This is a genomic window from Vibrio sp. zbq_1 (genome assembly GCF_043102935.1).
GTDB classification, from domain to species: Bacteria; Pseudomonadota; Gammaproteobacteria; order Enterobacterales; family Vibrionaceae; genus Vibrio; species Vibrio parahaemolyticus.
Genome location: NZ_JBICJH010000032.1, coordinates 173015 through 288357, shown reverse-complemented (window position 1 = coordinate 288357; position 115343 = coordinate 173015). Strand labels below are relative to the sequence as shown.

The 115343-nt window shown below is 44.9% G+C and carries 109 protein-coding genes, 1 tRNA gene, 1 riboswitch and 1 other annotated feature (2 of these 112 running past the window's edge); of the genes, 75 read left to right on the top strand and 35 right to left on the bottom strand.

Annotation, left to right across the window (positions count from 1 at the left end; translation table 11 throughout):
- The 5 genes from ACF8CV_RS15475 to ACF8CV_RS15455 form a co-directional block, all read right to left on the bottom strand.
- A protein-coding gene (locus tag ACF8CV_RS15475; RefSeq protein ID WP_047733010.1) for an inactive transglutaminase family protein crosses the window boundary here: on the bottom strand, positions 1-598 show its 5' portion. Its footprint begins 908 nt before the window's first position; 598 of the gene's 1506 nt are visible here — the first part of the coding sequence; its start codon is at positions 596-598; the stop codon falls past the left edge of the window.
- Between the two features lie 11 nt (positions 599-609).
- Positions 610-1356: an ATP-dependent zinc protease gene (locus ACF8CV_RS15470; protein ID WP_005457212.1), complete on the bottom strand. Its 747-nt coding sequence runs from the start codon at positions 1354-1356 to the stop codon at positions 610-612.
- A 221-nt stretch (positions 1357-1577) separates the two neighbouring features.
- Entirely contained in the window at positions 1578-2549 is a 972-nt protein-coding gene (cmoB, locus tag ACF8CV_RS15465) for a tRNA 5-methoxyuridine(34)/uridine 5-oxyacetic acid(34) synthase CmoB (RefSeq protein ID WP_138938445.1), read from the bottom strand.
- Positions 2550-2661: 112 nt separating this feature from the next.
- Positions 2662-3399 (bottom strand): carboxy-S-adenosyl-L-methionine synthase CmoA, encoded by a 738-nt coding sequence (gene cmoA, locus ACF8CV_RS15460; protein WP_005457217.1) that lies wholly within the window; start codon positions 3397-3399, stop codon positions 2662-2664.
- Positions 3400-3541: 142 nt separating this feature from the next.
- On the bottom strand, positions 3542-4408 hold the full coding sequence (locus ACF8CV_RS15455; protein ID WP_025522699.1) for a DUF72 domain-containing protein: 867 nt from the start codon (positions 4406-4408) through the stop codon (positions 3542-3544).
- Between the two features lie 273 nt (positions 4409-4681).
- On the opposite strand from ACF8CV_RS15455, the gene aspS reads away from it, so the two are divergent.
- The 21 genes from aspS to ACF8CV_RS15350 all read left to right on the top strand — a co-directional run bounded on the left by aspS (position 4682) and on the right by ACF8CV_RS15350 (position 24115).
- On the top strand, positions 4682-6460 hold the full coding sequence (aspS, locus tag ACF8CV_RS15450) for an aspartate--tRNA ligase (RefSeq protein ID WP_005483110.1): 1779 nt from the start codon (positions 4682-4684) through the stop codon (positions 6458-6460).
- Between the two features lie 128 nt (positions 6461-6588).
- The gene (gene ruvC / locus ACF8CV_RS15445) at positions 6589-7110 is read left to right on the top strand and encodes a crossover junction endodeoxyribonuclease RuvC (protein WP_005457261.1); all 522 of its coding nucleotides are present in this window, start codon (positions 6589-6591) and stop codon (positions 7108-7110) included.
- Between the two features lie 121 nt (positions 7111-7231).
- Positions 7232-8683, top strand: a complete 1452-nt coding sequence (locus tag ACF8CV_RS15440; RefSeq protein WP_392417118.1) for a methyl-accepting chemotaxis protein — start codon at positions 7232-7234, stop codon at positions 8681-8683.
- Between the two features lie 78 nt (positions 8684-8761).
- Positions 8762-9376, top strand: a complete 615-nt coding sequence (gene ruvA, locus ACF8CV_RS15435) for a Holliday junction branch migration protein RuvA (RefSeq protein WP_005486097.1) — start codon at positions 8762-8764, stop codon at positions 9374-9376.
- Positions 9377-9397: 21 nt separating this feature from the next.
- Positions 9398-10402, top strand: coding sequence for a Holliday junction branch migration DNA helicase RuvB (gene ruvB, locus ACF8CV_RS15430; protein ID WP_005457270.1), 1005 nt, complete (start codon positions 9398-9400; stop codon positions 10400-10402).
- 460 nt (positions 10403-10862) lie between these two features.
- Positions 10863-12449, top strand: a complete 1587-nt coding sequence (gene cydA / locus ACF8CV_RS15425) for a cytochrome ubiquinol oxidase subunit I (RefSeq protein WP_005457265.1) — start codon at positions 10863-10865, stop codon at positions 12447-12449.
- Between the two features lie 17 nt (positions 12450-12466).
- Positions 12467-13603 carry a cytochrome d ubiquinol oxidase subunit II gene (cydB, locus tag ACF8CV_RS15420; protein WP_005483614.1) on the top strand — a complete coding sequence of 379 codons (1137 nt, stop codon included), beginning with the start codon at positions 12467-12469 and terminating at the stop codon, positions 13601-13603.
- Between the two features lie 12 nt (positions 13604-13615).
- Positions 13616-13723, top strand: a complete 108-nt coding sequence (gene cydX / locus ACF8CV_RS15415) for a cytochrome bd-I oxidase subunit CydX (protein ID WP_000270284.1) — start codon at positions 13616-13618, stop codon at positions 13721-13723.
- The gene (gene ybgE / locus ACF8CV_RS15410; RefSeq protein WP_005495828.1) at positions 13716-14018 is read left to right on the top strand and encodes a cyd operon protein YbgE; all 303 of its coding nucleotides are present in this window, start codon (positions 13716-13718) and stop codon (positions 14016-14018) included. The genes cydX and ybgE overlap by 8 nt, the downstream gene beginning before the upstream one ends.
- A 172-nt stretch (positions 14019-14190) precedes the next feature.
- Positions 14191-14610: a tol-pal system-associated acyl-CoA thioesterase gene (ybgC, locus tag ACF8CV_RS15405; RefSeq protein WP_005483618.1), complete on the top strand. Its 420-nt coding sequence runs from the start codon at positions 14191-14193 to the stop codon at positions 14608-14610.
- A complete protein-coding gene (tolQ, locus tag ACF8CV_RS15400) occupies positions 14600-15298 on the top strand; it encodes a protein TolQ (protein ID WP_005485405.1) in 699 nt (232 codons plus the stop codon). Before ybgC ends, tolQ begins: the two co-directional genes overlap by 11 nt.
- A gap of 3 nt (positions 15299-15301) precedes the next feature.
- Positions 15302-15745 (top strand): ExbD/TolR family protein, encoded by a 444-nt coding sequence (locus tag ACF8CV_RS15395; protein ID WP_005459813.1) that lies wholly within the window; start codon positions 15302-15304, stop codon positions 15743-15745.
- A 12-nt stretch (positions 15746-15757) separates the two neighbouring features.
- The gene (gene tolA, locus ACF8CV_RS15390) at positions 15758-16828 is read left to right on the top strand and encodes a cell envelope integrity protein TolA (protein ID WP_005459865.1); all 1071 of its coding nucleotides are present in this window, start codon (positions 15758-15760) and stop codon (positions 16826-16828) included.
- Positions 16829-16838: 10 nt separating this feature from the next.
- On the top strand, positions 16839-18191 hold the full coding sequence (gene tolB / locus ACF8CV_RS15385) for a Tol-Pal system beta propeller repeat protein TolB (RefSeq protein ID WP_005459807.1): 1353 nt from the start codon (positions 16839-16841) through the stop codon (positions 18189-18191).
- Between the two features lie 30 nt (positions 18192-18221).
- Positions 18222-18746, top strand: coding sequence for a peptidoglycan-associated lipoprotein Pal (gene pal / locus ACF8CV_RS15380; RefSeq protein ID WP_005459802.1), 525 nt, complete (start codon positions 18222-18224; stop codon positions 18744-18746).
- A gap of 15 nt (positions 18747-18761) precedes the next feature.
- Positions 18762-19517, top strand: a complete 756-nt coding sequence (gene ybgF, locus ACF8CV_RS15375; protein WP_020904002.1) for a tol-pal system protein YbgF — start codon at positions 18762-18764, stop codon at positions 19515-19517.
- 211 nt (positions 19518-19728) lie between these two features.
- A complete protein-coding gene (gene nadA / locus ACF8CV_RS15370; protein WP_005459805.1) occupies positions 19729-20790 on the top strand; it encodes a quinolinate synthase NadA in 1062 nt (353 codons plus the stop codon).
- Between the two features lie 118 nt (positions 20791-20908).
- Positions 20909-21952: a potassium channel protein gene (locus tag ACF8CV_RS15365; protein WP_005459829.1), complete on the top strand. Its 1044-nt coding sequence runs from the start codon at positions 20909-20911 to the stop codon at positions 21950-21952.
- A complete protein-coding gene (locus ACF8CV_RS15360; protein WP_005459831.1) occupies positions 21952-22368 on the top strand; it encodes a DUF350 domain-containing protein in 417 nt (138 codons plus the stop codon). The genes ACF8CV_RS15365 and ACF8CV_RS15360 overlap by 1 nt, the downstream gene beginning before the upstream one ends.
- A gap of 8 nt (positions 22369-22376) precedes the next feature.
- Positions 22377-22946 (top strand): DUF1190 domain-containing protein, encoded by a 570-nt coding sequence (locus ACF8CV_RS15355; RefSeq protein ID WP_138938443.1) that lies wholly within the window; start codon positions 22377-22379, stop codon positions 22944-22946.
- Between the two features lie 2 nt (positions 22947-22948).
- The gene (locus tag ACF8CV_RS15350; protein WP_017448283.1) at positions 22949-24115 is read left to right on the top strand and encodes a glutathionylspermidine synthase family protein; all 1167 of its coding nucleotides are present in this window, start codon (positions 22949-22951) and stop codon (positions 24113-24115) included.
- A gap of 73 nt (positions 24116-24188) precedes the next feature.
- Here ACF8CV_RS15350 and ACF8CV_RS15345 read toward each other — a convergent pair whose 3' ends face one another.
- Positions 24189-24800, bottom strand: a complete 612-nt coding sequence (locus tag ACF8CV_RS15345; RefSeq protein ID WP_005459839.1) for a YecA family protein — start codon at positions 24798-24800, stop codon at positions 24189-24191.
- Between the two features lie 53 nt (positions 24801-24853).
- Here ACF8CV_RS15345 and ACF8CV_RS15340 point away from each other — a divergent pair, with 53 nt between their 5' ends.
- The 4 genes from ACF8CV_RS15340 (at position 24854) to ACF8CV_RS15325 (ending at position 30203) form a co-directional block, all read left to right on the top strand.
- Positions 24854-27274 (top strand): hybrid sensor histidine kinase/response regulator, encoded by a 2421-nt coding sequence (locus tag ACF8CV_RS15340; RefSeq protein ID WP_138938442.1) that lies wholly within the window; start codon positions 24854-24856, stop codon positions 27272-27274.
- 456 nt (positions 27275-27730) lie between these two features.
- Positions 27731-28180, top strand: coding sequence for an L-alanine exporter AlaE (locus tag ACF8CV_RS15335; protein ID WP_005459815.1), 450 nt, complete (start codon positions 27731-27733; stop codon positions 28178-28180).
- 144 nt (positions 28181-28324) lie between these two features.
- Positions 28325-28412, top strand: a tRNA-Ser gene (locus ACF8CV_RS15330).
- Positions 28413-28505: 93 nt separating this feature from the next.
- Positions 28506-30203: a site-specific integrase gene (locus ACF8CV_RS15325; RefSeq protein WP_025526317.1), complete on the top strand. Its 1698-nt coding sequence runs from the start codon at positions 28506-28508 to the stop codon at positions 30201-30203.
- Positions 30204-30459: 256 nt separating this feature from the next.
- Here ACF8CV_RS15325 and ACF8CV_RS15320 read toward each other — a convergent pair whose 3' ends face one another.
- Positions 30460-31374: a hypothetical protein gene (locus ACF8CV_RS15320; RefSeq protein ID WP_025526316.1), complete on the bottom strand. Its 915-nt coding sequence runs from the start codon at positions 31372-31374 to the stop codon at positions 30460-30462.
- 178 nt (positions 31375-31552) lie between these two features.
- Entirely contained in the window at positions 31553-32113 is a 561-nt protein-coding gene (locus tag ACF8CV_RS15315) for a recombinase family protein (RefSeq protein WP_138938441.1), read from the bottom strand.
- A gap of 277 nt (positions 32114-32390) precedes the next feature.
- Between ACF8CV_RS15315 and ACF8CV_RS15310 the strand changes: the two genes are divergently transcribed.
- The 5 genes from ACF8CV_RS15310 to ACF8CV_RS15290 all read left to right on the top strand — a co-directional run bounded on the left by ACF8CV_RS15310 (position 32391) and on the right by ACF8CV_RS15290 (position 41053).
- Complete coding sequence (locus ACF8CV_RS15310; protein WP_138938440.1) at positions 32391-33419, top strand: DUF2806 domain-containing protein; 1029 nt, start codon at positions 32391-32393, stop codon at positions 33417-33419.
- A gap of 614 nt (positions 33420-34033) precedes the next feature.
- Positions 34034-35671 carry a methyl-accepting chemotaxis protein gene (locus ACF8CV_RS15305; protein ID WP_023585416.1) on the top strand — a complete coding sequence of 546 codons (1638 nt, stop codon included), beginning with the start codon at positions 34034-34036 and terminating at the stop codon, positions 35669-35671.
- Positions 35672-36095: 424 nt separating this feature from the next.
- Positions 36096-37235 (top strand): multidrug efflux RND transporter periplasmic adaptor subunit VmeA, encoded by a 1140-nt coding sequence (vmeA, locus tag ACF8CV_RS15300; protein WP_017448300.1) that lies wholly within the window; start codon positions 36096-36098, stop codon positions 37233-37235.
- Positions 37236-37237: 2 nt separating this feature from the next.
- The gene (gene vmeB / locus ACF8CV_RS15295; protein ID WP_138938439.1) at positions 37238-40399 is read left to right on the top strand and encodes a multidrug efflux RND transporter permease subunit VmeB; all 3162 of its coding nucleotides are present in this window, start codon (positions 37238-37240) and stop codon (positions 40397-40399) included.
- A gap of 201 nt (positions 40400-40600) precedes the next feature.
- Positions 40601-41053 (top strand): MarR family winged helix-turn-helix transcriptional regulator, encoded by a 453-nt coding sequence (locus ACF8CV_RS15290; protein WP_020903997.1) that lies wholly within the window; start codon positions 40601-40603, stop codon positions 41051-41053.
- Positions 41054-41127: 74 nt separating this feature from the next.
- On the opposite strand, the gene ACF8CV_RS15285 is transcribed toward ACF8CV_RS15290, so the two are convergent.
- Positions 41128-42084 (bottom strand): AEC family transporter, encoded by a 957-nt coding sequence (locus ACF8CV_RS15285; protein WP_138938438.1) that lies wholly within the window; start codon positions 42082-42084, stop codon positions 41128-41130.
- A gap of 636 nt (positions 42085-42720) precedes the next feature.
- Between ACF8CV_RS15285 and trpS the strand changes: the two genes are divergently transcribed.
- The gene (trpS, locus tag ACF8CV_RS15280) at positions 42721-43743 is read left to right on the top strand and encodes a tryptophan--tRNA ligase (RefSeq protein WP_138938437.1); all 1023 of its coding nucleotides are present in this window, start codon (positions 42721-42723) and stop codon (positions 43741-43743) included.
- Between the two features lie 70 nt (positions 43744-43813).
- On the opposite strand, the gene ACF8CV_RS15275 is transcribed toward trpS, so the two are convergent.
- The 4 genes from ACF8CV_RS15275 to ACF8CV_RS15260 all read right to left on the bottom strand — a co-directional run bounded on the left by ACF8CV_RS15275 (position 43814) and on the right by ACF8CV_RS15260 (position 48007).
- Positions 43814-44773: a chromosome partitioning protein ParA gene (locus ACF8CV_RS15275; protein ID WP_171055979.1), complete on the bottom strand. Its 960-nt coding sequence runs from the start codon at positions 44771-44773 to the stop codon at positions 43814-43816.
- A complete protein-coding gene (locus ACF8CV_RS15270) occupies positions 44770-46098 on the bottom strand; it encodes a sphingomyelin phosphodiesterase (RefSeq protein ID WP_138938435.1) in 1329 nt (442 codons plus the stop codon). The genes ACF8CV_RS15275 and ACF8CV_RS15270 overlap by 4 nt, the downstream gene beginning before the upstream one ends.
- A 249-nt stretch (positions 46099-46347) precedes the next feature.
- On the bottom strand, positions 46348-47118 hold the full coding sequence (locus ACF8CV_RS15265; protein WP_005459884.1) for a tRNA isopentenyl-2-thiomethyl-A-37 hydroxylase MiaE: 771 nt from the start codon (positions 47116-47118) through the stop codon (positions 46348-46350).
- Between the two features lie 124 nt (positions 47119-47242).
- Complete coding sequence (locus tag ACF8CV_RS15260; protein ID WP_005459911.1) at positions 47243-48007, bottom strand: hypothetical protein; 765 nt, start codon at positions 48005-48007, stop codon at positions 47243-47245.
- A 314-nt stretch (positions 48008-48321) separates the two neighbouring features.
- Between ACF8CV_RS15260 and cysB the strand changes: the two genes are divergently transcribed.
- Both cysB and ACF8CV_RS15250 read left to right on the top strand, forming a co-directional pair.
- Entirely contained in the window at positions 48322-49296 is a 975-nt protein-coding gene (cysB, locus tag ACF8CV_RS15255) for an HTH-type transcriptional regulator CysB (RefSeq protein ID WP_005459882.1), read from the top strand.
- A gap of 56 nt (positions 49297-49352) precedes the next feature.
- A complete protein-coding gene (locus ACF8CV_RS15250) occupies positions 49353-50549 on the top strand; it encodes a methyltransferase (RefSeq protein ID WP_138937414.1) in 1197 nt (398 codons plus the stop codon).
- A gap of 92 nt (positions 50550-50641) precedes the next feature.
- Here ACF8CV_RS15250 and ald read toward each other — a convergent pair whose 3' ends face one another.
- Positions 50642-51766 (bottom strand): alanine dehydrogenase, encoded by a 1125-nt coding sequence (gene ald / locus ACF8CV_RS15245; RefSeq protein WP_005459904.1) that lies wholly within the window; start codon positions 51764-51766, stop codon positions 50642-50644.
- A gap of 156 nt (positions 51767-51922) precedes the next feature.
- On the opposite strand from ald, the gene lrp reads away from it, so the two are divergent.
- The 8 genes from lrp to ACF8CV_RS15205 all read left to right on the top strand — a co-directional run bounded on the left by lrp (position 51923) and on the right by ACF8CV_RS15205 (position 60883).
- A complete protein-coding gene (lrp, locus tag ACF8CV_RS15240) occupies positions 51923-52417 on the top strand; it encodes a leucine-responsive transcriptional regulator Lrp (protein ID WP_005378234.1) in 495 nt (164 codons plus the stop codon).
- A 152-nt stretch (positions 52418-52569) separates the two neighbouring features.
- Positions 52570-55656 carry a DNA translocase FtsK gene (locus tag ACF8CV_RS15235; protein WP_138937415.1) on the top strand — a complete coding sequence of 1029 codons (3087 nt, stop codon included), beginning with the start codon at positions 52570-52572 and terminating at the stop codon, positions 55654-55656.
- Between the two features lie 74 nt (positions 55657-55730).
- On the top strand, positions 55731-56357 hold the full coding sequence (gene lolA / locus ACF8CV_RS15230; protein ID WP_138937416.1) for an outer membrane lipoprotein chaperone LolA: 627 nt from the start codon (positions 55731-55733) through the stop codon (positions 56355-56357).
- 66 nt (positions 56358-56423) lie between these two features.
- Complete coding sequence (locus tag ACF8CV_RS15225) at positions 56424-57713, top strand: replication-associated recombination protein A (RefSeq protein WP_275402340.1); 1290 nt, start codon at positions 56424-56426, stop codon at positions 57711-57713.
- Positions 57714-57804: 91 nt separating this feature from the next.
- On the top strand, positions 57805-59112 hold the full coding sequence (gene serS, locus ACF8CV_RS15220; RefSeq protein WP_005495761.1) for a serine--tRNA ligase: 1308 nt from the start codon (positions 57805-57807) through the stop codon (positions 59110-59112).
- A 369-nt stretch (positions 59113-59481) separates the two neighbouring features.
- The gene (locus tag ACF8CV_RS15215) at positions 59482-60048 is read left to right on the top strand and encodes an ATPase (RefSeq protein WP_226056634.1); all 567 of its coding nucleotides are present in this window, start codon (positions 59482-59484) and stop codon (positions 60046-60048) included.
- Positions 60042-60482, top strand: a complete 441-nt coding sequence (locus ACF8CV_RS15210; RefSeq protein ID WP_025623088.1) for a hypothetical protein — start codon at positions 60042-60044, stop codon at positions 60480-60482. Before ACF8CV_RS15215 ends, ACF8CV_RS15210 begins: the two co-directional genes overlap by 7 nt.
- 134 nt (positions 60483-60616) lie before the next feature.
- Complete coding sequence (locus ACF8CV_RS15205; protein WP_015296513.1) at positions 60617-60883, top strand: DksA/TraR family C4-type zinc finger protein; 267 nt, start codon at positions 60617-60619, stop codon at positions 60881-60883.
- 69 nt (positions 60884-60952) lie between these two features.
- Here the strand turns inward: ACF8CV_RS15205 and bioA are convergent, their stop codons facing one another.
- Positions 60953-62233: an adenosylmethionine--8-amino-7-oxononanoate transaminase gene (gene bioA, locus ACF8CV_RS15200; protein WP_138937417.1), complete on the bottom strand. Its 1281-nt coding sequence runs from the start codon at positions 62231-62233 to the stop codon at positions 60953-60955.
- A gap of 129 nt (positions 62234-62362) precedes the next feature.
- Here bioA and bioB point away from each other — a divergent pair, with 129 nt between their 5' ends.
- Genes bioB through bioD form a run of 4 tightly spaced genes read left to right on the top strand, consistent with a single transcriptional unit; the run spans position 62363 to position 66042 of the window.
- Positions 62363-63415 (top strand): biotin synthase BioB, encoded by a 1053-nt coding sequence (bioB, locus tag ACF8CV_RS15195; RefSeq protein WP_020903987.1) that lies wholly within the window; start codon positions 62363-62365, stop codon positions 63413-63415.
- Positions 63402-64553, top strand: coding sequence for an 8-amino-7-oxononanoate synthase (gene bioF / locus ACF8CV_RS15190; RefSeq protein ID WP_025499178.1), 1152 nt, complete (start codon positions 63402-63404; stop codon positions 64551-64553). Before bioB ends, bioF begins: the two co-directional genes overlap by 14 nt.
- On the top strand, positions 64553-65359 hold the full coding sequence (gene bioC / locus ACF8CV_RS15185) for a malonyl-ACP O-methyltransferase BioC (protein ID WP_138937418.1): 807 nt from the start codon (positions 64553-64555) through the stop codon (positions 65357-65359). Before bioF ends, bioC begins: the two co-directional genes overlap by 1 nt.
- Positions 65356-66042 (top strand): dethiobiotin synthase, encoded by a 687-nt coding sequence (bioD, locus tag ACF8CV_RS15180; protein ID WP_005460040.1) that lies wholly within the window; start codon positions 65356-65358, stop codon positions 66040-66042. The genes bioC and bioD overlap by 4 nt, the downstream gene beginning before the upstream one ends.
- Before the next feature lie 82 nt (positions 66043-66124).
- On the opposite strand, the gene ACF8CV_RS15175 is transcribed toward bioD, so the two are convergent.
- Positions 66125-66292 (bottom strand): hypothetical protein, encoded by a 168-nt coding sequence (locus ACF8CV_RS15175; RefSeq protein WP_005459995.1) that lies wholly within the window; start codon positions 66290-66292, stop codon positions 66125-66127.
- 357 nt (positions 66293-66649) lie between these two features.
- Here ACF8CV_RS15175 and htpX point away from each other — a divergent pair, with 357 nt between their 5' ends.
- The 9 genes from htpX to ACF8CV_RS15130 all read left to right on the top strand — a co-directional run bounded on the left by htpX (position 66650) and on the right by ACF8CV_RS15130 (position 73850).
- Positions 66650-67513 (top strand): protease HtpX, encoded by an 864-nt coding sequence (htpX, locus tag ACF8CV_RS15170; protein WP_005459987.1) that lies wholly within the window; start codon positions 66650-66652, stop codon positions 67511-67513.
- Positions 67514-67727: 214 nt separating this feature from the next.
- Positions 67728-68147: a nuclear transport factor 2 family protein gene (locus ACF8CV_RS15165; RefSeq protein ID WP_023624006.1), complete on the top strand. Its 420-nt coding sequence runs from the start codon at positions 67728-67730 to the stop codon at positions 68145-68147.
- Positions 68144-68869, top strand: a complete 726-nt coding sequence (locus ACF8CV_RS15160) for an SDR family oxidoreductase (RefSeq protein WP_025573698.1) — start codon at positions 68144-68146, stop codon at positions 68867-68869. The genes ACF8CV_RS15165 and ACF8CV_RS15160 overlap by 4 nt, the downstream gene beginning before the upstream one ends.
- An 11-nt stretch (positions 68870-68880) precedes the next feature.
- Positions 68881-70173: an NAD(P)/FAD-dependent oxidoreductase gene (locus tag ACF8CV_RS15155; protein WP_138937419.1), complete on the top strand. Its 1293-nt coding sequence runs from the start codon at positions 68881-68883 to the stop codon at positions 70171-70173.
- A 1-nt stretch (position 70174) separates the two neighbouring features.
- Positions 70175-70993, top strand: a complete 819-nt coding sequence (locus tag ACF8CV_RS15150) for a DUF1365 domain-containing protein (RefSeq protein ID WP_171055871.1) — start codon at positions 70175-70177, stop codon at positions 70991-70993.
- Entirely contained in the window at positions 70987-72243 is a 1257-nt protein-coding gene (locus ACF8CV_RS15145) for a cyclopropane-fatty-acyl-phospholipid synthase family protein (RefSeq protein WP_138937421.1), read from the top strand. The genes ACF8CV_RS15150 and ACF8CV_RS15145 overlap by 7 nt, the downstream gene beginning before the upstream one ends.
- Positions 72244-72248: 5 nt before the next feature.
- Positions 72249-72761 carry a DUF2878 domain-containing protein gene (locus ACF8CV_RS15140; protein WP_025546128.1) on the top strand — a complete coding sequence of 171 codons (513 nt, stop codon included), beginning with the start codon at positions 72249-72251 and terminating at the stop codon, positions 72759-72761.
- Positions 72721-73314, top strand: a complete 594-nt coding sequence (locus ACF8CV_RS15135; RefSeq protein ID WP_031832540.1) for a chalcone isomerase family protein — start codon at positions 72721-72723, stop codon at positions 73312-73314. The genes ACF8CV_RS15140 and ACF8CV_RS15135 overlap by 41 nt, the downstream gene beginning before the upstream one ends.
- Positions 73311-73850 carry a DUF3833 domain-containing protein gene (locus ACF8CV_RS15130; RefSeq protein ID WP_025818147.1) on the top strand — a complete coding sequence of 180 codons (540 nt, stop codon included), beginning with the start codon at positions 73311-73313 and terminating at the stop codon, positions 73848-73850. Before ACF8CV_RS15135 ends, ACF8CV_RS15130 begins: the two co-directional genes overlap by 4 nt.
- A 126-nt stretch (positions 73851-73976) precedes the next feature.
- On the opposite strand, the gene purB is transcribed toward ACF8CV_RS15130, so the two are convergent.
- The 3 genes from purB to mnmA all read right to left on the bottom strand — a co-directional run bounded on the left by purB (position 73977) and on the right by mnmA (position 77241).
- Positions 73977-75347, bottom strand: a complete 1371-nt coding sequence (gene purB / locus ACF8CV_RS15125) for an adenylosuccinate lyase (RefSeq protein ID WP_005460028.1) — start codon at positions 75345-75347, stop codon at positions 73977-73979.
- 141 nt (positions 75348-75488) lie between these two features.
- Positions 75489-76106 (bottom strand): high frequency lysogenization protein HflD, encoded by a 618-nt coding sequence (hflD, locus tag ACF8CV_RS15120; protein ID WP_005459996.1) that lies wholly within the window; start codon positions 76104-76106, stop codon positions 75489-75491.
- A 10-nt stretch (positions 76107-76116) separates the two neighbouring features.
- Positions 76117-77241, bottom strand: coding sequence for a tRNA 2-thiouridine(34) synthase MnmA (gene mnmA, locus ACF8CV_RS15115; RefSeq protein WP_005459992.1), 1125 nt, complete (start codon positions 77239-77241; stop codon positions 76117-76119).
- 189 nt (positions 77242-77430) lie between these two features.
- Here mnmA and ACF8CV_RS15110 point away from each other — a divergent pair, with 189 nt between their 5' ends.
- Positions 77431-77700, top strand: coding sequence for a hypothetical protein (locus ACF8CV_RS15110; protein ID WP_005459999.1), 270 nt, complete (start codon positions 77431-77433; stop codon positions 77698-77700).
- Between the two features lie 117 nt (positions 77701-77817).
- A complete protein-coding gene (locus tag ACF8CV_RS15105) occupies positions 77818-79122 on the top strand; it encodes an inosine/guanosine kinase (RefSeq protein ID WP_138937422.1) in 1305 nt (434 codons plus the stop codon).
- 126 nt (positions 79123-79248) lie between these two features.
- Here the strand turns inward: ACF8CV_RS15105 and ACF8CV_RS15100 are convergent, their stop codons facing one another.
- Positions 79249-79656: a DNA-binding protein H-NS gene (locus ACF8CV_RS15100; RefSeq protein WP_005460020.1), complete on the bottom strand. Its 408-nt coding sequence runs from the start codon at positions 79654-79656 to the stop codon at positions 79249-79251.
- A 597-nt stretch (positions 79657-80253) separates the two neighbouring features.
- A riboswitch (Lysine riboswitch) is annotated at positions 80254-80434 on the top strand.
- Between the two features lie 113 nt (positions 80435-80547).
- Here ACF8CV_RS15100 and tet(35) point away from each other — a divergent pair.
- The gene (gene tet(35) / locus ACF8CV_RS15095) at positions 80548-82149 is read left to right on the top strand and encodes a tetracycline efflux Na+/H+ antiporter family transporter Tet(35) (RefSeq protein WP_005495724.1); all 1602 of its coding nucleotides are present in this window, start codon (positions 80548-80550) and stop codon (positions 82147-82149) included.
- Between the two features lie 105 nt (positions 82150-82254).
- On the opposite strand, the gene ACF8CV_RS15090 is transcribed toward tet(35), so the two are convergent.
- Positions 82255-84627: a hypothetical protein gene (locus ACF8CV_RS15090; protein ID WP_138937423.1), complete on the bottom strand. Its 2373-nt coding sequence runs from the start codon at positions 84625-84627 to the stop codon at positions 82255-82257.
- A 176-nt stretch (positions 84628-84803) separates the two neighbouring features.
- Positions 84804-85757 carry a sigma-54-dependent Fis family transcriptional regulator gene (locus ACF8CV_RS15085; protein ID WP_171055879.1) on the bottom strand — a complete coding sequence of 318 codons (954 nt, stop codon included), beginning with the start codon at positions 85755-85757 and terminating at the stop codon, positions 84804-84806.
- Between the two features lie 364 nt (positions 85758-86121).
- Positions 86122-86259, top strand: a sequence feature (His leader region).
- Positions 86260-86314: 55 nt separating this feature from the next.
- Between ACF8CV_RS15085 and hisG the strand changes: the two genes are divergently transcribed.
- The 8 genes from hisG (at position 86315) to hisIE (ending at position 93485) form a co-directional block, all read left to right on the top strand.
- Positions 86315-87211, top strand: a complete 897-nt coding sequence (gene hisG, locus ACF8CV_RS15080) for an ATP phosphoribosyltransferase (RefSeq protein ID WP_005480403.1) — start codon at positions 86315-86317, stop codon at positions 87209-87211.
- Positions 87212-87216: 5 nt separating this feature from the next.
- Complete coding sequence (hisD, locus tag ACF8CV_RS15075) at positions 87217-88515, top strand: histidinol dehydrogenase (protein WP_025789128.1); 1299 nt, start codon at positions 87217-87219, stop codon at positions 88513-88515.
- Positions 88516-88527: 12 nt separating this feature from the next.
- Complete coding sequence (hisC, locus tag ACF8CV_RS15070) at positions 88528-89568, top strand: histidinol-phosphate transaminase (protein WP_138937425.1); 1041 nt, start codon at positions 88528-88530, stop codon at positions 89566-89568.
- 65 nt (positions 89569-89633) lie between these two features.
- Positions 89634-90707, top strand: a complete 1074-nt coding sequence (gene hisB, locus ACF8CV_RS15065) for a bifunctional histidinol-phosphatase/imidazoleglycerol-phosphate dehydratase HisB (protein WP_138937426.1) — start codon at positions 89634-89636, stop codon at positions 90705-90707.
- 26 nt (positions 90708-90733) lie between these two features.
- The gene (gene hisH, locus ACF8CV_RS15060) at positions 90734-91348 is read left to right on the top strand and encodes an imidazole glycerol phosphate synthase subunit HisH (protein ID WP_138937427.1); all 615 of its coding nucleotides are present in this window, start codon (positions 90734-90736) and stop codon (positions 91346-91348) included.
- A 12-nt stretch (positions 91349-91360) separates the two neighbouring features.
- Complete coding sequence (hisA, locus tag ACF8CV_RS15055) at positions 91361-92098, top strand: 1-(5-phosphoribosyl)-5-[(5-phosphoribosylamino)methylideneamino]imidazole-4-carboxamide isomerase (protein WP_005495717.1); 738 nt, start codon at positions 91361-91363, stop codon at positions 92096-92098.
- Entirely contained in the window at positions 92080-92853 is a 774-nt protein-coding gene (hisF, locus tag ACF8CV_RS15050) for an imidazole glycerol phosphate synthase subunit HisF (protein WP_024702736.1), read from the top strand. The genes hisA and hisF overlap by 19 nt, the downstream gene beginning before the upstream one ends.
- Positions 92850-93485 (top strand): bifunctional phosphoribosyl-AMP cyclohydrolase/phosphoribosyl-ATP diphosphatase HisIE, encoded by a 636-nt coding sequence (hisIE, locus tag ACF8CV_RS15045; RefSeq protein ID WP_138937428.1) that lies wholly within the window; start codon positions 92850-92852, stop codon positions 93483-93485. Before hisF ends, hisIE begins: the two co-directional genes overlap by 4 nt.
- A 67-nt stretch (positions 93486-93552) precedes the next feature.
- On the opposite strand, the gene ACF8CV_RS15040 is transcribed toward hisIE, so the two are convergent.
- The 4 genes from ACF8CV_RS15040 to ACF8CV_RS15025 all read right to left on the bottom strand — a co-directional run bounded on the left by ACF8CV_RS15040 (position 93553) and on the right by ACF8CV_RS15025 (position 96736).
- A complete protein-coding gene (locus ACF8CV_RS15040) occupies positions 93553-94056 on the bottom strand; it encodes a YchJ family protein (protein WP_021449277.1) in 504 nt (167 codons plus the stop codon).
- A 73-nt stretch (positions 94057-94129) separates the two neighbouring features.
- Complete coding sequence (locus ACF8CV_RS15035; protein ID WP_017448335.1) at positions 94130-95344, bottom strand: EAL and HDOD domain-containing protein; 1215 nt, start codon at positions 95342-95344, stop codon at positions 94130-94132.
- Positions 95345-95452: 108 nt separating this feature from the next.
- Positions 95453-96181, bottom strand: a complete 729-nt coding sequence (gene lpxH, locus ACF8CV_RS15030; protein WP_029850976.1) for a UDP-2,3-diacylglucosamine diphosphatase — start codon at positions 96179-96181, stop codon at positions 95453-95455.
- Positions 96182-96241: 60 nt separating this feature from the next.
- Complete coding sequence (locus tag ACF8CV_RS15025) at positions 96242-96736, bottom strand: peptidylprolyl isomerase (protein ID WP_005487618.1); 495 nt, start codon at positions 96734-96736, stop codon at positions 96242-96244.
- 203 nt (positions 96737-96939) lie between these two features.
- On the opposite strand from ACF8CV_RS15025, the gene cysS reads away from it, so the two are divergent.
- Together cysS and ACF8CV_RS15015 are read left to right on the top strand one after the other, a co-directional pair.
- Complete coding sequence (gene cysS / locus ACF8CV_RS15020; RefSeq protein WP_005478905.1) at positions 96940-98322, top strand: cysteine--tRNA ligase; 1383 nt, start codon at positions 96940-96942, stop codon at positions 98320-98322.
- Positions 98323-98404: 82 nt separating this feature from the next.
- Positions 98405-98983 (top strand): thymidine kinase, encoded by a 579-nt coding sequence (locus tag ACF8CV_RS15015; RefSeq protein WP_005450744.1) that lies wholly within the window; start codon positions 98405-98407, stop codon positions 98981-98983.
- Positions 98984-99055: 72 nt separating this feature from the next.
- Here ACF8CV_RS15015 and ACF8CV_RS15010 read toward each other — a convergent pair whose 3' ends face one another.
- From ACF8CV_RS15010 to ACF8CV_RS15000, 3 genes are read right to left on the bottom strand one after another with little or no spacing between them, the layout of a single operon-like run.
- On the bottom strand, positions 99056-99694 hold the full coding sequence (locus ACF8CV_RS15010; RefSeq protein WP_029847296.1) for a YdcF family protein: 639 nt from the start codon (positions 99692-99694) through the stop codon (positions 99056-99058).
- Positions 99691-100518 (bottom strand): NAD-dependent epimerase/dehydratase family protein, encoded by an 828-nt coding sequence (locus ACF8CV_RS15005; protein WP_005478913.1) that lies wholly within the window; start codon positions 100516-100518, stop codon positions 99691-99693. Before ACF8CV_RS15005 ends, ACF8CV_RS15010 begins: the two co-directional genes overlap by 4 nt.
- 8 nt (positions 100519-100526) lie before the next feature.
- The gene (locus ACF8CV_RS15000) at positions 100527-101411 is read right to left on the bottom strand and encodes a LysR family transcriptional regulator (RefSeq protein ID WP_021449272.1); all 885 of its coding nucleotides are present in this window, start codon (positions 101409-101411) and stop codon (positions 100527-100529) included.
- An 88-nt stretch (positions 101412-101499) separates the two neighbouring features.
- Here ACF8CV_RS15000 and ACF8CV_RS14995 point away from each other — a divergent pair, with 88 nt between their 5' ends.
- The gene (locus ACF8CV_RS14995; RefSeq protein WP_005495699.1) at positions 101500-101922 is read left to right on the top strand and encodes a PACE efflux transporter; all 423 of its coding nucleotides are present in this window, start codon (positions 101500-101502) and stop codon (positions 101920-101922) included.
- A gap of 84 nt (positions 101923-102006) precedes the next feature.
- On the opposite strand, the gene ACF8CV_RS14990 is transcribed toward ACF8CV_RS14995, so the two are convergent.
- Positions 102007-102243: a TIGR02647 family protein gene (locus ACF8CV_RS14990; protein ID WP_005462432.1), complete on the bottom strand. Its 237-nt coding sequence runs from the start codon at positions 102241-102243 to the stop codon at positions 102007-102009.
- 299 nt (positions 102244-102542) lie between these two features.
- Here ACF8CV_RS14990 and focA point away from each other — a divergent pair, with 299 nt between their 5' ends.
- Positions 102543-103403, top strand: coding sequence for a formate transporter FocA (focA, locus tag ACF8CV_RS14985; RefSeq protein ID WP_005462425.1), 861 nt, complete (start codon positions 102543-102545; stop codon positions 103401-103403).
- Between the two features lie 71 nt (positions 103404-103474).
- Here the strand turns inward: focA and ACF8CV_RS14980 are convergent, their stop codons facing one another.
- Both ACF8CV_RS14980 and ACF8CV_RS14975 read right to left on the bottom strand, forming a co-directional pair.
- Entirely contained in the window at positions 103475-103612 is a 138-nt protein-coding gene (locus ACF8CV_RS14980; protein ID WP_005462421.1) for a hypothetical protein, read from the bottom strand.
- A 237-nt stretch (positions 103613-103849) separates the two neighbouring features.
- Positions 103850-104662, bottom strand: coding sequence for an ABC transporter permease (locus tag ACF8CV_RS14975; protein WP_017448340.1), 813 nt, complete (start codon positions 104660-104662; stop codon positions 103850-103852).
- 461 nt (positions 104663-105123) lie between these two features.
- On the opposite strand from ACF8CV_RS14975, the gene torE reads away from it, so the two are divergent.
- From torE to ACF8CV_RS14955, 4 genes are all read left to right on the top strand, one after another.
- Positions 105124-105303 carry a trimethylamine N-oxide reductase system protein TorE gene (gene torE, locus ACF8CV_RS14970; protein WP_005450728.1) on the top strand — a complete coding sequence of 60 codons (180 nt, stop codon included), beginning with the start codon at positions 105124-105126 and terminating at the stop codon, positions 105301-105303.
- 50 nt (positions 105304-105353) lie between these two features.
- On the top strand, positions 105354-106538 hold the full coding sequence (gene torC, locus ACF8CV_RS14965) for a pentaheme c-type cytochrome TorC (protein WP_005462368.1): 1185 nt from the start codon (positions 105354-105356) through the stop codon (positions 106536-106538).
- Between the two features lie 24 nt (positions 106539-106562).
- A complete protein-coding gene (gene torA / locus ACF8CV_RS14960; RefSeq protein ID WP_005462326.1) occupies positions 106563-109025 on the top strand; it encodes a trimethylamine-N-oxide reductase TorA in 2463 nt (820 codons plus the stop codon).
- Positions 109026-109269: 244 nt separating this feature from the next.
- On the top strand, positions 109270-111009 hold the full coding sequence (locus tag ACF8CV_RS14955; RefSeq protein WP_029847919.1) for a glycoside hydrolase family 36 protein: 1740 nt from the start codon (positions 109270-109272) through the stop codon (positions 111007-111009).
- An 86-nt stretch (positions 111010-111095) separates the two neighbouring features.
- Here ACF8CV_RS14955 and ACF8CV_RS14950 read toward each other — a convergent pair whose 3' ends face one another.
- Positions 111096-112310: a putative manganese transporter gene (locus tag ACF8CV_RS14950; protein ID WP_025554940.1), complete on the bottom strand. Its 1215-nt coding sequence runs from the start codon at positions 112308-112310 to the stop codon at positions 111096-111098.
- Between the two features lie 194 nt (positions 112311-112504).
- Between ACF8CV_RS14950 and ACF8CV_RS14945 the strand changes: the two genes are divergently transcribed.
- Both ACF8CV_RS14945 and ACF8CV_RS14940 read left to right on the top strand, forming a co-directional pair.
- Positions 112505-113410 (top strand): manganese-dependent inorganic pyrophosphatase, encoded by a 906-nt coding sequence (locus ACF8CV_RS14945; protein WP_005462364.1) that lies wholly within the window; start codon positions 112505-112507, stop codon positions 113408-113410.
- A 75-nt stretch (positions 113411-113485) separates the two neighbouring features.
- Positions 113486-113875, top strand: coding sequence for a DUF2750 domain-containing protein (locus ACF8CV_RS14940; RefSeq protein WP_005462304.1), 390 nt, complete (start codon positions 113486-113488; stop codon positions 113873-113875).
- 75 nt (positions 113876-113950) lie between these two features.
- On the opposite strand, the gene ACF8CV_RS14935 is transcribed toward ACF8CV_RS14940, so the two are convergent.
- On the bottom strand, positions 113951-114733 hold the full coding sequence (locus ACF8CV_RS14935; RefSeq protein WP_005462331.1) for an ATP-binding cassette domain-containing protein: 783 nt from the start codon (positions 114731-114733) through the stop codon (positions 113951-113953).
- A protein-coding gene (locus tag ACF8CV_RS14930) for an oligopeptide/dipeptide ABC transporter ATP-binding protein (RefSeq protein WP_005462378.1) crosses the window boundary here: on the bottom strand, positions 114730-115343 show its 3' portion. The gene runs 382 nt beyond the window's last position; only the last 614 of its 996 coding nucleotides appear in the window; its start codon lies off the right edge, out of view; it ends in the stop codon at positions 114730-114732. Before ACF8CV_RS14930 ends, ACF8CV_RS14935 begins: the two co-directional genes overlap by 4 nt.

Genomic DNA, 115343 nt, shown 5'->3' with positions numbered 1-115343 from the left:
GAACGCCTGCTGACAGAAGAATCTTGTGCAATGCATCGGTGCGGTCAAAATCGTTCAATAATAGAGCGGAGTTTTGGCTGTCTGGATCGTTAAGCGCTTTGATTAACTCGCGTGCAAACGTCACGTTGTCCGCAGAACGGCTCATGGCTTGATCGATGAGGGCGCTTGCTGCCGCTTGTTGCGGAGCGGATAACGTCGGTGGCGTGATATCGCCAGTAGGAGGCAGTGGTTCCACTTTAGCTTGTGGATCAACTAAGAACTGCGCTTTGTAGTAAATAGTTTGAGGGCCTTTCGCTTGGCGAATCGACCATTCGGCACGGCGACCTGAATCAGAGTTAATGTAAGAAACGCCATAACCAGAAGAAGAAGCAGACTCGCCAATCAGTGTATAACCACTTTGTGTATGAGGAGCGGCAAGAGAAGCTTTCACTTCATTCCCGTTTGCATTGAACTCGATACGAGCCTCTACATCCCACACTTGACGTGTTTCGCCTGGCGTCCAAGGCACGCCGTAATTTTGGTGTCTGAAAACACTCAAAGCAATGCCCGCAACCACCAACAAGATGATTGAAAGGTAAAACGGTATTTTTGACGTCATAATCTACCTTATTATTTTTTATCTTCGTCCGTTTGAATGTATGTACGGCTCACATCAACCAATGCGATGTCGCGCATAAATTCTCTACCTAGTAAAACAGGATGGTTCATGTGGGAGCGATCCGCCAACGTAAATTGCGCTTTTTCATGAATTTTTCCAACTCGCACCCAAAGTTCGACCACAGCGCGACGCTCCAGTTCTTCGCTTGTTACTTGACGAATTTTCACATAACGAAGAACAGGCGCTTCGATCCATGTATTTTTCTCTTCTTCTGATTTTGTTGCATCAGCAAGATGGAAACGAACCCAGTTTTTGCCGTTTCTTTCGAATTCTTCAATATCAACTGCATTCAAAGATGATGTAGCCGCACCTGTATCGACGCGAGCATCAAACGTTTGTTTGATGGAGTCGATGGTCACTTTTTCGATCGAACCTAAAACGATGTCATGAGTCGGCGTTGGTTCAATAGGGGCAGGAGCTTGGACAATAATAGGCTCTTTCGGTTTTTTAACCTCTGCCATTGCCTCTTCGCGGAAGGTGCTTAGATCACCTTGTAATTTATCGACTTGGTCTTCAAGGCTGTCGATGTAATCTGATTGGTTACTGATCTGCAGCTCTAAGTTAGTTATGCGATTATTGAAATTCGCTTCTGAAGCTTGAATAGCGGCTAACGTTTCTTGGTGGTACTGTTCGCCTTTGGTAAGTGTGCATCCAGATAATAAGGCGATGGCAACAACCGGAGTCAATCGTATTAACATTGAAAACCTTGGGATTGGATTAAGTTGTTTGTTTTTTAAGAGTTTAGCTTATATCGATAAAGGCTCACAAGTAAGAATCTTTCTCTATCTCTTATTGAGTGAGGAATAGTGATGAAAAGCTAATAATCAAGGGTGCAAAGCACACCCTTGATGAGAATAGAAGAGAGGGTAATGTCTTAATGGCAGGAAAGAGTTAAGACAATGTCAGAAATCTCAGTTAATTATGGCTTACGTGCTACCAGCACAGCGCGGCGTGGTGCCGGGTAGCCTTCCACTGTTTTGCTTGGATCGTTTGGATCTAAGTAATCTGGTAGAGAGTTGTGTGTCATCCAATCTGTTGTGCGTTGTTCATCAACAGAAGTCACGTTCTCATCCACAATATGAACATCTTCAAAACCAACCAGTTCTAGCCACACTTTTAGTGCTTTCGCAGACGGGAAGAAGTACACATTGCGCATTTGAGCGTAGCGTGAGGTCGGCACAAGTACTGCGTTTTCATCGCCTTCGATTACCAAAGTTTCCAATACTAACTCACCACCAGAAACCAACTGATCTTTTAGTTGAATCAAATGGTCAAGTGGAGAACGACGGTGGTATAGAACACCCATGCTGAACACGGTATCAAACGCTTCCAGTTTAGGCAGTTGTTCAATACCCAGCGGCAGTAGGTGCGCACGTTGGTCACCGCCCATGAGTTTGCGAATTGCTTCAAACTGGATCAGGAACAGGTGAGACGGGTCGATACCCACGCAAAGACGAGCACCTTCGCCTAACATGCGCCACATGTGGTAACCATTGCCACAACCCACATCGAGCACGCTGCGATTTTTCAGTGGAGAAATGTGTGGAAGTACGCGATCCCATTTCCAGTCGCTACGCCACTCGGTATCGATATGAATGCCGTGCACCGTGTATGGACCTTTGCGCCAAGGGTGGAAAGTACGCAGTAAGTTTTCTAGCTTTTTCAGTTCGCCTTCATGGAAAGGCGTATCGTTGCTGATGGTTACAGAGTTCTTGATATCAGCTTGATCTGGTGAGCCTTCTGGAATTTTGTTCAGTGCTTTCAACCAGCGACCAAAGTCACCGTGCTCTGCATTTTGCCAGTCCGTTAACTGTTGTGGTAACACATTCAGCCAAGGTTGAAGACGCGTGTCTTGGGCAATCAATTGGTAGAAATTTGCAAAGTTAAACATAGTTAGTTAATCGCTGAGTTGATGATGTAATTAAATGAGTGAAAGCGCCGCCAAAGGCAGCATCAGTACTTGCCTGCTTGAGTACAAACTGAACTGGGTTCGACCGCGAACCTTACTTAATCGCGAACATAGAACCGAAGTTAAAGCATTGGAACCAAACGTCGTAGCTAGAGAAGCCAATTTTTGCGAAACGTTCTTTGTGGTCTTTTTTAGAGTCCGGACGCATTACGTTTTCGATTGCGCTACGTTTCTGGCTGATTTCCAATTCGCTGTAACCGTTGGCACGTTTGAAATCGTGGTGAAGGTCAATGAGTAACTCATTCGACACTTCATCTTCGAAGACGAACTTCTCTGACAGAATCAAAATGCCACCAGGACGCAGGCCCGCGTAGATTTTTTCAAGCAGCGCGTAACGGTCTTCTGGGGATAAAAACTGGAGCGTGAAGTTCAATACAACGACAGACGCGTTTTCAATTTCGATATTACGAATATCGGCTTCGACCACAGTCACTGGCGTGTCGCTGCGGTAAGCGTTGACGTGTAACTTACAACGCTCAACCATCGCTGGAGAGTTGTCTACTGCAATAATTTTGCAGCCTTCTTGCTTGATATGACGACGCATAGACAGCGTAGCGGCACCCAAAGAACAACCTAAGTCGTAGATGTTTGAGTGAGGCTTCACAAAGCGTTCTGCCAACATACCGATTGCAGAAATAATGTTGCTGTAACCCGGCACCGATCGCTGAATCATGTCAGGAAAAACTTCCGCTACGCGTTCATCGAACGTGAAATCCCCAATTTTATCGATTGGAGCCGAAAAAATAGTATCTGGATTGCTCTTAGGGTTCATAACCAAATCTCTGCATACAAGCTGACGGGGCGATTCGTCTTCAAAAAACTAGTTAGTCTAGTCTTCAAAAACGTCAGGCATCAAAAAAGGCGCGTATTTTATGAGAAATTCGCGCCTCTGTCATGCGTTGAGCAAATTATTGTTAGAACATCTGTAACTGCGAGTTGCCATCATTGGCAGGGAAGGGGGCTAAATCTGGCAGGGCGACATGCTTTTGCAGATTCTTGTAAATGTTCGCTGCCAGCTCAGGCGCAATAATATTATCTGCTGTGTGAATCATCACATATGGTTGTTTACCTTCCGCAATCCATTGTGGCAATTTACTTAGCCAAGGCACAAAGAAGTCGTAATTTTGTTGTTCTTCCGGATGGCCAATAAAACGAATCATCGGGTGTGAAGCGGTTGCAATCGCATGAACGGGAACTTTGGGCTTCTTCATTTGAGCATCAATGATGGCTTCATTGTCAGGCTTTGCCGCAAACACAGGGCGGCTATCCATGATTATTCGGTCAATACCGTTTTCCACCAACCACTGATTAAGCGCTCGCTCTTCCTCGCCTTTAGAGAAAAAGGCCATATGACGTACTTCCACGCCCAGTGGAAAGTTAGGCGGGAAACTGGCGCAAAACTTTTTCAAACGTTCAAGATACTCTGGGCCAAAAGCTGCTGGGAGTTGGATCGTCCATTGACCGACGCGCTCATGCAAGGGCTCCATGATTTTCATAAAATCACGAAGTTGCTCGTTGCAACCTCTTAGCATTTGTTCATGAGTGATAGCCTTAGGGAGCTTAAACGTAAACTTAAAATCGTCGTGCGTTGCTGCTTTCCAATTTTGCACCGTGTTGTGTGTCGGCGTGGCGTAAAAGGTGGTATTTCCTTCCACAGTATGAAATACCTGAGCGTATTTTTCTAAACGCTCAGCAGGTTTAGTTCCACTACCGTAAAAGCTTTGTTGCCATTGGTTGTGAGACCACATGGTTAAACCAAGTCGAAGGGGTAAATTATCCATCATTCTTTATTGTTTGTATCTCCTGTACGCACTTTACGAGAGTTTTGCTGAAATAGGTAATTTCACGCTATAATCCCCACCAATTTTTTCGCTTTGGTGGGCTTTTGAACATTTGTTGTACTAAAAACCACCAGGGAATGATAAAACACACTTAATTGTATGTTGAGTAGTCGATTTTCATAGACTTTCAGCGTATAACGGAATCTTTACTCTGCTCGGCAATGAGGCTGACAGAGCGTAGTTAACAATATTTGAGAGATTGGGAATTTCATTATGCGTACCCATTACTGTGGTCACCTGAACAAGTCCCTTGCAGGACAAACTGTAGAACTTTGCGGCTGGGTTAACCGTCGTCGTGATTTAGGCGGTCTTATTTTCATTGATATGCGAGATCGTGAAGGCATCGTTCAGGTAGTTGTAGATCCAGATATGGCGGATGCGTATGAAGTGGCTAACACACTTCGTAATGAATTCTGTATCAAATTGACGGGTGAAGTTCGCGTTCGTCCTGAAAGCCAAGTAAACAAAGACATGGCAACAGGTGAAGTTGAGATCCTGGCGAAAGGTCTTGAAATCATCAACCGCAGTGACGTTCTGCCTCTAGACTTCAACCAAAAGAACTCAGAAGAACAACGTCTGAAGTACCGTTACCTAGATCTACGTCGTCCAGAAATGAGCGACCGTATCAAGCTACGTGCTAAAGCGTCTAGCTTTGTTCGTCGTTTCCTAGATGACAACGGTTTCCTAGACATCGAAACACCAGTACTAACCAAAGCGACACCAGAAGGTGCTCGTGACTACCTAGTACCAAGCCGTGTTCACAAAGGCAGCTTCTACGCACTTCCTCAGTCTCCACAGCTATTCAAACAGCTTCTAATGATGTCTGGTTTTGACCGTTACTACCAAATCGTTAAGTGTTTCCGTGACGAAGACTTGCGTGCAGACCGTCAACCAGAATTTACTCAGATCGATATCGAAACGTCATTCATGACGGCTGATCAAGTTCGTGAAGTAACTGAAAAAATGGTTCGTGAAATGTGGCAAGAGCTACTGAACGTTGACCTAGGTGAATTCCCAGTAATGCCATTTAGCGAAGCGATTCGTCGTTTCGGTTCTGATAAGCCAGACCTACGTAACCCACTAGAGCTAGTAGACGTTGCAGACCTAGTAAAAGACGTTGAGTTCAAAGTATTCTCTGGTCCAGCGAACGACGAAAAAGGCCGCGTTGCAGTTATCCGTGTACCAGGCGGTGCAGAGTTAACTCGTAAGCAAATCGACGGCTATGCAGAGTTCGTAGGTATCTACGGTGCAAAAGGTCTAGCATGGATGAAGGTGAACGACCGTGCAGCAGGTGTGGAAGGTATCCAATCTCCTGTAGCTAAATTCCTAAGCGAAGACGTGATCAACGGTATCCTAGATCGCACTCAAGCGGAATCTGGCGACATCATTCTATTTGGTGCAGATAAAGCTAACATCGTTGCAGAAGCACTAGGCGCACTTCGTCTTAAACTAGGTAAAGACCTAGGTCTTACTAAAGAAGGCACTTGGGCTCCTCTATGGGTTGTTGACTTCCCAATGTTCGAGGAAGACGACGAAGGCAACCTACACGCGATGCACCACCCATTCACATCACCTCTAGGTGTGACAGCGGAAGAGCTAAAAGCGAACCCAGCAGTAGCGAACTCAAACGCATACGATATGGTGCTAAACGGCTACGAAGTGGGCGGTGGTTCTGTACGTATCCACAACGCAGAAATGCAAGCTGCGGTATTCGATATCCTAGGTATCGATGCAGAAGAGCAACAATTGAAATTCGGCTTCCTATTGGACGCTCTAAAATTCGGTACGCCTCCACACGCTGGTCTTGCATTCGGTCTAGACCGTCTAGTAATGCTGCTATGTGGTACTGAGAACATCCGTGATGTTATCGCGTTCCCGAAAACAACAGCAGCGGCGTGTTTGCTAACAGATGCTCCAAGCATTGCAAACCCAGCGGCTCTAGAAGAACTAGCGATTGCGGTAACTGCAGCGAAAGCAAAAGACGCAGAATAAGCGCACAACAATTAAAGAAAAAACTCCCGCACCTGCGGGAGTTTTTGTTTTAATGGGATATATCCAAACGACTTAAGAATGCTTGGGTTTAGATTCCAACAAAAATAGCGAGTTATTTAGGACGCTTCATGTCAATTATTTTGGGTATTGACCCAGGTTCTCGTATTACCGGTTACGGCGTTATTCGCCAGCAAGGCCGTCATCTGCAATATCTTGGCAGTGGGTGTATTCGTACCTCAGAAAAAGAATTGCCAGGTCGGCTTAAGCAAATCTATGCCGGCGTTACGGAAATCATCACCCAGTTTCAACCAGACGTATTTGCAATTGAGCAAGTGTTCATGGCGAAAAATGCCGATTCTGCTCTAAAGCTAGGGCAGGCTCGCGGTAGTGCGATTGTTGCGGCGGTGAATGCGGATCTTCCTGTGTATGAGTATGCTGCCCGTCTTATTAAGCAAGCTGTAGTGGGGACTGGTGGTGCAGACAAAGTGCAAGTTCAGCACATGGTGCAGCACATGTTAAAATTACCTGCAAAGCCTCAAGCCGATGCCGCGGATGCACTTGGTGTGGCAATTTGTCATGCCAATACGAACAAGACCTTGGTTGCGCTCGCAGGCAAAGCAAGCAGTGCGAGAAAAGGGCGTTATCGCTAGACTCTTACCGTACTAAAAATGAGACACCTCAGACAGATTTAAGGAATAAATTTGTTGTGAAAATGTTACAAAACTATAGTGGTCGGATGTCTAATAAGAAATCAATCAAGGAAGATTGAACATGAATCCAGCCACGCTGTGGCGCAGTGTATTTATGCCGCGCCAACCTCAATGGACGAGGACGCAACAACGTCAAGCTGACATCCTCTCTTTATTTACCTTCATCGCTTTTCTGGTCGGAATTTATAGCTTAATTAAGTGGTTCAAGCATGGACACGAAAGCCTGATCTTAACTTCTGTCATTCTGATTACTCTTGAGCTTATTTCCGCTTCTAGTCTCAAATGGTTTAAGCAACCTGCGTTATCACTTAACCTTGGTTTTGTCGGGATGTCGGTGCATGCACTCAATATCATTTATCAAAGTAGTGGTGTGGTTGATTCAACTCAAACTTATTGGGTGCCTTTGTTGGTTGTCGCTTTCTTCTTATCTGGCACTCGTCTTATCGCTATTGCTTGGAGTGGCGTGGTGATTGCCATTTCCGCCTTAATGACACATCAGCATGTTTCAGGTTTTGAGTTTCCTCAACTGGTATTATCGGAAGCTTCTCAGCGATTAGAAATTTGGTCTGGTACCGTATTGCCGCTGGTGGTGATTTGTATCGCTCAGGCATTTACTGCTAAGCAACGTGATGATGCGATTGAAAATGCCGAAGCAGCAAAAGTCGAAAGTGAACAAGTCGCCAAAAAAGCAACAGAAGGTGAACTGCATCTGGCTGAAGTATTGGAACAAGCTAATTTAAATTCGATAGAGCTGAAATCTGTTTCGCAAGCGCTTGATGAGCAATCGTCGCAGTTGGATGAGCAAGTCAATGCACTCAACGTGAATAGTGAATCTCAAGCAAGTGCGGCAGAGCAAATGAGCCAACAAGTACATCACATGGCCACAGGGATTGAAGAGTCGAGCAAGTTTGTGGAAGAGCTGCGCGAGAAAAGCGAAGATGTTCATTTGCAAGCTGAAAGGAGCTCTGAACTGCTAGAAGATTCTACTCAAGCCATCGGCCAGATCATTACTAGCCATGAAGAAATCATGAAAGTGGCAGACTTGATTACCTCTGTCGCAGAGCAAACCAACTTGCTGGCTTTAAATGCGGCAATCGAAGCGGCGCGAGCAGGAGATCAGGGTAGAGGTTTTGCTGTGGTTGCCGAGCAAGTACGAGAGCTATCTGCGAAGAGTAGCCAGTCCGCTATTGAGATTCGTCACTTACTTGATCGTAGTGAGCAAGAAGTGAAGCATGGTCAAGACGTGGTGACGTCAAGCACCGAGAGGATGAACACTATTATTCAGCAAGTGACGACGATATCTCATGACGTACAAAGTTTATCAAGCATTATGGCAACGCAAATGACAGCGCTAAAAGAACTTGATGAAGCGAGTAGCGAAGTGGCGAATGGTGTAGTGAATACAAAATCCATTGCCGAGATTGTGGCTCAATATGGCAAAGAGCTCAGCGGTCAAGTTGTTGCTGTCCGGACGCTCACACAACAACTTGATCAAGTTGTCTCAAAAATCTAACCCCACAGCATAAAGGACTGGATGTCTATCCAGTTCTTTATTATCCTGTCGCAAATTCATTTCCAAAGAGTATTTATAGTGATTGGACGTCTTCGCGGCATTTTGCTTGAAAAGCAACCACCTGAAGTTTTAATTGAAGTTAACGGCATTGGCTATGAAGTTCAGATGCCAATGAGCTGTTTCTACGAACTGCCAAATATCGGCGAAGAAGCGATTATTTATACTCATTTTGTTGTGCGTGAAGACGCGCAATTGCTTTACGGTTTTAATACAGTAAAAGAGCGTGCGCTATTCCGTGAAGTGATCAAAGCAAACGGCGTTGGCCCTAAACTTGGCTTAGGTATTCTTTCAGGCATGACAGCGAGCCAGTTCGTGTCTTGTGTAGAGCGTGAAGATGTTTCTACGCTTGTGAAGTTACCTGGTGTTGGTAAGAAAACCGCCGAGCGTTTGGTCGTTGAAATGAAAGACCGCTTAAAAGGTTGGGGGGCTGGTGACTTATTCACGCCGTTTACTGATGCCGCTCCTACTGACTCGGCTGCCGCTTCGTCAAATAGTGCAGAAGAAGAGGCGGTCAGCGCACTTCTTGCTCTAGGCTACAAACCAACTCAAGCGTCGAAAGTAGTTTCTCAAATTGCTAAACCGGACATGAGCAGCGAGCAGCTGATCCGTGAAGCACTAAAATCAATGGTGTAACGGAAAGTTCAAGGTAACAGTATGATTGAAGCCGATCGTTTAATCGCTCCTGAAAATCCAGCGTTTCGTGATGAAGATGTTATTGACCGTGCTATTCGCCCTAAAAAGTTGGCGGATTACCAAGGTCAGGATCATGTCCGTGATCAGATGGAGATTTTCATCAAAGCGGCACAATTGCGTAGTGAGGCGTTGGACCACCTACTTATTTTTGGCCCTCCAGGTTTGGGTAAAACGACGTTGGCAAACATTGTTGCTAACGAGATGGAAGTGAACATCCGTACTACTTCTGGACCTGTTCTCGAAAAAGCAGGCGATTTGGCCGCGTTGTTGACCAACCTTGAGGAAAACGACGTGCTTTTCATTGATGAGATCCATCGTCTTAGCCCTATGGTCGAAGAGGTGCTGTATCCGGCAATGGAAGATTACCAATTGGACATCATGATTGGTGAAGGCCCGGCCGCACGTTCTATCAAAATTGATTTGCCACCATTCACATTGATTGGTGCAACGACGCGTGCGGGGTCTTTGACTTCTCCGCTGCGTGACCGTTTTGGTATTACTCAGCGTCTTGAGTACTACAAAGTGCAAGATCTACAGAACATTGTTCAACGCAGTGCAGATTGCCTAGGGTTGTCGATGGAGCCAGAAGGCGCGTTAGAAGTTGCTCGACGAGCTCGTGGTACGCCTCGTATTGCGAACCGTCTATTGCGCCGTGTCCGTGACTATGCAGAAGTGAAGGGCAACGGACATATTTGTGCCGATGTTGCTGACAAAGCGCTTAATATGTTGGATGTCGATGCTCAGGGCTTCGATTACATGGACCGCAAGCTTCTTCTCGCTATCATGGAGAAATTTGGTGGTGGTCCAGTTGGACTCGACAATATGGCTGCCGCTATTGGTGAAGAGAAAGACACCATTGAAGATGTGCTAGAACCATATTTGATTCAGCAAGGCTATTTACAACGCACTCCCCGAGGAAGAATCGCCACAGATCGTGCATATCTTCATTTCGGAATTGAAAAATAAGATTCTAAGGCTGAGCAAAAATGCTCAGCCTTTCACCATAAGTGACCAACCTCTCATTTATTGAATTTCTTCTAATACTAATTAGGTAAGAAAAAAGCACTGATTGTTAACTCGATGTTTGCATGCAACTGGTTAATTTCTCTCCTGATTACTCTCTCTTAACATACGCTTCTAATACGGGTTGATCTGGATCAATGTGATGGATTTTTGTGCAAATTCAGCGCATAAACATTGATGTATATCAAAGCGCATTCCGGCTATAAACCTTTTGAAACAATCTGTTTTTACAAGTAATATTAGCCCCAGCTATATTAGCTGATGCTTAACAATTAACTAACCAATGAAGCACATTTTTGCAACAAAGAGTTGTGATAATTCAACAATTTTCAAGTGTGAATAACACCTGGATATGGATTGCAATATGTAGAGAGTGTCATTCAGCCGACACATAGGAGTTACCATGATTGACGTAGTTGATCTATCGCGGTTGCAGTTTGCACTAACAGCGATGTATCACTTCCTATTCGTACCATTGACTCTTGGTATGGCCTTCCTTTTGGCCATTATGGAATCGATGTACGTAATGACGAACAAGCAAATCTACAAGGACATGACCAAGTTCTGGGGTAAGCTGTTCGGTATTAACTTTGCACTTGGTGTGGCTACCGGCCTTACCATGGAATTCCAGTTTGGTACTAACTGGTCGTACTACTCCCACTATGTAGGTGACATCTTTGGTGCGCCGCTGGCGATCGAAGCACTTGTCGCTTTCTTCCTGGAGTCAACTTTTGTTGGTCTATTCTTCTTCGGGTGGGATCGTCTATCTAAACGCCAACACTTAGCTGTTACTTGGCTTGTGGCGCTGGGCTCTAACTTCTCTGCTCTTTGGATTCTTATCGCAAACGGCTGGATGCAAAACCCAGTAGGCGCGGACTTCAACTTCGAAACCATGCGTATGGAAATGGTAAGCTTCTCTGAAGTTGTACTAAACCCAGTAGCTCAGGTTAAGTTCGTGCATACGGTTGCTTCTGGTTACACTTGTGGCGCAATGTTTATTCTAGGCATCAGTTCATACTACCTATTAAAAGGTCGTGATATTGCGTTTGCTCGTCGTTCATTTGCTATCGCTGCATCTTTCGGTATTGCTGCGATCCTATCAACCATCGTTCTTGGTGACGAATCTGGTTACGAGCTTGGTGAAGTTCAAAAAGTGAAGCTTGCTGCAATTGAAGCAGAATGGCACACAGAACCAGCTCCAGCAGCGTTTACGTTGTTTGGTGTTCCTAACCAAGAAACCATGCACACCGATTACGCAATCAAGATCCCTTACGTAATGGGTATCATCGCGACACGTTCTTTTGATGAGCAAGTGACAGGTCTTCGCGACCTTCGTGATGAGCACGTTGAGCGTATTCGTGGCGGTATGTACGCTTACGAACTTCTTGAGAAGCTTCGTGCTGGTGACAAGTCAGAAGAAAACATGACTGCGTTTGATGAAGTGAAAGGTGACCTAGGTTACGGTCTACTTCTAAAACGCTACACAGACAATGTTGTGGATGCGACAGAAGAACAAATCCAAGCTGCTGCGGATGATTCAATCCCAACAGTATGGCCACTATTCTGGTCATTCCGTATCATGGTTGCTTGTGGCTTCATCATGTTGTTCGTATTCGGTGCGGCATTTATTCAAACATGTCGTCAAAAAATCGAACAAAAACAATGGATTCTTAAAGCTGCACTATTGAGTATTCCACTTCCGTGGATTGCGATTGAAGCGGGTTGGTTCGTCGCTGAGTACGGTCGTCAGCCATGGGCTGTTGGTGAAATTCTTCCTGTGCACGTTGCGGCTTCAGCATTGACTGCAGGTGAAATCTGGACGTCACTATTCGCAATCTTGGCGCTATACACGGTATTCCTGATTGCAGAAGTTTACCTAATGTTGAAATTCGCTCGTAAAGGTCCAAGCAGTCTGAAAACTGGCCGCTACCACTTTGAGCAAAACGCTGACTCTGTTGAAGACAAAGTTAGCCGCCAAGTAGAAGCGTAAGGTAAGGAGATAACAAGATGTTTGATTACGAAATCTTGCGACTCATCTGGTGGGTACTAATCGGTGTTCTACTAGTTGGTTTTGCAGTAACAGACGGTTTCGATATGGGTGTAGGCGCACTTGTACCTATTATCGGTAAAAACGACACACAACGTCGTGTCATGATTAACTCAATTGCCCCTCACTGGGATGGTAACCAAGTTTGGCTTATCACTGCTGGTGGTGCATTGTTCGCCGCTTGGCCTTTGGTTTACGCAACGTCATTTTCAGGCTTCTACTTAGCAATGATCCTGACGCTAGCTGCACTTTGGCTTCGTCCTCTGGGCCTAGATTACCGCTCTAAGATCGAAGAGCCAAAATGGCGTAATACTTGGGATATCTGTATCTCAATCAGTGGTTTTGTTCCGCCAATCATCTTTGGTGTGGCGTTTGGTAACCTTCTACAAGGTGTTCCATTCCAATTGAGCGAGTTTTTGATGCCAACATACCATGGCTCATTCTTTGGTCTGCTAAACCCATTTGCTCTGCTTTGTGGTCTGGTTAGCTTGTTCATGATTTTGATGCAAGGTTCTACTTGGCTACAAATGAAAACAACGGGTGAAGTTCACACACGTGCTCGCAACGTTGCTCAAATCACGGGTCTACTAACAGTGGTTGCGTTTGTTGCTGCAGGTTTCTGGGTTCAAAACATTGACGGTTACGTGATTGTTGGTGGTATCGACACAAACGCCGCTTCTAACCCTCTAAACAAAGAGGTAATCCGTGAAGCTGGTGCGTGGATGAAGAACTTTGAAAACTACCCACTACTATGGGCTGCTCCTGTACTAGGTGTTGCAATGCCGCTGCTTGCTGTATTGTCATCTCGTCTTGAAAAGTGTGCGATTTCGTTCATCACTTCAAGCCTAGGTGTTGCTGGCGTTATCTTTACTGCAGGTTTTGCGATGTTCCCATTCATCATGCCTTCAGATCTAATGCCAAGCCACAGTCTAACAATGTGGGATGCAACTTCATCTGAGTTGACTCTGAACCTGATGACAGGCGTAGCGTTTGTTATGGTTCCAATCATCCTTGGTTACACGTCTTGGACTTACTACAAGATGTTTGGTCGCCTTGATGATCAGTACATTGAAGACAATAAAAACTCACTTTACTAAGGAGCAATTACTATGTGGTATTTCGCATGGATTCTAGGTGTACTACTTGCTTGTGCATTCGGTATCATCAACGCTCTTTGGTTAGAGCACTCAGAAATGATGGACAAAGACAGTGAGTAATCTCGCTGACAAGGTAGCGAAGTTTCACGAACCAATGGATAAGACTCTGTTAAGAGTATTATCTCTCATCCTTGGGTTTATGCACGTAGGATTGGTGATGTGGGATCCAGAAGCGTACCATCAAGCGATTGGTGGCTTTAACGCAGTGATCGCCCCGGCACTGATTTGGGCATTGTGCTCAAGTATGGTGTTCGGCGTAGGCTTCAAACCGAGAAATTGGTACTGGCAATTGTTGTTTAGCCCTTACTTCTCGTTAGCTATCTTAATTTATCTAACTGCGCTTTATTTCATGTAAATTGAATTACATTGCAATAAAGTTGGTTATTAAATCATCGAGTAAAAGCCGGACAGTTTGTCTGGCTTTTATTTTTTCTACAAAAATCAAAAATATTCCTTCCGTTCAGTACCAATTGCTGTTGCTTCAGTTATAGTAACCACTTTAAAGAATTGAATATATTGGTACTCCCTTGCAAGGCACATCAAATCCCTTCCGCTGGCCGATCACCGTGTATTATGAAGACACCGATGCGGGCGGCGTTGTATATCATTCAAACTATTTAAAATTCTTTGAGCGCGCGCGTACTGAGATGTTGCGTGCAAAAGGCATTTCTCAACATGTGTTACTGGAACAAAATATTGGCTTTGTTGTCCGACACATGGATATCGATTTTAAACAAGGGGCGAGACTGGACGAACAGTTGACAGTATTAACCCGAGTGTCAGAAATAAAACGTGCGTCTTTGCAATTCTGTCAAGAGTTGGTCAATGATCAAGGCAAGATATTGTGCAAGGCCTTTGTTAAGGTAGCATGTATCGATAATAAGAAAATGAAACCAATAGCTATTCCAACATTTATCAATTCGGAGCTAACAAATAGTGACTGCTGATATTTCCATTTTAGATCTCTTTCTTCAGGCCAGTCTGTTGGTAAAACTTGTGATGCTGACATTGCTAGGCATGTCAATCGCGTCATGGGCAATGATCATCAAGCGCAGCAAAGTGCTTTCCCAAGCATCAAAAAATGCAGAGCAATTTGAAGACAAATTCTGGTCAGGTACAGACCTTTCCCAACTTTACCAAAAAGTGAAAGGGCGCAAAGACGAGATCGCAGGTACAGAAGAAATCTTCTACGCAGGTTTCACAGAATTTGCTCGTTTACGTAAGAGCAATGCGAACTCACCAGCTTACATTATGGAAGGCACAGGTCGCGCGATGCGTGTTGCTGTTGCGCGTGAAGTTGATGAGCTTGAAACAAGCCTACCTTTCTTAGCAACTGTCGGTTCAATCAGCCCATACATTGGTTTGTTTGGTACCGTTTGGGGCATCATGCATGCGTTTATTGCACTGGGTGAAGTGAAACAAGCAACGCTTTCTATGGTTGCTCCAGGTATCGCAGAAGCGTTGATCGCGACTGCTATGGGTCTATTCGCAGCAATTCCTGCGGTAATGGCTTATAACCGACTAAGCAACAAAGTAAGTAAGCTGGAACATACTTACGCGACATTCTCAGAAGAATTCCACAGCATCCTTCATCGTCAAGCGATGGCTGGCCGAGACAGCGCGGATAAGGAATAAAGCATGGCGGGTTATCAACCTAAAAAGCGAAAAATGACGGCAGAGATTAACGTTGTCCCTTACATCGACGTAATGCTTGTGCTGTTGATCATTTTTATGGCGACCGCGCCCTTTGTTACCCAAGGTGTGGATGTCGAGCTGCCAAAAACGTCTACCGCTGAGTCGATGGAAAAAATAGCCGGGAACACCGATAGCAGCTTTATCATCATTGAAATTGATCGTGATGGGAACTTAGGTCTGAGTGTTAATGATGAAGAAGTGCAACGCGGTCTGTCTTTACAAGATGTGATTGTACGAGTCAAAGCTGAGCGAAGCATCAAGCCTGATTCGCCTGTTGCGGTCGGCGGTGATGCGGCAACGCCATACGCTGACGTTGTGATGCTACTGGATGAGTTAAGTCGAGCTGGTATCCCAAAAGTGGGTCTAATGACCGATATTAGGGAATAAACGTCAATATTCATGAAAGACAAAAAGAAACAATCGAAAGAGTACACTAAACCGATAGTCATATCGGTAGGTCTGCATGCTCTCTTGGTAGCAGCATTGCTCTGGGGTACTGATTTTGCGATGACTAAACCAGAGCCAACCGGACAGATGGTTCAGGCTGTCGTGATAGACCCTAAACTGGTGCAACAACAAGCGAAAGAAATTCGTCAGCAGCGTGAAAAAGCGGCCAAAAAAGAGCAAGATCGTCTTGATAAATTAAGACGCGAGGCGGAGCAGCTTGAGAAAAACCGTAAGGCTGAAGAAGAACAAATTCGTAAGTTGAAAGAACAGCAAGCGAAAGATGCAAAAGCGGCCAGAGAAGCTGAAGCGGCTCGCAAGCAAAAAGAGCAGGAACGCAAAGCAGAAGAAGAACGTGTTCGCCAAGAAAAAGAGCGTACAGCTAAACTTGAGAAAGAGCGTAAAGCGAAAGAAGAAGCTGTACGTAAAGCAGAGCAGGAACGTTTAGCTAAAGAAGCGGCGATTGCCAAAGCGGAACAAGAGCGAGTAGCTCGCGAGAAGGCGGCAAAAGAAGCGGAAGAAAAGGCAAAACGTGAACGCGAGGCGGCTCAAAAAGCGGAACAAGAACGCATTGCGAAAGAAAAAGCGGCAAAAGAAGCTGCGGAAAAAGCGCGTAAAGAAAAAGAGCGCCTTGAGCGTTTAGAACGTGAGCGTAAAGAGCAAGAAGCTGCACTGGATGATATTTTTGCTGGCCTAGAAAGTGAAGCGAGTGCAAACCAACAGGCTCAGGGGAAATTTGTGGCTGATGAGGTTTCCCGCTACAGTTCAATCTATATTCAGCTTATTCAAAGCCGATTGCTAAAGGATGACTACCTATTGGGAAAGGAGTGTAGAGTTAACATTAAGCTGATTCCTACGGGAACTGACATGATTGTTTCGTCAGTTAACGTGCTTTCTGGTGACTCTAGAGTATGTGCAGCTGCAAAGAGTGCAATTGCACAAGTACCAAGTTTCCCGATGTCAACCGATTCAACAGTTAACCAAAGGCTGAAGGATATTAACCTTACGGTCGCACTACAACAATAAGGGATAAGCCGTGATTAAACGTCTTTTACTAGGAATGTTTGTACTGCTAGGCAGTCTAACAAATGTAGCGCACGCTGCATTGGAGCTGGTCATTACTGATGGTATTGATTCGGCACGACCAATTGCTGTTGTTCCCTTTAAATGGGAGGGCAGTCAACCACTTCCTACCGACATTTCTGCTGTCATTGCATCTGACCTACAGCGCAGTGGTAAGTTCAGCCCAGTGCCAACTAATAAAATGCCACAAACGCCATTCAATGAATCAGAAGTTAACTTTGATTCGTGGACAAGCCTTGGTGTAGATGCGCTTTTAACTGGCTCTATCAAGCAAAATGAGCAAGGCGATTACGTTGTAAATTACCAGCTTGTTGATGTCGTACGCGGTCAGTTAACTGGTGGGCAGAGCAAAGCTCTAGGGAGTGACGGCGAGCTTGTTTTATCTAAAGACCATGTTTTGTTTAACAAAGTGGCTACGGTAAAAGGCCCTCGTATGCGTGAGTACGCTCACCGTATTTCCGACCTTGTCTATGAACAACTGACTGGTGAACGTGGCGCATTTATGACTCGTATTGCCTACGTGGTTGTAAACGACAAAGACCGTTTCCCGTACCAGCTTCGTGTCGCTGACTACGATGGTTACAATGAGCGATTAGTATTGCGTTCTAAGCAGCCTCTGATGTCTCCTGCATGGTCTCCAGATGGGCAGAAACTTGCGTATGTAAGCTTCCAAAATGGCCAAGCAGAAATTTTCATCATGAACATCTATACCGGTGAACGTGAAAAAATTACGTCATACCCTCGCCATAATGGTGCGCCAAGATTCTCTCCTGATGGTAACAAGTTAGCGCTTGTACTGTCTAAGACGGGCACTCTACAGGTGTACACTTTTGATCTGAAAACTCGCAAACTCACCCAAATTACGCGTAGCAGATCAAATAATACTGAACCGTTCTGGCACCCTGATGGCAAATCGCTGATTTTCACATCGGATAGGGGTGGTAAACCACAGATTTATCAAGTAAATTTGGGCAGCGGTTCTATCGATCGCTTGACTTGGCAAGGTAGCCAAAACTTGGGTGGTCAAATCACACCTGATGGCCGATTCCTAGTAATGGTGAATCGCAGTGATTCAGGTTTTAATTTGGCGAAACAAGATTTGGAAACTGGTGCTCTTCAAGTCTTAACTAAGACTCTATTAGACGAGTCTCCGAGTATTGCCCCTAACGGTGGCATGGTTGTGTATAGCTCGATTTACAACAAGAAAAACGTACTATCGATGGTGTCAATTGATGGTCGATTTAAAGCTAGATTACCGGCAACAAATGGGCGTGTGAGAGCGCCTGCGTGGTCACCGTTTTTGTAGTAATAAGTTTGATTAATAAAGGAAAATAAGATGCAACTGAACAAGGTTCTAAAAGGGCTACTAATCGCGCTTCCTGTAATGGCTATGACTGCGTGTAGTTCAAGCGACGACGCAGCTTCTAACACTGGCGCAGCAACTAACAACAATGCTGCAGCAGAAACAACAGTAGCGACGCCGATCGATCAAAGCGGTCAGCTAACTGAACAAGAGCTAAAAGAGCAAGCACTTCGCGAAACTCAAACAATTTACTTCGCGTTTGACAACTCTACAATTGCAGGTGATTACGAAGAGATGCTAGCAGCTCACGCTTCTTACCTAAGCAAGAACCCTGCTCTAAAAGTAACGATTGAAGGCCACGCTGATGAGCGCGGTACTCCTGAGTACAACATCGCTCTAGGTGAGCGTCGTGCTCAAGCAGTTGCTAACTACCTACAAGCGCTAGGTGTACAAGCAGATCAAATCTCAATCGTTAGCTACGGTGAAGAGAAGCCACTTCTTCTAGGTCAATCAGATGAAGTGTACGCCAAAAACCGTCGCGCGGTTCTAGTATACTAATTCGAGGAAATCCTCATGTTCAGTAACACTAAGCGCGCTGTTGCGCTTACGTTACTGGCAAGTGCAGCGAACTTCGCGTTCGCTGCACCAGCTCCAGTATCCGATCTCAACAGCACATCCTCAGTCTCTAAGAGCCGTTCATCTGAAACGGAAGTCGAGCGATTAGAGCGTCTACTACAAAATCGCAACCGTGTTCAGCTCCAAATGCAAGAGCAGATTGACCAAATGTCACAAGAGATCAGTGATTTGCGTGGTCAATTAGAGCGAAATAGCTATGAAATGCAACAAATGTTGCAGCGTCAACGTGAGTTGTTTGTCGAGCTTGACCGTATTCGCGGTGAGATGAAGTCGGCACCGGTAAAAGAAACCAAACCAACAGAAACTAGTGGTAAATACACGCCAAATGTTGATGAGCAAACGGCATACCAAAATGCGGTTGACTTAATCCTTAAAAAGCGTGACTACACTGGTGCAATTGCTGCGTTCCAGCAGTTCCAGAAAGACTATCCTGATTCCACATACTCAGCGAATTCACACTATTGGTTAGGCCAATTGTACTTCGCTAAGAAACAGGATAAAGACGCGGTTAAAAGCTTTGCTGCGGTAGTGTCTTACAAAGACTCTAACAAACGAGCTGACGCCTTGCTTAAGTTAGGCGAAATCGCAGAGCGTAATAACAATGCCGCTCAAGCGAAAAAATACTACCAACAAGTTGTCGATGAATACCCAGGTAGTGCGTCGGCTAAACTGGCTGGCTCAAAGCTGAAATAAACACCATTCTAAAAAGGAAGCTTTAGCTTCCTTTTTCTTTTTAGATGCCTTCTGTTTTTTAAATTTTTTACAAAATTGCCGCACATAAGAAAATGCCACATGTAACAAAGATATACGTCTAGACCGCTAGAAATTCTAGTTACAGGTTGGTTTTTGAAAATTAACGAGGTTACAATACGCGGATTAAAGGAAGTTGCGTAGAGCAAGAGCAATGAGCCACATATTAGATAAAATCGACACTGTTTACCCATTCCCACCAAAACCAATTCCGTTAAGCGAAGAAGAAAAATCGTCTTATATCGCGAGCATCAAAGAGCTGCTAAAACAAAAGGATGCAGTACTGATCGCGCATTACTACACCGATCCTGAAATTCAAGCACTAGCGGAAGAAACAGGTGGTTTTGTTGGTGATTCACTAGAAATGGCTAAGTTTGGTAACCGCCACCCAGCAAGCACACTGATTATTGCAGGCGTACGTTTTATGGGTGAGTCGGCTAAAATTCTGACACCAGAAAAACGAATTCTAATGCCAACGCTGGAAGCGGAATGTTCACTTGATCTAGGTTGTCCGGCGGACAAATTCAGTGAATTCTGTGATGCACACCCAGATCATACGGTTGTTGTCTACGCAAACACTTCTGCGGCAGTGAAAGCTCGTGCTGACTGGGTGGTCACATCAAGTATCGCGCTTGAAATCGTGGAACATTTAGACGCTGAAGATAAGCCAATTATTTGGGGACCAGACCGTCATTTGGGCTCATACATTGCCAATAAAACGGGCGCAGATATGTTGCTTTGGCAAGGTGAGTGTGTAGTGCATGATGAATTTTCTGCTGATGCACTTCGCAAGATGAAGAGTGTTTACCCAGATGCTGCGATTCTTGTTCATCCAGAGTCACCAGCAAGTGTGGTGGAATTGGCTGATGCTGTCGGCTCTACAAGTCAGCTTATCAAGGCTGCGAAAGAACTCCCTCACCAACAAATGATCGTGGCAACGGATAAAGGCATCTTCTTTAAGATGCAACAATTGGTGCCAGAAAAAGAATTGATCGAAGCGCCTACGGCTGGTGCTGGCGCGACTTGTCGCAGCTGCGCACACTGTCCTTGGATGGCAATGAACGGCTTGAAAGCGATTGAAAAAGCGCTTAGTGAAGGTGGAGAAGAGCACGAAATCTTCGTAGATGAAGCGCTACGAGTGAAGTCTCTTATTCCACTGAACCGCATGCTAGATTTTGCTGAGCAGCTAAATATGCAAGTGAAAGGTAACGCGTAATCACTTCTATTTATTAAGATAAATCCCAAAAAACCAGCCGAATATGGCTGGTTTTTTTGTTTTTGATTATCAATGGTTTAATATTGATTGATTTTGTAAATGCAGGGATCGGATATTTATGGCTGTGTGGCTAGTAGTTAAAAAGTGGCTTAGTTCGCACCTATTTAAATTAAGCAACCGAAACCTTCTTGTTATTAGTATTTTGTACATCAGTTTATCGTGGGGGCTTTTGGCTCTTGCGGGTGAAAAAGCGCTAACGGACAACTTCTCCAACTTCATTTATTACCTCATGGTTACCGCTAGTACGGTGGGCTATGGAGATCACTCTCCGGTCACAGACTTAGGGAAGTGGGTTGTTGTGTTGTTTGTTATTCCCGGTGGCTTGAGTTTGTTTGCTGCGTTATTGGGGCGTGTAGCTGGTTCTGCAATCGATTATTGGCGAGCGGGTATTTTGGGTAAACGGAGAGTGAGAGTGGAAAATCATATCGTATTGCTTGGGTGGAACGGGTCGAGAACAATGCACTTGATTCGTATGTTGCAACACGAAGAAGAAGGCAAGCGCCCTATCGTGTTGTGTAGTCGCTCTGATATTGAAAACCCATTGCCGGGTGAAATTCATTTTATCAAAGTGACCAGTTATACCGACGCACAGGAAATGAAGAACGCCAACATTACTGATGCGAGTTGTATCATTGTTGATAATCTTTCGGATGACATTACGCTCTCCGCTGCGCTTTATTGTGCCTCTGTGAATCCTGACGCACACTTGCTGGCTTATTTTAAAGACGACGCCTTAGGTCGATTGCTCAGTCAGCATTGCCCTAAAGCAGAGTGCATTCCTGCCGTAGGAGCAGAAATGTTGGCGAAAGCGGCAGTAGACCCTGGCTCTAGTGCCTTGCACCAAGAATTACTGGCATCCACCCGTGGGATGACACAGTACTCAGTCATTTATCCTGAGAATCAACCTATCACCACCATTGAGAGCATCTTTGGCTTTATCAAAAAGCGTCACCACGCGACATTGATTGCGTTTGATATCGGCAACGGTATCCAACTCAACCCAGATTTAGATGCGGAAGTGCCACCGGGTACCAAGCTGTTTTACATTGCAGATGAACGTATTGATGATTTTGCATGGAAAGAAATGAACAAGGAACAATAATGCACATGATTGCCGGCCTGTTAGCAGGTTTTCCAAACTTTTTACTCTACTTCTCAGTATCCATTATTTTTGTTTTGGCGTTTAAGTTCATCTACGTCAAGCTTACGCCTTATGATGAATGGCATCTGATCAAGGAAAAGCAAAATACCGCAGCCGCAGTGGCGTTGAGTGGCGCTTTTCTGGGTTATTGTATTGCGATTTCGGGTGCGGCAAAAAACTCAGTCAACATTGTCGACTTTATGGTTTGGGGCGTTGTTGCCATGCTTGCGCAAATCATCGCATTTGCCATCGTGCGTTTCATTTTGCTGCCAAGAGTTACTGAGCGTATCGAAAAAGATGAGCTGCCTGCAGGCATTGTACTTGCAGCGGTTTCTATATCGGTCGGCATGTTGAATGCTGCTTGTATGACGTACTAGGAGGAACGATGAAGCGCAGTTCCAACGTTAAACGTTCTTCCATGGATAAAAGCTTAAAGCTTGGAAAAATCATACCGTTCGCGGCATTTGGCGGAATTTTCTTCCTTGCGACCCAAGAATCAAAGATTGAAGGCTACATTTTTTCTGACGCCGATGAATGTAAATCCAACTCGCCAGAGTTTAGTGAGCAGTGTGATATAGCTTACCAAGAGGCATTGGCTCGTGCTGAACGAAATGCTCCTCGTTATAACAATGAATTCGAATGTGAAAACGACTTTTACGAAGACGATTGTTACTACAGCTCAGGCTCTCGTGCTTATGTCCCTCATTTTGGCGGCTTTTTCTATAGTCGTTCAGTTAATGATTTGAAAGGTTACAACAAGAGTTATTATTCGGAACCGATGTACCGCTATAAGTCCAAATTTTATAACGGTGCAGGCCAGTTTTTTGGCTCCTATCGTAACCAGTCGACCAAAGTCGCGACCAGTAACTTAAACAAACGTGGGGGCGGAACCATTGGAAGAGCCATGTCTCGAGGTGGATTCGGGAAGGCGGTTTCGGTCAGTCGTGGCGGTTGATTATGTTTCGACGAGAGATACAAGAACGAGAAAACTGGCGTGAATTAGCACGCCAGTTTGGTTTTGGTTTTCATTCTATGTATGGGCAACCGTATTGGGATGAGAGTGCTTACTACCAATTTACGCTGGAGCAAATCGAGCACGACCTAGAATCTCCCACTGAAGAACTGCATCAGATGTGCTTGTCTATTGTGGATGAGGTGGTTCGCTGTGAGCAACTACTGACGAAATGTGCGATTCCTGAGTTGATGTGGGAACAGGTCGCGTCTTCGTGGCAACGAAAAGAGCCTTCACTCTATTCTCGTTTGGATTTTGCGTATAACGGAACATCACCAGCAAAGCTACTCGAAAACAATGCCGATACACCGACAAGTTTGTTTGAAACGGGTTTTTGGCAATGGGTGTGGCTGGAAGATGTAGTTAACAAAGGTCGAATTCATCAAGCTGCGGATCAATTCAATATTCTTCAAGACTTTCTGATTGAGCGTTTTGCGGAGATAGCCAAATATCAACCGGGACAAACTCTCCACTTTAGCTGTTGCAAGTACACAGAAGAAGATAAAGCGACTGTCCAGTATTTAGAAGATTGCGCGCGCGAGGCGGGGCTAGCGACAGCTTTTGTGCACGTCGAAGATATTGGTGTAACGGAAGACGGAAAATTTGTGGATGTGGACGAACGAGCCATTCGTTGGATGTTCAAACTTTATCCTTGGGAATTCATGTTTGAAGAGGAATACGCGAAATACTTAGCGACTGCAAATGTCAACTGGCTAGAACCCATGTGGAAATCGATTTTATCCAATAAAGCACTTTTGCCATTGTTGTGGGAACGCTTTCCAAATCATCCCAATCTTTTGCCTGCCTATTTTGCTAATGACCCAAAAGCGAGTTGTTTGAACGATTATGTCATCAAACCGTTATTCTCACGGGAGGGGGCGAATATTGAGATCGTCAAAGATGGAAAGCGCTTGGTGAAAACGCCGGGGCCTTATGAATCGAAGTTCAATATCGTTCAGAAATATCATCCGTTGCCTAAGTTTGGGCAGAACCATACGTTAATCGGTAGTTGGCTCGTCAATGATAGAGCGGCGGGTATTTCGATTCGTGAAGATAGTAGCCTAGTGACACAAGATATGGCGCGCTACATTCCACATGTGATTTTGACGTAATCAAAAAAGCTCTCCATTCGGAGAGCTTTTTCATATCAGATGTTCAATTTCAATGATCAACGATTACGTTATTTTATTGCTCTTCAGCCAACGCAACACCGCGTTGAGTAAGACCACATAGCATCACAGGTATAGCATTGAAGATCTCTTCAAATTGCTCTAAGCCTTCCATGCCTTGCTCTGCAAGCGTTGCAATAGTGGTTTCTGGATCGTACAACATAGTAAGAGAGAGCAGTACACCACCCAATAGGGCACTGTCTTCGCTGTCTTCTGGCATTAACGTTTCCCAATCATCACGTGTCAGTTGCCAACCTTGAAGTACACCTTCACAGAAATCACGAGTACTTGCTGAGACAATGTCTTGCTCATCGAGAGTACAACCTTCAGGCCATTGCCAAGAACCTTCTAGCAAAGCTGGTCGAGTTTGGTTCCACATTTGTACAATTTCATCAATGTACAGTTCTAGTTGTTCACCATCTGAGAAAGGTGCTGTCTCTTCGCCGCCCCATAAGAATGGTAGCCACTCTTGAGGGTTCAACACGTTTGGCGCTGATGCCATTGCGGTTACAAAGCCTTGAGTTTTCGCTAGGTTTAGTAGTTTTCCATCAAGTTCTGGAAGAGAAAGCATGTCTTGTAGTTTCAAAATAGAATACCATTTGTTAATGGGCTGATTGGTTGCGCTCATCTTACCAATCAATCAGTGATAAATCGATATTAGGGAATGATTCGTCTACAGATATGGAAATTCGTTCGTCACTTAGAAAAAAAAGCATTCTCGCTCTCACACTGTACCTGTGTTTTTTTATCGCTACGATAGGGTCGGTGGTGTACTTGGTGGTTGAGCCACCTGTCCGTGACAAACTAGAAAGAAATCTCGATTTACGTACCCAACTGCTTGCTTCCCAGATAAAAGAGCCGCTCATCACATCCACAGGCGTACTGAATAGCTTGGTTGGGCTGGCGCAAAGCTCAAACCAAAGCAATTCCCTTAAATCGACCATTCCTCAGATTTTAAGATTAAGCGACGAGATCATCGTCAGTGGTGGATTGTGGCCTAAACCAGAACTCAAAGAAGAACGATGGCGGTTTACCAGTTTGTTCTTTAACAAGAACAGTGAGGGGAACATCGATCAGATTCATTCATACAACAATCCAGAATCTGGCGGTTATGACAATGAGCCGTGGTATCGCGCAGCCGCTGAACGACCGTCAGGCTCGGTGAGTTGGTCTGCGGTGTATATTGATACTTTCACTCAAGTTCAAATGATTACCGCCTCTGCGCCGTATTATAAAAATGGAGAGTTTGCAGGCGTTGCGACGGTCGACCTTTCTTTGGAGGCCTTATTCCAGTTCATTCGTGAGCACACCAACCAATACTCTTTGGGGGTGGTCATTCGAGATGCTAACTCGAATGTCATCATCGAACACAACTTTCAAATCACCAAACAAATGTACATTAGTAAACTCGATTTTGGTGAATTTCATTGGAAGCTAGAAGTTGTCAATGCTAAGGCGAAAGTGGCAGATCAAGTGTTCGAGCAAGTCATGAGTGTTGAAGGCGGCATCATCCCATTCTTATTGCTATGCGTTCTCGTTGGGTACTATTTACTTAACCGATACATTGTCGAACCTATCGTACGAATCGCTACAAAAATTGATGATTCCAAAACTGGCGGGATCATTGATATCGATTACGGAAGTGAGGACGAAATCGGCCATCTCATTACCAAATTCAACGAGAAGACCATTTACCTCGAACAAGAGAGAGTAAAAGCCCAAGCTTCGACAAATGCCAAAACTGCTTTTCTTGCCACTTTGTCGCATGAAATCCGTACGCCGATGAATGAGGTACTCGGCACCGCTCAAATCCTGCTCAAAACGCCGTTAACGGACGAACAAAGAAAACACCTTAATACACTATACGATTCTGGTGATCACATGATGACGCTACTGAACGAGATTCTTGATTACTCCAAGATAGAGCAGGGACATGTAGAGTTTTCGAACTCGCCATTCCCCATAGAATCGATCATTGGCAGTATAAAAAGCGTTTATCATACCTTGTGTGCAGAGAAAGGATTGCAGTTTAAGGTGACGTCGTTAGTTCCTGTGGGACGCTGGTATGACAACGACAAAGCGCGCCTTCGTCAAGTGTTGTTTAATTTACTCAATAACGCCGTGAAGTTTACTGACAGAGGCATTGTTGAAGTGACGCTGAGTGAGCAAACTCACTATGACAAAACTGTGTTGGTTATCGCGATAAAAGACACGGGAATAGGGATATCTAAAGAGGCGCAAAAACGTATATTTCGCCCATTTGAGCAAGCAGAATCATCAACCACAAGGCGCTTCGGCGGGACTGGCCTTGGCCTTGCAATTGTTAAAGAGATCGCCGAGCACATGGGCGGTCATGTGACTGTGCAAAGCCAAGAAAATATCGGCACTACATTCACGGTTGAAGTTGAGATCTCTCCTTGCGAACCTGGGAAAGTGGAATCAGGACATAGGCACAAGCTCAATTGCAATGGTTTGAAGGCCTTGATAGTAGAGGACAATCGAACCAACGCCATCATTATGGAAACCTTCTTAAGAGCAAAGGGCTTTGAATGCTCAAGTGTTGAAAATGGACAGCTAGCGGTAAATAAAATAGCTGTAGAGCCGTTCGATTTAATATTGATGGACAACCATATGCCTGTCCTTGATGGAGTTGGGGCAATCTCAGCAATTCGCTCCATGAGCAGCGCTGCGAAGTCGGTACTGATATTTGGTTGTACTGCAGATGTGTTCAAAGAGACCCAAGAGCGCATGTTAGGCGTAGGCGCTGACCATATCATTGCTAAACCAATAGTGGAGTCCGAACTGGATGATGCCTTGTACCGACATGCCGATTTGCTGTATCAATATCAAACCAAGCAAAATCAACAAGCATTAGAAGTGTTGGGAACCGATTCTTTGCTGATTAGCTTTTATGTCGCTCTAGATAATGGCAATCTCGGAGACGCGCTTGATGCGCTGCTTGCTATAATGGATAGCCTTCAACCTAATACAGATGAGGTATTGTCGGAGGTAATCAGTAGGATTAAACGCGATCTACTGCGTCAATCTCTACCCGATCAGGAAGATATAGACACATTAACTATGTTACTTGCTACGCCGTAATTTACAGATAAAAAAGCAGTCCATTTGTTTTCTTCGCCGCTCTTTTGGCTCTTCCTGAACTTCAGCGTATTTTTACCATATCGGTAGTGCTTTGTGCCGTCATTTATACTCTGAGTTTTTACATCTAGGTAGCATAAGCGTTTGCAATTGGTGTAATAAAACCAAATTTTGTTCCAATTCTATACCATCTACTCATTTTCAACCCTCTTAAAAGTAAGTCATTTCCATATTTTTGTGCCTTTTTTACCCGTAAAATCCTGTTTTTTCGCTAAAACGGTGAAAAAAACTACTTTTGTTTCTAAAGTTGGTTATTAATTTACAACTTCATTTTAAATATGGAGCCATAATCTACAAATGTTGTGATTTAATAGTGTCATTAACTGGTAATTAAGTTGTGTGGCAGTTAATCATATTTAGTTCTTTATTAATTGCAGTGTTTGATTTTAGGGGTTGTAAATGAAGTCTCGTGGACCATTTTGTATTCGTCATGCCGCAGCGGATACTTTTGCTATGGTTGTTTTTTGCTTTATTACAGGGATGATTATCGAGATTTTGATTTCAGGAATGACGTTTGAGCAGTCTCTGGCATCACGCACGTTGTCTATACCAGTAAATATCGCGATTGCTTGGCCTTATGGCATGTTCCGTGATTGGGTTTTGCGCCAAGGTAACAAACTTTCACCTTCCTCTTTCATGAAAAATGTGTCTGATCTTGTATCGTATGTGCTTTTCCAATCACCTGTGTACGCCGGCATTCTTTTAGCCGTTGGTGCATCGTATGATCAAATTGTTACGGCAGTTGCGAGCAACGCTGTGGTTTCTTGTGGAATGGGCGTGTTATACGGCTACTTTTTGGATATGTGCCGTCGTTGGTTCCGCGTTCCAGGTTATCATCAAGGCGTTTGATTGACACTGTTTTGTTCAATTTAGTTACTTAGTGAGCAAACGAGTGTAAAAGAAGGCTTTTTTTACGGTTTAGCCTTGACCATGAGGCTCATAATCATTAAATTAGCGCCTCGTTAGCCAAGAATGCTAACCACAATTTGATTCGGTGAGTTGTCCGAGTGGCTGAAGGAGCACGCCTGGAAAGTGTGTATACGGCAACGTATCGAGAGTTCGAATCTCTCACTCACCGCCACATTCTATAAGCCCTTGTAGTGTAAGAACTTCTTATAATACAGGGGTTTGGTGTTTTAATGTAAGCTGCCTACTGGTACAAAGAGTAGGTACAATGTCGAACATCATGGCAAGTCCTTATAAGCATCCTCAAACTGGTGTTTACTACTTTAGAATGGCTGTCCCAAAAAAGCTGGTTCCTATAATCGGTAAGACAGTCTTCAAAAAATCTCTTCAAACTAAAAATCTTTCTGAAGCTAAACCACGATTTACTGAGTGTCTATCCGATGCACAGAAGCAGATCGCCGTTGCTCAGTTAAAGCTATCTAATTCATCCAATGTCGAACTCAATGTTAGAGACTGCGCAATCATCGCAGAGCGTTGGTATGAGTACGTAAAGAATGAAGTTGACACCTCTGGTAACTACGATTTTTTCCTAAAAAGGGTTTTAGATGCGGAAGGCACAGTCCGTGAATTTGGCTTGTCTGATACTTTGTCCATATGTGGCAACGAGGTTGATACTGCTACCCCTGACCAGCTTCAAGAGCTAGCAGATGAACTAAAAGAGTTTATTGTTGCTCAACTAGATAGAGAGGGTTTAGTTGTCTCTTCTCACAGTGAGTCTTTCCGTCAATTAGCAGTAGCTTTCTATCACTACATTCATCGCATCGAAGCGCTATGTAGAGCGCGTTACAACCGTGACTATGGCTACGAAGCAATATCTAATCCTATTGCAGATAAACCTCTATCAGTTAACCCTTTAGCCAATAAACATCAGCCTAAACGCAAAAAGGCATCTCAATACTCCATATCTAATGTGTTTAAGAGGTATCACCAGTCTGAGATTCTTAAAGACAAAGACGCTAAAGCATTGTACGAGGCTGGCCTTCAGATTGAGCGTCTAATCGAAGTTATCGGAGATCTGGATGTTACTGAGGTAACTCGTGCGCATATCGTTGAGTTTCGAGATACATTGCTTCAGTTACCTAAGTCTAAAATTGCAAGTATCAGGAATAGACCTCTTCTAGAACAAATTGAACTTGTAAAGATACAAGGTCTAGAGACTTTAAGTGCTACTACGGTGAAGAACTGTCTACGCAAGACCTCTGTTGTGTTTAGCTATGCCATTGAACTAGGCATCATCGACTCTAATCCACACGTAGGTGTGCGTGTTGCCACGGCGGAGAAGAAGACTGAAGCAAGCGAGGGAAAAGGCTACACTGACTCAGAAATGCGTCGACTGTTCCAAGCTGACGTATTTAATGATGCTAATGCTCGTAAACCTTATGGTATGGCTTGTTATTGGGTACCTTTGTTGTGCAGATATACAGGTGCACGCCTAGAGGAAATGTCTCAACTACATAAGTCAGATGTATCCCAATCAGATTCAGGCATACATTACCTCAACATCCGTAGAGGTGAGGGGCAAAGTGTTAAGAATAACTCTTCACTGAGACACGTACCTATCCCTGCTCATCTGATAGAACTAGGTTTCTTAGATTATGTTGCGGAGTCAGTTGGCTTCTTGTTCCCTGAGCTTAAAGAGAACAAATACGGTAAGAAATCAGCGGCACTCAGTAAGTGGTGGGGTCAAACAGTCAGGTCTCTAGGTGTACACACAACCCAACCAGCTCATGCCTTTAGGCATACTTTCAAGACGGCTCTGCGCAGATTGGGTATTGCTGATACTGTTAGTGACGCTATTACTGGTCACACTCCAGCGGGTGTAGGCGGTTCATATGGTACGGTTGAGTTAGAGACGAAGAAAGAAGCTATCGACCGTCTCCCTCGTTTAGCTTTAAGTAGGCTATAAGAGTATCACTTAGTTACGGTTTACAGGTGCTATTGTCAAAACGTTCTTCACGAGGTGTTTTAATTTAAGTTATTGTTTTTTTAGTTATTAACTTTTATTGATTTATTTTAAATATCCCTATAGTGACCACCTAGAGATCTTGGCGGTCACAAGTGACCACCCTAGCGTCTTTCCAAAGTTCCGCATTACCTTGCGGCTACCGCTGAGACCTCTCTGTGGGGTTCTGCTGTGGCCGCTAGGTGTTCACTATGACTCGTTAGAACATATCGTCGTCAGTAGAATTGTCTTCACAGTATTTAAGGACAACTTTGTCTTCATCCCACTTACGTTTGACTACTATCCCTAGTGATTTCTTGTCTAGGCTATTTAAGGCTTTCCTGAAAGCTATAGGGTTTCTTTTGATTAACTCAATAAGGGTGCTTTGTTGACGAAATATTTCTATTTGTTCTATCTCTTCTTCAGATAAATCATCCTCAAACTTATTACCCTTATAAGCTTTTGCTAACCTACTAATGATTGGAAACCCATCTTTATCAAAGTCACAAAGCGTTACCTCAAACCTCTTCATTAATCTTCTTCTGAGTTTTTCTGCGGCTTTTTGATAATCACTAAACCACTCTTTAAAACTAGGCAAACCAACTTCAGCGCAGGCTTTCTGAGCGTTCACAATGTGTAATCCTTGAGAGTGGCTACAATCAAATAACTTAGCGGTTTCTCTTTTCGAAAGAATCTTTAGGTTCTCCCCCTGCATCAAAGATTGCTTAAACTTGTTTTGCCACATTTCAGACTGATCTAAGGCTGTACCGTGTTCTATGTTCTTAGTGAGAGAATCCAGATAGGCTTCAGCTTCTGTATAACCTCGATAGACCTTTACTGGTACTAAAAGGACTTTGCTTGGGTTATCTTTAAGGAACACATGGCATGCTTCAGTGCGATGGAAACCACTAACCACATACAACTCACCATAAATCTCATAGGCTTCTATTGGTTCTCTGATGCCATTGCCATTTTCTATACTGGTAAGAATATTTTTGAGTTGTCTTTGTCTGCTGTTTATTGAAGCTGCTCTGTCTGCTTTGTTACCGATCAACTGTGTTTGTCTGCTTTGAAACCTTTCATCGAGAACAAGCTGTCTAGGGTCAATTTGCTCTAAAGTATAATGTTTCATCATCTTATACTGCTGGTGGAACTCTATCTTGATTATTAGTTGGTATGAATTAACCTCACAACCACGCTACCGCCTAAGTAATCTGGGTAGGGGGGAGGGTTAGGGGTAAATAGTTTGTTCTTCGATTGCACTGCCTAGCTATTCTTAAAAACCATGTGTGATTGGATTTTTTGATTTTTACTTACATGGCGCTCGTTGATAGTGCTCTTTGTACCGTTGAAAGAGATACGCCTACTTGGGCGGCTATCTTCCGTAAAGATACTCCTTGAGAGCGTAACTCTGAGATACGTTGATGGTTTGTTTTGTTCGTTGGTCTACCTTTATATCTCCCTGCTGCTTTAGCTTTCTCAATACCTTCCTGACGTCTTTCCTGAATCATTGCTAACTCGAATTGAGCTACAGCTCCTAGCATGTTCAGCATGATCTCAGACATATGATCACTTCCACCAGCATTAAAGCTTAGGTTTTCCTTGTGGAATCTCACGCTAACGCCTTGGTTAGTCCAGTCGTTTATTAGCTGCTTTAAATCAACCAAATTACGCGCTAGGCGGTCGATGCTATGAACATGGATTGTATCTCCTTCTCGAACGTAGTCTTTAAGAGCTTCTAATGCTGGTCGTTTGGTTGAACCACCACTGCATTTATCTGTAAAGCTCTTATCAAAGGTGATACCAGAATCTGTAAGTTGACGGTCTGTATTTTGGTCTGTGGTCGAAACACGTAGATAAGCTATGTGTGCCATTAGGTGTACCCGTTTAACTCTTAGATGATAGAAATTTTATTGTGGTCACAATTCAAATTCAACCCTATTGGGTACTGTTTGATCAAGGTTTGACCGTAGTCGTTTGGGTATACCTAACGGGTACGGATACATAGACACAACTTAATTAAAGTATCCATAATGCTATTTGTAGAAATTATTCTGAACGTTACATACAAAAATGCTCACTTTTTGGAATCCTGAAATAGGTTAAATTGGTCTATAATCATTTGATTGGCATGCATATTATGAGGTTAGGATGGATTGGCCGGGTGAAAAAGCATTAATAAAACTAGGTGACTTAGTATCAGAAGGAACAGGTGGCGCTTTTGCTCCTTGGCAAACAAGGCGTAAAGCTCGAGCTGAAGCTGAAGCAAAGAGAGAAGAACTCTTAATGCTTGCTCAGACTGAACAAGATATTGAGGATATAAAATCTGGCAAGAAGCAATACACTGCCGATCATCAGCTAATAACTGTATGTCAGGAAGAGGAAGATGAACCTCTAGGTGGCACGACTGAACTCAAAGGTGGAAGAGTAGAGCCATATTTTGATCTTGAAGCTCTTGATAGGCAAGCTAATGCTCGTAAGCAGGCTCAAGTTATTCAGGAGGAAATAAATCTGACTAAAACGGTATTACTTGCTGAGCAAGAGTTAGAGTCTGGTAAATATGAGGCTAATGATGACCCGGTAGATCCTGATTGGTTTACACGTTGGCGTGATAGTGCAGAGAAAGTTAGTAACGAAGAACTACGAAAATTATGGGCTAAAGCTCTGGCTGGAGAGGTCACAACACCAGGCTCTTATTCTCTCCGAACATTGGAGTTTTTGAAAAATCTATCTCAATTAGAAGCGGAAAAAATCTCTAAACTAGCACCTTATGTGCTAGGGGATTTTATATATAAATCTCGTTGTCTTGAGACTAGTGGTCTAAGTTTTGGTGTCCTATTGGAGATTGAGGAACTAGGTATAATAACAGGTTTGACTGCGGGAGGTCTCAGTAAAACTACTAGGAGTCTCGACTCTGAAAACTTTGTACAGACCATTCAGTACGGCGGTAAGATACTTATAATCAAAAATGACAATCCTGAACGAACTATCAAGTTAGGTGGGTATAAAGTTACAAAACTGGGTGAAGAAATTCTGAAATTAGGAGTTTTTCCGTATGACTATAATTATCTAGAGGAGCTTGGTAACTCTTTGAAGAAACAGAATTTTACTGTCACTATGGCTGACATTTCTCGTCTCACTCCAGGTGAGGTTCATTATGTTAATGCAAGAGATTTATAGAAGCTCAAATGCGTAAATACTAACCACATTAATCAAGTTTAAGATGTACAAACTACTGGTACAAACTAACAAATTAAACTAATATTAAGTGGTTGATTTTAATTGTTTTAAACTTGGTAGCTAGCACTCGAGAGTTCGAATCTCTCACTCACCGCCACATTCGAAGCCCTAGCAGAAATGCTAGGGCTTTTTCGTTTTATCAATTCGTATTTTTCTTCTTCCTTTCCTTGTTCTTTTCGAAACGCCTATTTATATCCATCTATCTCAATTTATTTGTTGCTGTAAGCTTTAAACATAAATAGATCATCTGCCTAACGTCATTCACTGTTTGGTGTGATTCTAAGGAAAATATGAATAAAATCAGGCTACGTTGAAATCAACTTAAGTACTATTTTGTTACATTTTTCACGTCGTGAATCATTTATTTTTCATCATTCTTGTGATTTGCCTCGATTAAAGAAAATTTCATATAAATCAATTAATTGTTGAAAACAGAACCGTTATCAAAAAGACAAAAAATATTAGATAAAGTTGATCTAGTTACTCAGTTGAATAGTCCATTTGTTTGATATGATAGTGAACGAATTGTACATATATATTAAGGGAATCTATTCATGTTCCAAAACTTTACAATCAAACAAAAGATAGTGATTCCTCTATCTTTGATAATTGGATTGTTCACCGTGAGCTCAGTATTAAATGTTATGACAACGAGCAAGCAATCTGAATTAAGCGACACCTTAAATGAACAGATCGTACCCAACCTGTTCACGATTGAAGATGCGTACCGCGATCTTTACCAAGCGACTTCTGCTGTTCAAGGCATTGCCTTAGCAGAAACACAAGCAGATATTGATCATCACATTCACGAGTACAAAGACAATGCTTACAAAGCGTTGCCGCGTATGGAAAAAGTGATTGAGCTATCACGTGCGGGAGTGATGCCTGCATCACACGGTGCTGATGTGCAAAAACTGGTGACTTTAGGTCAAAAGTGGCTACAAAGTTACGAAGTGATGTTGAGCAAGCCTCAATCTCAATGGCTAAGCTACTACAACGAGCACAAGAACACGTTTGAGGAGCAATTTGTTGATGTTCGAGCCCAGCTCAATGTCGTGAAAAGTGCTATCGAAGATAAGCAAGGTGAGTTGAAGTCAGACATTTCAGCGGCGACTGCACGAGCAGAATCGATTTTAGAAATGGGCATCATCGTTGTGATCTTAGCGGCGCTTGGCATGGTGTTCCTGCTGCTACGCACAGTACTTAAACCATTAAACGACATCAAAGACGCAATGGCGCAAATCGCTTCGGGTGATGGTGATCTTAGCCAACGAATCCAAATTAATACGCAAGATGAAATTGGTCAGCTGGCCAAGGCATTTAACGAGTTTGTTTCTAAAATCCAAGCGACCGTGTCACAGGTGATTGATAGCTCAAACACGCTTCGTCAAGAGATGGCAAACTTAAGCTCGCTCACTGAGACGATTGCAGATTCGACAGTATCTCAACAGCGCGATAGCGAAGCAGTTGCTGCAGCAGTGCATGAAATGCAAGTGACTAGCCGCAATGTGAGCGAGAGTGCAAATGAAGCAGCAGTTGCAAGCCAAACCGCGAATGATGAGCTTTCTAATACCAATGTGATTTTGGAGCAAACGGTCGGCTCGATTCGTGACTTGGCTGGAGAGATCGAAAGCGCAAGCCATGTGATCAATACGCTAGATAATGATGTGAGCGATATTGCCTCTGTACTAGATGTAATTCGCGGCATTGCAGAACAGACTAACTTACTTGCACTGAATGCGGCGATTGAAGCGGCGCGAGCGGGTGAGCAAGGTCGTGGTTTTGCTGTGGTTGCTGACGAAGTACGCTCTCTTGCAAGTCGTACGCAGCAAAGTACGGGTGAAATCCAAGCTATGATTGAAAAGCTTCAGTCTGGTGCAGGGCAAGCTGTAGAAGTGATGCGTGGTAGCCAAAATAGCAGTGAAGAGACCATTCAATCTGCCGGGCGAGCAAGCGAATCTCTGGCTGAAATTCTCAATGCAATTTCACGCATGAATGAGATGAACACGCACATCGCAACTGCAGCGAGTCAACAAAGCACAGTGAGCGATGAAGTGAATACCAACGTTCAGGGTATTGCAGACAGCAGTACATCGATTGTTGATATTGTCACGCAGGCTCAGCAATCACTTGCGATGCTGTCACAACAAACTCAGAGATTGGATCAGCAAGTCAGCCAGTTCCGAGTTTAAGCTCTGATATTTGAAATTGATGCGAAACAGCCCGCTGATGTGCGGGCTCTTTTTTAGCTGATGTTTAACGTAGCTTTTCGCCAATTGGATTTAATCAATTAAATCTGGACTTGACCTCAAAACTCTGTACAAACACTCGCCGTTTTTATCATCAATTTACACACTTTTTGACCCGTCCACTTGTACACAGAAAATTGTGATTTCCAACACAATATCTTCAAATCTGAGAGTTCTATTGCACCTTTACAACAAACGCATTCGACAAGCGTATAGAAACGTAAATTTTGTTGTATGTACAACACTGGGTAATTATCATTCTAACTAATTTGTTTGGGATAAATGCATATCCACTAATCATAATCGAGCCATTCAGAACGCATTGAATTGGATATTTGTAGGGCTTGCAAAATAAGAGAGATGTTTCATGAGACGTAGAACCACGCTATCGCTGCTGATTGCATCGAGCCTGTTTATGGCGGGATGTCAACCAAGCCAAGAAGGAACTGAGCAAGGTGGTGGCGCCGCTCCCGCAACCGAAGTGAATGTGTTGACGGTTGAACCTGTTCGACAAGCTTTGACGGTTGAGTTGCCGGGCCGCAGCCGTGCATTTAAAGAGGCGGAAGTCCGCCCACAGGTAACGGGTATTATTTCAGAACGTAACTTTGTTGAAGGTGGCGTTGTGGAAAAAGGTCAGTCGTTGTATCAAATTGATGACTCTTCATTTCAAGCGGATTTGCTTAGTGCAGAAGCGGAGCTGATTCGTGCGCAAGCTTCTGAAGAATCGACGTTTGCAACCGTTAAACGTTACCGCGCATTGATTACCAAGAAATCGATCAGTCAACAAGATCTGGATGAAGCAGAAGCGGCTTACAAAGAAGCGAAAGCGCAAGTGCTCGTAGCCAAAGCGAAGATCAATACTGCAAAGATCAATTTGACTTATACCCGTGTGAAAGCGCCGATCAGTGGCGTGATCAGCAAGTCAAATGTGACTGCGGGAGCGTTGGTTACGGCAAACCAAGCCGACAAGCTAACGACGATTCAACAACTTGATCCGATCAACGTGGATATCGTTCAGTCTTCTGCTCAATTGCTACGACTAAAAGCGGCGCTTTCTCAAGGCCACATGCAAGAAGATCAATCTGCGCAAGTTGCATTGACGCTTGAAGATGGCTCGACTTACGAGCACAAAGGCACAATGAAGTTCACGGAAGTTAACGTGGATGAAAGTACGGGAAGCGTGACTTTGCGAGCGGAATTCCCAAATCCTGATGGTTTACTTCTTCCGGGTATGTTCGTGCGTGCGACCGTGATTACTGGTGTTGACCCTAGCGCGATTTTGATCCCGCAAAACACCGTGACTCGCGATGCAACAGGCAAAGCTTCGGTGATGACGGTGAGTGCTGATAATACCGTTGCGATTACGCCAGTCATTACGGCGGAAGTTATAGACAACCAATGGCGCATCATTGATGGATTAAAAGCCGGTGACCAAGTTATTACGGCGGGTTTGCAAAAGGTGCGTCCGGGTAGCCCAGTCACCATCCAAACGGGAGAGCAGGGATAATCATGGCTCGATTTTTTATTGATCGTCCGGTTTTTGCTTGGGTACTGGCGATTCTGACCATGCTTGCGGGGATCATGTCCTTGTTCAACTTGCCAGTGTCGCAATATCCAACCATTTCGCCGACCACGATCACCATCAGCGCGCGCTATCCTGGTGCTTCTGCTAAAACGGTAGAGGACTCTGTCACGCAGGTTATCGAGCAAAACATGACAGGTCTGGATTACCTACGTTACTTGTCTTCGAGCAGTGACGCTTTCGGCAATGCGACTATTACACTGACTTTTGATAGCGAAGCCGATCCTGATATCGCGCAGGTTCAAGTGCAGAACAAACTGCAATTGGCGTTGACTTCGCTTCCTATGGAAGTGCAAAGCCAAGGTATTGTGGTGAACAAATCTAACACCTCATTTTTGATGGTGGTGGCGGTTTATTCTGACGATCCAGATTTTACACAAAACGACATTGCCGACTTTGTTGTAACCAACATTCAAGACCCAATCAGCCGTGTGACGGGTGTGGGTCAAGTACAGGCTTTTGGTTCTCAATACGCGATGCGTGTGTGGCTTGACCCGTTTAAGCTGACTCAGTTCAACCTGACGGCAATTGACGTTGCGAATGCAATCAGCGAGCAGAATGCGCAAGTGTCATCTGGTCAATTGGGTGCAGCACCTGCGCAGAAAGGTCAACTGCTTAACGCGACGATTTCTTCTGCGAGTCGTTTAAGCAGTGTGGCTGAGTTCCAAAACATCATCTTGAAATCAGATGCGAGCGGTGCAAACGTTTATCTAAGAGACGTTGCTCGTATTGAGCGTGGAGCAGAAAGTTACGATATTCAAGGTCAGTACAACGGTTTGCCGGCGTCTGGTTTAGGTATTTCACTTGGTACAGGTGCGAACGCGCTGGAAACGGCGGCTGCAGTTAAAGAGCGTTTAGCAGAGTTGAGTGAAAACTTCCCAGATGGTCTGAAAGTCGCTTATCCATTTGAGACAACACCGTTTGTAGAAGCATCGATTCAAGAAGTAGTGAAAACGCTACTGGAAGCGATTGTGTTGGTGTTCTTAATTATGTACCTGTTCTTACAGAACTTCCGTGCAACGATCATCCCGACGATTGCTGTTCCGGTTGTACTCTTGGGTACGTTTGCCATTCTTTACGCGACAGGTTTCAGCGTGAATACCCTGACGATGTTTGCGATGGTTCTGGCGATTGGTTTGCTGGTGGATGACGCCATCGTTGTGGTAGAAAACGTTGAGCGTGTGATGCACGAAGACGGGCTCGATCCAAAAGAAGCAACTAAGAAATCGATGGGGCAGATCACTGGCGCGTTGATTGGTGTTGGTTTGACCTTATCGGCAGTATTCGTCCCGATGGCATTTATGTCAGGTTCGACCGGGGTAATTTACCGTCAGTTCTCGATCACCATCGTTGCTGCGATGACGTTGTCAGTGATGGTTGCGATCATCCTGACACCAGCGCTGTGTGCTACGTTACTGAAAAAAGGTGACGCTGAATTTACGGATAAAAAAGGCTTCTTCGGTTGGTTTAACCGTAAATTTGATTCGATGACCGCAGGTTATGAGGCTGGTGTAGCCAAGTTGCTAAAACGCACTGGGCGTATGTTGTTGGTGTTTGTGGCAATGAGCGCTGGTGCGGGTTGGTTATTTATGAATCTGCCGACGTCTTTCCTACCAGATGAAGACCAAGGTACGGTGTTCTCGATGGCAATCTTGCCGCCGAACTCGACTCAAGAGCAGACAGAAAAAACACTCGATAAAGTGCGTAGCTATTTCTTGGAAGAAGAAAAAGACAACGTGAGATCCGTGTTTACCGTGGCTGGTTTTAGCTTTGCTGGTCAAGGTCAAAACATGGGTATGGCGTTTATTGGCTTGAAAGATTGGTCTGAGCGCGAAGCGCCGGGTTCGGATGCTGCATCTTTGACTGGCCGTGCTATGGGTTACTTCTCAACCATCAAAGAAGCCATGGTATTTGCGTTTGCACCTCCTGCCATCCAAGAGTTGGGTAACGCAACGGGTTTTGATTTCTATCTACAAGACTCCCTGAGCCTTGGTCACGAAGCATTGGTTGCCGCACAAGGGCAATTACTGGGAATGGCAGCGCAGAATCCAAAACTAGTTGGTGTTCGTCCGAATGGCCAATCTGATGCACCAATGTACCAAGTTCATGTAGATCACGTTAAATTGCGCGCGCTGGATGTCAGCATCAACGACGTGAACCAAATCCTATCCGCCGCTTGGGGTGGTGCGTACATCAACGACTACATTGACCGTGGTCGCGTTAAAAAAGTGATGGTGCAAAGTGACGCAGAGTTCCGTATGCAGCCAGAAGATTTTAACTCGTGGTATGTACGTAATGCGCAAGGTGAAATGGTGCCGTTTTCGGCGTTTGCAAGTGGTGAATGGACGTATGGTTCACCACAGCTTCAACGCTTTAATGGCCTGGCCGCGATGAACATTCAAGGTGGTGCAGCTCCAGGTGTCAGTACGGGTGAAGCAATGGCTGAGATTGAAGCGATGGTTGAGCAGTTACCAGAAGGCTTTACGGTGAACTGGAACGGCATCTCTTATGAAGAGCGTTTGTCCGGCAACCAAGCTCCAATGTTGTACGCGTTGTCCATTTTGGTCGTGTTCCTAGTACTTGCTGCGTTGTATGAAAGCTGGTCTGTACCGCTTGCGGTCGTGTTGGTTGTACCTTTGGGCGTATTAGGCGCTGTGCTCGCAGTACTTGGTCGTGGAATGGACAACGACGTGTTCTTCCAAGTGAGTTTGTTAACCACAGTGGGTTTGGCAACGAAAAACGCGATTTTGATCGTTGAGTTCGCGAAAGAATATTACGAGAAAGGTGCAGGTCTGATTGAAGCTACACTGCACGCGGTGCGTGTGCGTCTTCGTCCAATCATCATGACGTCCTTGGCGTTTGGCTTGGGTGTGGTTCCGTTGGCAATCAGTGCTGGTGTGGGCTCTGCTGGTCAAAACGCGGTAGGTACTGGTGTGCTTGGCGGCATGATCAGTGCAACCTTGCTTGGTATCTTCTTTGTTCCGGTGTTCTTTGTTGTGGTAGAGCGTTTGTTTGATCGCCGTGCCCAAAAAGAAGAGCAGAAAGAGCGATCTCAAGAACTCGCTCCAGCAACGGAAAAGTCGGAGTAAGACTTCGTAAGCTTAACTGAGTTATACTAATAACAATAAACATAATAAAAGGGCGCGTAAGCGCTCTTTGTTTATGCTTTCAACTCGATGGTTTAATACGCCACCGATTTTGAATCAAGCCTAGGAAGAGCGATCACGTTTCGAATTCCTCATAAAAAGGTCAGAAAGCATAACATGAAGCCATAAGTTAAATAGGCGGCTATGAAAGAGCAAAAAATTTCACCAATCTCCGTTTTGGATCAAAGCCCAATGTTTGTCTCTGGGGTGATGCAACGGATGTATCGCAACCGAGCACAGGCAGAGTTATGTCGTCAAAATCAGATGACCTTAGAGATGGCCAGTGCGTTGGCAGCGTTAGAAGAGTTTCAGCCCATGAGTCAACAAGCGTTAGCCGATGCCGTTCTGACCGAACGAAGCGTTGCAAAGCGCATGGTCGATAACTTGGAAAAACGTGGTTTTGTGTGCGTTTCGAAGAGTGAGGCGAACCAACGACTGAAAATGCTCAGTTTGACGAAAGAAGGTGAAGTAACGATTAAGAAAGTTCATCAAATAATGAAGAACTTGCAGCGCGAATTCTTCTCTTGTTTATCAGAAGATGAGTCGGCAGAGTTTTTTCGTTTGGTAAGGAAAATGACATTAGCCAATCATTCGTAAGCGTCTTCTCTGCGTTAAATCTAAGCCTTTTTGTAAAGCCTCAGCTATGTTCTGAGGCTTTTTTATATCATTTTTCAGATTAAACCGTACGATTTTAGAACCACAATACCGAATGTGCAGGTGACGGTTGAAAGCACTGTTGTCAAAGCAATAATGTTGGCTGCCAGTACCGCATTTCCTCCCATTGAACGGGCCATGACGTAACTCGCTGCCGCAACGGGTGAGGCGTTCATGAAGAATAAAATCCCCAATTCAACACCTCGAAAACCAACAAAATACGCGCCTAACGTGATCAACACTGGGGCAACAATCAACTTGTAACTGCTTGCAAACCAAGACGGGCCTTTTTCCTTTCTCATCAAACTAAAATCCAACGACCCGCCTGTACATAACAATGCGAGCGGCAACGTCATTTTCGACAGATAGTTACCCGCATCAATGACTACGTTTGGAACCGGAATCGACAACAAGTAGAAAAGCATACCTAAAACGATGGAGATGATAAGCGGGTTCTTGGTCAGTGTTCTTCCCATCATTTTTGCTGCTTGAGAGGCAGACGTAGCGCCTTTGGGTGATAGGCAGATCACCGCTTGAACGTTGTAGATAAAGGTGGTGATGGCGACATAAAGAGCAGCTAATGCGACACCCTGTGAACCATAAGCATTAGCAACGTATGCAATGCCGATAATGCCAGTGTTGGCGCGAAACCCACCTTGAATCAACACGCCCTGATCGGGAGAAGATTTAAACAGAACAGAAACGGACATGTAGGTGAAAATAAAAAACAGAATGCTCGCGACTACGCCGTAGTTGATGAAACCACTGGCGGCAGAAAAATCATGCTCAGAAGCCACAATACTGACAAACAACATGGCTGGCAGCGTGACCTTAAAAACCAGCTTAGAGCCAATTTCAATAAAGTTATCGTTGATGAGACCAAACCGTTTAAAGATAACGCCAAGCACCAACATTAAGCAGATGGGGCCGGTGATCGACAAAGAGAATTGCAACTGATGTAAAACAGAATCCATGTAAGTATCCGCAGCAAAAAGAAAAAAGTCATTATTGTTTCGCTATTAAGCCACAAACTAGGGGGCGGTGAATAGGGAAGCGATGAAATTTTATTCTTATGTTGATTAGGATGTACGTTGCATTCCGATATGAGCCTAATATCTCAGTTTGACCAAGCTCGACTGGTCGAAGGTTGCATATATTGGTTTACTACTCCGACTTATCGCACTGGAGATAAAACAGAACTCCAGCGCAGACAAGTGAAATGAAGTTGAGCCGTGCTCATTCCTTGTGCGGCTCTGGTGGTGATAAATAGGAGTCCATCGATGAAAAGTAAACACAACAAAACCGTTCTATGTGCATTTGTTTCTGGTTCGGTATTTGGTGCTGTTCTCGTTATCGCAATGTCCTTGCCGATGTAATCGGGCAAATTTTCACACACTGCATTTTCTTCACATTGGGATTGAGCATTGTCTTAGTCCCTGTTAGCTTAAGACGCATGAACTTATTCTTCACACCTTCATCATCATACTTTTTCTGGTGGCGCTCTATGTAGAGCGGCGCGGAATTCTTACATTCTTACGCTGCTGGAAGGTAGCGAAGAGTGTCTTGTCTTTTTATCTCCAGTAGCGATCTATTTTGACTAGGAGATAACCATGAACATCAAAGAAACGCATCAACAACGCGAAATCATTCTCACGGGAGACCGAGCTACAGGGCCTTTACACCTTGGTCACTACGTCGGTTCGTTACAACAGCGTGTGGCATTACAATCGGAGCATGACCAAACCATTCTGGTCGCCGATATGCAAGGCCTGACCGATAACGCGCACAATCCTTCAAAGGTATCTTCGAACATTCTAAACGTAGTCGCAGATTACCTTGCAGTTGGCATCGACCCCATTCAAACCACTATCTGTTTGCAATCTCAGCTGCCAGCCCTCGCAGAATTGACGATGTATTACAGCAACTTAGTTTCAATTGCTCGCTTAGAGCGTAACCCAACCGTAAAAAATGAAATTCAAAGCAAAGGTTTTGAGCGTTCAATTCCTGCAGGGTTCCTGACTTATCCAATTTCTCAAGCCGCTGATATAACGGGTTTTCGCGCGACACTTGTTCCGGTTGGGGATGATCAATTACCAATGCTTGAGCAAACGAATGAAATCGTGAGAAAGACTAACCACCTTGGCGGACAAGAGATCCTAAAAGAGTGCCGTCCGTTGCTTAGTGATGCGCCACGTTTACCGAGTACTGATGGCAAAAATAAAATGTCGAAAAGCATGGGCAATGCCATTAACTTAGGGGCGACTGAAAAGGAAATCTCAGCTGCAGTAAAATCCATGTACACCGACCCAAGCCATTTGCGCATCGAAGACCCTGGTCAAGTAAAAGGCAACATTGTGTTCACTTATCTCGATGCTTTTCACTCCGACAAAGAGTATGTCGAGCAACTCAAAGCGCACTATCGCCGTGGCGGGCTAGGAGATGGAACCATGAAAAAAGTATTGGAAGAATGCCTTCAAGAAATGCTGCGTCCGATCCGAGAGAAACGGGCGTTGTATTTGAACGACAAAGCGCAACTTATTGAGATTCTTAAACATGGCAGCCAAGTCTCTCGAGAAAAAACAGAACAAGTTTTGTTCGATGTTAAGGGGGTATTTGGCTTGAACTTGTTCTGAAATAGGTTCGGGAGCACAAAGTAAAAAGGCACGAAAGCTAACCTGCTACGTGCTTTTTTGTATGCGCACCTTATGAAGCAAAGAACTCGCGACGAAAATTCGCTATCTCTTGTTGATAGTAACGCTGCCAGTCAGATTCAGACCAACTCGCGTGGCTGGTGGCTCTTTGCGTTGCCAATCTGGATTCGAGCTGTTTTAGCTCGGTTTGATAACTGCGAACTTGCTGCTTTTGTTTTGCTATTTGTTGTTCACGAGTGCGGATTTGTTTTCTTTCTTGTTCAGACAGATAGTTTTTCTGCAACCCTTGAATCAACGCTTTTCGCTCGATCCCTTTCATACTTACAGGGATCAGAGCCACCGCTCGTTCATATTTTGTTTGGTTGCTGTCTAACCCCAAGGCGTTTTCGTTCCCCTGCCATTCGGTGATTAAATCCTCGAATGCTTTCACGTAATCTTGAGCCGATACGGCGTCAAGTTGCTCGGCTTGTAAGCTGAAATCATAAAGTGCGAACTCATCGGCGAAAATAACCTCAGCGAGCTCTCCCCAAATCTTTCTCGCTTCGGATTTTAATCGTGCGACACGAGAGGCGAGCGGTTGCTGCTCATCAAACAACAAATTGCCAACGCTTTGCTGCCAAAGACCATCGAGTTGATGGTAGTTCGCTAACAAATTAAAACGATCTGAAGACAAATCTATAGCTAGTTCATTAAGTTTGGATTCGCAATTGAGCTCGGACATACAGGTGTGCCAAAACGTCTCGATTTCTGCTTTCAATGCTCGACCTTTAGAGCGGTTTAGTCGCTCTGCAAGATCTTGAGTCTCAGTGGGCATGTTGTCTGATTTTGACTTGGACTTTTGTGTACTGCTTTGGCGCTGGGGTGGCGTCAAATCACTATCAACCAATGCGATTGATTTATCCTGCAACTCCGAAGAAAGCTGCGTTAATTGATCGCGCTCGTCGACATTGACTGAAAACCAAACTATGCCCGCCAAAACGGCGGACACAGTGATTAGTAAGCTAAGCTTCATGGCTTGATCACGGCGCTGACAGGGAAGTGATCCGACAGGTTGTAATGTTTCCACAACCCCTCTGCCGTTGAACGTGGAACATCAACGCGGTTGTCGTTAAACGATTTCACGCCATATTCGTTGCTCACCATGACGTAATCGAGGTATTCCACATTTTCGCCACCAGATAGCGCTTCGCCTGCGAAGTTATTGATACGAGGGTCGAACGTAGACGCTGTATAGCCAGAGTATTGAGGCTCCATCGCACTTAGGTTTGCGATCATCTGCTGGTAATCTCCAGGGAACTTCAGCTTGTTTACATTAAAGTCACCACTGTACACGACCGTTTCGTTGTTCGGAATGTTGAGAGACTGCGCCATAGTGCGCATTTGTTGAAATTGACGCTGACGATACTCACGCGCTGTATCAGTATCGAAAGATGCGGTATGTGTAGCAAAAACATGGTAGGCCTGACCACCTTTGATGATCTCTGCGTAGTTTACGCCTTTATCAGCGAAGCAATCGGTACCCGAACAATCTGGGAACACGTATTGTGCCTCGTTGACGATAGGGTAACGACTCACAATGATTACGCCTCCGTCGTAAACGTTGAAGCCTTCTTTATTCAACATTTTCGTTTGATATGGGTACTCTTTTGCAAGCTCACGTAAAAATGCATCACGACCACTAGCAAAAACCTCTTGCAATGCCAGTACGTCATAACCTTTTACGTAATCGGGGATTAACTCGTAACGCTCACCAATATGCGACGCAATCGCAGGCAAGGCCCAAATGTTGTAAGTCATCAATTTGAGATTTTGCTCGTTGTTATCGACGGCTTCAGCCACTTTGCTTGGTGTGACGGTGTAGTACAAATCGTCATAACGCGCGGTTCTATCGGAGTTAAACGCTAGCTCTGCACTGCGAGAGCCAAACGCCTCCGTGTTTGAGCGATGAATCGTGCGATCGTCTTTTAATGCCAAGTTCACGTCGGCGGCTGACAAACCGTATTCAATGGTTGAGTTGTACCAATGTCCTTCCATGACTTGGTGGAGTGTAATGCTTTCACCTTGCGGGTTAGATACGACAGTTTCAAAGCGATAGTTTTGACCCGATTTCACCCCTTCCCAACGATTAAAACTCAGTACGGGCTTTGTTTCCCAAGGGCCTAATACTTCTACGTGTTGCTGCCATTCTTCTCCGTATTGCAGCAAATCACTGCCATTGTGTTTGACCTGAATGGTTAATGGTTGGTCTGAGTTATTGGTGAGGTATACGTCCGTATCAGCCAAGCTCGGCAATGCTACTAAAGTGCTCAGCAAAAGACTCCACTGCGAAAATTTCATCTTGTTTATCCATGATTTGTGTTAGAGCAATCATTCTTATTTATAAATGTTACTCGAGCGTTAAAGATGGATGACAGCTTATGGTTCGATGAAAATAGTTCGCTACTTGTGACCTTGGTTCTAACTGAGTTGTAAACAAAATGAAGTTACAGGCGCGGTTTATACAGATGGAGAGGTAGGTTGAAATGGTGAGATTTAAAACAAAAAAGCCAGACTCACATCTGGCTTTTTAGTGACGGTTTAGCACGGCTAAGCAGGTATACCACTGTGGAACTTGAAGTCTTCGTCGGGGGTTGAAATCAGCTCAGCTTCGATACGGCCGAAGTATGCAATACGCTCGCTGATATCTTTGCCTGCAATCTGCTCAGCCAGTACAAGGTAGTCTTGATAATGGCGTGCTTCAGAGCGGAGTAGGGAAACATAAAACTTAGCGATGTCTTCATCCATGTGCGGCGCAAGTTTAGCGAAACGTTCACATGAGCGAGCTTCGATGTAAGCGCCGATAATGAGCTTATCGATAAGCGTCTCAGGCTCATGAGTCTTCATGTGTGAAATCAGCGTTTTTGCGTAGCGGCTTGCGGGAATGTTTTTGTATTCCACGCCACGGCTCTCCATGATTTCCAGTACTTGATAGAAGTGATGTAATTCTTCTTTGATCAAGAGAACCATTTTATCGATCAGATCTTGGCTATACGGCGAATCCGATTTTGCCATGATGGCTTTCGAAATATTGCTCTTACCTTTTAATGTCTCTAATGAGCCGATTTTTCGGTAAGCGAAATCTTCATACGGTTTGAACCAGTCAAGTAAGGCATGTGAACTGTCTTTATCTACTGCGTATTTGCGGATCAAGAACATGGCTGACTGACCTGCTTTCAGCTCGCACAGTAAGTGATCCAATAAAATGGTTTGCAAGTTTTCTGGTTTCTTTGCTTCTTCAACCCATTCGTTGGGTGTGCTGCATTGCAGAAATTGATTGATAGGAGCAAGAAGATCTTGATAGGCGTCGAGATTAATCATTTTATTTTTAGTACGTTACGTTCAAATTTGGTTCATCCAGAGCATAAGTAAAACGGAAATCTGGATAGAAAAAAGGCTGCAAACGCAGCCTTTAATCGGATAGGGCGAAAAGCTGGTGGGGATATTACCACTTTTTCTTCTCGCCGAAGAGTGCTTCCATGTCGTTGTCACGCTCTTTGTCTGCCATTTGCTGCATTTCTGCATCGCTTTTGTCTTGGCGTTTTTTGTCTAAGTCGCCAAGCATCTCTTCAAGCTTTTGTTTTGCTTGGATGGAGTACGGATCGCTTTTTGTACTCAGCGCATCGATACCTTTGCGAAGCAGTTGTAACGCAGTGCCCGGTTGGCCGCGAGCAATGGAATCGTTCGCTCGCTTAATCACGTTTTCGATGTTGATGCGAATTTGCATCGTTTCCAAACGCGCATTTTCGGTTACGTAAGTCTGGGTGTCTAATCGGCCTTTGTTGTGCTCGTTTCGAACGGTGTCACGCAGGCGCTTAACCAGCTTAAGCATCACGATGGCTTGCTTATCGCTGCTTGGCATTTTGAAAGAGGTACTTTCACCAGTCGGACCGTTTTCTTTTAGCTGTCCGATTTGCTGCTTCATATTCTCTATGCGTTGAGTGAGCTGCTTATTTTTCGGGTCAAGCTCATGCATGCTTTCTAGTGCATCAAGAATACGATTGTTTAGGCACAGCAGAAGCTCCTTACTAAAAGGAATATGGTGTGCGTGACCAATCAGTTCTTCAGTGCCATCAATAAGTGCAACATAGCGTGCCGATTCCTGCCTTTTGGCGGTTTCAACTTTAACCTTGTATTGCAACATGATGTTATAGCCTAGGATTAATACCAGTAGGATGGCTACCAAAGCGATTATTAAACCAATATTCATATCTTTGCGTCTGCTTTTACTTTTCTACGGCTAGCGTTCAAGAATACATGAATCTTATCTTACTCGGCACCTTATTTGTTTGATTATTTTGCCTCACCCACGTTTTCGTTACTGATAGAACCAACATCACTAAAATCGATGTTTTTATAAGCTCAACATTGTGCATATTGTTTCTTTGCTTAAGGTTATCAGCTATATGTTAGAAATTACTGTTCATTTCGTTGTGATCGCGTTATAACTAATCATTATATCGCTCGTAAGAGCGGTCAATTTAGTTATGACATTATTATCTCGTGAATGAGTAAGGGATTACGATGAAACTGCAGCAGCTGAAGTACATTGTTGAGGTTGTGAACCATAACCTAAACGTTTCTGCGACGGCAGAGAGTTTATACACCTCTCAGCCTGGTATTAGTAAGCAGGTTCGTTTACTAGAGGATGAGCTGGGAATCCAGATCTTCGAACGAAGTGGTAAACATTTAACGCAAGTGACACCAGCAGGTGAAGAGATCGTACGTATTTCCCAAGAAATCCTTGCTCGGGTTGAGAGCATCAAAGCGGTGGCGGGCGAGCATACTCACCCTGAAATGGGCACGTTAAATATTTCAACAACCCATACTCAAGCGCGCTATGCATTGCCTGATGTCATCAAAGGTTTTACGGCACGTTACCCGAAAGTGTCTTTGCACATGCATCAAGGTACGCCTTCTCAAATGTCTGAAGCGATTGCAAAAGGTACAGCCAACTTTGCGATTGCGACAGAAGCTCTCCATCTTTACCAAGATGCTATCATGTTGCCTTGTTACCACTGGAATCGCTCTATTGTAGTGCCCAAAGATCATCCGTTGGCGAAGAAAGACTTAGTTACTATTCACGATTTAGCTGCTTATCCTTTGGTGACTTATGTGTTTGGATTTACTGGTCGCTCTGAGTTAGATACGGCCTTCAACCGTGAAGGTTTGACGCCGCGAGTCGTGTTCACTGCAACCGATGCGGATGTGATTAAAACGTATGTGCGCATGGGTATCGGTGTTGGTGTGATTGCGAGCATGGCCGTCGATGAAGAGCAAGACCGCGATTTGGTTGCTATTGATGCGAGCCATTTGTTTGGTGCAAGTACAACAAGTATTGGTTTCCGCCGTGGCACGTTCCTGCGTTCTTACATGTTTGACTTTATGGAGCGTTTCGCACCGCACTTAACGCGCCCTGTTGTAGAACAGGCGATTTCTCTGAAGTCGAATGCTGAAATTGAAGAGATGTTTAAAGACATCGAGCTTCCGGTAAGATAACACTTCATTCAAGTTACGATTCCCCCTACAATCCATCCCAAATTGTAGGGGGAGCTATGCAAACGCAATTTCAATTTATTAATGACTGCTTAATTGAGCATCAACCATTATGGCGATTCGAGCCATTTCAAAGCAGCATTCAACCATCATTACCTTGGCAGGAAACACACCCTCAGCTTTGCCAGTGGTTAGAATCGCTTTCTCCCTCACAAATAGAAACTCTCAAAGCTGACCCAGACCTTGCGTTGGCTGAAATCAGTGTGCTTTTGCCAGATTTACCATCCTTACTTAGGCATACACAGTTAGAGTCGATGGCATTAGATGGCCTAGCGCTAGAAAGAGGGTTAGACAGTGGAATCCCAGGGCGCAAGCTAGAACAGATCACGGCGATGGGAGAGGCAGCGATTCGATCTCATCAAGGTGAGGAATGGTTAGAGTGGTGCTCGGGTAAAGGATATTTAGGTCGGATCTTAACCACGCAAACCAATCAACCAGTGACCAGTTTTGAATATCAACAAGCGTTATGCGACTCCGGCCAACAAGCCGCGAATGAACATCATTGGAAAATGACCTTTATCCAAGGTGACGCGTTTGATCCTCAAACCAAGGCAGTATTCAAACCGACGCAACATGCTGTCGCACTGCATGCTTGTGGTGACCTTCATGTTCGGTTGATGGAATATGGAAGTGAAGCCGGCATCGCGGCGATGACGATTTCACCTTGCTGTTATCATTTGATTCAAAGCGAGACGTACCAAGCGTTATCCCAATCAGTACGAGCGTCTGAACTCATTTTGTCTAAGCATGAACTGCGCATTCCATTGCAACAGACGGTGACAGGCGGTGAACGTGTGCGTCGCCATCGTCAACAAGAGATGGTATTCAGGCTTGGTTTTGATTTACTGACACGTGAGATTTTGGGAGTTGATGAGTATCAACCCGTGCCAAGCATTCGAAAATCACAGTTAAGTGATGGTTTTGAGGCATTGTGTCTCTGGGCTGCGAAAGAAAAAGGTATCGAGATTAACCAAGCGATTGACTTTGCCGAGTTTGAAAAGCGGGCAATAAAACGTTTTTGGCATATGGAAAGAATGAGCTTAGTGCAACTGGTTTTTCAGCGATCTTTGGAGATCTGGCTCGCATTAGACAAAGTGCTTTATCTTGAAGAACGTGGTTATCGTGTTAGATTGGCAGAGTTTTGCCCTAAATCAGTTACGCCGAGAAATATTTTAATTTGTGCATATAAGAATTAGTTATTTTTTATATCTAAATCGACTATATGAAAAAGCCCACTTTATTGTGGGCTTTTGTAAACAAAACGTGACAAAATTGCTTAACTTTGTTGTTAGTTGAACATAGCGATAGCTTGTTCAGGATCTACATATTCAAGGTCAAAGCTTTCTGCGACTTCTTTACAAGTGACTTTACCGTGAATCACGTTTAGACCTTCTAGGAAGCCTTTGTCTTCCAGAAGAGCTTGTTGATAGCCTTTGTTTGCAAGTTTCACAATGTAAGGGAGAGTGGCATTATTCAATGCGAAAGTTGAAGTACGTGCAACTGCACCAGGCATGTTTGCTACACAGTAGTGAACGACATCATCAACCACGTAAGTAGGCTCGGCGTGTGTTGTCGCGTGAGATGTTTCGAAACAACCACCTTGGTCGATAGCTACGTCAACGATTGCTGCGCCTGGCTTCATCTTAGCAATATGCTCTTTTGTTACCAGTTTCGGAGCTGCCGCGCCTGGGATTAGAACTGCACCAATAACAAGGTCTGCTTCTAGAACATGCTTCTCGATAGCGTCTTCTGTAGAATAAATGACTTTCGCTTGGCCTTGGAATTCTTCATCCAGTTTACGCAGAGTGTCTACGTTGCGGTCAAGAATTGTTACGTCTGCGCGAAGGCCAACAGCCATACGAGCTGCGTTTGCACCAACGACACCACCACCAACGATAACGACTTTAGCAGGCTCAACACCAGGTACGCCGCCAAGAAGCAAACCACGACCACCGTGTGATTTTTCTAACGTTTGCGCACCCGCTTGGATAGACATCCGACCTGCCACTTCTGACATTGGTGCTAACAGTGGCAAACGACCCATATTATCTGTTACAGTCTCATAGGCTATACAGACAGCTTTGCTCTTGATTAGCTCATCAGTTTGTGGAAAATCTGGTGCTAGGTGTAAATAAGTAAATAAAATTTGCCCTTCGCGGAGCATTGCTCTCTCAACTGCTTGGGGTTCTTTTACTTTTACTATCATGTCTGCTTGCGCGAAAACGTCTGCAGCATGAGGGAGAATGGATGCGCCGACGGCGATGTAATCATCGTCTGAAAAACCAATGCCGGCACCTGCATTGGTCTCAACTAAAACTTGGTGGCCATGTGAGATGAGTTCTCTCACGCTAGCAGGGATCATACCCACACGGTATTCGTGGTTCTTGATTTCCTTAGGTACGCCAATGATCATCCTGTATCCTCTTTCTATAATGGTTGTAAAAACTATTTGTAGGGTGTTATTGTCGAATTTGTAACTAGTATAGTTATAGGTTTGTAAAATTTGGCACCAAATATTAAAAAGTTGTAGTATATTTTTTTGCAAGGAAGTAATAAGGTGGAATAAAAAATGGCAGACAACTATAAAAAGCCGTCCAAGGAACTAGACCGTATCGACCGCAACATTCTTAATGAACTGCAGAAAGACGGTCGTATTTCAAACGTTGAGCTTTCAAAACGTGTAGGACTTTCTCCAACGCCATGTTTGGAGCGTGTGCGTCGCTTAGAGCGTCAAGGCTACATCACAGGATATACTGCGCTACTTAATCCGCAGTTCCTAGATGCATCACTACTGGTATTCGTTGAGATTACGTTAAACCGTGGTGCGCCAGATGTGTTTGAACAGTTTAACTCAGCTGTTCAAAAGCTAGACGACATTCAAGAGTGTCATCTAGTTTCAGGTGACTTTGACTATCTTCTAAAGACCCGTGTATCTGATATGGGTGCTTACCGTCGACTACTTGGCGATACGTTACTACGTCTACCTGGCGTAAATGACACTCGCACCTACGTAGTTATGGAAGAAGTGAAACAATCTAACCAGCTTGTGATTAAAACTCGTTAATTTCTTGCAAAGAAAGCGGTATATGCTTCCGCTTTCGCCATAGAGTAATTGGGTTTTTCTCTTTGATATGGTTAAATCAATTTACCGAGCGGCTTGATGCCGCTCGGAATGTTTTGCAAATTCCTATTTCATTTCCATATTCAAGTTGATTTATGTTCAAAGAGAACGCAAAGAAAGTCGAAACCATCATTAAAACCAGTGAAGAGCCTCAGTCTTCACGCTTAAATGGCTTCCAACGCTTAAAAGAGTGCTGCTTTATCGTTGGCGTTCTTAGCTCGGTATTGCTCGCTGTAGCACTATTTACCTTTAGTCCAGCTGATCCATCTTGGTCCCAAACTGCATGGGGTGGGGAGATCGATAACGCTGGTGGCCTGTTTGGCGCATGGCTTGCCGACACTCTATTTTTCACTTTTGGCTCTCTCGCCTATCCGATTCCTTTCCTACTGGCTGCGGCTGCGTGGGTGATTTGTCGTAAGCGAGGGGAAGATGAGCCAATTGATTTTATGCTGTGGGGAACCCGTTTACTGGGCCTAACCGTTCTTATCATGACCAGTTGCGGCCTTGCCGATATTAACTTCGATGATATTTGGTACTTCTCATCGGGCGGTGTAGTAGGCGATGTTCTATCAAGCCTTGCTTTGCCGACGTTGAATGTACTGGGTACAACACTCGTCCTTCTATTTCTGTGGGGGGCTGGCTTTACTCTGTTTACGGGGATTTCTTGGCTGAACATCGTCGAATGGCTTGGTGATCGCTCGTTAGCGGTATTGGCTGCCATCGCGAATAAGTTCAGAGGTTCAGAACAAGAGACGCTAGAGCCTCAGCTTGATGAGTTTGTTGAGGATAAAGTATCAACAAAACACGTTGAAGACGATCAACAAGACGACGAGACGCTTCCTCACTTAACGGCTTACGAAGTTGAAGAACCAAAAGAGAAAGCGGCAGTACACGAATATCCTATATATATGCCGCAAGCCAAATCAGAAACGCCTGCGGTAAAACCGACGCCAGAGCCCCAACCTCAACGAGTTGCGGCAGTAAATGCGACGCCAACGTATGTTGAACCAGAACCACAACTTAAAGCGGTCAGCACAGATAACGTGGACCCAATGGTTGAGCGTACCAAGCAGCTGAATGTAACCATCGAAGAGTTGGAAGCTGCAGCGCAGCAAGCAGATGATTGGGTGTCAGAAGAACAAACAAGCCAATCTTATGCGGATACAAACGCAGTCTATCAAGAGCAGGTGCAAGCCAAGCATGAAGAGGTTGTTGAACACGATACGCCTCAACGTGAATCAAACTATGCAGAATATGCACAGTTTGCTGCTCAGCAAGAACAGCAACGCCATGTGGAACCAACGCCACACGAAGAGCCTGTTATTGACACTCGTGCGCTTGATGACATTACCGACCACGCTGAGCCAAGTGAACATATTGAACCAACCATCTCTGATTTTGATGTAGTAGATGAAGAGGATGCATATGTTGCTCCTCAACCTCAGTCGCGTTCACCAGAGCCTCAACCTATCGTTCAACCACAATCGGTTTCTCAAATTCAACCAGAACAGACACCTGAGCCGAGTGTAGTGTTTGAACCAGCGCCACAAGAAGTTGAGGTTGAGGAAGTGCAAGATGGCGATCAAGATGTCGCCGCATTCCAAAGCATGGTATCCAGCGCGCAAGCAAAAGTTGCCGCGACGCAAAACCCATTCTTGATGAAGCAAGAACAGAATTTACCAGTGCCAGAAGAGCCGCTGCCAACACTTGAATTGCTTTACCATCCGGAAAAACGTGAAAACTTCATCGATCGTGAAGCGCTTGAGCAAGTCGCGCGTTTAGTCGAAAGCAAGCTTGCAGACTACAAAATTAAAGCTGACGTAGTCGGCATTTACCCAGGCCCAGTCATCACTCGATTCGAGCTCGATTTGGCGCCAGGTGTGAAAGTAAGTCGAATTTCTGGTCTGTCTATGGACTTGGCGCGTGCTCTATCTGCGATGGCGGTACGTGTTGTAGAGGTGATTCCAGGCAAACCTTATGTCGGTCTTGAGTTGCCAAACATGAGTCGTCAGACGGTTTATCTATCAGACGTCATCAGCAGCCCTCAATTTGAGCAAGCTAAATCGCCAACGACGGTGGTACTTGGTCAAGATATCGCGGGTGAAGCTGTCATTGCTGACATCGCTAAAATGCCTCACGTACTTGTTGCGGGTACGACAGGTTCAGGTAAGTCGGTCGGTGTAAACGTCATGATCTTGAGTATGCTCTACAAAGCTTCTCCAGAAGATCTACGCTTCATTATGATCGACCCGAAAATGTTGGAGCTTTCTATTTACGAAGGTATCCCTCATCTTCTTGCCGAAGTTGTTACTGATATGAAAGACGCATCCAATGCTCTACGTTGGTGTGTGGGTGAAATGGAACGCCGTTACAAACTGATGTCGGCACTGGGTGTGCGTAACGTGAAAGGCTTTAACGAGAAGTTGAAGATGGCAGCAGAAGCCGGCCACCCAATTCACGATCCATTCTGGCAAGAAGGCGACAGTATGGATACAGAACCGCCGTTGCTTGAGAAATTGCCATACATCGTCGTTGTTGTTGACGAATTTGCCGACCTTATGATGGTTGTGGGTAAAAAGGTTGAAGAACTGATTGCTCGTTTGGCTCAGAAAGCGCGTGCGGCTGGTATTCACTTGATTCTTGCAACTCAGCGTCCATCGGTTGACGTTATTACAGGTCTGATTAAAGCAAACATTCCAACACGCGTGGCGTTTACTGTATCAACGAAGACGGACTCGCGTACTATCCTTGACCAAGGCGGCGCGGAATCGCTACTTGGTATGGGTGACATGCTGTACTTGCCTCCAGGTTCTAGCCATACGATTCGTGTTCACGGCGCATTTGCGTCGGATGATGATGTACATGCTGTGGTGAACAACTGGAAGGCGCGAGGTAAGCCAAACTACATCGATGAAATCATCAGTGGTGACCAAGGCCCAGAAAGTTTGCTTCCGGGCGAACAAATGGAATCAGATGAAGAGATGGATCCATTGTTTGATCAGGTGGTTGAGCACGTGGTTCAGTCGCGCCGTGGTTCGGTTTCTGGCGTGCAGCGTCGATTCAAAATCGGTTATAACCGTGCCGCACGAATTGTCGAGCAGCTTGAGGCTCAAGGCATTGTGAGTGCGCCGGGTCACAATGGTAACCGTGAAGTCTTGGCTCCTGCGCCACCAAAAGATTAATGAACTTGTTTTACTCACCTTAGTCCAACTGAGGTGAGTAACTTTAGGTCTTTGACCCTCTGATAGGTATCTGAATGAAAAAACGATTTTCAGCGAAACTTTTCTCAGCGCTAGTTTTAAGCATTTCTTTCTTCTCTGCTGCAAATGCAGCCTCTCCAAAAGATGAGCTGAACAAACGCCTCGCGATGAATGAGGGCTTCAGTGCCGATTTCTCTCAGCAAGTGATCAGCCCAGAAGGGGAAACGGTCATGGAAGGGGAAGGAACGGTTGAAATCGCTCGTCCAAGCCTGTTCCGTTGGAGCACGACATTCCCAGATGAGAACTTGTTGGTTTCAGACGGTAAAACTTTGTGGTACTACAGCCCGTTTATTGAGCAAGTTAGCATTTACTGGCAAGAGCAAGCGACCGAGCAAACACCATTTGTGCTCTTAACTCGCAACAGAGCAAGTGATTGGGATAATTATAAGATCTTCCAGAAAGGGAATGAATTTACGCTTATCCCAACCGCAGTAGACTCTACTCAAGGTCAGTTCCAGATCAATATTGATGCGAAAGGCGTAGTGAAAGGCTTTAACGTCATCGAGCAAGATGGTCAGAAAGGGCTCTTTACATTCAGTAATGTTAAGCTTGGCAAACCAAAAGCAGACAGATTTACGTTCACAGTTCCAAAAGGCGTGGAAGTGGACGATCAAAGGAATTAATAGGTAGTGAGTAATTACACATTAGATTTCTCGGGGGACGAAGATTTTCGTCCCCTTGCTGCTCGTATGAGACCGCAAACTATTGAGCAGTACATCGGTCAGCAACACATTCTTGGCCCGGGTAAACCCCTGCGTCGCGCGTTAGAGGCTGGCCATGTCCACTCAATGATCCTTTGGGGGCCTCCTGGTACAGGTAAAACCACGTTAGCGGAAGTCGCTGCTAATTACGCCAATGCGGAAGTTGAATGCGTGTCTGCGGTGACGTCCGGTGTGAAAGAGATTCGTGCTGCAATCGAAAAAGCGCGCGAGAACAAAATGGCGGGTCGCCGCACCATCTTGTTTGTGGATGAGGTTCATCGCTTCAACAAATCGCAACAAGATGCTTTCTTACCACATATTGAAGATGGAACCGTCACGTTTATTGGCGCAACGACAGAGAACCCATCTTTCGAACTGAACAACGCATTGTTGTCTCGTGCTCGAGTCTACAAGCTGACTTCACTGGATAAAGAAGAGATCTCACTCGCACTAAATCAAGCGATTAACGACAAAGAACGAGGCCTGGGCGATACGCCAGCGAACTTTGCTGATAATGTGTTAGACCGTCTAGCCGAGTTGGTGAACGGCGATGCTCGCATGTCGCTTAACTACCTTGAACTTCTCTACGATATGGCAGAGGACAATGCGCAGGGTGAAAAAGAGATAACACTCAAACTGCTTGCTGAAGTAGCCGGGGAGAAAGTCTCTCGCTTCGATAATAAAGGCGACATTTGGTACGATTTGATCTCCGCTGTGCACAAATCTATTCGTGGATCAAACCCAGATGCCGCTTTGTATTGGGCTGCTCGTATGATAGCTGCAGGTTGTGACCCACTTTACATTGCCCGCCGATTACTTGCGATAGCATCGGAAGATGTCGGCAATGCGGACCCTAGAGCCATGCAAGTTGCACTCTCCGCGTGGGACTGTTTTACACGCGTTGGTCCAGCAGAGGGTGAGCGTGCGATTGCTCAAGCAATTGTTTATCTCGCGTGCGCTCCAAAGAGTAATGCCGTTTATGTTGCTTGGAAACAAGCGCTCACTGACGCACATAACTTGCCTGAATATGAAGTGCCGCATCACTTGCGTAATGCACCCACCAGTCTGATGAAAGACATGGGCTATGGCGCAGAATATCGATATGCTCACGACGAGCCGGGTGCTTATGCTGCGGGTGAGCAATATTTGCCACCAGAAATGGCAGATCGTAAGTACTATCAGCCGACAAATCGCGGCCTAGAAACCAAAATCGGCGAAAAGTTAGATTACTTGGCTAAATTAGACGCAAATAGCCAACAAAAGCGCTATGAAAAGTAGGCGTTTTTGGATACATTTGTTCAGTAAATTTTTTTAACGCGTACGCTTGGAAAGTGCGCGTGATTTCACAACAAAAAGCATAGGATTAACAATGCTGGATTCTAAATTACTTCGTACAGAGCTGGATGAAACAGCTGCTAAACTGGCGCGTCGTGGCTTTAAGCTAGACGTAGAGACTATTCGTAAACTTGAAGAACAACGTAAGTCCATTCAAGTAGAAGTAGAAAATTTACAATCCACGCGTAACTCCATCTCCAAGCAAATTGGCCAAAAAATGGCGGCTGGCGACAAAGAAGGCGCAGAAGAGATCAAGAAACAAATCGGTACTCTAGGTAGCGATCTTGACGCGAAGAAAGTTGAACTTGAGCAAGTAATGGCTCAACTAGACGAATTCACGCTTTCTGTACCAAACATCCCAGCAGATGAAGTGCCAGATGGCAAAGACGAAAATGACAACGTTGAAATCTCTCGTTGGGGTGAGCCTAAGACTTACGACTTCGATTTGAAAGACCACGTTGACCTAGGCGAAATGGGTGGCGGTCTAGACTTCGCAAGTGCAGTTAAGATCACTGGCGCACGTTTCATCGTGATGAAAGGTCAATTCGCTCGTCTACACCGTGCAATTGCTCAGTTCATGCTAGATCTTCATACAGAAGAACATGGCTACACAGAAATGTACGTACCTTACCTAGTGAACTCTGACAGCCTATTCGGTACTGGTCAGCTTCCTAAGTTCGGTAAAGATCTTTTCCACACTGAGCCTCTAGCGGAAAAAGTAAACGACGAAGAGCCACGTAAACTGTCTCTAATCCCTACAGCAGAAGTACCAGTAACGAACCTAGTTCGTGACACTATCACCGACGAAGCGGATCTACCTATCAAGATGACAGCACACACGCCATGTTTCCGTTCAGAAGCGGGTTCATACGGTCGTGATACTCGTGGTCTGATTCGTATGCACCAGTTCGACAAAGTTGAGCTAGTACAAATCACGAAGCCAGAAGATTCAATGAACGCGCTAGAAGAGCTAACAGGTCACGCTGAGAAAGTTCTACAACTTCTTGAACTTCCTTACCGTAAAGTCGTTCTATGTACTGGCGACATGGGCTTCGGCGCTCGTAAAACTTACGACCTAGAAGTTTGGGTTCCTGCTCAAGAAACTTACCGTGAAATCTCTTCATGCTCTAACATGTGGGACTTCCAAGCTCGTCGTATGCAAGCGCGTTTCCGTCGTAAAGGTGAGAAGAAACCTGAGCTTGTACACACGCTAAACGGTTCTGGTCTAGCAGTTGGTCGTACCATGGTTGCTATCCTAGAAAACAACCAAGAAGCAGACGGTCGCATTGCAATCCCTGCAGTACTTCAGAAGTACATGGGCGGCGCAACGCACATCGGTTAATTCATTAGCCACTAGAACACCAAAACCCAGCCTCAGCGCTGGGTTTTTTGTTATCTGTGTCGAGTGAAAATACGTTGTTATGTAGATAGCGCACGCAATAGTGAAGAGCTCGCCCAGAATTTGACAGGATGTGATAAATGATATTTTCTAAGCGGTTTTAAAATGACAAGCTAACGGCCTTATTTGTCCTTGTTGTTAAACGTTATGCCATTAAATCATCTTTCTTTGCTTGTTATTTTTCCTCTTACCTTGCTCGTTAGCGAGAGTGTTATCGCAAGTAGACTTATCCAGCCTCAATATCTAGATAGTGAGCGAACCGACCTCTTTTTCGCACGCGAAATAGCGCAGCCTTCCCAAGAAAATATAGATATGCGCAATTCATTCGACTGGGGATATGAGCTTGAGTTGAGTCGTACATCTGGCGAAACAAAATCGGTATCTAATTGCAAAGACCTGACTACAGCAAACTTAGCGGGTTTTACTGCGGCCAAAGCCTATGAATACGGCGCGTTTAAAGCGTATTTAATGCAGTGTCAAACATGGAGTGAGATGGCAAAGTTAGCTGCCTCTAAGCGCTCATTTATATCGAAATTGAAGTTAGACGATAACTTTCCTAAATTCGCTCCAAGTGCACTTGCTTTTGTTATATCTGACGAAAGTGAGGAGAAAGTAAAGACACTACCAACGTGGGATGAAGCAGACCATATCCAAAGTACTCGAGTCGTCAGTGAAGTGAGAGCAGAGTACTTCGACGCGACCGGTGGTTTTCAAGTCATCACGGTTGTAGCAAAAGGTGATTACAACGCTGACGGCATCGAGGATATCGTTATTGAGAAAGAAAATAGTGTACTCAGTGGCTCGTATTCTTCTTCACACGGATATGTATTAACTCGCATGTCTGAGCAAGCTTCATTTACTGTGCTGGCTGAATGGTAATGAAACTCATGGCGGTTATTTGGTTCTTAGCTGTTGCCATGGTGAGCACGTTTGCTCTCGCAGACACTCCGCCTAGAAAAGTCTTTGAATGCACGGTAAGCCAAACTACGAAGCTTAGTATATCGATAGACCAAGATAAGGAAGGGCTTCACTTTAAAGAGTTTATTGCCAATCGAAGTCAGCTTTCCCAATGTATAAGACCTCAAGATTATCACGTTAGACACTATCACCGAGCGTTAGTGGATGAAAAGTCACTGGAATTTAGTATTGGTGAACGTGTCATATTAGTCAGTGAGTACTTTAGCGAGGAGTTTAATGAGGTACAGAGAACACTCAGTGTTACTTTTAGGCAGTCAGGGAAAACAGAGTATTTTGAGTGTGAAGAAGGGAGTATTAGTAACCTTGCATTGCTTTTCAAAGAGAGCACAGAGTAGTTGAATGCATAATTATTACCAGGGTGTAATAGTGTTTTCTAATTCACCCTAGTTATCTTGTTATTTGTAATCGATATAATCATCCCCCTTACCACGGTAAGTAGATTTTCTCATTCAAGTAACGAGGAGGGCTTATGGCCGTAGGGTGGGCAAGTGACGATAGCGTTAGCCAACAAATTCAAAATACCATCGACGACGAGATTTCCCGTGTTCGTGGCAATATTAAAGGGGGCGAAAGTGCTCACTATTGTGATGAATGTGGAGACGAGATACCTGAAGCGCGTCGAGTTGCAATGAAAGGTGTTCGTCTTTGTATCGAATGTCAGTCAACAATCGAATTGGTGTCTCAACGCCAAGCATTATTTAATCGACGAGCGAGTAAAGACAGTCAACTTCGATAGCTTTGCTGTTCTTGTAAATAAAGAGACGGTTTGAGTCTCATACTCAAACCGTTTTCGTGTTGAGTTGAACTATGAAGCGAAGCAGTCTTTACGTTGCAACGCTGCATCAATCGCATTAATTAACTTTTCAATATCTTCTGGTTTGCTGATGAATGGCGGCATCATATAAATCAGTTTGCCAAATGGACGAATCCAAACACCGTGCTCAACAAACAGTGCTTGGATGGTTTCCATATTCACTGGGCGATGCGTTTCTACGACGCCAATGGCACCCAACCAACGGGTGTTTTTCACCAAGTCGTATTCTTCAAGTTTTGGCAGTAATTCAGAAAACAGCATTTCGATTTGCTGGGTTTGCTGCTGCCAGTCACCTTGTTCGATCAATTCTAAACTCGCCGCTGCTACAGCGCAGGCGAGGGGATTACCCATAAAGGTTGGTCCGTGCATGAAACAACCTGCGTCACCACCACAAACCGTGTCAGCGACATGTTTACTCGCCAGCGTCGCTGAAAGGGTCATGTAGCCGCCAGTGAGTGCTTTGCCGACGCACAGAATGTCTGGTTGAACATCTGCATGTTCACAGGCAAACAATTTGCCTGTGCGTCCAAACCCTGTTGCGATTTCATCCGCAATCAATAACAAGTCATATTTATCACAAAGCCTACGCACGCCTTTGAGAAATTCTGGATGGTAGATACGCATGCCGCCCGCACCTTGAACGATAGGCTCTAGGATCACCGCTGCAAGCTCTTGATGGTGCGAGTCAATCTTGTCTTCAAAGTCAGCAAGGTCTTCTGGCTTCCACTCATCCCAATAACCACAAGTTGGTGACTGGGCAAAGATATGCTCAGGTAAAAAGCCTTTGTAGAGAGAGTGCATTGAGTTGTCAGGATCGGTAACCGACATCGCCGCAAACGTATCGCCGTGATAACCGTGTCGCAAAGTAAGAAACTTCGGTCGGCGTTCGCCCTTCGCATGCCAATATTGCAGAGCCATTTTTAAGCTTACTTCTACGGCAACGGAACCTGAATCGGCAAGGAATACATGTTCAAGGTTATTTGGTGCGAGGGACAGCAACTTCTTACACAAACTGATTGCAGGCTGGTGGGTAATCCCGCCAAACATGACATGTGACACTTGATCGATTTGCTGGTGCGCCGCTTGATTTAGGTGGGGATGGTTATAGCCGTGGATAGTCGACCACCAAGAAGACATGCCATCGACAAGCTCTGCCCCATCTTCCAATTTAATGTGTACACCATTTGCTGAGGACACTGGGTAGCAGGTCAGAGGTGTCAACGTTGAAGTGTAAGGATGCCAGATGTGATGGCGGTCGAAGGCGAGATCCATGTTCTATTCCAATAGCTGTTGAGATTAAAAAATAAACCAATGTAAACTTTGTTATTTCCTGTTGTGTTGACAGTTTATCGAGACTAAGTAGACTGTCAACACAACAAAAAAGTGATTAAAGGAATACACGTGGAAGTTCGTCATAACTGGACGCATGCTGAAGTGCGCGATCTCATGGAAAAGCCATTCATGGATCTCCTATTTGAAGCGCAGCTTGTTCATCGTCAATACCAACAAACCAACCATGTTCAAGTAAGCACGCTTCTGTCGATTAAGACGGGTGCTTGTCCAGAAGATTGTAAGTACTGTCCTCAGAGCGCTCGTTACACCACAGACATCGAAAAAGAGCGTCTGATGGAAGTCGAACGTGTACTCGACGCTGCTCAAAAAGCGAAAAATGCAGGTTCGACGCGATTCTGTATGGGCGCAGCGTGGAAGAACCCGAAAGAGCGCGACATGCCGCATTTGACCGATATGATCAAAGGCGTAAAAGACATGGGTTTGGAAACGTGTATGACGTTAGGTATGTTAACGCCAGAGCAGGCAAAGCAGCTGGCAAACGCGGGTCTGGATTACTATAACCACAACCTAGATACGTCGCCTGAGTTCTACGGCAACATCATTACCACTCGTACTTACCAAGACCGTTTGGATACGCTGTCTCACGTTCGTGATGCTGGTATGAAGATTTGTTCTGGCGGTATCATCGGCATGGGTGAAAGTGCCAACGATCGTGCAGGTTTGCTGGTTGAATTGGCGAACCTTCCTACACACCCTGAGAGCGTACCAATCAATATGCTGGTAAAAGTGAAGGGCACACCGCTGGAGACTGTGGACGATGTTGAGCCATTCGACTTTATCCGCCTGATTGCAATCGCACGAATCATGATGCCTCAATCAGCCGTTCGTTTATCTGCTGGCCGTGAAAATATGAACGAACAAATGCAAGCGCTGTGTTTTATGGCGGGTGCAAACTCCGTCTTCTATGGCTGCAAGCTTCTGACCACGCCAAACCCTTCAGAAGACAAAGACATGATGCTGTTCAACAAGCTCGGCATTAACAGCCAAGAGGTGTCTCAAAAACCTGATGAAATCGAAGAAAACGAGTTACTCGATCGCGTCGTAGAGCGCGTTGCTGCCCGTCCGACAAAAGACGACCTTTTCTACGATGCCAGCGTTTAAATCTCGTATCGAGTCCGCCCTTGCTGAGCGTAAAGCGCAAGGGTTGAATCGTTCAATGAATGTGGTATTCGCCGGAAACCAATCGATTTTAGAACATGAAGGCAGACGCTACATCAACTTCTCAAGCAATGATTATTTGGGCTTAGCCAATGACCAAGCGCTTGTACGTGCTTGGCAGCAAGGTCTGAGCGTTTATGGCAGTGGCAGTGGGGCATCACCCATGGTCACTGGCTTCAGTGCTGCGCACAGCAACTTAGAAGCGGCGTTAACTGAATGGTTGGGCTTCGAGAGGGCGATATTATTTGGCTCTGGTTTCAGTGCTAATCAAGCGTTGCTTTTTACTCTGCTAGAAAAATCAGACGTATTGATTCAAGACCGATTAAACCACGCATCTTTGATGGAAGCCGGCGCACTGTCAACGGCGAAAATGAAGCGTTTTAAGCACAATGACATTAAGCATTTAGAAACGCTGTTTACTAACGAAGGCAATCATCTGGTCGTGACTGAAGGTGTCTTCAGTATGGACGGCGATTGCGCGCCGTTGAAAGACATTGCGGAAGTAGCTCGCTTACGTAATGCATGGTTAGCAGTGGATGACGCTCATGGTATTGGCGTGCTCGGCGAAGCGGGTGGAGGCTCTTGTGAACTTGCTAATGTCAAACCAGAGATTTTGGTCGTGACCTTCGGTAAAGCGTTTGGCATGTCCGGCGCGGCGATTTTGTGTGATCAAGCAACGGGTGACTTTTTGACCCAGTTTGCTCGTCACCATGTGTATTCAACAGCAATGCCACCTGCGCAGGCCTATGCGTTGACACATGCGGTTTCTATGATTCAAGAGCAGTCTTGGCGACGCGAAAAGCTGGTGGAGCTAAATGAGGTTTATCAAACGAATCTAAGCGATCTGGATGGCTTTGTTGAAACAGATACCCCGATCAAGCCATTTGTGATTGGCGAATCAGAACTTGCTTTGCAGGTTGCGAACGCTTGTCGACAAAATGGCATATGGGTCACCGCGATTCGTCCACCAACCGTTCCGAAAGGTACCTCACGCCTTCGTATCACGCTCACTGCGAACCATAGTACAGAACAAGTTAAAACGCTTTCAATCGCATTGAAACAAGCATTAGGAGCGCTGTAATGGATAATGCCGAAAACATGGTGTTGGACAACGTACATCAAGACAAAGAGGCGATTGCTTCGTCTTTTGGCAAAGCGGCTGACACCTATGACAAACATGCGGCATTTCAACGAGATGTTGGCCATCGTTTGTTGGAAAAGCTCCCAAGCGATCTTACCAACAAGCGCGTTTTGGACTTGGGGTGTGGAACCGGATATTTTTCTCAGCTATTGCTAGAGCGAGGCGCACGCGTTGTTTGTGCCGATCTTTCGCAAGGAATGTTGGACAAAGCGCGCGAGCGTTGTGGTGAGCATAATGTTCGTTATGTGGTAGCAGACGCGGAAAGCTTGCCATTCGAGGACGCTAGTTTTGACTATGTGTTTTCAAGTCTCGCGCTACAGTGGTGTGTCGAGTTAAGTTATCCATTGAGAGAAATTCGCCGAATATTAACTGCTAATGGGAAAGGGTGCTTCTCAACACTTGTTGATGGCTCGCTACGCGAACTGCGTGATTCGTGGGCAAAAATTGACACATATCAACACGTGAATAACTTTATTACTCTCAATCAGGTAAAAATTGCGTTAGCGCAATCTCGATGCCATAACCATCATCTAGACTCGACCACCATCACAGTTTGGTACGACTCAGCATTTTCTGTTATGCGTGATCTCAAAGGTATTGGTGCAAATCACGTAAGCGGGCGCTCACATGGTCTAACAAGTCGTCGTACTTTGTTGCAAGTCGAGCGCGCGTACCAAGCATTCAAAAACGATCAAGGTCTTCTACCTGCAACTTATCAGGTTTGTTTTGGAGTCATACATTTATGATTGATGCATTTTTTATTGCTGGTACGGATACTGATGTAGGCAAAACGGTGGCGTCGAAAGCCGTCTTGCAAGCACTCGCAGCAAAAGGACTAAATACCATTGGCTACAAACCAGTGGCTGCAGGAAGCGAAAAAACAGAGCAAGGTTGGCGCAATTCAGATGCTCTGCACTTGCAAAAAGCCGCAACCTTAGAAGTGGCTTATGAAGATGTGAACCCATACGCTTTGGAATTACCAGCTTCTCCTCACATCGCAGCCAAGCACGAGCAGGTTGAAATCGAATACGATTTGCTGAGTGAAAAGCTCGCTCAACATAAAGAGCAAGCCGATGTTGTATTGGTAGAAGGTGCTGGTGGTTGGCGTGTTCCTGTGTCAGACACAGACAGCTTGTCTACTTGGGTACAGCAAGAGCAGCTACCAGTGGTACTTGTCGTGGGTATTAAACTGGGTTGTTTGAGCCACGCTTTATTAACGGCGGAAATCATCAAAGCAGATGGTCTAAACTTAGTGGGTTGGATTGCGAACCGAGTTAACCCAGGCACAGAGCATTACGCGGACATTATTGAAATGCTTGAATCGCGCATCGATGCACCGAAGTTAGGCGAGATCCCTTACATTCCAAGTGCGAAGCGCAAAGAGTTGGGTAAATACATTAACGTTGAGCCATTACTGAACATCGATTAAGAGCATTTCTTGTAAACATACTCAAAACCAAAGGGCTGCAATTTGCAGCCCTTTCTATTGGTGTAGCTTAATAAGATTACTGCTACTTTTCTTGGCTAAGTCCCATCAGCGCTTGCTGTGTCTCAGCAACACGTTTAGACAAGTGATGATCGGTTGAAATACCGAGTTGCTGTTTGGCCTCATCCTCTGAGATCCCTAGGTGACAACGTAGTAAATCGATAGCCATTTGATAGTCGTTAGTTTCTACCATGATATTTCCCTCAAGACATGGAAGTTTCGAGCTTCAATAACGCTCTTAGAGCGTGCTCTGTTTTGTTCATCTCGCTTGAATCTAGCATGTTCATTTGTCATCACAATAAGACCAAAGTCTATACTTAGCCTAAGGTGCTGTTTTTAGGTTGGTAACTTGTTTATGATTTTTCAGTCTCGAAAACAAATGTTGCAATTTATTGCTTAACCTTGTTTTTATCGCGGATAGACTATATCTATAACGCAACGGAGCACGAAACTAAGTGGAATCGGCTTTTATAGCGTTTGATTTCCCTTGAAAGATGTTCCATATAACAATCCGTTTTAAAAAAACGATAAGCTTCCTCGGAGAAAAGTAATGAAGCGAATTATGTTATTCCTAGCAACTAACCTAGCTGTTGTGCTGGTTCTTAGTGTTGTTCTGAATATTGTTTACGCGACCACTGGAATGCAACCAGGCAGTCTGTCTGGTTTACTTGTCATGGCAGCCGTATTTGGCTTTGGTGGCGCATTGATTTCGTTGATGATGTCAAAGGGCATGGCACTACGCTCAGTTGGCGGCATGGTGATTGAAAGCCCACGTAACGAAACAGAGCATTGGTTGCTTGAGACGGTAGGCCGTCAAGCGCAACAAGCGGGCATTGGTATGCCAACAGTAGCGATTTATGATTCTGCAGACATCAACGCATTCGCGACAGGGGCTAAGCGTGATGATTCACTGGTTGCTGTATCGACTGGTCTTCTACACAACATGACGCGTGATGAAGCTGAAGCTGTTCTGGCGCACGAAGTGAGCCACATTGCGAATGGTGACATGGTCACGATGACGCTAATGCAAGGTGTTGTGAACACGTTTGTTATCTTCCTATCGCGTTTTATCGCCAATATCGTGGCATCGAACGACGATGAAGAAGGACAAGGCACGAACATGATGGTGTACTTTGGTGTGTCTATGGTGTTGGAACTTGTCTTTGGTTTCTTAGCAAGCTTCATCACTATGTGGTACAGCCGTCACCGTGAATTCCATGCCGATGCAGGTGCAGCGCGTTTAGTAGGTAAAGAGAAAATGATTGCTGCTCTTGAGCGTTTGAAGATGAGCCAAGAATCGAAACTCGATGGCACAATGATGGCGTTCGGTATCAACGGTAAGCAGTCTCTAACAGAGCTACTGATGAGCCACCCACCACTAGATAAACGTATTGCGGCGCTACGTAACCAGTAATACGACTTACATAGTTTTTTGAAAAGGCTTGGTTTTTACCAAGCCTTTTTTTTGCCTGATGATCGCTCACCAATTTGATTACGTACTACTTTCTAAAAATCAAAGCGCAGAAACAAAGTTATACAAGTTTTTTTTTGTAGAACTTTTTCTAATTGTTCTATCTTGTACATATAATATTTTTGTACAACCATCAGTGACGTTTGGGAGCGAAAGAATGGACATACAGTCGGTTGGAGACATTTACCAGAAGCTTAACAAAGCGAACCTGCATCTTCTGAAAAACGTTTATCACCAAGATGTGGTGTTTGAAGATTCGGCTCATCGCTTAGAAGGACTGCCTGCTCTTTCAGATTATTTCCAGTCATTGTACGCGAATGTGATTCGCTGTGAATTCATCATCCATGATCATCAGCAGGTTGGGGACACGGGTTTCCTGACTTGGACTATGGATCTTCAACATCCGAAATTACACAAAGGGGCTCCAATCGCTGTGAGCGGCGTTTCCCACATGAAGTTCTCCGATGGCCAAGTCATATATCACCGAGATTACTTTGATTTGGGTGAAATGCTTTATGAGCATTTGCCTTTGCTTGGCTCTGTCATCAAAACCATTAAGCAAAGGTTGGGGCGATGAGTAGTGTCGTTTTAATTACGGGGGCGACCTCCGGGATAGGTAAACAGCTGGCTGTCGATTTTGCTGAGTCTGGTTGGCGTGTGATCGCATGTGGACGCAATGAAGCTGTACTTGCTGAGCTAGCGGCAACATCTTCATCTATTGAAACGCTGAAGTTTGATGTAACCGATTATGAGGAGACGAAGCGAGTGCTGTCTTCGCTTAAGACGATTCCAGATACATGGATCCTTAACGCGGGTGATTGTGAATACATGGATGATGGCATTGTAGATGCGCAACTTATGGCGCGCGTGATGAATGTTAATGTCGTAGGTGTAGCTAACTGTATAGAAGCTTGCCAACCGTATTTTCAGCGAGGGCACCGCGTTGTCATTGTTGGCTCCATTGCCTCCGAAGTCGCGCTGCCAAGAGCGGAAGCGTACGGCGCCTCAAAAGCGGCAGTGAGCTACTTTGCGCGCACGCTCGCAGTGGATCTTAAGAAGAAAGGCATCAAAGTGATTACTGTGTTTCCTGGGTTTGTTGAAACGCCCCTAACGGATAAAAACACCTTTGAGATGCCTATGATCATTTCAACTAAGCAAGCGTCTCAATTATTGAGAAAGCAGCTAGCGGCGAATAAAAGCCACATTTATTTTCCGGCGAGATTCACAGGCATTCTCCGCTTTATCTCGTTGCTTCCATACAGTTGGCAAGCAAGGCTGACGGCTAAACTCGTATCTTAAAAGGAAGAAGCATGAAAATCGCTATTGTAGGCACTGGAATTTCTGGACTGACATGTGGGTACTATCTGCACCAACAACACGATATCACTTTGTTCGAAGCCAACGATTATATTGGTGGCCATACGGCGACGGTTGATGTACGTGTCGGGAATGAGGATTATGCGATTGATACAGGGTTCATTGTATACAACGACCGTACATATCCAAATTTTATCAAAATGATGAACGAAATTGGCGTGGAAGGTATTCCGACGCAAATGAGCTTCAGCGTGAGAAACGATGGCAACGGTTTGGAATATAATGGCCACACATTAACAACATTGTTCGCACAAAAGCGAAATTGGCTTAATCCAAAATTCTATCGCTTTATTCTTGAGATTTTACGCTTCAATAAACTAGCAAAAGCGTCTGCTACTGAGCAAATATCGAGTTCTCAATCGCTGGGTGCATTTTTGGATGAGCACCAGTTTAGTGATTTCTTTTCTGACAACTATATTCTGCCAATGGGCGCGGCGATTTGGTCATCTTCCCTCGCTGATATGCGTGCATTTCCATTGATGTTCTTCTTACGCTTTTTCCTCAATCACGGTTTGTTAGACGTGACGAATCGTCCGCAATGGTATGTTATCAAGGGTGGTTCACGTGCTTATATTTCACCTTTAACGCAAGGGTTTGCAGACAAGATTCGACTGAATAGTCCGGTTGAAAAAGTTGTTCGCAGTGAACAAGGCGTAGCGATTTATGCAAATGGACAGTGTGAGTGGTTTGATGAAGTCATTTTTGCTTGTCATAGCGACCAGGCTTTAGCGATGCTCAGTGATGCCTCGTCATGTGAAAACGACATTTTGTCTAATATGGCTTACCAAGCAAATGATGTGGTTCTTCACACTGACACGAGTGTATTACCGAAACGAAAATCTGCATGGGCATCGTGGAACTATTTGCTGGAAGGAGGCGAAGAGGAGCTGCAACGATTGCCGTCCCTGACGTACAACATGAACATTTTGCAGCATATCGACTCTTCTCACACATTCTGCGTCACCTTAAACCGTACTGAAGATATCGACGAGAACAAGATTCTGCGTCAGTTCACCTACCATCACCCTGTCTTTACGACGGAGTCTATCGCTGCCCAGCAACGCAAAGAAGAAATACAAGGAACTCAACATACGTGGTTTTGTGGCGCTTATTGGTACAACGGATTCCATGAAGATGGCGTGCGCAGTGCTTTGGATGTTGTGAAAGGAATTGCCGCTAAACATAACGAGAAAAACGACACACTTTATGAACAAGGTGCTGCGTAATATGAGTATCCCTTCTCACAGCCAGTTATTTATAGGCAATGTAAGGCATCGTCGTTTTACGCCCGTTAAGCACGAGCTGAATTACTCAATGTTTATGCCAGCGATTGATTTGGATGAAATTGGCATACTTGAGAAAAAAGTTTGGGGCTTTGGGACTCGCTGGTGGCATTGGGCTCGATTCAAACGTGATGATTACCTCGGTGAAGGGAGTTTGAAAAAAGCGGTGCAAGATAAAGTCGCAGAACTTACGGGCGTACGTTGCAGCGGCAAAGTGCTGGCTGTCTGTCATTTGCGTTATCTCGGGCTTTATTTTAGTCCGGTGAATTTTTACTACCTGTATGACCAAAAAGGTGAATGGCAATATCTTCTCGCTGAAGTCAGCAATACACCTTGGAATGAGCGCCATTATTACGCGATAGCGGCTGACCCAAAGGATGAAGATTTTGGTTGGGAGCAAGACAAAGCATTCCACGTGTCACCGTTCAACCCGATAGACCAATTGTACCGCTGGAAAATAAAACCGCTTACAGACAAGTTAAATATCCATCTTGAATGCCATAAAGGTGAAAAACACTTCGACGCCACAATGGTCATGAAAGCACAGCCATTTTCCAGTGGTTCTTTATTGAAGTGCTTGATCGGAACACCAATTCAAACAGTAAAAGTGATGGTTGGAATCTACTGGCATGCGTTGAAGTTATGGGTTAAAGGTGCGCCGTTTTATTCCCACCCTAAATATTTGGCGTCCAATGAACGTCGAGCCTCTAGCGACAAATCAGATAAGAAAAATAATAAGCACAAGGAGAATTCTGCATGTTAAATACGACTTCTATAACATTGCCGCGCAAACTGACGACGACTCAGAAAGCGGCTCGCGGAGTTATTTTTCAATGTCTGCAAAAGATGGAAATGGGTTGCTTAACCATTATTGAATCGTTTCATACTGAGACAAAGGAGCGCAGTGAACGTTTTACTGCGCCAAACGGAGAATACAGTGGCCAACCTGTCGTTGCGACCATTGAGGTTAAGCACCCAGGTTTTTACTCCAGAATATTACAAGGCGGTAGCATCGCTGCCGGTGAGGCGTACATGGATGGCTGGTGGGACAGTCCAGATTTAACTGCGTTGATGAAGCTGATGGCGCTCAATATGCGAGCCCTTGATAAGCTTGAGGAGCAGGGTAGTTGGCTTACCAAGTTACTTTACAAGTTTAGCCATTGGACGAATCGAAACTCGCAAGAAAACTCTCGGAAGAACATCCATGCTCATTACGATTTAGGCAATGATTTGTATGAAGCTTTTTTAGATACCAATATGCTGTACTCATCAGCGCTTTACCACACAAGTGCCGACTCCTTAGAGCAAGCTCAAATCAATAAAATGGAACGCTTGTGCCAGCAGTTGGATCTTCAATCTACCGACCATGTGATTGAGATTGGCACAGGGTGGGGTGCGATGGCGATATACATGGCTGAGCAATACGGTTGCCGCGTGACAACAACGACCATTTCAAAAGAGCAGCATGAGTATGCTCGACAGCAAATCGTACAACGAGGTTTAGCCGATCGAATTACTTTACTTAAAGAAGACTACCGTGACCTTACTGGGACGTACGATAAATTGGTTTCTATCGAGATGATTGAAGCCGTGGGGAAACAGTTCTTAGCTTCCTACATCAAAAAATGCGAGTCGTTATTAAAACCTCGCGGCCTGATGGCTATCCAAGCGATTACGATTGCGGATCAGCGTTACGACTATTACAGCAACAATGTCGATTTTATTCAGAAATACATTTTCCCTGGTGGTTTCTTGCCATCGGTGACGTCTTTGACACAAGCGACCACTAAGCACAGTGATTTGGTGGTTCGTGATTTGTTTGACATCGGCCTAGACTACGCAAAAACACTGAATGAGTGGCATCGCCGTTTTAACCGCGCAGAGGATGCTGTGCGAGGGTTTGGGTACGATGACCGGTTTGTCCGCATGTGGCGTTATTACCTTAGTTATTGTGAAGGCGGTTTTCTTGCTCGTACGATCAGCGCCGTTCATATGACTTTCCAGCGCCCATAACAATTATGAGAGTGTTGATTGCGTCCACTTGGTTTCAACTGTGCTGGTTTATTGCTGTGCTTGGTACGTTTGAGTGGCAATGGTTGATGATGATACTGGCGTTGGCGACTTTGGTGTATTCCATTCTGACGGCGTTTCACTCGGTGAAAGCGATCTCCTTTGTCACCATTTTCGGGCTAGTTCTCGATACGCTAAATCAACACTTCTCGCTTTTGGTTTTCCCTACCCCTTGGCTCCCTGTGTGGTTGATTGGTCTATGGGTATTGTTTGCATGGTATGCCTACCAACTGAAAGTGCTTTTGCACCGCTTCGCCAAAATCTACGTATCAATATTAGGTGGGCTTGGAGGAATGCTCAGCTACTTCGCTGGCTACAAGCTTCAAGCGGTAGAGTTTGGATTCGATACAAGTATTACGTTACTGGCCTTGTTTGTGGAATGGTTGGTGTTAATGCTGGTGATTCTCAAGGTGTATAACAATGGCAAACTTAAAGAGAAAACTCGTAAGGGGTATGGGTAGCGGTATCTTGTTTGTTTTTGCAGTGGGCGCAATACCGTCGCAGGCACAAGATATAGGAAGTACTGACAGACTGAATGTAGAAAACTGGCAGGAATGGGAAACAGTAGGCGAAGCGCAGCTCACTTGGTTTGTGTTTGATATTTATCGCTCTCGCCTAAAAGCACCCAATGGGCAATACCTAGTTTCTACGGATGTTTCTCCGCATCCATTTGCTTTAGAGATCAACTATCAACGAGACATAAGCAAGCAGCAGTTGCTTGAGGTGACGGAGGAACAGTGGCAAAAACTGGGCTTCCCTAAGTCGAGCCGCCAACAATGGATTACCCAATTGAGCTTTATCTTCCCAAGTATCAAAAATGGCGATGAACTGACCTACGTCACTGATGGAGATAAGGGACAGATCATCTATCGCCAAGCAGGAACTAAAACGCAAAAAATGGTTGGCGAAATAACGGACGAACGTATGAATGATGCATTCCTGTCCATTTGGTTGTCACCAAAAACGGAATTTCCGAAGCTGCGTAAACAACTTATAGGACAAGTCAGACCGTGAACATCTTTAAAACATTATTGCGATACTTTGCTGCGTGCGTTGTTGTTACGTTGAGTGCTTGCTCGGTGGATATAGACAATTACCAAGCATCTACGCCGCCATTTAATTTATTTGAATATTTTGATGGCAATGTGAAGGCATGGGGAATGGTGCAAGATTATTCCGAGAAACAAACACGCCGCTTTGAGGTTGATATTGTCGGTACGATAACGGGTGATGAATTGGTTCTTGTTGAGGACTTTGTTTTTGACGATGGTGAAACCGACCAGCGTGTTTGGACTATTTCTCGTGCAGAGGATGGCAGGTATACAGGCAAAGCAGATGACATTATTGGTTTCGCAAACGGAAAAGAGCAGGGTAACGCTCTGCAATGGCAATATGACTTTGAGTTAAAAATGGACGACTCGACAGTGACTGTTGCCTTTGATGATTGGCTTTACCGACAAGATGACAAACACGTATTCAACCTGACCAAAATTAAAAAGTTTGGCGTGGAGGTGGGGACAATAACCTTGTTCTTTCAAAAACAACCCTAAATCCGCGATGCTCAACACGTATTGGGCGAAAATACTCTATTGGAATGCCTCGGTTGGTAAGCTTCCAAACAAAAAGGTTGACGCTTTCACGTCAACCTTTTTAGTCTTTCGCTCATTATTGAGAGATTATAGCTTGTCAGTTAGCTCGATTGCTTGACCGATATAGTTCGCTGGCGTCATCTCTTTTAGACGTGCTTTTTCGTGTTCAGGAAGCTCAAGGCCGTCAATGAAGTTACGCATTGCTTCACCGTCTACGCGCTTGCCGCGAGTTAGCTCTTTCAACTTCTCGTATGGCTTCTCGATACCGTAGCGACGCATTACCGTTTGTACTGGCTCTGCTAGAACTTCCCAGTTTTTGTCTAGTTCAGCAAGAAGCGCGTCACGGTTCACTTCCAGTTTGCTGATGCCTTTTAGCGTAGAAGTGTAGGCGATGATTGCGTAGCCAACACCAACACCTAGGTTACGTAGAACCGTTGAGTCAGTTAGGTCACGTTGCCAGCGAGAGATAGGCAGTTTCTGTGCTAGGTGACCGAACACGGCGTTCGCAAGACCTAGGTTACCTTCAGAGTTTTCAAAGTCGATTGGGTTAACTTTGTGTGGCATTGTCGAAGAACCGATCTCGCCAGCAATGGTTTTTTGCTTGAAGTGGCCTAGTGCAATGTAACCCCAAACGTCACGGTCGAAATCGATCAGAATAGTGTTGAAACGTGCCACAGCATCGAACAGCTCAGCGATGTAATCGTGTGGTTCGATTTGTGTTGTGTAAGGGTTCCAAGTTACGCCTAGAGATTCAGTGATGAACTCTTCAGAGAACTTGTGCCAATCTAGTTCCGGGTAAGCAGATAGGTGCGCGTTGTAGTTACCTACCGCGCCGTTGATTTTCGCTAGGATTTCAACGTTTTCGATTTGCTTGTATTGACGCTCCATGCGGTACGCCACGTTTGCCATTTCTTTACCCATTGTTGATGGAGAAGCTGGCTGACCGTGTGTACGAGATAGAAGAGGGATGTCGCGGTACTCAACAGCAAGTGCTTTGATAGCGTCAATAAGGTTGCGAATTTCTGGAAGAATCACGGTTTCACGCGCTTCTTTTAGCATTAGAGCGTGTGATGTGTTGTTGATGTCTTCAGAAGTACATGCAAAGTGGAAGAACTCGTTTACTGCGTGCAGTTCAGGAACGTCTGCGACTTTCTCTTTTAGGAAGTACTCAACCGCTTTTACGTCGTGGTTAGTTGTGCGCTCGATCTCTTTGATACGTAGTGCGTCTGCTTCAGAGAAGTTTGCAGCAAGGTCGTCTAGGAATTGGTTTGCTTCTGCGCTAAACGCTGGCACTTCTGCAATTTCAGCAGTAGCAGCAAGCTTTTGTAGCCAGCGGATTTCAACGATAGTACGGTATTTTAAAAGACCGTATTCACTGAAGATTTCGCGTAACGCAATTGTCTTGCTTCCGTAGCGGCCGTCTACTGGTGAAACAGCAGTCAATGCTGACAGTTCCATGATGTTCTCCTGAATTGGGTTTCTAAATTTCGTGAGCTTTATACCAATAACTGTGGCAATTGTCACGAATATTGCGCAAACGTTTGCGCGAGATTTGTTTTAGTCAAAAAAATTAGCTCGCGATGAACGCGAGCTATGGAATTACATTCTGGCTAACAGGATTTGAGCCTGTTCAACCATCTTCTTGCGTCCGAAGATTAAGTGGCGACGTTTGCCACCCACTTGACGCCAAAGTACCGCGCTACGGATGCCTGATAACAACAAAGCGCGAACTTTGTGTTGGTTGGCTGTTTGCTGCAATACCGATGGGGTGCCAGTTACTTGAATACGAGGGCCGATTGGGCTAACTACATCAAGATAAATGCTTGCTAGGTTGCTGATCATTTGATCTTCTAGCAATTCAAAGTGTTCTGTTTGGCGTTTCGCCATTTGGATGCGATCACCAAGCTGAGACATGGCATCAGTGCGTGCGGTTAGTTTACGCTCTAATGCCATTAGGCTAATTATGTATCGGGTGATTTCACTGCCAGATGGGGTGCTATCAATCCCTTTCACCAAACACTCAAGGCCAAGTTTTAGGTCGGCTTCGCGACCGAATACGCCAATAGTATTGGCTGGGTTTGTGTTCAAAATGGCGTTCATGGATGTTTCAAAAGCATCTTGATCACAATGTCCGTTTCTCGCAACTTGTTGAACCAAAGCAACAGCTTGGCAAATACCAGCGAAAGCGATAGTACGGTCATAAAGTGTATTCGCCACGTAACAACTCCTAAGCTTGAGAATATTTAATGCGTTGCTCGATGATACCACCACCTAAGCAAACGTCATCTTTGTAGAACACGGCGGATTGACCTGGAGTCACGGCAATTTGTGGCTCATCAAAGATCACTTTAATGTTCTCGTCGTCGATAGGAATGATTGTACAAGGAATATCTTGCTGACGGTAACGAGTTTTCACTGTGCACTTCATAACATCGCGAATTGGTTCACGATCTACCCAGTGAAGTTGTGATGCAAGTAGACCTTCTGATTTTAGCATCGGGTGGTCTTTACCTTGAACGGCGATAAGCACGTTGCGGTCGAGATCTTTCTCACCTACGAACCATGGGTCTTCGTTACCGCCGCCGCCTTTACGACCACCGATATGAAGGCCTTTACGTTGGCCTAGTGTGTGGTACATCAAGCCTTGGTGCTGACCGATAACTTCGCCTTCTGGCGTTTCGATGTTGCCTGGTTGAGCAGGAAGGTAACGGCCTAGGAACTCAGTAAATTTACGTTCACCGATGAAACAGATGCCTGTTGAATCTTTCTTCTTCGCTGTGATTAGACCTTGTTCTTCCGCGATACGGCGAACTTCTGGTTTTTCCAAATCACCCACAGGGAATAGGCTACGAGCAACTTGTTCGTGGCTTAGTGTGTACAAGAAGTAGCTTTGGTCTTTGTTGCTATCTAGGCCACGCAGCATTTGTGGCTTTTCGCCGTTTTCAGGGAAAGAACGACGCACATAATGACCCATGGCAATGTAGTCTGCCTCAAGCACTTCATCAGCGAATTCAAGGAATGCTTTGAACTTGATTTCTTTGTTACAAAGGATGTCTGGGTTTGGAGTACGACCGGCTTTGTATTCTGCAAGGAAGTATTCGAATACGTTATCCCAGTATTCTGCTGCAAAGTTGATGGTGTGAAGGTGGATGCCTAGCTTGTCACATACTGCTTGAGCATCGGCTAAATCTTCTGCTGCTGTGCAATATTCTTCGTTGTCATCTTCTTCCCAGTTCTTCATGAACAGGCCTTCTACTTGGTAGCCTTGTTGCTTTAGAAGATACGCAGAAACAGATGAATCAACGCCGCCGGACATACCGACGATGACTTTCTTTTGGCTGTTATCAGACATTACTAAACACCACTAAAATAAACGGGACGCAGATTCTAACAGAATCCACAGACCGGTGACAGATCCGAGATCGAAATCACAATTCGTTTTTGCTGCCTTTTTCCGCAACAGCATCACTAAATAGTAATTTCATAAGTATAGAAAGGATATATATGGCATAGTTGGCAAAAATCCAAGAGGACAATATAAATGAGTGACGAAAACCAATTTATGCAAGAAGCCGAGTTGATTGAAATTGTTGAGAATCAGCTTGAAGATGGGAACCCTATCAAAGTTAAAGAAACATTGATGCGTTTGATGATGACTGGCACACCAAGAGAAGAAGCGGTAGCTATGATGGCATGTGCTATGTCGATTGAAATCTTTGATGTAATGAAAAACGAAGGGGAGTTCAATTTAAAGCGTTACACTGAACACCTAAATCAGCTGCCTGATTTGAGCTTCATGGAAGGCGAATAAGTAACCCGGAAGAAAAAAGCATCCAGCAAACGTTTGCTATAATTGCTTTTATTGCCGCTTTATTATTAGCGGTATAGAATCCGTTCTCCTTTTCATCCCCTTACTCAGACTAACAATATGAAATTTCCTGGACAACGCAAATCGAAGCACTATTTTCCTGTTCATGCTCGTGATCCTTTGGTGAGCCAAGCACAAGAAAGCAAGAAGATGACGCGCACTCACATCATCGGTATTGACCAAACTTTGGTGGATATCGAGGCAAAAGTAACGTCAGATGTGATTGAAAAGTACGGTTTGAGTAAAGGTCACTCGCTGGTTATTGATGATGTAAAAGCAGAAGAGCTATACCAGCAATTAAAAGAAGAGAATCTGATCACTAACGAATACGCTGGTGGTACGATTGGCAATACACTTCATAACTACTCGGTTCTTGCAGACGATCGTTCTACGCTGCTTGGTGTGATGAGCCAGGATATCAAAATCGGCAGCTACGGCTATCGTTACCTTTGTAATACATCGAGCCGCATGGACCTGAATTACCTGCAAGGTGTTGATGGTGCTATCGGTCGTTGTTTTGCTTTGATCACTGAAGACGGTGAACGTACTTTTGCGATCAGCGAAGGTCAAATGAACCAGCTTCATCCAGACAGCATTCCTGAGAAAATTTTCAAAAATGCATCTGCTCTTGTACTGACTTCTTACTTAGTTCGTTGTAAAGAAGGCGATCCAATGCCTGAAGCAACAATGAAAGCCATTGAGTTTGCGAAGAAGAACGACGTTCCTGTTGTATTAACGCTAGGTACAAAGTTTGTTATTCAAGACGATCCTAAATACTGGCAAGACTTTATTCGTGAACACGTTTCTGTTGTCGCAATGAACGAAGACGAAGCAGAAGCTCTAACAGGCGAAACTGATCCGCTAGCCGCTTCTGATAAGACGCTAGAGTGGGCTGATATGGTGTTATGTACCGCAGGTCCTGTTGGTCTGTTTATGGCGGGTTACACTGAAGACACTGCGAAGCGTGAAACCACGTTGCCATTACTTCCTGGCTCGATTGCTGAATTTAATCGTTACGAGTTCAGCCGTCCGGCTAAAAAAGATGCTTGTCAGAATCCAATTCGAGTTTATTCGCATATTTCTCCTTACATGGGTGGTCCAGAGAAAATTAAGAACACAAACGGTGCGGGTGATGCTGCGTTGTCTGCTGTTCTTCATGACATGGCGGCGAATAAATACCATAAAGAAAATGTGCCTAACTCTAGCAAGCACAGCAATGAGTATTTAACTTACTCATCTTTTTCTCAGGTTTGTAAATATGCGAACCGTGCGAGCTACGAAGTTCTCGTGCAACATTCTCCTCGTCTGTCTCGTGGCTTACCAGAGCGAGAAGACAGTTTGGAAGAAGCATACTGGGAACGTTAATTCATATCGAATTAACCACTTTATAACTAATGTTAAAATGGCGTGTTTGAAAAAATACGCCATTTTTTATTTACTCAAGACAAATAAAAAAGGCTCCCAACGGGAGCCTTTTTTAAACAAGAACGATTAGATTAGGAAATCGTCTAGTGATTTACCTGCGTCAAGTTGCTCTTGAATTGCAGAAGGTGTACGGCCTTGGCCTGTCCAAGTTTTTTCTTGGCCATTTGTGTCGATGTACTTGTACTTAGCTGGGCGAGGAGCGCGCTTAGATTTTGCTTTAGTCTTAGTTTCGCCAGATAGTGCGCTAATTAGTGCTTCAACGTCGATACCGTCTTGAGCAATTTTTTCTGCAATCTCTGCTAGTTTAGCTTCTTGTTGTGCTAGTGCTTCACGCTCTGCTTCTTCAGCTTCACGACGCTCTTCAACAACAGTAGTTAGTTTATCTAGAGCTTCTTCCAATTGTTCTAGAGTCAGCTCACGAGAAAATGCACGAAGGCTACGGATATTTAGAAGTGTTTTAGTCAGCTCTGACATAACGATTCCTATTAATAGGTTAACGTGTTTGGCATTTTTAATCGTTACGATTAAATAATACCAATCTACAAATAAAGATAAGTCCTTATATTTAACTTTATCTTTTCCTTATGTGCAAATGCTAAATCATGATTTTGTTTAAATTGAGCTATTTTTTGACTGAAAACTAATATTAATTAACTCGAAATAAATCTTAATTGATAGTGAATTCAAGTTTTACGTGATTATTCTAATCAAGCGAGCTATTGAATGGTGTTTTTTATAAAAGGCGAGCTTTGTATTTGCGCAACAGAAAACGAAAGCTGTAATGTGTACGGTATTTGTTATTCATATTTCTTTAAATTATCGATATTAGATAATCCATGATATTTTTATGGTAGTAATAAAGTTTCATAAACAACCCAATTAACGTGATTTCAGTTGCACAATACTCAATTTGTTTGTTCGACGTTTATAAATTGGGTTGGCGATTATTTATTAGTTTAATTTAGTTTGATGTGTTGCATTGGTTCTCATCATAAGTACAATGGCTGCTACCTGATGCAATATTGCAGACAATTTGTTGTTAATTTGTACAATTAACGGTTAATTGTTTGTTGTTGCCGTAGAGGCGCAGTCTCGAAGAGTAGCTATTATTGGGGTGATGCCAATGAATAATAGTGGAAGGCGAAGATTGCCGAAGTAAGTCGTATATCAAAACGCCTTGCTGGGGTTGTATCTGAAAGGAACAACACTGCCATAGTATATTTACATTAAACTATGGAGCGCTACTGTAGGGTTGGGTGGAGTGTTCGCTTCCCTGTCGCTAAGTTCAACATGAGCACGTTTCTTATAAAGAAGGCGTGACTTGTCTGCAGTAGATCTCTAGCCAAACTTTGGTTTTTGAAGATCATGAATTTAATAGATTTTTCTCATTCTCCTGTTTCATTATTGCCTCCTATTGTTGCTCTGACATTGGCGATTCTGACTCGACGTGTATTAGTTTCTCTTGGTGTAGGTATCGCGCTTGGTGCGGTTCTACTTAACAGCTGGTCAATTGGTGGTACTGCAAGCTATGTAGGTACTCAAGTGTCTTCTGTCTTCATTGAAGATGGTGGAATTAACACTTGGAACATGAGCATTGTTGGTTTCCTAATTCTATTAGGCATGACAACGGCTCTATTGACACTTTCTGGCGGTACTCGCGCATTCGCTGAATGGGCACAGTCTCGTGTGAAAAGTAAACGCGGCTCTAAACTTCTTGCAGCCTTTTTAGGCGTATTCATTTTTGTCGACGATTACTTTAACAGTCTTGCTGTAGGTGCGATTTCACGCCCAGTAACGGATCGCTTCTATGTATCTCGTGCGAAACTGGCTTACATCCTAGATTCAACCGCTGCACCTATGTGTGTCATCATGCCAGCTTCTAGTTGGGGTGCTTACATCATTACTATCATCGGCGGTATTTTAGTATCACATGGTATTACTGAGTATTCAGCGCTTGGGGCGTATGTGCGTCTTATACCAATGAACTTCTACGCTGTATTTGCGCTGTTAATGGTGTTTGCAGTAGCGTGGTTTGGTCTAGATATCGGTAAGATGCGCGAGCATGAAATTGCAGCGTCTCAAGGTCGTGGTTTTGACAAAGACAAAGAGAACGACACTCAAGAAGCGCATGAGCTTAACGAAGAGTTGGACATTCGTGAGAGCGAAAAAGGTAAAGTCTCTGACTTAATCCTACCGATTGTTACGCTTATCATCGCGACAATTGCTTCGATGATGTACACCGGTGGTCAAGCGTTGGCTGCTGACGGTAAAGAGTTTGCATTGTTAGGTGCATTCGAGAATACCGATGTGGGTACGTCTCTTATTTATGGTAGCTTGCTTGGTTTGGCCGTTGCTCTGTTTACTGTTCTAAAACAAGGACTACCACTGACTGAGATTACTCGTACACTGTGGATTGGTGCTAAATCGATGTTTGGTGCGATTCTTATCCTTGTGTTTGCGTGGACGATCGGCTCTGTTATCGGTGACATGAAGACGGGTTCGTACCTATCGACTATGGCTCAAGGTAACATTAATCCGCATTGGTTACCTGTAATCCTGTTCTTGTTGTCGGGTCTAATGGCGTTCTCAACCGGTACTTCATGGGGTACATTCGGTATCATGTTACCAATCGCTGGTGATATGGCGGGTGCAACTGACATCGCACTAATGCTTCCTATGCTAAGTGCGGTTTTGGCCGGTGCAGTATTCGGTGACCACTGTTCACCAATTTCGGACACGACTATTTTGTCTTCGACAGGTGCGCGTTGTAATCACATCGATCACGTATCGACTCAGTTGCCTTATGCGCTGTCTGTTGCTTTAGTTTCTTGTGTCGGCTTTATTGCACTTGGTATGACAACGTCAATCGCGTTCTCTTTCATTGCAGCGTCGATTACATTTGTTATCGTCTGTGCTGTTCTATCATGGTTGTCGAAATCGAAAATAGCATCATGTCAGAGCGCTTAATGGCAATATGATTTGTTGAAAAGAGGAAGCTCCGCTAGTAACTAGCGGAGCTTTTTTTTAACGCGATTTAGGTGAGGGGGGCAATCGCGTTTTTGGGGATAACCTTTAAGATTCTGGCTGTGTGAAGTCAGGTGTTGGACAGTCTTCATACGACGATGGCAGAATTGGAACATCATCGTTGTTATTCAAACCATCCAAAACCGTCTTAATCTGATCAATTTGATTGATGTCTGAACCTTCCCAAGCACTGACCGCGTTACTAATGATATCTCCAATAGACATCCACTGATCGCCAAACCAAATAACGGTAGTTTGGGTTAAACCCTCAGAGGTTGGACGATGTCGAGTGTTAAAGATAAATGCGAGTAGTTGCTGAGCTAGCTGCTCTTTATGCTCGTTAAGGTCTGCGTTGCCATTGCTATCGACCAAGAATTGTGACACTTCGGATTGCCAAGTCCCGGCCATCCAAATAGCAGAATCGCCGCTAAATGCTGCTTCAACTGGCTCTCCACCAGTAAATTTACCGTCAAATGGCTCGTCACCAGCTCCAAAGTAGCTACTTGGAGAGGCGTAAGGGGTTAATCCATTCACATATACTCTGTCGGCTTCAGTTAGTTCACTTAAGCCATTTTTGTTGTGCCAGTAACCTTTGGTGTCAAAGTCTGCAGTGATTTCACAAATGTTATTGAAGTGCACTTCATTACCATCAAGTGAGTCACTGCGGTTGTATACTTCACCGATAATGAGAGGGACGCCATTTTCCATTTTCATGACAGATTTTACGTCGAACGAAATGGTGTGATCACTGGTATTGTTCCATGCAGCAGAAAGGCTTTCGCTCACTTCATAAGGCGCGGGATCTTCACCGCGAACATTTGGAACGAGAACGAAGAATGTGGCACAGCCATCCTCTCCTGTCATTCGCTGTACGTAACCATTGGCATCGACTTCCGCTAAATTCTCGCCTTCTGGAAGAACGCCGGCATCAAGAAGAAGTTGTTCTATCACTAAGAATTCACCATTTTCTGGATACTCAGGGTTGAATGGTTTAGGAACGGGTACACTGTCGGGTATGTAAAGGTTGACCGGCCAATTCGGAATCAAGCCTTCGCCTTCATCATGAATACCGTTACCGTTCATATCGAACGACTTACACACTTTAAGATTGGCAATACCGATAGAACCAAAACGGATGGTTAACACGGGATCATCATCAAAGGTTGGTTGAGCCCAAGCACTAGGCATGAAACCAACGTCATTCTCCTCATTACCGCTGGCTTCATCTGTGTCCTCACCAGCAGAACGTTTGATGGTTTCGTCGAAGTTGGTTTGACATGCTAGAGCGTTTGCAAAGCCTATATGCAGATCGCCATCTTCGAACGTCGGTGCAAAGTCTCTTAAATCTGCGAAGGTTGTGAAGTGAGTGAATGGGGTGTTCATTGCGGTAAAGCCAACTTTTTTCGCCCACCACATGAATTGGTCTAAGCTCCATTGATGGTCTTCAACCCCAAAAACACTAAACGTGATTGGCTCGTCAGGAGAATCATTGGAAAGTTTAGTATTACGCATACCACCCATTTCAATCGCTAAGTCACGAATACCGAACTCCCAATTAGGAATAACTTCATCGATGATAGGATCATATTGGCAGTTCAGGTTTCTGTCGTGGAACGCACGAAAAGCAATATCAAAGTTTGGCGGTTCTGGCTCCGCAGTCTTCGCTTTGAAGTTATCTGTTTTCGAGAATCGAGGGATAAACCCAAAGAACCCTGCACAGTTTTCACCAGTTTCTTCGCCATACAGGTCAGTACCTTCACAAGCGGCTTCTACGCTCGCTGCTGTGGATACCCAAGCTTTGTAAACCCCACCGGAGTTAGGTGTGTTGGCAAATGGAAATAGCTGTATGGTTTCTCCATCAGGCAGAGAAGTAGGGTCGACATCTAAATACTCACTTCCCAATTGATGTCGACATTCTATGTCTATCGATTGGGTGACCATTTTGCCGCGCACTTTAACTTCTTGAGTGATCGTGACGACGTCATTCATATATGTCACACCACCTTCACCGTCGAAATAGAAAAGACGACAGGCTAATGGTTCTGCGTAAAACTCTTCGGCGTTTCTAGCGTTCTTGCCTTTGATTTTTACATCTTGATAGCAGGTACCACCGTTGGTGTCTGCGCTATCTAAAGTGCTTGATAACAAACATTTACCTGATGGATCGGTAACTTGAAAATAATACAAACCAGCAGGCAGTGCTGCGGCTGTTCTTGGGGCGTTAGGCCCTGGGCCTCCATCTAAAAATACTTCTTGTTTAGACTCGTAGCGGACATTTTCATTGACGATATCACCAGCAGGTGTCGTCGTGAATATTGCGCCGTCTAATCTAGCGAAAGCTGGTACAGCAAACATGATAGCTAACGAAGATATCGCAAGAGTTGTTGTCCTTAATTTGGATAAAAACCTGTTGATATTCATTTTTTGCTCCTGTGTCATCATGAGTGACGACACAGGATACAAAGGCAAAGAGTATGCCTATTTTAACTTATTGATTTAAAAGAGCCTTACATGACGTGTTTTATATGAAAAAGCTAAGTAAATGATATGCCGTGATTTCGTTGTTACACTGTGTTGCGTTACACATGTACACATTGTCAGATGTTGATATTGTACTTCTTAATCAGCCGATAAAGTGTTGTTCTAGAAATACCTAGATGGCGTGCGGCTGCACTCATATTGTGTTTATTTTCTTCGATGGCCTGTAACAAATAGTCAAGGTCAATTTGATCAACAGAAGGGAGTAATTGCCTTTCACTGTTCTCAAGCCCTAAATCAGCAACGAGTAGGGTATTGTCTTCACACATGACAATTGCTCGCTGAATCACATTACGCAGCTCACGTACATTTCCAGGCCAACGATGTTTAAGCAGTTTTGCTTTCACTTCTTCGGACATGTTGTGTACTTGACCATGAGATAAATCTGTTAAAAAGTGCTCAGACAGCATCAAAATGTCTTTGCCTCTTTTTCGAAGTGGAGGAATGGTTAGCGGTAATATATTGAGTCGATAAAATAGATCCTCCCTAAATTCTCCTTGTACGACTTCGCTTTTTAAATCCACGTGGCTGGCGGCAATCACACGACAATCAACATCGATAAATTTATCCGCACCTACTTTGTGTATTTGTTTGCTTTCTAAAAAATGAAGGAGATGTATTTGAAGATCCGAAGGCATATCTCCAATCTCATCGAGAAATAAAGTGCCTTTGTGTGCTTTTTGAATAAAACCAATCCGGTCAGAAATGGCACCTGTAAATGCACCTTTTTCGTGGCCAAAAAGTTCGGAAGCAATCAAGCCACTTGGAATCGCACCGCAGTTAACCTCTACAAAGGGTGATGAGCGCCGACTAGATAACTGATGGATCAATCGAGCACATAACCCTTTACCCACACCAGTTTCACCTTGTATGAGTACTTCCGCGTCACATTGCGCGTACTTTTTAATGGCATTTCGAAGCTCGTGGATACAAGCGCTACTCCCAATCAGAGGATATAGCTCCGCCTCGCTGAATTGCACCGTTGGTTTGGTACTACCTTTTCGCAGTTTCATCATTAATCACTATTTTTGCCCCACTGAAATAATAGTTTTGAATTAGCCGTCTCAATCGTGAGTGAATGTCTCTTTATTGAGAAGTTTGTTAATTACTGTGGGTGGTAAAGTCTAAATGTTTGTTTCGGAGAAAATTTATACTAGGGACTTTTTTTGCTAGGAAAATCGTTGTATAGCAACTTCATTTCTTGCACTCTATCGCAATGAAACTAAAAATAAACATTTAAAAAACATAGACTTGAAAAAATAGTTAAGAAAAGTTCAATTTCGGTATTGAAAAATTAAGAATCCTTGGTTAGTGTGGTTACTAACGAAGCAACTAACTAAAGTCTTAAATAAGTATGCGTAATTTTGTAATGAACATTCATCACCATCATCACCCAGCCTAGTCTTTCGGGAGATGTACGCATACCCGGGAGGCAGGAAACTCCCGGAGGTGAAAATCAAAGTAAGAACAGATTTTAAACCCTCGGGAGACGCCAATCTCTCGAGGGTTTTTTTAGTTTTACTGGTTTAAAAATTACTTAGATATCAAAATCTTGCACAGGGATAAAGCAATGCAAACACAACGCTTAAGAATTGCAATTCAGAAAAAAGGTCGTCTTAGCAAAGAGAGCCAAGCTCTACTAAAGCAATGCGGCGTGAAATTTAACGTAATGGGTGAGCGTCTTGTTGTTCACTCAGAGAACATGCCAATTGACTTGCTTTTGGTTCGTGACGACGACATCCCTGGCTTGATCATGGATGGCGTGGTTGACCTTGGTTTCATCGGAGAAAACGAACTAGAAGAAGTTCGTCTTGATCGCAAAGCTTTGGGTGAGCCATGTGAGTTTGTTCAACTTCGTCGACTGGATTTTGGTGGCTGCCGTTTGTCCATCGCCATCGATAAAGATGAAGAATACAACGGTCCACAAGATCTCGCAGGCAAACGCATCGCAACGACTTACCCTCAACTTCTTAAAGCGTACATGGATGAAGCCGGCGTGCCATTCTCAACTTGTATGCTCACTGGTTCTGTGGAAGTTGCGCCACGAGCGGGCTTAGCGGATGCGATTGCAGATTTGGTTTCTACAGGTGCAACATTAGAAGCAAACGGCCTGAAAGAAGCCGAAGTCATCTTCAGATCCAAAGCGACGCTTATCCAACGCATTGGTGAGTTCGACGCAGACAAAGCAGAGTTGATCAATAAATTGCTAACTCGCATGCAAGGCGTTCAACAGGCAAAAGAGTCAAAATACATCATGCTGCACGCACCAGCTGGAAAGTTGGAGCAAATTAAAGCATTACTGCCGGGCGCAGAAGATCCAACCGTTTTACCACTATCAGCAGACAAACAGAAAGTTGCCGTTCATTTGGTGAGTACAGAGAACTTGTTCTGGGAAACCATGGAACAGCTAAAAGAACTGGGTGCGAGCTCAATTCTAGTGCTACCAATTGAAAAAATGATGGAGTAACGGCAATGAGAACTGTTGTATGGCAATCACTGAGTGAAGAGCAACAAGATGCAATTTTGGAGCGTCCTGCCATTGCGGAAGGTGCGAATATTACCGCTGCAGTTGCGGATGTGATCGCAAAGGTGCGTACTCAAGGTGACGCAGCGCTATTAGAACTTACAGAAAAGTTTGACCGTGTAAAACCGGAATCAATCCGAGTTCCATCCAAAGAAATTAATGCGGCTTCAGAGCGCCTTTCTGCGGAAATGAAACAAGCACTAGAGCAGGCTTACAGCAATATTGCTAAATTTCATAAAGCGCAAAAGCCACAACCAATTAAAGTGGAAACACAACCTGGTGTGATGTGTGAGCAAGTGACACGTCCCATTCAAAAAGTAGGGTTGTATATTCCTGGTGGTAGCGCGCCATTGCCATCGACAGTATTGATGCTGGGCGTGCCTGCAAAAATCGCTGGTTGTCGTAAAGTGGTGCTTTGTTCTCCTCCACCGATTGCAGATGAAATTTTGTACGTTGCCAAGTTGTGCGGCATTGATGAAGTTTACAATGTCGGTGGTGGACAGGCGGTCGCTGCAATGGCTTACGGTACGAAAAGCGTCTCCAAAGTGGATAAAATTTTTGGCCCGGGTAACGCCTATGTGACGGAAGCAAAACGTCAAGTAAGCAATGACTTCCGTGGTGCTGCGATTGACATGCCGGCTGGCCCTTCTGAAGTTCTTGTGATTGCCGACGAAACCGCAGATCCAGACTTCATCGCAGCAGACTTGTTAAGCCAAGCTGAGCACGGCCCTGATTCACAGGTGGTTCTTGTGACACCATCACCAATTGTCGCGGATCAAGTAACGGATGCTGTTCAGCGTCAACTAAAAGCCTTGTCTCGAGCAGACATCGCGCAGAAGGCGTTGGCTTCAAGTCTGATTATTATTTCTGAGTCAATCACACAAGCGGTTTCTATCTCTAACTACTACGGCCCTGAGCACTTAATTGTGCAAACGAAGAACCCGCGTGAGCTACTTCCACTACTAGATAATGCGGGCTCAATCTTTCTTGGCGATTGGTCTCCTGAATCTGCAGGTGATTATGCGTCGGGAACTAACCACGTGCTTCCAACTTACGGGTATACTCGTACTTACTCAAGCCTTGGCCTTGCCGACTTTTCTAAACGAATGACAGTGCAAGAGTTGTCGGCTGAAGGTTTACAGAATCTCGCTCCGACTGTGGTTACGATGGCGGAGGCGGAAGGTCTCGACGCTCACAAACGTGCAGTCACCATCCGAGTAGAAAAGCTGACCAAAAATAGATTATAAGAGAGTAAAGAGATGGAAAAGCTAGCACGCAAACAAGTCCAAGAATTAACCCCGTATTTATCTGCTCGCCGAATTGGCGGCACGGGTGACGTTTGGCTCAACGCCAATGAATCTCCATTTAATAATGAGTACAAAACGGATTTTGCTCGCTTAAACCGCTACAGCGAATGCCAGCCAAAAGCGCTTATTTCAGCTTACGCTGCCTACGCGGGTGTAAAGCCAGAACAGACGCTTACTTCTCGTGGCGCTGACGAAGGTATTGAGCTTTTAGTTCGCGCTTTCTGTGAGCCAGGACAAGACGCGGTTTTGTACTGCCCACCGACTTACGGTATGTACGCAATCAGTGCTGAAACCTTTGGTGTTGAACCTAAGACTGTACCGCTAACATCGGATTGGCAGCTTGACCTTGCTGGCATCGAATCCAATCTCGATAACGTCAAGCTGGTTTTTGTTTGTTCGCCAAACAACCCAACCGGTAACCTCGTTAAGCGTGAAGATATTGTCTCTCTGCTTGAGATGACAAAAGACCGAGCAATCGTGGTCATGGATGAAGCGTACATCGATTTTTGCCCTGAGGCGTCAACGGTGGATTTGTTAGCTCAATATCCAAATCTCGCGATTCTACGTACGTTATCAAAAGCGTTCGCGCTTGCAGGCTTACGCTGTGGTTTCACGCTTGCAAACGAGGAGCTAATCAACGTCCTACTTAAAGTCATCGCGCCGTACCCAGTACCAGTGCCTGTTGCTGAAATTGCGGTTCAAGCCTTGTCAGAAGCAGGTTTGGCTCGAGCGAAATTCCAAGTCCTCGACCTTAATGCAAACCGCGCTTATCTGCAGGTTGGTTTGTCGATGATTCCAGGATTGCAAGTTTTCGAAGGGTGGGGCAATTATCTATTGGTTAAATTCCCAGATGGTGATGCGCTGTTTAAAGCGGCGTGGGATACCGGAATCATTCTACGTAACTCACCAATTGAAAACTGCGTGCGTATCAGCGTTGGTAACCGCGACGAGTGTGAAAAGACACTGGGTTTCATTAGAAACTACTATTCATAAATAGAATTCTCAACGTTCTCGGTTCATGCCGAGAACGAAACAAGATTAGTAATAAGGAAGTTCGAGTGAGCAAGCAACAAAAAATCCTATTTATCGACCGAGATGGCACGCTGATTGTCGAGCCACCGATTGATTTCCAAGTTGACCGCTTGGATAAGTTAAAACTAGAACCGTTCGTTATTCCAAGCCTGTTGTCGTTGCAGGATGCGGGATACCGTCTAGTGATGGTGACAAACCAAGATGGTCTAGGCACAGACAGCTACCCTCAAGAAGACTTCGATGCGCCACACAACATGATGATGGAGATCTTCGAGTCTCAAGGTGTGAAGTTCGATGATGTGCTGATTTGTCCGCATTTTGAAGAAGACAATTGCTCTTGCCGTAAGCCTAAATTAGGCATGGTGAAAGAGTATCTTCAAGGCGGTAAAGTGGATTTCCAAAATTCTGTCGTGATTGGTGACCGTCAGACGGATCTGCAATTGGCGGAAAACATGGCGATTCGCGGTATTCAATACAATCCAGAAACTATGGGTTGGAAGCAGATATTGAAAGATCTGACGGTGAAAGCACGAGTTGCCGAAGTGATTCGTACTACTAAAGAAACCGACATTAAAGTTGCCGTTAATCTGGATGAGCAAGGTGGCAATGATATCTCAACAGGTCTTGGTTTCTTTGACCACATGCTGGATCAAATTGCCACTCACGGTGGTTTCCAAATGGTGTGCAAAGTCGACGGAGATTTACACATTGATGATCACCACACGATTGAAGATACCGCATTAGCCCTTGGTCAGGCATTAAAAGAAGCGTTGAGCGATAAGCGTGGCATTGGTCGCTTTGGTTTCAGCCTGCCGATGGATGAGTGCTTGGCGCAATGTGCGTTGGATTTGTCTGGTCGTCCTTACCTGAAATTTGACGCGAAATTTAGCCGTGATCAAGTTGGAGACTTGTCGACAGAGATGGTGGTTCACTTCTTCCGTTCTTTAACTGACACACTAGCGTGTACGCTGCACCTTTCTTCTGCTGGCGATAATGATCACCACATCATTGAGAGCCTATTCAAAGCGTTTGGTCGAACGTTACGCCAAGCAATCAAGGTGGAAGGCACGGAGCTGCCAAGCAGCAAAGGCGTCCTTTAAGGCTCACGTGAGCAAGGAGAAAAACAGTGACAGAACAAAAAGTTGTCATTATCGATACGGGCTGTGCCAACGTTTCTTCGGTGAAGTTTGCCATTGAACGCTTAGGCTATGACGTAACGATTTCAAAAGATCCTCAAGTGGTGTTGTCAGCAGACAAGTTGTTCCTACCTGGTGTGGGTACAGCCAGCGAAGCGATGAAAAACCTTGAAGAGCGTGATCTTATCAATCTCGTCAAGCAAGTTGAAAAGCCATTGCTTGGTATCTGTTTAGGTATGCAGTTATTGGGTAAGTTTTCCCAAGAGAAAGGGCAGAAAGCAGATGAGTTAGTTGAGTGTCTTGGGCTTTGTGATGGCGAAGTGAAGCTGCTACAAACTGGCGATTTGCCACTGCCACACATGGGGTGGAATACCGTTTCTGCAAAAGCAGGCCATCCGTTGTTCAAAGACATTGAAGAGGGTGAGTACTTCTATTTTGTGCACAGCTTTGCGATGCCTGTTGGAGACTACACCATTGCCGAATGTGATTACGGAAATCCATTCACTGCTGCGGTTCAAAGTGGTAACTATTATGGTGTGCAATTCCACCCAGAGCGTTCTTCAAAAGCGGGCGCGAAGCTTATTCAAAACTTCTTAGAATTATAAAAGGGATTTAGTGTGATTATTCCAGCTCTTGATTTAATTGAAGGACAGGTAGTTCGCCTATATCAAGGTGATTATGGCCAAGTAACCGAGTACAAAGTCGACCCAGCAGAGCAGTTCAACTTGTATCACCAAGCAGGGGCTAACTGGCTGCACTTGGTGGATCTGACGGGCGCGAAAGATACATCTGCGCGCCAACTTGATTTGATTGCAAAGCTATTAGCAAGCACGCCTGCGAACATCCAAATCGGTGGCGGTGTGCGTACCGAACAAGACGTTGTGGACTTATTAGAAGCGGGTGCACAGCGCGTTGTGGTTGGTTCAACCGCAGTAAAACAGCCTGAGTTAGTAAAAGGTTGGATGGAAAAATACGGCGCAGAGAAAATCGTTCTCGCGTTGGACATCAACATCGACCAAGACGGCACGCGTAAAGTGGCGATCTCTGGTTGGCAAGAAGATTCAGGCGTGACTATTGAAGCTCTGATCAACGATTACCTGACGGTAGGTCTACAGCACGTGCTGTGTACTGACATTTCTCGTGACGGTACGCTAGAAGGCTCAAACGTAGAGCTTTACGTCGACCTATGTAAACAGTACCCACAAGTGCAGTTCCAATCTTCAGGTGGTATCGGCTCATTAGCGGATATCGAAGCGCTAAAAGGCAGCGGTGTGGCAGGCGTGATTGTTGGTCGCGCGTTGTTAGATGGTAAGTTCACAGCAGAGGAGGCATTTGCATGCTGGCAAAGCGAATAATTCCATGTCTTGATGTTCGTGATGGACAAGTGGTGAAGGGCGTTCAGTTTCGCAACCACGAGATCATCGGTGACATTGTTCCTCTCGCTAAACGCTACGCTGAAGAAGGCGCTGATGAGCTGGTGTTTTACGACATCACTGCATCAAGCGATGGTCGTGTAGTTGATAAAAGTTGGGTAGCTCGTGTCGCGGAAGTGATCGACATTCCTTTCTGTGTGGCTGGTGGTATTAAATCCGCAGAGGATGCTGCACGTATTCTGGAGTTTGGTGCAGACAAAGTCTCTATCAACTCGCCTGCGTTGGCTAACCCGCAGCTTATTACTGATTTAGCGGATAAATTTGGCGTTCAGTGTATCGTAGTTGGTATCGATTCCTACTACGACAAAGATACTGGTAAATATCAGGTTTACCAGTTTACTGGCGACGAAGAACGTACAAAGGCGACGAAGTGGGAAACGCGCGAATGGGTACAAGAAGTGCAAAAGCGCGGTGCTGGTGAAATCGTGCTCAACATGATGAACCAAGACGGCGTGCGTAACGGTTACGATATTGAACAGCTCAATATGGTACGCGAAGTGTGTAAAGTTCCTCTCATCGCTTCCGGTGGTGCAGGTGCCATGGAGCACTTTGCAGAAGCATACCAAAAAGCAAACGTGGATGGTGCGCTGGCCGCTTCGGTATTCCACAAGCAAGTCATCAATATTGGTGAACTAAAGCAGTATTTGAAACAACAAGGCATTGAGGTACGACTATGAGTTTTAAAGCCGCCGAAGTCAGTTCGCTGTCGGAGCGAATCAATTGGGAAAAGGTGGATGGCTTGGTACCTGCCATCGTGCAAGACTTCCAATCGAGCCGAGTGCTTATGATGGGTTACATGAACCAAGACGCGCTAGCAAAAACGGGTGAAACGGGTCAGGTGACATTTTTCTCTCGCACTAAAGAGCGTTTATGGACTAAAGGTGAGACGTCTGGCAATGTTCTTCAACTCGTGAATATCTCTCTAGATTGTGACAATGATACTTTGCTGGTTCGAGTGAACCCTATTGGGCCTACTTGCCACACAGGCACAACAACGTGTTGGGACGGCGATGCACAAGAGGAATCACAAATGGTGTGGCTTCATCAACTTGAGCAGCTACTGGCTGCCCGCAAGAGTGCCGATCCTGACTCCTCTTATACCGCCAGCCTTTATGCCCGTGGTACCAAACGTATTTCGCAGAAAGTGGGCGAAGAAGGCGTTGAAGTCGCGCTTGCGGCGACGTCGGGCGATAAGGCGGAGTTAGTGTGTGAATCTGCAGATTTGATCTATCACTTGTTGGTGCTTTTACAAGACCAAGGTTTATCAATGAACGATGTGGTGAATAAGCTTAAAGAGCGTCACAAGTAGTTCAAGTTAAAGAAATAAAACAAAGGCTTCCATTTGGAAGCCTTTGTTTTTTCTTGATAGTGCGATTTTATCCACAGCACTTTTTAAATTTCTTACCGCTGCCACAAATACATGGATCGTTACGGCCTACTTTTAAGCTGCTGATGGATTGATTAAGTCGCGGATCTTGCTCGGATTCTTCTTCAGGGAAGGTGCCATCAATGTAATACCACAGCCCATCTTCTTTCACGAAGCGTGAACGCTCGCTCAGGCAGTAGCGTTGGCCGTCTTCATTGAAATAGGCGTTGAACTCAACAAAGCCTTCATTTTCATGGCTGCCAGCTTCTGCTTTGACGACTTCCAGTTTGCACCAATCGCTGTCGATCGATTGTGCGATACCTTCACGTTGTTCTTCTGCGTTACAACTTGGGTGATATGTTTTCACAACGTAGTCAACGAGGCCTAGCACATGAGCGCTATAGCGAGAGCGCATTAACTGTTCTGGTGTTTTGACGTTAGCGTGATTGTTGTGCGCAATTTCGCAACACTGTTGGTAGGTACGGTTAGCGCCGCAAGGACAAGAAGAAGCCATAAGATGAAATCTCGTTAGGTAAAGCGATGAAACAAATAATCCCAATAGAGTGGGAGAGAAGCATTATAGCGAGTTAAGGTGTTTGAGAAAGCAGTTCTTGAGCCCACTCTGTCGATTCATTGAATGCATCAGCTAGCTGAGTTTCCGTTAACTTCAAGACAGAGCAGTATCTTTCAGCCAGTTCCCAATCTGCTTGTTCGTAAGCAATACACATAGAAAGGAGATACCCAAGCACACCTTTTCGGCTTGTCAGGGCGAGCTTGATGTCTTCATCGACGGGAATGTCTTCAATTACATCTGACAGAGGCTGATCGAGAAGCGAGCCTAATAATGAGAACATACCAGTTAGAAAGGCTTGTCCAGGATCGTACTTGGTGTTCATTTGGCTAAGCAAAATTTCACACATACGAGCGCGTTGAATAGCAAGCGAGTAGAGTGAATCTGGCTTGTCCTCTTGCACAGAAGCGATTGCAACCAGTGAAATAAAGCGTCGTAAACGTTCTTCGCCCAGATAAATCAGCGCCTGTCTAAACGATTTGATCTTGGTTGTGAGCGTGTAACCCGAGTTGACGTAAGTGAGCAACTTATAAGAAAGCGTCACATCAATAGAGAACAGACGCTCCACTTCATTGAAGTCGATGGGCTTATCAGCAATCTCTTTACACAACTGGATGACGGTTAAAAACGCCGGGTTGAGGCGCTTCTTTTGGATCATTTCTGGTTTACTAAAGAAGTAACCTTGAAAGTAGTTAAAACCAGCGTCAAGCGCTTGTTCAAACTCTTCATAGGTTTCGACTTTTTCAGCCAAAAAATCGATATTAAACTGGCTCAATGCTTGGATGAAAATTGCCGCTTTTTCAATTGGTACTAAACGAATATCAAATTTGATCATCGATACGTACGGAAGAAAGCGTTTCCAAGCCTTAGTTGGTACAAAGTCGTCCAGTGCAATTCGGTAGCCGCATTCGTGCAGATGTTTTATTGCATCGAGAAGCTCTTGCGTAGGCTCACAATCTTCGAGTACTTCAATGACCAGAGAATCTTTCGGAAACAGTGTCGGAACAAGGTTGACCAAGCTTTGGTGGGGAAAGTTAACAAAACCGAGTTTGTTACCTAACGTGTTGTAATGCGTCGACAAAAAATGATCAGATAGCAGTCGACTAGTAGCAAGCTCAGGTTCTACTTCAGGGAAGGTATTTTTGGGGCCGTCTCGAAAGAGAAGTTCGTAACCTATGGTTCGCTTTTCTCTGTCTAGAATCGGTTGGCGAGCTACGTAAGAATACTTCAATTAGGTACTTCGTTCTGTTTAACTTAGTAATATGATAATAGCGATTTTTTACAAAATATCTACGCTTTGAATGCGAATCTTCTACATGTTCGACATGCTTAGCGTAAATTATGTGTTGAAAGGCCGGTTTTGCAGTTCAAAACCATCAGAATTCACTTGTAAAACTGAGCCTTGCGTATACCAGTCCCCTAAGACGATGCGCGTGTTTTTAGCACCATTTGCGTCAAAAAAATGTGTATTTGGGCGATGAGTGTGGCCATGAATCATCAAGTTGACGCAATTCTGAGACATCACTTTTTCAACTTCGCTTTGATTCACGTCCATGATATCTAAAGACTTCATCTGTTTATCGTTGCGAATGTCTGATTGAACTTTAGAGACAATTTTTTTCTTTAAACACCATGGGATGCGTTTAAAGATCCATTGTAACCAAGGTTGATGCACAGTTTTACGAAATTTCTGATATTCCACGTCATCAATACACAGGGTATCGCCGTGTAAAATCACCGCTTTTGTGCCATATAAGTCGATGGTGCAAACGTCATCAAGCAAAGTGATGCCCGTCTCTTTACAAAAGCGTTCGCCCAACAAGAAGTCACGATTGCCTTGAATAAAGAAAACCGGGACACCTTGGTCGGTGAGCGTTTTGAACTCGGTACGAATTTGGTTTGCAAACGGTGTTTTGTCATCATCACCGACCCAAAACTCGAAAAGATCGCCTAATACATAAAGAGCTTCGGCATTTTTGGCTTCCGTACGCATAAATGTAATGAAACATTCTGTGATGTCAGGACGTGACGGCGTAAGGTGCAAGTCTGATATAAATAATGTCGTCATAGAAATAAGGGGAGGCGAAGCCTCCCCAATTACTTATCTCTTGGGAATAATTCGCAAGAATTACTCTGCGATTGTAGTACCAGTGATTACCACGTCTTCTAGTGGTACGTCTTGGTGCATGCCGTAAGAACCAGTGCTAACGCCCTTGATCTTGTTTACAACGTCCATACCTTCTACAACTTCACCGAATACACAGTAACCCCAACCATCTAGGCTTTCGCTACGGAAATCTAGGAAAGTGTTGTTGTTTACGTTGATGAAGAACTGAGAGCTTGCAGAATGTGGTTCCATCGTACGAGCCATAGCAATCGTACCTACTTTGTTGCTTAGGCCGTTGTTTGCTTCGTTCTTGATAGGTGCACGTGTTGATTTTTCACGTAGACCTGATTCCATGCCGCCGCCTTGGATCATGAAACCGTCAATAACACGGTGGAAAAGAGTGTTGTCGTAAAAGCCGTCGCGGCAGTACTGAAGGAAGTTTGCGCTTGTCTCTGGCGCTTTCTCTTCGTTTAGTTGAATCTTGATGTCACCAAAATTAGTGTGAAGGGTGATCATGCTACTTTCCTTTACTGTGTTGTGTTGAGCCCGAGATTCTAGCCTAAGTTATAACGCATTAAAAACTCGAGAAGAGTAAATTCTTCGTTTTGTGCTTGAAGTTTAGCCGATTATCGTTTTATCGGTTAATTGCTATTACCTAATAAGGTCGGACTTGATATACTCGACGTTCTTGTATTCATTCACAATCATAGATAGAGATCATGTTAAAGATATATAACACACTCACAAGACAGAAAGAGGAATTCAAACCAATTACAGCCGGTAAAGTTGGCATGTATGTCTGTGGGGTAACCATCTACGATCTCTGTCACATCGGCCACGGCCGCACCTTCGTTTCTTTTGACGTAGTATCACGTTATCTGCGCTACCTTGGTTACGACCTAACGTTTGTTCGCAATATCACAGATATTGATGACAAAATCATCAAACGTGCAGCAGAAAACGGCGAATCTTGTGAATCACTTACAGAACGTTTGATTGGCGACATGCACGCAGACTTTGATGCATTGAACATGAAGCGTCCTGACGTTGAGCCGCGCGCAACACAATTTATCGCAGAAATCATCGAATTGGTTGAAAAGCTTATCGAACGTGGTTTCGCATACGTTGCAGACAACGGCGACGTCATGTTTGAAGTAGGTAAGTTTGACGAGTACGGCAAGCTTTCTAAGCAAGATCTTGATCAGCTTCAAGCTGGTGCGCGCGTTGATATCGAAACAGCAAAACGTAGCCCACTAGACTTCGTTCTTTGGAAAATGTCTAAACCAGGCGAGCCAACATGGGAATCTCCATGGGGTCCAGGTCGTCCAGGTTGGCACATTGAATGTTCAGCAATGAACTCCACGATCCTAGGCGATCATTTCGATATTCACGGCGGCGGTTCTGATCTACAGTTCCCACACCACGAAAACGAAATCGCACAATCTTGCTGTGCACACGACACTAAGTACGTAAATACTTGGATGCACAGTGGCATGGTGATGGTAGATCGCGAAAAGATGTCTAAATCTTTAGGCAACTTCTTCACTATTCGTGACGTTCTTGGTCACTACGATGCTGAAACCGTGCGTTACTTCCTAATGTCTGGTCACTACCGTAGCCAATTGAACTACAGTGAAGATAACCTAAACCAAGCACGCGCTTCTCTTGAGCGTCTATACACTTCTCTGCGTGGTCTGGATTTAAATGCAGCACCAGCGGGTGGTGAGGAGTATGTATCTCGCTTTACTGCTGCGATGAACGACGACTTCAACACACCAGAAGCATACTCAGTTCTGTTTGATATGGCGCGCGAAGTTAACCGCCTTAAGACAGAAAGCGTAGAGAAAGCGAGTGAACTTGGTGCGCTAATGCGCGAACTAGCAGACGTGATTGGTATTCTTTATCAAGATCCTGAAGCTTTCCTAAAAGGTAATGCTGGCAACGATGATGAAGTCGCTGAAATTGAAGCGCTAATCAAGCTGCGTAACGACTCGCGTGCTTCGAAAGATTGGGCAAACGCCGACATGGCACGTGATAAGCTGACGGAAATGGGCATTGTCCTTGAGGATGGCCCAGAAGGCACAACGTGGCGTCGTAAGTAATTGAATCTTTTAAAAGGGCTGATGATTCAGCCCTTTTATTTTCCAATTTCATCAATAAAATTTTAACTTTAGGTAATGCTCTGTGGCTCAGATGTATTTCTATTACTCAGCAATGAATGCGGGTAAATCGACAACTCTTCTTCAATCTTCATTTAACTACCAAGAACGCGGTATGACGCCAGTGATTTTCACTGCGGCGTTGGACGACCGCTATGGTGTAGGCAAAGTAAGTTCTCGTATTGGTTTACAATCGGACGCGCATTTGTTCCGTCCAGATACGAACCTATATCAAGAGATTGCAGCCCTGCATGAAGTCGAAAAACGTCACTGTATTCTTATTGACGAGTGTCAGTTCCTATCGAAAGAGCAGGTTTACCAACTTACAGAGGTAGTGGATAAGCTGCATATTCCAGTACTTTGCTATGGTCTTCGTACCGATTTTCTTGGCGAACTTTTTGAAGGCAGTAAGTACCTACTCTCTTGGGCTGATAAGCTGGTTGAGTTGAAGACGATTTGCCACTGTGGCCGAAAAGCAAACATGGTTATCCGCACCGACGAACACGGAGTCGCAATCAAAGAAGGTGACCAAGTGGCGATTGGTGGCAACGACCGTTATGTCTCAGTTTGCCGTCAGCACTACAAAGAAGCCCTAGGTAAATAAACCTATCCATTTAGCTTCAAAGCAATACAGAAAAGCCACCGAATTCGGTGGCTTTTTAATTGTTCATTTCGCTCAGACGAGATCAAAACCGAATCGCTCTAACAAGACTTGATAAGATGAATCCACTTGCTTTGGAATGTCTTGTTTAGTTTGAAATCCTTTTTCGGGATAGCTTTTGACGCGGGAAAAATCTTCCATCAGCGCTTCTAACACCATCATTAGCGGCATGTCTTCGTTGATGTATTCGAAGAATGGATGAGCGGTAGAACTGACTTGCACTTGCGAGTAGGGCGATTGCCATTGCTTCTCAAACGTAGCGATGGCGCGGCGTTCCATAAATGGCTTTTGCACTAAAATAATCGATTCGCATTGGATGCCTTTCTCTTTTAATAACTGCTCGGTGAAACGGACGTTTTCTCCACTATTGGTTGAACGTGTTTCTACTAAAATGGTATCGCTTGGTACGCCAGCTAAACGCGCAATGTCTGCAAATGTTTCGGCTTCACTTTTTTCAAACAACCCATCCGTAAAACGGCCTTCACCACCGGAGAACACAATCAATGGCGCGAGTTTTTGGTGGTAAAGCGCAGCGGCGTGCTCAGCAACTCGCACGTCGTTACTGCACATAACAAACAAGCAGTCGGCAGGCTTTAAATCCTGTTTGAGCTGCATGTAATCCCAAAGCGTTTCAATATGTTGATATAACTTCATAGTGCATCCAGCGTTGAATTGAATCGGAATTGATACCCAAGTGAAACCAGCTTGTCCGCTAAGATGCGTTTATCGGCATCTTCTGTGACGGGAGGTAGCGAAATCTCTGCGCCACTTTTGGTGATTGCTGCTTGGTAAAACTCAGCTTTGCTCACGGTGTGAGGCGTTGTGACATTAATGATCTGATTACTCAGGTGATCCAATGCAAATTGTGCCACAGCGACTGCGTCACTTTGATGAAGCATGTTGGCTGGAGCTTTACGGCTGACTTGTTTTAGGCGCATGGCAAAGCGAGCGGGGTGTCTGTCTGGGCCAAACAAACCACTGCAACGTAAGATGGCGTAGTTTATGCCAGAGTCGATGACGGATTGCTCTGCTTCGAGCATGATTTTCGCATTGTCAGAAAAGTGAGGGTGGGTTTGCACGAGAGCGAGCGATGCGGATTCTTCTTTCATATCCGTTGGTAAATTAGGGTAGACCGTTGTAGAGCTGATCATGACGAGCTTTTCAATCGCATGCTGTTTTGCTGCTTTAACTAACGTTGACCATTGCTGCGCATACTCTCGACCAGACCCTCGACGAAACCCAGGTGGAAACGCACCAACAATACGCTCAATATGATTCGACTGAATTATTTCATCCAGTTTTTGCGCTGCGTTTTCATCGTTGAGATCAAGCAGGGCGGCGTTAGCAATAGTGGATGGCCGTTCATCTAACCGAGCTTGGCTACGACGTGTAATAACTACATCATGTCCCTCGACTAACAAGGCTTGCGCTAGTGGAGTACCAAGCCAACCTGCACCGACAATCAATGTGTTTGCCATTATTTATCCTACTTAACTGTTTGCTCAAAGAGAGTAATGAGCTCTGCTTTGGCTTGTTGATGGAGGGGATCAGAATGCCATTTTTGATGCTGAATCAGGTCAACATTGACTTGCCAAGCCAGCTTTGTGAAATCATCCCCAACTTTTTTTAACGTGTTTGGTGAGTCTGCGACTAAGTGCTCCGGTAGGAAGCACCATCCAAACCCTTTGTTCGCTAATTCTAACAAAATGTAGTAGTTATCAGCGTACCAGATATCTGGGCTCAATGCTTGGTTGAGGCTACCTGGCTCTGCACTCTTTGAGCGTATCACCAGTTGGCGATATTGTTTGAGTTGATCGATATGGGTAATTCGCTGAGCCGCTAATGGGTGATCGGAAGAGACATACACATCGAATGCGATATTACCAAGATTGGTGAAATCGATATGCCTAGGCATTTGCAGGTCGCTCAGAATAATTCCGGTGGTCGCACGTTCAGATTTCACCAGTTCAATAATATCTGGGCTAGATGCCGTTAAACATTCGACTTGTAGTTGCGGAAATTGTTGTTCTAGGTTTTTAAGCACATCCGGTAATCGAGTCAGCGGAATCCCTTCATCAATCGCGAGAACAAGCTCGCTCGCCTGCGCAGAAAAGAGCTGAGTCGCTTTATTGTTTAATCGGTCGAGTTGACTGATCGCCGCTTGTGCGTAAGGCATCAGAGCATGGCCGTTCTCGGTCAGTTTGGGATAACGGCCGGATCGATCAAACAGATCGACACCACAGTCGAGTTCCATGTTCATAATGTGTTGGCTTATCACGGATTGGGCTCGACCTAACTTTCTCGCTGCTGCGGAAAATGAGCCGGATTCGGATGTGGCAACAAACGCCTGCAATTGTTCGATAGTAAACATATCGTTTTTACCGATGGTATCTAACTTTTTATTATCTCAATCATAGATAAAATTTCAGTCATTGAGTAGAACAAATGGGTAGATAATCATGACTCGTAACGAACGAATTTTCCACGCAGTACTTTTTGAATTGATGGCGTTAGCGATCATTGTGCCTGCAGCTGCGTTGATCACAGGTAAAGGTTCAAGTGATTTGGCGCTAGTAGGGATCGGTTTGAGTTTGTACACCGTAGTTTGGAACTACATTTACAACTTGTACTTCGATAAGTGGTTTGGCAGCAACCGAGCAGACAGAAGTTTAGCAATGCGCCTTGGTCACACCGTTGGGTTTGAAGGTGGGTTGATCTTTATTTCTATACCTGTGATCGCATGGTTCTTGGAGATTACGCTCCTTCAAGCATTGATGCTCGAAGCAGGGTTTCTAGTCTTCTTCTTGTTTTACGCCACAGGCTTTAACTGGTTGTACGATAAAGTTCAACCGTTTGGGAAAATGAGAAAGTTACTGGTGTAGCCGAGTGAGATTCCCCAAATGCGATTGGATTAACTAGAAAAAAGCCACCGTATTTCGGTGGCTTTATTGGTCAGTGGGCGGTCGTTATTCTGCAGAAAGTACGCGTAAGATTTTGTCTGCGTGTTCTGCAACTTCAATGCCTTCGTCGGTTAGATAACCACCATCAGGTTGCGTACACAATTGCTTTTGGTAAAGACGCGCAACTGCTGCTTGCATCTCTTCTGAGGCATCTGAATGGACTTTAATGCCTGTCGCTGCACTGCTTAAATCGAATTGAAGAAGAAGGTTCAGTTCGGCGATGTGTTCAGCTGAATATTTCATAGATAATTCCTTTGCGCTTTTTTATCCAAGCTAGTCTTAAAACCAGTGTTGAGCAACACAAAACAACAAGAAGTGTTAACTGCATTGCTATCAGACTGATATAACGTGGGATTTTTGTTCGAACGCTGAGTATCTTGTTTAATATCAATGATAGTTAAGACAACAAACTATAGTTGAGTTTTATCGATTTCCGTCTCACCAACAACATTTTTAGTAAACATGAAAAATAGCCCTTGAAAAAGTCAGGAAATGGAGCGATTATCCGCGCCTCTTTAATTGTTTCTAAATGTTACACTTCCATGAACTTCAATCAGTTTGACTCTTTATTGCCACCTCAGGCTGCTGAACGTGCCGCCGAAGTAGGTGTAGGCAAAGCAACGAAAGCTCCAATCAAATCTTTTCTGCTCGCCATTTCTGCGGGGCTTCATATTGGTATTGCTTTCATTTTCTATACCACAGTAACGACAGGTGCGGGCGATCTGCCTTGGGGCATCACACGACTCATTGGCGGTCTAGCATTTAGCCTTGGTTTGATTTTGGTGGTGGTTACTGGTGGCGAGCTATTTACCAGTTCGGTTCTGACTCTGGTTGCGCGTGCGAGTGGCAAAATTTCATGGAAAACGCTGGTTAAAAACTGGTTTGTGGTTTATTTCGGCAATATGGTTGGCGCTATTTTGCTGGTGGCGTGTATGTTGGTGACAAAGCAATACATGTTCGATCACGGCCAAGTTGGTTTGAATGCCATGGCCATTTCACAACATAAGTTGCACCATGGTTTTTTTGCGGCGGTTGCACTTGGCATCATGTGTAACGTGTTAGTTTGTATTGCGGTTTGGATGACATTCAGTGGCCGTACATTAACAGACAAAATCGCGGTAATGATTTTGCCAGTAGCGATGTTCGTCTCCGCTGGTTTTGAGCACTGTATTGCGAACATGTTCCAAGTTCCAATGGCTATTGGTATCAAATACTTTGCGCCAGAAGCCTTCTGGCAAATGACAGGTGCTGATATCGCAAATTATGCGGACTTGAACATGATGGGCTTTATCGTTAACAACCTTATCCCAGTCACGATCGGTAACATCATCGGCGGCGGTGTGTTCGTCGGTATGTGGTACTGGATGATCTATCTACGTGATGAAGACAAACATCTGCGATAGAGCCCAAAGAAAGAGAAAGGCGAGCTAGGTAGCTCGCCTTTTTTGTGCATTGTAGTTGGGTAAAGTGCTTTCTAAATCAGCTCTTCATTGATTCCAAATTCGTTTGGCAACCAGTGAGATGTTATCTCTTGTGGCTCTTGCACAAGCCATTCAACCGGCAAGTCAGACAGTAACTCATCGTGTTTTTCCGCCATGATCAATACGTCCATGATATCTGCTCCATTTTGTCTCTAAGCACAATGTAGAAGCCGAAGATGTCATTGAGTTGACTGAAATGTGACCATTGCATGTTGATAAGACAGGAGACTCAGAAATGTGGCTATGTTTCTGGTTGCGTATATCTTTTGGTGGCTTATCCACATTTTCTGTGGATAACCTGTATCAAAGATCGTGAGTATCTCTGAAGATCCAGAAAATTTCATAAAATTAGGGGGTTATGTGGCCAATTACTGACCTCGCTTCATTCCATCAACTGGGCGTACTTTGACCGTAACACGGCCTTCTTTTGTTTGTACAAAGCTCAATGTCATTTCAAGCGTGATGGCAACAGAGACGCTCATCATGACAAAAATAGCTAGCATGATGACCAGTTGATATTTAATGGCAACCAATGGGCTTGCGCCCCCTAGGATTTGCCCCGTCATCATACCAGGAAGCGTGACAAGGCCCATCGTGGTCATTGAGGCTAGCGTTGGCGCTAACGATTTTCTCAGAGCCTCCTGAACGAAAGGAAAGGAAGCGTATTTAGGGGCGGCACCCAGTGAGATGGCAGCTTCGTACTCAGATTTACGCTCTTCAAAAGCAGAGAATAAGTTTTGTAGCGCGATGATATTACTGCTCAGACTATTGCCTAACAGCATGCCTGCCAATGGGATCATATATTGTGCATTGTAAAGCGGAGTAGGGCGCACCAAGCCAGCGGTGATCGCAATTAGCAATGGAAACAAGCCACATACAAGCCCGGTGAGAAGTGGCAACATGAGCGGCTTTTTCGGTAAACGTGCTTTCCCTGCAATGGAACTTGCTCCTACGACGAGCATAATCGCAAGCCAAAGTAAGTTGATGATCAAGCTGTTTAATTGAAAGAGATATTCAAGATAAACCCCGATCAGAACGAGCTGTAAAGTCATACGCACAACGCTGACTGATGCATCTTTCGCGATGCCTAATCTATAGCGTGCATTGATCGCAAATGGCACTAACAGAATCAAACTGAAAGCCGCTAATTTTGCCCAACTAATGTCCACCACACTGTTCATAATCACTCCTTGAAATTGCCGCTTAGAATTGTAACCAACCCCATTCTCTATATGAATCTCAATGGGTAATTTTTGCTTTTTTCATGGTGGAAATTGCGAGAGGTTTTATAAAATGTTTTTTATCATTTTGTTTACAAGTCATTATCTTTTTCAGGAGTTTGAGTAATTTTTCGGCACGAATTTTACCGCTCAAATGTAATTTATGTTTTGTAAATGTTGTAAGTTTAACAAGGTTTTAAAAGACTTATTTTTTCATATCTGTTCATGTTTTTTAATAAATAATATCAATCCCACACAACTCTGGATGAGCTCAAAAAAGTGTTGAATTACAAGGCTTGAAGGGAGTTATTTGATTGAACCTTACTATTAGTATGGTCTAACATTTTCAATTAGAGATTGTAAAAACTTAAGCTTGGTTACACGGGCTTTTCAATAACACTAGATACAAAATAGGCAAATGTATGAGTGATGTTAATAAAATTGAGAGTGGCGAAAAACGCTCACTGGAGTGGAAGTCTTTCCTCTTCATTGCAGTTGTTCTCTTCCCAATTCTGAGTGTGGCTTTCGTAGGCGGCTACGGATTTATCGTTTGGGCACTACAAGTGTTCTTCTTTGGTCCTCCAGGCGCACACGGCATGTAAGCCAGTGAGCTCACAACCACACTTTTGAAAAGATTTTAAGAGAGCAAATAATGAAATCATTAATCATTAAACTGTGGCGTACGATGACGCGCCCGGCAGTTCATATCAGCCTTGGCGTGCTGACTATGGGCGGTTTCATCGCTGGTGTTATTTTCTGGGGTGGCTTTAACACCGCGCTAGAAGCAACCAACACTGAAGAATTCTGTATTAGCTGTCACACCATGCGTGACAACGTATACGTTGAGCTGCAAGACACGGTTCACTGGAAAAACCACTCTGGTGTTCGTGCTACTTGTCCTGACTGTCACGTTCCTCACAACTGGACTGACAAAATCGCTCGTAAAATGCAGGCTTCTAAAGAAGTATTTGCGCAAGTTTTTGGCAACTACTCTGAACCTGGCGTTTTCGAAGAGCGTCGTATCGAACTTGCTAAACACGAATGGGATCGTTTCTCTGCAAACAAATCTCTAGAGTGTAAAAACTGTCACAACTACGAGTCTATGGACTTCGAGCAAATGTCTCCAACGGCTCGTATCCAGATGAAGCAAGCGGCAGAAAAAGATCAAAGCTGTGTTGACTGTCACAAAGGTATCGCGCACAACCTACCAGCAGGTATGGATAGCATCGGCGGTATCGTGGGCGATCTAGAGCAAATGACATCAGGTACTGACTACGCAGTAGGTCAAGAGCTCGTGAGTATTCGTCACCTTCCAATTTACTTTGACGCGCAAGGTGCGAAAGAAGCGGGTCTTCTAAACCCTGCATCAACAGTAAAAGTTCTGGAAGATAAAGGTGACTTCATCGAAATCGAAATTGACGGCTGGCGTAAAGCGAAAGGCTTTGGTCGCGTAATTCAAGAAGATTTCGGTAAGAACATTGCAACCGCGTCTCTACTTAAAGAAGCGTCTACAGACAGCAACATCGTTACGACTGGTGAAAAACGAGTGGACGAGCTGACTGGTCTTCCTTGGGAGAAAGTGGCAGCGAAAGTATGGATCAAGAAAGAGTCTATGCTGAACGACATCAACCCTGTATGGGAAAAATCGAAAGAAGCATACAAAACAAACTGTTCTGTATGTCATACACAACCAGCTGAAGCGCACTTCGATGCGAACACTTGGCCAGGTATGTTCGACGGCATGCTTGCGTTCGTTAACCTAGATACAGACAGTGAAGCACTGATCTTGAAATATCTACAGAAGCACTCTTCAGATTATGCTGAAGGCCACCACTAATAAGCGCGGATTGGAGTAATTTAAATGGCTATTACACGAAGAAGTTTTCTTAAAGGTGTAGCAACCACAAGTGCAGCGTCAGTTATCGGTCCAAGCTTATTGGCGTCAGCTTCTGCAAACGCAGCTGAGTCGACTGGTACTTGGAAAGTAACAGGCTCACACTGGGGCGCGTTCCGCGCCCACATCTACGCGGGTAAAGTTCAAGAGATCAAACCGCTAGAACTAGACAAAAACCCAACAGAAATGTTGAACGGCATCAAGGGTATTATCTACAGCCCTTCACGTGTTCGTTACCCAATGGTTCGTCTAGATTGGTTGAAGAAACATAAATACAGCGCGGATACTCGCGGTAACAACCGTTTCATCCGTGTGACTTGGGATGAAGCTCTAGACTTGTTCTACCGTGAGCTAGAACGTGTTCAAAAAGAATACGGTCCTTGGGCTCTGCATGCTGGTCAAACTGGTTGGAACCAAACAGGTTCATTCAACAACTGTACCGCGCACATGCAACGTGCAGTAGGTATGCACGGTAACTTCATCACTAAAGTAGGCGACTACTCGACTGGTGCAGGTCAAACCATCATGCCTTACGTACTTGGTTCAACTGAAGTTTACGCACAAGGTACGTCTTGGTCTGAAATCCTTGAGAACTCAGACAACATCATTCTGTGGGCAAACGACCCAGTGAAAAACCTACAAGTAGGTTGGAACTGTGAAACTCACGAATCATTCAAGTACCTTGCAGAGCTAAAAGAAAAAGTAGCGAAAGGCGAGATCAACGTTCTGTCTGTTGACCCAGTTAAGAACAAAACGCAACGCTACCTAGAGAACGATCACCTGTACATCAACCCGATGACAGACGTAGCGTTCATGCTGGCTGTGGCTCATGTTCTGTACAACGAAAACCTGTACGACAAGAAGTTCATTGATACTTACTGTCTAGGCTTTGAAGAGTTCATCCAATACGTTCAAGGTAAGACAAAAGACAAAGTAGAGAAGACACCAGAATGGGCAGCGGCTATCTGTGGCGTGAAAGCGGACAAGATTCGTGAATTCGCACGCATGCTAGTAAGCGGCCGTACACAGATCCTGATGGGTTGGTGTATCCAGCGTCAAGAGCACGGTGAGCAGCCATACTGGGCGGCGGCTGTGGTTGCGGCAATGGTTGGTCAAATCGGTCTACCTGGCGGTGGTATCTCTTACGGTCACCACTACTCAAGTATCGGTGTGCCTTCTACTGGTTTCGCTGGCCCTGGTGGTTTCCCTCGTAACCTTGACCAAGGTATGAAGCCGAAGTGGGACAACAACGACTTTAACGGTTACAGCCGTACTATCCCAGTTGCACGTTGGATCGACTGTCTGCTTGAGCCAGGCAAAGAGATCAACTACAACGGCGGTAAAGTGAAACTGCCAGACTTCAAGATGATGGTTATCTCTGGTTGTAACCCATGGCACCACCATCAAGATCGTAACCGCATGAAGAAAGCGTTCCGCAAACTTCAAACGGTTGTAACGATCGAGTTTGCGTGGACTGCAACATGTCGTTTCTCTGACATCGTTCTACCTGCGTGTACGCAATGGGAACGTAACGATATCGACGTGTACGGTTCATACTCGAACAAAGGTCTGATCGCGATGCATCGTCTCGTTGATCCATTGTTCCAATCTAAGCCTGACTTCCAAATCATGAGTGAACTAACTCAGCGTTTTGGTCGCCGCGAAGAATACACTCGTGGTATGAGCGAGATGGAGTGGATCGAAAGCCTATACAACGATTGTAAGAAAGCGAACGAAGGTAAGTTCGAAATGCCAGAATTCAATGAGTTCTGGGAGAAGAGCGTACTAGACTTCGGTGAAGGTAAACCTTGGGTTCGTCACGCGGACTTCCGTAAAGACCCTGAGCTTAACCCTCTAGGTACACCGTCTGGCTTCATCGAGATTACATCACGTAAGATCGGCCGTTACGGTTACGAACACTGTCAAGAGCACCCAATGTGGTTCGAAAAATCAGAGCGTTCACACGGTGGCCCTGGTTCAGACAAATACCCATTCTGGTTGCAGTCTTGTCACCCAGACAAGCGCCTGCACTCTCAAATGTGTGAGTCTGAAGAGTTCCGCGCGACATACGCGGTGCAAGGTCGTGAGCCTGTTTACATCAACCCAATCGATGCAAAAGCAAAAGGCATTAAAGACGGTGACTTGGTACGCGTATTCAACGGCCGCGGTCAGCTACTAGCTGGTGCTGTTCTAACTGACAGCTACCCACGTGGCGTTATCCGTATCGAAGAAGGTGCATGGTACGGCCCTCTAAACGAGAAAGAAGGCGCAATCTGTACTTACGGTGACCCTAATACGCTAACGCAGGACATCGGTTCTTCTGAGCTTGCTCAAGCGACTTCTGCGAACACATGTATCGTAGACTTCGAGAAGTTCACAGGCAAAGTACCGCCAGTGACTTCATTCGGTGGTCCAATCGAAGTTGCTTAATTAGTGCAATTTGCATAAATCGAAATACCAGCCTTCGGGCTGGTATTTTTTTAACCAAAATTTCAGTGAGCGTTATCTCAATAACCGTTTTTGAGCGTCAGAGTGCATGGATTCGTGACGAAAATAACGAATTGCTCGCATCATTCACAGGATAATGAAGTCATATTCAAAAGGCTTCACGCGCAACCAAGCATCGTGGGGTCAATTGGACACAAAACAATAATAATCAGTGAGTAGATGCAATATGGCTCAGACCATTCAGTTAGCCAACCATTCCGAAATGACGATCATCGATAACGATCTGCACGTGGATGTGATTGGTAATCAAGCCCATTTCTCTTTCTCTGGGCTTCACAATAAGACCTTTACTGACCGTGAAGTGCTGTTCGAAATGCCGTTTCTATACGAGCACGAAGCCAATGTGATTGGTGATGGTTTTCAAATGTTGGCGCAAACGTCAGGAACGATCACGCACCCGATTGAAATAGGTCGATGCCCCGACAACATTCCCCCATACCGTGTGTACTCGCAACATGCCCCCAAGCGTTACTACAACTATCTAGTGATTGAGGATTCTGCTGGTTACACCTTGTTTGGCTTCACGACGTGCCGTCGATTTGCTGGTTACTTTGATATACAACAGCGAAATGGGCAGTGGATACTGACCGCAGCAATCGATGGTGAACACACGCAAGTGGCGGATTGGGAACACAATCAACTTGAGTCCATTACGATTTTAACTGGCAACTCGCTATCCGATCTGTATCAAGAGTTCAGCGAGATGATTGCCGCGCATCATCCTATTCGCAACGGTGTCACGCAGGATGCACCGATAGGCTGGTGCTCTTGGTATGCGTACTATGCCGATGTGACCGAGCAAAATGTTTTAGAAAATGTTGATTGCATGCAAGACAAGCTCGAAGACCTAGAATGGGTACTTCTGGATGATGGCTATCAAGCGTTCATGGGGGATTGGCTTACGCCGTCGGATAAATTCTCTGGCGGTGTGAAGGAGCTGATTCAAAACATTCGCGCAAAAGGCAAAAAGCCGGCGATTTGGATGGCTCCTTTCATAGCGCAGCCAGAATCTGAGGTCTTTAAGCAACATCCTGAATGGTTTGTTCGTCATCCTGACGGTCAGCTCCTTAAAGCCGAAGATGTTACCTACGGCGGCTGGCGTTGCACGCCTTGGTATATTCTCGATACGTCTAACCCCGAAGTGCAAGATCATCTAACGCACGTGGTGTCAGTGATGAGGCTAGAGTGGGGCGTAGAGCTGTTTAAGCTCGATGCAAACTACTGGGGAACACTAAAAGGAAAACGTAGTCAGTCTGGTATTACGGGTGTTGAAGCGTATCGATTAGGGATGGAGGCGATCGCCAGAGGCGCAGGAGACGCGTGGTTGCTTGGCTGCAACGCACCAATGTGGCCATCTTTGGGACTGGTGGATGCGATGCGTGTGTCTGATGACGTCGAGCGCCATAGCCACCGTTTTGAACAGATCGCTAAAGAGACGTTTTTCCGTAGCTGGCAGCACCGTAAGTTGTGGCAAATTGACCCAGACTGCGCGACGCTTACTTCTCTTGCTAATCAAGCGGCATTACGTGAAGACTACGAGTTTCACCGTACCGTATTATTGGCGTCTGGCGGCTTGCTTTTGTCTGGCGACCCGCTCCCGGAAATCACGCCATTTGCGAGTAAAACCTTGGCGAAGCTGATGTTGCGACAACGACGCAGCCAAGAATCTGCTAAGTTCACGGCGTTAAGTTTGAGCCATGCTTTTTTGAAACTGACGGACAAGAATGATCTACATTGTTTGTTCAATTACGCGAATCACAATGCGACTGAATTTACTCTCACAGCGGATCAGCCCGTTGATTGGTATGACTACTGGACCGGAGAAAAGCTCAACCAAGATCCTTGTCAGTTGCTTCTAGTGAGTGTCGATAGAGGTCTGAATGCCAAAGCAATAGTGACCGCGTAAAGATCATTGAAAACAACGTATTAAACGAAAAGAGCCACTTGGGCTCTTTTCTTGTTTTTACGCGTTCTTTGTTGAGAGCGGAATTACTAAAACTCAAACAGAAAGTAATAACCATAGCCCACAATGAACGCAGGGATAGAAGAATAGATCGTTGCCATCAATGCCGCTTTGGGAGCCATGGCAATCGCGGGGAACAGTGCATCTCCATCGTTAGAAATCGCATTCGCAATCTGCGCGGATAATGGTGCGGCACCAGTAATGTACAAACTGGTGACGAGAATCTGTGGGCCGCAGCCTGGTAGCATACCGATGGCTAAGCCAGCCAATGGCATCCAGATGCCCCAATTTGAGAAGGTAGCAGCCAAATCAACGCCTGAAAAATAGGTCGTTAATTCAAACGCAAGAAACGCCACGATAACCCACGCGCTGACAAAGTTGGTGTCTTGGGCTGCTTTTTGAATCGGGTGTGAATCAATGATTTTTTCATCTTCTGACACCGTCGATTGATAATCTCCCAACTCTTTTGTCATTGCCCACAACGACATGGAGACCACCGCAAATATCGCTCCTAACCATTCAATGCTACTTGGACTCAAATTCAGTAGCTGATTGATATCCACTTGGAATGAGGTCATTACGGCCACCATGCTCGCAGGGATTATCAACCACTTCCAGAATGCGCCTTGAAGATTAATCGCACGTTGCTCTAAAGGTGTGTATCGCTCGCTTTGATGCTGACAACAATGGTGGTGAGCGCTCGCTTGCTTTGGCTCGGGGCGTAGAAAATCATCAGGATGAAATGCGTTGACGATCAAACCCGAAACCGTACCTACCACAATGCCAAGTGCGACGACGCCAACGCCGACGGACGGTTTTGCCGCGAGTAACAAGAATGCCGCATCGCCCATGGTTGATGTCAGTACGGCTACGATTGCGCCAAATCCTACTCGTCCACTAATAAATTGAGTCGTAACAACAATAGCGCCGCCACAGCCCGGAAGCGCACCGAGTAGGGCCGCAAAAAACACCTGATGATGACGAGAACGATGATAGAGCTGAGTGATGCGATTCGTCTTCGACATAAAGTTGGAGAGGTAATGATAAATCGCCAAGGTTGCTGCGACATAACAAGATACTGCCCAGAAAGAATCGGAAAGCGTGGTCACTGTGATCTCTCGGGTGTTCTCATTCGCTAATAAGACAAGCATGATAATGGGGATAAGCAGTCGCTTATAAGCTAACTGGAACTGAGTTGGCTGAAATAGCTGCTGTGCGGAGTGCAAAAATCGGGTCGCGTTCATCGTTAACTCAAATGCAAATGGTAATAATTATCATTATATGTAAATGAGATTTATTCGCAATAGGGTTGTGAACTTTTCTTCGTGTCAAACTCCCTCAAATCAGGTAAAGTATCGGCCTTTGTGAGCAAACAGCTTCCACGGCACACCGTGCCATTGTTCGGAAGCGTATCAAATTGACTTGGATAGGAAGAAACATGATTCTAGTTGTAGGTCATAAGAACCCAGACAGTGACAGTATTTGTAGTGCACTAGTTGCAACAGAACTTCTAAAGGCGCGTGGCGTTGAAGCAATGCCAATTCGTCAGGGCGAAATCAACCGTGAAACTCAGCACATTCTTGAAGTAGCTGGCGCAGAAGTTCCAGAACTTCGCACTTCAGTAGCGGGTGAAACCGTTTGGCTAGTAGACTACTCAGATCTAGCGCAAGCACCAGACGACATCGCTGAAGCTGAAATTGCGGGTATCGTTGACCACCACCGTCTAGGTGACGTGATGACAGTGAACCCAATGGAAGCATGGATCTGGCCTGTTGGCTGTACTAACACAGTACTATTCAACATGTTCAAGATTGAAGGTCACGAGATCAAGCCTCAAATCGCTAAGCTAATGATGTCAGCAATCCTATCTGACACAGTAGGCTTCGCTTCTCCAACTTGTACACAAAAAGACAAAGATGCTGTTGCTGAGCTAGCTGCAATCGCTGACGTACAAGATGTGGATGCATTCACGAAAGATCTTCTAATTGCTAAGACAAACATCGAAGGTCTATCTGCGGCTCAACTCGTTGAAAAGGACCTTAAAGGTTACCCATTCAACGGTCGTGACGTAGTGGTTGGTCAGGTTGAACTTGCAACTCTTGAGCAAGTTGACGGTATGATCGAAGCACTAGAAGCAGACCTAGAATCTCGTTGTGAGAAAGATAACCTAGCGTTCGCTGCTGTTATGCTAACAGACATCACAACTGCTCAAACTCGTCTTCTATACAAAGGTGAGTGGGCTGAGAAACTTGTTAAGCACGAGAAAGACGGCATGCTAATGATGGAAAATACACTAAGCCGTAAGAAGCAAGGTTGGCCTTGGCTTCAAACTGAGCTAGCGTAATTTCATTATTACCAGCATATACTGTAAATGCCCGCTTAGCTGCGGGCATTTTTCTATGGGAAACAGGAGACTGATATGTCTGAGCAACTCACCCAAGAACAAATCGATACGATTAATCGCTACGACGAAGAGCAGCGCCTAAAGTATTGTGTCAAAGAGATTGTCGCGAATCGTAAAGTTTGGATTCTTAAAGATGAGCACGGCTGTGTCATGTTAAACACAGAAGACGATGATTGCGTTCCTGTGTGGCCAAATGAAGAATTTGCCAAGCAGTGGGCAACGGGTGACTGGGAAGAGTGTGAACCAGAAGCGATCTCTCTTAACAAATGGCATAGCCGTTGGACTACTGGCCTAGAAGATGATGAGCTATCGGTTGTTGTATTCCCGAATCAAAACGAAGAAGGCGTGGTGTTGTTTCCTGACGAGTTTGATTTCGAACTGCGCAAACAAGCAAGCCGTCGTTAATCTGCCTTTACTCGCTTCACCCAATAGAAAAAGCCTGCATGAAAGCAGGCTTTTTGTTTTTCGTGAGCTGTCTGTTTAGTGGCTTGGCGCTTTGTAGAAATGGCTTTCTACCAAGCGCTGGGTAATCGCATGTTCTGGATTAGTAAGGACTTGGTTTGTCTCTCCAAACTCAACCACTTCGCCTTCGTGCATTACCATCACTTTGTCGGTGATGTGTTTTACGATACCGATATGCTGAGACACGTACACAAACGACAAGCCCATCTCTTCTTGCAGCTCCAAGAACAGGTTGATGATCTGCGAGCGCATCGCCATATCCAAACCGTTTAGCGCTTCATCCGCCACAATGATTGATGGCTGAAGGATGAGTGCACGAGCTAAACAGACACGCTGTTTTTGACCAGCAGCAAGCATTTGAGGATAGAAGTAGGCGTGCTCCGGCAGAAGCCCTACGCGAAGCAACGTCTCTTTTACACGTTTCATTCGTGCATCTGGCGGCATGTTGGTGTTTCGTTTCAACGGACCTTCCAAGATTCGTCCAATTTGAATACGAGGATTCAATGACGTGTTTGGGTCTTGGAAAATCATGCGAATCAACTTACATCGCGTTGCGTAATCTTTGTGTTCTAAACGCTCACCATTGACTCGGATCTCACCAGAGCTCGGTTCAACAACGCCTGCGAGCATACGTGCAAGTGTTGATTTACCGGAGCCATTCTGGCCAATAAAGCCAATAGTTTGTCCCGGTTCTAGCGTAAAGCTCACGGGCTTAACTGCTTCATTAACTTGACGTCTGAACAGTCGAGAACGCGTGACAAACTGCTTCGATAAGTTATCGACTTCGAGTAACGCACTCATGACTTCTTCTCCGTGTTCAATGGAAAGTGACAGTTAAACTTATGGTTTTTAATGCGTCGCGTGTGTGGAATTTCAACACACTGTTTTTGCGCGTACGGACAACGCGGCCCTAATCGACAACCAATTGGCAGATGCTGCAAAGGAGGGATAGACCCAGGTAGCGATTGCAGTTTCTGCTTGTGCGGTACCCAATCATTAAAATCTGGCATCGCTTTTAGCAGCGCGTCAGTGTAAGGGTGTTTAGGTGCTTCGATGATTTTGTCGGTGTCGGCAGATTCAACCGACTGACCACAGTACATGACGGTAATTCGGCTTGCCCATTGCGTGATGGTAGCCAAGTCGTGACCGATCAGCAAAATCGTGGTGTTGTTGAGCTGGTTCATTCGGCTCAACAAACGCAGAATCTGCGATTGAGTGATGGGGTCCAAGTCGTTAGTTGGTTCATCGGCAATCAACAATTTAGGTTTGGTTGCGATGGCCATGGCGATCATGACTTTTTGACATTCACCATCTGTTAGCTCGTACGGGTAGCTGCCCATCAAGCGTTTGTGATCTTTGATACCAACTTTGTGCAGTAGCGCAATGGCCTGTTTTTTACGCCATTTGAATC

What these genes read in the sequence shown, in the direction of transcription:
- ACF8CV_RS15470 (WP_005457212.1), bottom strand. Translation starts at nt 1,356, where the DNA reads ATGTTAATACGATTGACTCCGGTTGTTGCCATCGCCTTATTATCTGGA.
- cmoB (WP_138938445.1), bottom strand. Translation starts at nt 2,549, where the DNA reads ATGTTTAACTTTGCAAATTTCTACCAATTGATTGCCCAAGACACGCGT.
- cmoA (WP_005457217.1), bottom strand. Translation starts at nt 3,399, where the DNA reads ATGAACCCTAAGAGCAATCCAGATACTATTTTTTCGGCTCCAATCGAT.
- ACF8CV_RS15455 (WP_025522699.1), bottom strand. Translation starts at nt 4,408, where the DNA reads ATGGATAATTTACCCCTTCGACTTGGTTTAACCATGTGGTCTCACAAC.
- aspS (WP_005483110.1), top strand. Translation starts at nt 4,682, where the DNA reads ATGCGTACCCATTACTGTGGTCACCTGAACAAGTCCCTTGCAGGACAA.
- ruvC (WP_005457261.1), top strand. Translation starts at nt 6,589, where the DNA reads ATGTCAATTATTTTGGGTATTGACCCAGGTTCTCGTATTACCGGTTAC.
- ACF8CV_RS15440 (WP_392417118.1), top strand. Translation starts at nt 7,232, where the DNA reads ATGAATCCAGCCACGCTGTGGCGCAGTGTATTTATGCCGCGCCAACCT.
- ruvB (WP_005457270.1), top strand. Translation starts at nt 9,398, where the DNA reads ATGATTGAAGCCGATCGTTTAATCGCTCCTGAAAATCCAGCGTTTCGT.
- cydA (WP_005457265.1), top strand. Translation starts at nt 10,863, where the DNA reads ATGATTGACGTAGTTGATCTATCGCGGTTGCAGTTTGCACTAACAGCG.
- cydB (WP_005483614.1), top strand. Translation starts at nt 12,467, where the DNA reads ATGTTTGATTACGAAATCTTGCGACTCATCTGGTGGGTACTAATCGGT.
- cydX (WP_000270284.1), top strand. Translation starts at nt 13,616, where the DNA reads ATGTGGTATTTCGCATGGATTCTAGGTGTACTACTTGCTTGTGCATTC.
- ACF8CV_RS15395 (WP_005459813.1), top strand. Translation starts at nt 15,302, where the DNA reads ATGGCGGGTTATCAACCTAAAAAGCGAAAAATGACGGCAGAGATTAAC.
- tolA (WP_005459865.1), top strand. Translation starts at nt 15,758, where the DNA reads ATGAAAGACAAAAAGAAACAATCGAAAGAGTACACTAAACCGATAGTC.
- pal (WP_005459802.1), top strand. Translation starts at nt 18,222, where the DNA reads ATGCAACTGAACAAGGTTCTAAAAGGGCTACTAATCGCGCTTCCTGTA.
- ybgF (WP_020904002.1), top strand. Translation starts at nt 18,762, where the DNA reads ATGTTCAGTAACACTAAGCGCGCTGTTGCGCTTACGTTACTGGCAAGT.
- nadA (WP_005459805.1), top strand. Translation starts at nt 19,729, where the DNA reads ATGAGCCACATATTAGATAAAATCGACACTGTTTACCCATTCCCACCA.
- ACF8CV_RS15365 (WP_005459829.1), top strand. Translation starts at nt 20,909, where the DNA reads ATGGCTGTGTGGCTAGTAGTTAAAAAGTGGCTTAGTTCGCACCTATTT.
- ACF8CV_RS15360 (WP_005459831.1), top strand. Translation starts at nt 21,952, where the DNA reads ATGCACATGATTGCCGGCCTGTTAGCAGGTTTTCCAAACTTTTTACTC.
- ACF8CV_RS15355 (WP_138938443.1), top strand. Translation starts at nt 22,377, where the DNA reads ATGAAGCGCAGTTCCAACGTTAAACGTTCTTCCATGGATAAAAGCTTA.
- ACF8CV_RS15350 (WP_017448283.1), top strand. Translation starts at nt 22,949, where the DNA reads ATGTTTCGACGAGAGATACAAGAACGAGAAAACTGGCGTGAATTAGCA.
- ACF8CV_RS15345 (WP_005459839.1), bottom strand. Translation starts at nt 24,800, where the DNA reads ATGAGCGCAACCAATCAGCCCATTAACAAATGGTATTCTATTTTGAAA.
- ACF8CV_RS15340 (WP_138938442.1), top strand. Translation starts at nt 24,854, where the DNA reads ATGGAAATTCGTTCGTCACTTAGAAAAAAAAGCATTCTCGCTCTCACA.
- ACF8CV_RS15335 (WP_005459815.1), top strand. Translation starts at nt 27,731, where the DNA reads ATGAAGTCTCGTGGACCATTTTGTATTCGTCATGCCGCAGCGGATACT.
- ACF8CV_RS15325 (WP_025526317.1), top strand. Translation starts at nt 28,506, where the DNA reads ATGTCGAACATCATGGCAAGTCCTTATAAGCATCCTCAAACTGGTGTT.
- ACF8CV_RS15320 (WP_025526316.1), bottom strand. Translation starts at nt 31,374, where the DNA reads ATGATGAAACATTATACTTTAGAGCAAATTGACCCTAGACAGCTTGTT.
- ACF8CV_RS15315 (WP_138938441.1), bottom strand. Translation starts at nt 32,113, where the DNA reads ATGGCACACATAGCTTATCTACGTGTTTCGACCACAGACCAAAATACA.
- ACF8CV_RS15310 (WP_138938440.1), top strand. Translation starts at nt 32,391, where the DNA reads ATGGATTGGCCGGGTGAAAAAGCATTAATAAAACTAGGTGACTTAGTA.
- ACF8CV_RS15305 (WP_023585416.1), top strand. Translation starts at nt 34,034, where the DNA reads ATGTTCCAAAACTTTACAATCAAACAAAAGATAGTGATTCCTCTATCT.
- vmeA (WP_017448300.1), top strand. Translation starts at nt 36,096, where the DNA reads ATGAGACGTAGAACCACGCTATCGCTGCTGATTGCATCGAGCCTGTTT.
- vmeB (WP_138938439.1), top strand. Translation starts at nt 37,238, where the DNA reads ATGGCTCGATTTTTTATTGATCGTCCGGTTTTTGCTTGGGTACTGGCG.
- ACF8CV_RS15290 (WP_020903997.1), top strand. Translation starts at nt 40,601, where the DNA reads ATGAAAGAGCAAAAAATTTCACCAATCTCCGTTTTGGATCAAAGCCCA.
- ACF8CV_RS15285 (WP_138938438.1), bottom strand. Translation starts at nt 42,084, where the DNA reads ATGGATTCTGTTTTACATCAGTTGCAATTCTCTTTGTCGATCACCGGC.
- trpS (WP_138938437.1), top strand. Translation starts at nt 42,721, where the DNA reads ATGAACATCAAAGAAACGCATCAACAACGCGAAATCATTCTCACGGGA.
- ACF8CV_RS15275 (WP_171055979.1), bottom strand. Translation starts at nt 44,773, where the DNA reads ATGAAGCTTAGCTTACTAATCACTGTGTCCGCCGTTTTGGCGGGCATA.
- ACF8CV_RS15270 (WP_138938435.1), bottom strand. Translation starts at nt 46,098, where the DNA reads ATGAAATTTTCGCAGTGGAGTCTTTTGCTGAGCACTTTAGTAGCATTG.
- ACF8CV_RS15265 (WP_005459884.1), bottom strand. Translation starts at nt 47,118, where the DNA reads ATGATTAATCTCGACGCCTATCAAGATCTTCTTGCTCCTATCAATCAA.
- ACF8CV_RS15260 (WP_005459911.1), bottom strand. Translation starts at nt 48,007, where the DNA reads ATGAATATTGGTTTAATAATCGCTTTGGTAGCCATCCTACTGGTATTA.
- cysB (WP_005459882.1), top strand. Translation starts at nt 48,322, where the DNA reads ATGAAACTGCAGCAGCTGAAGTACATTGTTGAGGTTGTGAACCATAAC.
- ACF8CV_RS15250 (WP_138937414.1), top strand. Translation starts at nt 49,353, where the DNA reads ATGCAAACGCAATTTCAATTTATTAATGACTGCTTAATTGAGCATCAA.
- ald (WP_005459904.1), bottom strand. Translation starts at nt 51,766, where the DNA reads ATGATCATTGGCGTACCTAAGGAAATCAAGAACCACGAATACCGTGTG.
- lrp (WP_005378234.1), top strand. Translation starts at nt 51,923, where the DNA reads ATGGCAGACAACTATAAAAAGCCGTCCAAGGAACTAGACCGTATCGAC.
- ACF8CV_RS15235 (WP_138937415.1), top strand. Translation starts at nt 52,570, where the DNA reads ATGTTCAAAGAGAACGCAAAGAAAGTCGAAACCATCATTAAAACCAGT.
- lolA (WP_138937416.1), top strand. Translation starts at nt 55,731, where the DNA reads ATGAAAAAACGATTTTCAGCGAAACTTTTCTCAGCGCTAGTTTTAAGC.
- ACF8CV_RS15225 (WP_275402340.1), top strand. Translation starts at nt 56,424, where the DNA reads ATGAGACCGCAAACTATTGAGCAGTACATCGGTCAGCAACACATTCTT.
- serS (WP_005495761.1), top strand. Translation starts at nt 57,805, where the DNA reads ATGCTGGATTCTAAATTACTTCGTACAGAGCTGGATGAAACAGCTGCT.
- ACF8CV_RS15215 (WP_226056634.1), top strand. Translation starts at nt 59,482, where the DNA reads ATGCGCAATTCATTCGACTGGGGATATGAGCTTGAGTTGAGTCGTACA.
- ACF8CV_RS15210 (WP_025623088.1), top strand. Translation starts at nt 60,042, where the DNA reads ATGGTAATGAAACTCATGGCGGTTATTTGGTTCTTAGCTGTTGCCATG.
- ACF8CV_RS15205 (WP_015296513.1), top strand. Translation starts at nt 60,617, where the DNA reads ATGGCCGTAGGGTGGGCAAGTGACGATAGCGTTAGCCAACAAATTCAA.
- bioA (WP_138937417.1), bottom strand. Translation starts at nt 62,233, where the DNA reads ATGGATCTCGCCTTCGACCGCCATCACATCTGGCATCCTTACACTTCA.
- bioF (WP_025499178.1), top strand. Translation starts at nt 63,402, where the DNA reads ATGCCAGCGTTTAAATCTCGTATCGAGTCCGCCCTTGCTGAGCGTAAA.
- bioC (WP_138937418.1), top strand. Translation starts at nt 64,553, where the DNA reads ATGGATAATGCCGAAAACATGGTGTTGGACAACGTACATCAAGACAAA.
- bioD (WP_005460040.1), top strand. Translation starts at nt 65,356, where the DNA reads ATGATTGATGCATTTTTTATTGCTGGTACGGATACTGATGTAGGCAAA.
- ACF8CV_RS15175 (WP_005459995.1), bottom strand. Translation starts at nt 66,292, where the DNA reads ATGGTAGAAACTAACGACTATCAAATGGCTATCGATTTACTACGTTGT.
- htpX (WP_005459987.1), top strand. Translation starts at nt 66,650, where the DNA reads ATGAAGCGAATTATGTTATTCCTAGCAACTAACCTAGCTGTTGTGCTG.
- ACF8CV_RS15165 (WP_023624006.1), top strand. Translation starts at nt 67,728, where the DNA reads ATGGACATACAGTCGGTTGGAGACATTTACCAGAAGCTTAACAAAGCG.
- ACF8CV_RS15160 (WP_025573698.1), top strand. Translation starts at nt 68,144, where the DNA reads ATGAGTAGTGTCGTTTTAATTACGGGGGCGACCTCCGGGATAGGTAAA.
- ACF8CV_RS15155 (WP_138937419.1), top strand. Translation starts at nt 68,881, where the DNA reads ATGAAAATCGCTATTGTAGGCACTGGAATTTCTGGACTGACATGTGGG.
- ACF8CV_RS15150 (WP_171055871.1), top strand. Translation starts at nt 70,175, where the DNA reads ATGAGTATCCCTTCTCACAGCCAGTTATTTATAGGCAATGTAAGGCAT.
- ACF8CV_RS15145 (WP_138937421.1), top strand. Translation starts at nt 70,987, where the DNA reads ATGTTAAATACGACTTCTATAACATTGCCGCGCAAACTGACGACGACT.
- ACF8CV_RS15140 (WP_025546128.1), top strand. Translation starts at nt 72,249, where the DNA reads ATGAGAGTGTTGATTGCGTCCACTTGGTTTCAACTGTGCTGGTTTATT.
- ACF8CV_RS15135 (WP_031832540.1), top strand. Translation starts at nt 72,721, where the DNA reads ATGGCAAACTTAAAGAGAAAACTCGTAAGGGGTATGGGTAGCGGTATC.
- purB (WP_005460028.1), bottom strand. Translation starts at nt 75,347, where the DNA reads ATGGAACTGTCAGCATTGACTGCTGTTTCACCAGTAGACGGCCGCTAC.
- mnmA (WP_005459992.1), bottom strand. Translation starts at nt 77,241, where the DNA reads ATGTCTGATAACAGCCAAAAGAAAGTCATCGTCGGTATGTCCGGCGGC.
- ACF8CV_RS15110 (WP_005459999.1), top strand. Translation starts at nt 77,431, where the DNA reads ATGAGTGACGAAAACCAATTTATGCAAGAAGCCGAGTTGATTGAAATT.
- ACF8CV_RS15105 (WP_138937422.1), top strand. Translation starts at nt 77,818, where the DNA reads ATGAAATTTCCTGGACAACGCAAATCGAAGCACTATTTTCCTGTTCAT.
- ACF8CV_RS15100 (WP_005460020.1), bottom strand. Translation starts at nt 79,656, where the DNA reads ATGTCAGAGCTGACTAAAACACTTCTAAATATCCGTAGCCTTCGTGCA.
- ACF8CV_RS15090 (WP_138937423.1), bottom strand. Translation starts at nt 84,627, where the DNA reads ATGAATATCAACAGGTTTTTATCCAAATTAAGGACAACAACTCTTGCG.
- ACF8CV_RS15085 (WP_171055879.1), bottom strand. Translation starts at nt 85,757, where the DNA reads ATGAAACTGCGAAAAGGTAGTACCAAACCAACGGTGCAATTCAGCGAG.
- hisG (WP_005480403.1), top strand. Translation starts at nt 86,315, where the DNA reads ATGCAAACACAACGCTTAAGAATTGCAATTCAGAAAAAAGGTCGTCTT.
- hisD (WP_025789128.1), top strand. Translation starts at nt 87,217, where the DNA reads ATGAGAACTGTTGTATGGCAATCACTGAGTGAAGAGCAACAAGATGCA.
- hisC (WP_138937425.1), top strand. Translation starts at nt 88,528, where the DNA reads ATGGAAAAGCTAGCACGCAAACAAGTCCAAGAATTAACCCCGTATTTA.
- hisF (WP_024702736.1), top strand. Translation starts at nt 92,080, where the DNA reads ATGCTGGCAAAGCGAATAATTCCATGTCTTGATGTTCGTGATGGACAA.
- hisIE (WP_138937428.1), top strand. Translation starts at nt 92,850, where the DNA reads ATGAGTTTTAAAGCCGCCGAAGTCAGTTCGCTGTCGGAGCGAATCAAT.
- ACF8CV_RS15040 (WP_021449277.1), bottom strand. Translation starts at nt 94,056, where the DNA reads ATGGCTTCTTCTTGTCCTTGCGGCGCTAACCGTACCTACCAACAGTGT.
- lpxH (WP_029850976.1), bottom strand. Translation starts at nt 96,181, where the DNA reads ATGACGACATTATTTATATCAGACTTGCACCTTACGCCGTCACGTCCT.
- ACF8CV_RS15025 (WP_005487618.1), bottom strand. Translation starts at nt 96,736, where the DNA reads ATGATCACCCTTCACACTAATTTTGGTGACATCAAGATTCAACTAAAC.
- cysS (WP_005478905.1), top strand. Translation starts at nt 96,940, where the DNA reads ATGTTAAAGATATATAACACACTCACAAGACAGAAAGAGGAATTCAAA.
- ACF8CV_RS15010 (WP_029847296.1), bottom strand. Translation starts at nt 99,694, where the DNA reads ATGAAGTTATATCAACATATTGAAACGCTTTGGGATTACATGCAGCTC.
- ACF8CV_RS15005 (WP_005478913.1), bottom strand. Translation starts at nt 100,518, where the DNA reads ATGGCAAACACATTGATTGTCGGTGCAGGTTGGCTTGGTACTCCACTA.
- ACF8CV_RS15000 (WP_021449272.1), bottom strand. Translation starts at nt 101,411, where the DNA reads ATGTTTACTATCGAACAATTGCAGGCGTTTGTTGCCACATCCGAATCC.
- ACF8CV_RS14995 (WP_005495699.1), top strand. Translation starts at nt 101,500, where the DNA reads ATGACTCGTAACGAACGAATTTTCCACGCAGTACTTTTTGAATTGATG.
- ACF8CV_RS14990 (WP_005462432.1), bottom strand. Translation starts at nt 102,243, where the DNA reads ATGAAATATTCAGCTGAACACATCGCCGAACTGAACCTTCTTCTTCAA.
- focA (WP_005462425.1), top strand. Translation starts at nt 102,543, where the DNA reads ATGAACTTCAATCAGTTTGACTCTTTATTGCCACCTCAGGCTGCTGAA.
- ACF8CV_RS14980 (WP_005462421.1), bottom strand. Translation starts at nt 103,612, where the DNA reads ATGGACGTATTGATCATGGCGGAAAAACACGATGAGTTACTGTCTGAC.
- ACF8CV_RS14975 (WP_017448340.1), bottom strand. Translation starts at nt 104,662, where the DNA reads ATGAACAGTGTGGTGGACATTAGTTGGGCAAAATTAGCGGCTTTCAGT.
- torE (WP_005450728.1), top strand. Translation starts at nt 105,124, where the DNA reads ATGAGTGATGTTAATAAAATTGAGAGTGGCGAAAAACGCTCACTGGAG.
- torC (WP_005462368.1), top strand. Translation starts at nt 105,354, where the DNA reads ATGAAATCATTAATCATTAAACTGTGGCGTACGATGACGCGCCCGGCA.
- torA (WP_005462326.1), top strand. Translation starts at nt 106,563, where the DNA reads ATGGCTATTACACGAAGAAGTTTTCTTAAAGGTGTAGCAACCACAAGT.
- ACF8CV_RS14955 (WP_029847919.1), top strand. Translation starts at nt 109,270, where the DNA reads ATGGCTCAGACCATTCAGTTAGCCAACCATTCCGAAATGACGATCATC.
- ACF8CV_RS14950 (WP_025554940.1), bottom strand. Translation starts at nt 112,310, where the DNA reads ATGAACGCGACCCGATTTTTGCACTCCGCACAGCAGCTATTTCAGCCA.
- ACF8CV_RS14945 (WP_005462364.1), top strand. Translation starts at nt 112,505, where the DNA reads ATGATTCTAGTTGTAGGTCATAAGAACCCAGACAGTGACAGTATTTGT.
- ACF8CV_RS14940 (WP_005462304.1), top strand. Translation starts at nt 113,486, where the DNA reads ATGTCTGAGCAACTCACCCAAGAACAAATCGATACGATTAATCGCTAC.
- ACF8CV_RS14935 (WP_005462331.1), bottom strand. Translation starts at nt 114,733, where the DNA reads ATGAGTGCGTTACTCGAAGTCGATAACTTATCGAAGCAGTTTGTCACG.